101 protein-coding genes, 5 tRNA genes and 3 pseudogenes (2 of these 109 running past the window's edge) are annotated in these 115,343 nt (G+C 57.5%); 44 read left to right on the top strand and 65 right to left on the bottom strand.

The window, feature by feature from the left end:
• The 4 genes from arfA to ACGG9J_RS01225 all read left to right on the top strand — a co-directional run.
• On the top strand, positions 1-218 hold the 3' end of the coding sequence (arfA, locus tag ACGG9J_RS01240; protein WP_390132892.1) for an arabinosylfuranosidase ArfA. 1,318 nt of this gene lie to the left of the window's left edge; only the last 218 of its 1,536 coding nucleotides appear in the window; its start codon lies beyond the left edge, outside the window; it ends in the stop codon at positions 216-218.
• An 18-nt stretch (positions 219-236) separates the two neighbouring features.
• Positions 237-413, top strand: a complete 177-nt coding sequence (locus tag ACGG9J_RS01235) for a hypothetical protein (RefSeq protein ID WP_390132890.1) — start codon at positions 237-239, stop codon at positions 411-413.
• 290 nt (positions 414-703) lie between these two features.
• Positions 704-1,081, top strand: coding sequence for a M23 family metallopeptidase (locus ACGG9J_RS01230; protein ID WP_390132888.1), 378 nt, complete (start codon positions 704-706; stop codon positions 1,079-1,081).
• Between the two features lie 119 nt (positions 1,082-1,200).
• Positions 1,201-3,027: an AMP-dependent synthetase/ligase gene (locus ACGG9J_RS01225; RefSeq protein WP_390135274.1), complete on the top strand. Its 1,827-nt coding sequence runs from the start codon at positions 1,201-1,203 to the stop codon at positions 3,025-3,027.
• Here the strand turns inward: ACGG9J_RS01225 and ACGG9J_RS01220 are convergent.
• On the bottom strand, positions 2,997-4,514 hold the full coding sequence (locus ACGG9J_RS01220; RefSeq protein ID WP_390135273.1) for a type 1 periplasmic-binding domain-containing protein: 1,518 nt from the start codon (positions 4,512-4,514) through the stop codon (positions 2,997-2,999). The two genes, ACGG9J_RS01225 and ACGG9J_RS01220, sit on opposite strands and share 31 nt — an antisense overlap.
• 266 nt (positions 4,515-4,780) lie before the next feature.
• Positions 4,781-6,040: an NADP-dependent isocitrate dehydrogenase gene (locus tag ACGG9J_RS01215; RefSeq protein ID WP_390132886.1), complete on the bottom strand. Its 1,260-nt coding sequence runs from the start codon at positions 6,038-6,040 to the stop codon at positions 4,781-4,783.
• 163 nt (positions 6,041-6,203) lie between these two features.
• On the opposite strand from ACGG9J_RS01215, the gene ACGG9J_RS01210 reads away from it, so the two are divergent.
• The 24 genes from ACGG9J_RS01210 (at position 6,204) to ACGG9J_RS01095 (ending at position 27,675) form a co-directional block, all read left to right on the top strand.
• Complete coding sequence (locus ACGG9J_RS01210) at positions 6,204-7,328, top strand: GuaB3 family IMP dehydrogenase-related protein (RefSeq protein WP_390132884.1); 1,125 nt, start codon at positions 6,204-6,206, stop codon at positions 7,326-7,328.
• A gap of 201 nt (positions 7,329-7,529) precedes the next feature.
• Positions 7,530-8,084 (top strand): hypothetical protein, encoded by a 555-nt coding sequence (locus ACGG9J_RS01205; protein WP_390132882.1) that lies wholly within the window; start codon positions 7,530-7,532, stop codon positions 8,082-8,084.
• 38 nt (positions 8,085-8,122) lie between these two features.
• Complete coding sequence (locus ACGG9J_RS01200) at positions 8,123-10,102, top strand: AMP-dependent synthetase/ligase (RefSeq protein ID WP_390132880.1); 1,980 nt, start codon at positions 8,123-8,125, stop codon at positions 10,100-10,102.
• A gap of 3 nt (positions 10,103-10,105) precedes the next feature.
• A complete protein-coding gene (locus ACGG9J_RS01195; RefSeq protein WP_390132878.1) occupies positions 10,106-10,588 on the top strand; it encodes a peptide deformylase in 483 nt (160 codons plus the stop codon).
• Positions 10,589-10,813: 225 nt separating this feature from the next.
• The gene (gene rpsB, locus ACGG9J_RS01190; protein ID WP_390132876.1) at positions 10,814-11,656 is read left to right on the top strand and encodes a 30S ribosomal protein S2; all 843 of its coding nucleotides are present in this window, start codon (positions 10,814-10,816) and stop codon (positions 11,654-11,656) included.
• Between the two features lie 75 nt (positions 11,657-11,731).
• Positions 11,732-12,583, top strand: a complete 852-nt coding sequence (tsf, locus tag ACGG9J_RS01185) for a translation elongation factor Ts (RefSeq protein ID WP_390132874.1) — start codon at positions 11,732-11,734, stop codon at positions 12,581-12,583.
• Between the two features lie 215 nt (positions 12,584-12,798).
• Positions 12,799-13,554 carry a UMP kinase gene (gene pyrH / locus ACGG9J_RS01180; RefSeq protein WP_390132872.1) on the top strand — a complete coding sequence of 252 codons (756 nt, stop codon included), beginning with the start codon at positions 12,799-12,801 and terminating at the stop codon, positions 13,552-13,554.
• Between the two features lie 114 nt (positions 13,555-13,668).
• The gene (gene frr, locus ACGG9J_RS01175; protein WP_390132870.1) at positions 13,669-14,223 is read left to right on the top strand and encodes a ribosome recycling factor; all 555 of its coding nucleotides are present in this window, start codon (positions 13,669-13,671) and stop codon (positions 14,221-14,223) included.
• 25 nt (positions 14,224-14,248) lie between these two features.
• Positions 14,249-15,238, top strand: coding sequence for a phosphatidate cytidylyltransferase (locus ACGG9J_RS01170; RefSeq protein WP_390132868.1), 990 nt, complete (start codon positions 14,249-14,251; stop codon positions 15,236-15,238).
• 64 nt (positions 15,239-15,302) lie between these two features.
• Complete coding sequence (rlmN, locus tag ACGG9J_RS01165; protein ID WP_390132866.1) at positions 15,303-16,490, top strand: dual-specificity RNA methyltransferase RlmN; 1,188 nt, start codon at positions 15,303-15,305, stop codon at positions 16,488-16,490.
• A gap of 98 nt (positions 16,491-16,588) precedes the next feature.
• Complete coding sequence (gene hisF, locus ACGG9J_RS01160; RefSeq protein ID WP_390132863.1) at positions 16,589-17,365, top strand: imidazole glycerol phosphate synthase subunit HisF; 777 nt, start codon at positions 16,589-16,591, stop codon at positions 17,363-17,365.
• A 149-nt stretch (positions 17,366-17,514) separates the two neighbouring features.
• Entirely contained in the window at positions 17,515-17,949 is a 435-nt protein-coding gene (hisI, locus tag ACGG9J_RS01155; RefSeq protein ID WP_390132861.1) for a phosphoribosyl-AMP cyclohydrolase, read from the top strand.
• Positions 17,950-17,992: 43 nt separating this feature from the next.
• A complete protein-coding gene (gene trpB / locus ACGG9J_RS01150) occupies positions 17,993-20,098 on the top strand; it encodes a tryptophan synthase subunit beta (RefSeq protein ID WP_390135272.1) in 2,106 nt (701 codons plus the stop codon).
• Positions 20,098-20,973, top strand: a complete 876-nt coding sequence (gene trpA / locus ACGG9J_RS01145) for a tryptophan synthase subunit alpha (protein WP_390132859.1) — start codon at positions 20,098-20,100, stop codon at positions 20,971-20,973. The genes trpB and trpA overlap by 1 nt, the downstream gene beginning before the upstream one ends.
• Positions 20,974-21,011: 38 nt before the next feature.
• Positions 21,012-21,923 (top strand): prolipoprotein diacylglyceryl transferase, encoded by a 912-nt coding sequence (gene lgt / locus ACGG9J_RS01140; RefSeq protein ID WP_390132857.1) that lies wholly within the window; start codon positions 21,012-21,014, stop codon positions 21,921-21,923.
• 88 nt (positions 21,924-22,011) lie between these two features.
• Positions 22,012-22,677: a ribulose-phosphate 3-epimerase gene (gene rpe / locus ACGG9J_RS01135; protein WP_390132855.1), complete on the top strand. Its 666-nt coding sequence runs from the start codon at positions 22,012-22,014 to the stop codon at positions 22,675-22,677.
• A gap of 31 nt (positions 22,678-22,708) precedes the next feature.
• Positions 22,709-22,972, top strand: a complete 264-nt coding sequence (locus tag ACGG9J_RS01130; RefSeq protein ID WP_046322855.1) for a phosphoribosyl-ATP diphosphatase — start codon at positions 22,709-22,711, stop codon at positions 22,970-22,972.
• Positions 22,973-23,022: 50 nt separating this feature from the next.
• Complete coding sequence (hisG, locus tag ACGG9J_RS01125) at positions 23,023-23,874, top strand: ATP phosphoribosyltransferase (RefSeq protein ID WP_390132853.1); 852 nt, start codon at positions 23,023-23,025, stop codon at positions 23,872-23,874.
• A gap of 4 nt (positions 23,875-23,878) precedes the next feature.
• Positions 23,879-24,493: a CDP-alcohol phosphatidyltransferase family protein gene (locus ACGG9J_RS01120; protein WP_390132851.1), complete on the top strand. Its 615-nt coding sequence runs from the start codon at positions 23,879-23,881 to the stop codon at positions 24,491-24,493.
• On the top strand, positions 24,486-25,442 hold the full coding sequence (locus ACGG9J_RS01115) for a DUF881 domain-containing protein (protein ID WP_390132849.1): 957 nt from the start codon (positions 24,486-24,488) through the stop codon (positions 25,440-25,442). The genes ACGG9J_RS01120 and ACGG9J_RS01115 overlap by 8 nt, the downstream gene beginning before the upstream one ends.
• Position 25,443: 1 nt before the next feature.
• Positions 25,444-25,776 carry a small basic family protein gene (locus ACGG9J_RS01110; RefSeq protein WP_015021764.1) on the top strand — a complete coding sequence of 111 codons (333 nt, stop codon included), beginning with the start codon at positions 25,444-25,446 and terminating at the stop codon, positions 25,774-25,776.
• Between the two features lie 4 nt (positions 25,777-25,780).
• Positions 25,781-26,614, top strand: a complete 834-nt coding sequence (locus ACGG9J_RS01105) for a DUF881 domain-containing protein (protein ID WP_390132846.1) — start codon at positions 25,781-25,783, stop codon at positions 26,612-26,614.
• A gap of 6 nt (positions 26,615-26,620) precedes the next feature.
• A complete protein-coding gene (locus ACGG9J_RS01100) occupies positions 26,621-27,064 on the top strand; it encodes an FHA domain-containing protein (protein WP_390132844.1) in 444 nt (147 codons plus the stop codon).
• Between the two features lie 14 nt (positions 27,065-27,078).
• Positions 27,079-27,675: a MerR family transcriptional regulator gene (locus ACGG9J_RS01095; protein ID WP_390132842.1), complete on the top strand. Its 597-nt coding sequence runs from the start codon at positions 27,079-27,081 to the stop codon at positions 27,673-27,675.
• 586 nt (positions 27,676-28,261) lie between these two features.
• Here ACGG9J_RS01095 and ACGG9J_RS01090 read toward each other — a convergent pair.
• From ACGG9J_RS01090 to ACGG9J_RS01060, 8 genes and pseudogenes are all read right to left on the bottom strand, one after another.
• Positions 28,262-28,978, bottom strand: coding sequence for an HAD hydrolase-like protein (locus ACGG9J_RS01090; protein ID WP_390132840.1), 717 nt, complete (start codon positions 28,976-28,978; stop codon positions 28,262-28,264).
• A complete protein-coding gene (locus tag ACGG9J_RS01085) occupies positions 28,971-29,318 on the bottom strand; it encodes an RNA polymerase-binding protein RbpA (protein ID WP_045935333.1) in 348 nt (115 codons plus the stop codon). Before ACGG9J_RS01085 ends, ACGG9J_RS01090 begins: the two co-directional genes overlap by 8 nt.
• An 84-nt stretch (positions 29,319-29,402) precedes the next feature.
• The gene (locus tag ACGG9J_RS01080; RefSeq protein ID WP_390132838.1) at positions 29,403-31,967 is read right to left on the bottom strand and encodes a DEAD/DEAH box helicase; all 2,565 of its coding nucleotides are present in this window, start codon (positions 31,965-31,967) and stop codon (positions 29,403-29,405) included.
• A gap of 13 nt (positions 31,968-31,980) precedes the next feature.
• Positions 31,981-32,304 (bottom strand): hypothetical protein, encoded by a 324-nt coding sequence (locus ACGG9J_RS01075; protein ID WP_390132836.1) that lies wholly within the window; start codon positions 32,302-32,304, stop codon positions 31,981-31,983.
• A gap of 21 nt (positions 32,305-32,325) precedes the next feature.
• Positions 32,326-32,712: pseudogene (locus tag ACGG9J_RS01070) on the bottom strand (WCX domain-containing protein); the annotation flags it as partial.
• An 86-nt stretch (positions 32,713-32,798) separates the two neighbouring features.
• Positions 32,799-33,444 (bottom strand): annotated as a pseudogene (locus ACGG9J_RS08335) (WYL domain-containing protein); the annotation flags it as partial.
• 74 nt (positions 33,445-33,518) lie between these two features.
• Positions 33,519-34,302: pseudogene (locus ACGG9J_RS01065) on the bottom strand (helix-turn-helix transcriptional regulator); the annotation flags it as partial.
• 144 nt (positions 34,303-34,446) lie between these two features.
• Entirely contained in the window at positions 34,447-35,877 is a 1,431-nt protein-coding gene (locus ACGG9J_RS01060; RefSeq protein WP_390132834.1) for a UTP--glucose-1-phosphate uridylyltransferase, read from the bottom strand.
• A 179-nt stretch (positions 35,878-36,056) separates the two neighbouring features.
• On the opposite strand from ACGG9J_RS01060, the gene ACGG9J_RS01055 reads away from it, so the two are divergent.
• A tRNA-Pro gene (locus ACGG9J_RS01055) sits at positions 36,057-36,133 on the top strand.
• Positions 36,134-36,359: 226 nt separating this feature from the next.
• Here ACGG9J_RS01055 and ACGG9J_RS01050 read toward each other — a convergent pair.
• From ACGG9J_RS01050 to ACGG9J_RS01040, 3 genes are all read right to left on the bottom strand, one after another.
• Positions 36,360-36,917 carry an ATP-binding cassette domain-containing protein gene (locus tag ACGG9J_RS01050; RefSeq protein WP_390132832.1) on the bottom strand — a complete coding sequence of 186 codons (558 nt, stop codon included), beginning with the start codon at positions 36,915-36,917 and terminating at the stop codon, positions 36,360-36,362.
• A gap of 68 nt (positions 36,918-36,985) precedes the next feature.
• The gene (locus tag ACGG9J_RS01045; protein WP_390132830.1) at positions 36,986-37,930 is read right to left on the bottom strand and encodes an ATP-binding cassette domain-containing protein; all 945 of its coding nucleotides are present in this window, start codon (positions 37,928-37,930) and stop codon (positions 36,986-36,988) included.
• Positions 37,931-40,079: 2,149 nt separating this feature from the next.
• Positions 40,080-40,325 carry a hypothetical protein gene (locus ACGG9J_RS01040; protein ID WP_390132828.1) on the bottom strand — a complete coding sequence of 82 codons (246 nt, stop codon included), beginning with the start codon at positions 40,323-40,325 and terminating at the stop codon, positions 40,080-40,082.
• Positions 40,326-42,083: 1,758 nt separating this feature from the next.
• On the opposite strand from ACGG9J_RS01040, the gene ACGG9J_RS01035 reads away from it, so the two are divergent.
• Together ACGG9J_RS01035 and ACGG9J_RS01030 are read left to right on the top strand one after the other, a co-directional pair.
• Positions 42,084-43,004: a dolichyl-phosphate beta-glucosyltransferase gene (locus tag ACGG9J_RS01035; RefSeq protein ID WP_390135270.1), complete on the top strand. Its 921-nt coding sequence runs from the start codon at positions 42,084-42,086 to the stop codon at positions 43,002-43,004.
• A gap of 201 nt (positions 43,005-43,205) precedes the next feature.
• Complete coding sequence (locus ACGG9J_RS01030) at positions 43,206-45,419, top strand: mannosyltransferase YkcB-related protein (protein ID WP_390132825.1); 2,214 nt, start codon at positions 43,206-43,208, stop codon at positions 45,417-45,419.
• 430 nt (positions 45,420-45,849) lie between these two features.
• Here ACGG9J_RS01030 and ACGG9J_RS01025 read toward each other — a convergent pair whose 3' ends face one another.
• The 5 genes from ACGG9J_RS01025 to ACGG9J_RS01005 form a co-directional block, all read right to left on the bottom strand.
• A complete protein-coding gene (locus ACGG9J_RS01025) occupies positions 45,850-46,524 on the bottom strand; it encodes a response regulator transcription factor (protein ID WP_390132823.1) in 675 nt (224 codons plus the stop codon).
• Positions 46,521-47,747: a sensor histidine kinase gene (locus tag ACGG9J_RS01020; RefSeq protein ID WP_390132821.1), complete on the bottom strand. Its 1,227-nt coding sequence runs from the start codon at positions 47,745-47,747 to the stop codon at positions 46,521-46,523. The genes ACGG9J_RS01025 and ACGG9J_RS01020 overlap by 4 nt, the downstream gene beginning before the upstream one ends.
• Positions 47,748-47,909: 162 nt before the next feature.
• Positions 47,910-48,710 (bottom strand): ABC transporter permease, encoded by an 801-nt coding sequence (locus ACGG9J_RS01015; RefSeq protein ID WP_390132819.1) that lies wholly within the window; start codon positions 48,708-48,710, stop codon positions 47,910-47,912.
• Positions 48,707-49,558, bottom strand: a complete 852-nt coding sequence (locus tag ACGG9J_RS01010) for an ABC transporter permease (RefSeq protein WP_390132817.1) — start codon at positions 49,556-49,558, stop codon at positions 48,707-48,709. Before ACGG9J_RS01010 ends, ACGG9J_RS01015 begins: the two co-directional genes overlap by 4 nt.
• Positions 49,555-50,544 (bottom strand): ABC transporter ATP-binding protein, encoded by a 990-nt coding sequence (locus ACGG9J_RS01005; RefSeq protein WP_390132815.1) that lies wholly within the window; start codon positions 50,542-50,544, stop codon positions 49,555-49,557. Before ACGG9J_RS01005 ends, ACGG9J_RS01010 begins: the two co-directional genes overlap by 4 nt.
• Positions 50,545-50,870: 326 nt before the next feature.
• Between ACGG9J_RS01005 and ACGG9J_RS01000 the strand changes: the two genes are divergently transcribed.
• Positions 50,871-51,674 carry a MerR family transcriptional regulator gene (locus ACGG9J_RS01000; RefSeq protein WP_390132813.1) on the top strand — a complete coding sequence of 268 codons (804 nt, stop codon included), beginning with the start codon at positions 50,871-50,873 and terminating at the stop codon, positions 51,672-51,674.
• A gap of 84 nt (positions 51,675-51,758) precedes the next feature.
• Positions 51,759-52,289, top strand: coding sequence for a VOC family protein (locus tag ACGG9J_RS00995; protein WP_390132811.1), 531 nt, complete (start codon positions 51,759-51,761; stop codon positions 52,287-52,289).
• A gap of 299 nt (positions 52,290-52,588) precedes the next feature.
• Here the strand turns inward: ACGG9J_RS00995 and ACGG9J_RS00990 are convergent, their stop codons facing one another.
• From ACGG9J_RS00990 to ACGG9J_RS00935, 12 genes are all read right to left on the bottom strand, one after another.
• Entirely contained in the window at positions 52,589-52,993 is a 405-nt protein-coding gene (locus ACGG9J_RS00990) for a DUF2511 domain-containing protein (protein WP_390132809.1), read from the bottom strand.
• Positions 52,994-53,028: 35 nt separating this feature from the next.
• Positions 53,029-53,889: an ABC transporter ATP-binding protein gene (locus ACGG9J_RS00985; RefSeq protein WP_390132807.1), complete on the bottom strand. Its 861-nt coding sequence runs from the start codon at positions 53,887-53,889 to the stop codon at positions 53,029-53,031.
• Between the two features lie 31 nt (positions 53,890-53,920).
• Complete coding sequence (locus ACGG9J_RS00980; protein ID WP_390132805.1) at positions 53,921-54,679, bottom strand: murein hydrolase transporter LrgB; 759 nt, start codon at positions 54,677-54,679, stop codon at positions 53,921-53,923.
• A complete protein-coding gene (locus tag ACGG9J_RS00975) occupies positions 54,676-55,293 on the bottom strand; it encodes a hypothetical protein (RefSeq protein ID WP_390132803.1) in 618 nt (205 codons plus the stop codon). The genes ACGG9J_RS00980 and ACGG9J_RS00975 overlap by 4 nt, the downstream gene beginning before the upstream one ends.
• A gap of 107 nt (positions 55,294-55,400) precedes the next feature.
• Positions 55,401-56,246: a hypothetical protein gene (locus ACGG9J_RS00970; RefSeq protein WP_390132801.1), complete on the bottom strand. Its 846-nt coding sequence runs from the start codon at positions 56,244-56,246 to the stop codon at positions 55,401-55,403.
• A gap of 14 nt (positions 56,247-56,260) precedes the next feature.
• Positions 56,261-56,857 (bottom strand): RNA polymerase sigma factor, encoded by a 597-nt coding sequence (locus ACGG9J_RS00965; protein WP_390132799.1) that lies wholly within the window; start codon positions 56,855-56,857, stop codon positions 56,261-56,263.
• Between the two features lie 207 nt (positions 56,858-57,064).
• Positions 57,065-57,598 (bottom strand): ClbS/DfsB family four-helix bundle protein, encoded by a 534-nt coding sequence (locus ACGG9J_RS00960; RefSeq protein WP_390132797.1) that lies wholly within the window; start codon positions 57,596-57,598, stop codon positions 57,065-57,067.
• Between the two features lie 285 nt (positions 57,599-57,883).
• Entirely contained in the window at positions 57,884-59,272 is a 1,389-nt protein-coding gene (locus tag ACGG9J_RS00955) for an ABC transporter permease family protein (protein WP_390132795.1), read from the bottom strand.
• Between the two features lie 32 nt (positions 59,273-59,304).
• The gene (locus tag ACGG9J_RS00950; protein ID WP_390132793.1) at positions 59,305-60,036 is read right to left on the bottom strand and encodes an ABC transporter ATP-binding protein; all 732 of its coding nucleotides are present in this window, start codon (positions 60,034-60,036) and stop codon (positions 59,305-59,307) included.
• A gap of 315 nt (positions 60,037-60,351) precedes the next feature.
• The gene (locus tag ACGG9J_RS00945) at positions 60,352-61,392 is read right to left on the bottom strand and encodes a zinc-dependent alcohol dehydrogenase family protein (protein ID WP_390132791.1); all 1,041 of its coding nucleotides are present in this window, start codon (positions 61,390-61,392) and stop codon (positions 60,352-60,354) included.
• 196 nt (positions 61,393-61,588) lie between these two features.
• Positions 61,589-62,197: an endonuclease III domain-containing protein gene (locus ACGG9J_RS00940; RefSeq protein ID WP_390132789.1), complete on the bottom strand. Its 609-nt coding sequence runs from the start codon at positions 62,195-62,197 to the stop codon at positions 61,589-61,591.
• A 174-nt stretch (positions 62,198-62,371) separates the two neighbouring features.
• A complete protein-coding gene (locus ACGG9J_RS00935; protein ID WP_390132787.1) occupies positions 62,372-63,046 on the bottom strand; it encodes an HAD family hydrolase in 675 nt (224 codons plus the stop codon).
• Between the two features lie 284 nt (positions 63,047-63,330).
• On the opposite strand from ACGG9J_RS00935, the gene ACGG9J_RS00930 reads away from it, so the two are divergent.
• Positions 63,331-63,669 (top strand): metalloregulator ArsR/SmtB family transcription factor, encoded by a 339-nt coding sequence (locus ACGG9J_RS00930; protein ID WP_024627731.1) that lies wholly within the window; start codon positions 63,331-63,333, stop codon positions 63,667-63,669.
• Positions 63,670-63,679: 10 nt separating this feature from the next.
• Positions 63,680-64,408, top strand: a complete 729-nt coding sequence (locus ACGG9J_RS00925; RefSeq protein ID WP_390132785.1) for an SdpI family protein — start codon at positions 63,680-63,682, stop codon at positions 64,406-64,408.
• Positions 64,409-64,605: 197 nt separating this feature from the next.
• On the opposite strand, the gene ACGG9J_RS00920 is transcribed toward ACGG9J_RS00925, so the two are convergent.
• Positions 64,606-65,955: an ApeA N-terminal domain 1-containing protein gene (locus ACGG9J_RS00920; protein ID WP_390132783.1), complete on the bottom strand. Its 1,350-nt coding sequence runs from the start codon at positions 65,953-65,955 to the stop codon at positions 64,606-64,608.
• Positions 65,956-66,074: 119 nt separating this feature from the next.
• Here ACGG9J_RS00920 and ACGG9J_RS00915 point away from each other — a divergent pair, with 119 nt between their 5' ends.
• Complete coding sequence (locus ACGG9J_RS00915; protein WP_390132781.1) at positions 66,075-68,093, top strand: hypothetical protein; 2,019 nt, start codon at positions 66,075-66,077, stop codon at positions 68,091-68,093.
• A gap of 1,075 nt (positions 68,094-69,168) precedes the next feature.
• On the opposite strand, the gene der is transcribed toward ACGG9J_RS00915, so the two are convergent.
• Together der and ACGG9J_RS00905 are read right to left on the bottom strand one after the other, a co-directional pair.
• Positions 69,169-71,277 carry a bifunctional cytidylate kinase/GTPase Der gene (gene der, locus ACGG9J_RS00910; RefSeq protein WP_390132780.1) on the bottom strand — a complete coding sequence of 703 codons (2,109 nt, stop codon included), beginning with the start codon at positions 71,275-71,277 and terminating at the stop codon, positions 69,169-69,171.
• Positions 71,274-72,047 (bottom strand): pseudouridine synthase, encoded by a 774-nt coding sequence (locus tag ACGG9J_RS00905; protein ID WP_024627734.1) that lies wholly within the window; start codon positions 72,045-72,047, stop codon positions 71,274-71,276. The genes der and ACGG9J_RS00905 overlap by 4 nt, the downstream gene beginning before the upstream one ends.
• A gap of 170 nt (positions 72,048-72,217) precedes the next feature.
• Here ACGG9J_RS00905 and ACGG9J_RS00900 point away from each other — a divergent pair, with 170 nt between their 5' ends.
• Positions 72,218-73,453 (top strand): MIP/aquaporin family protein, encoded by a 1,236-nt coding sequence (locus ACGG9J_RS00900; RefSeq protein ID WP_390132778.1) that lies wholly within the window; start codon positions 72,218-72,220, stop codon positions 73,451-73,453.
• A gap of 14 nt (positions 73,454-73,467) precedes the next feature.
• On the opposite strand, the gene ACGG9J_RS00895 is transcribed toward ACGG9J_RS00900, so the two are convergent.
• From ACGG9J_RS00895 to ACGG9J_RS00815, 17 genes are all read right to left on the bottom strand, one after another.
• Positions 73,468-73,863: a DUF3017 domain-containing protein gene (locus tag ACGG9J_RS00895; protein ID WP_390132776.1), complete on the bottom strand. Its 396-nt coding sequence runs from the start codon at positions 73,861-73,863 to the stop codon at positions 73,468-73,470.
• Between the two features lie 142 nt (positions 73,864-74,005).
• The gene (locus ACGG9J_RS00890) at positions 74,006-75,379 is read right to left on the bottom strand and encodes an NAD-dependent succinate-semialdehyde dehydrogenase (RefSeq protein ID WP_390132774.1); all 1,374 of its coding nucleotides are present in this window, start codon (positions 75,377-75,379) and stop codon (positions 74,006-74,008) included.
• Between the two features lie 131 nt (positions 75,380-75,510).
• On the bottom strand, positions 75,511-77,112 hold the full coding sequence (gene purH / locus ACGG9J_RS00885; RefSeq protein WP_390132772.1) for a bifunctional phosphoribosylaminoimidazolecarboxamide formyltransferase/IMP cyclohydrolase: 1,602 nt from the start codon (positions 77,110-77,112) through the stop codon (positions 75,511-75,513).
• Between the two features lie 52 nt (positions 77,113-77,164).
• Positions 77,165-78,541, bottom strand: a complete 1,377-nt coding sequence (locus tag ACGG9J_RS00880; RefSeq protein ID WP_390132770.1) for a cell division protein PerM — start codon at positions 78,539-78,541, stop codon at positions 77,165-77,167.
• Positions 78,538-79,461: a succinate--CoA ligase subunit alpha gene (gene sucD / locus ACGG9J_RS00875; RefSeq protein WP_390132767.1), complete on the bottom strand. Its 924-nt coding sequence runs from the start codon at positions 79,459-79,461 to the stop codon at positions 78,538-78,540. Before sucD ends, ACGG9J_RS00880 begins: the two co-directional genes overlap by 4 nt.
• Positions 79,458-80,672 (bottom strand): ADP-forming succinate--CoA ligase subunit beta, encoded by a 1,215-nt coding sequence (sucC, locus tag ACGG9J_RS00870; protein ID WP_390132765.1) that lies wholly within the window; start codon positions 80,670-80,672, stop codon positions 79,458-79,460. The genes sucD and sucC overlap by 4 nt, the downstream gene beginning before the upstream one ends.
• Before the next feature lie 22 nt (positions 80,673-80,694).
• A complete protein-coding gene (locus ACGG9J_RS00865) occupies positions 80,695-81,279 on the bottom strand; it encodes an adenine phosphoribosyltransferase (RefSeq protein WP_390132763.1) in 585 nt (194 codons plus the stop codon).
• A gap of 108 nt (positions 81,280-81,387) precedes the next feature.
• On the bottom strand, positions 81,388-82,008 hold the full coding sequence (locus ACGG9J_RS00860) for a preprotein translocase subunit YajC (RefSeq protein WP_390132761.1): 621 nt from the start codon (positions 82,006-82,008) through the stop codon (positions 81,388-81,390).
• Between the two features lie 66 nt (positions 82,009-82,074).
• A complete protein-coding gene (ruvB, locus tag ACGG9J_RS00855; protein WP_390132759.1) occupies positions 82,075-83,151 on the bottom strand; it encodes a Holliday junction branch migration DNA helicase RuvB in 1,077 nt (358 codons plus the stop codon).
• Between the two features lie 3 nt (positions 83,152-83,154).
• On the bottom strand, positions 83,155-83,766 hold the full coding sequence (gene ruvA, locus ACGG9J_RS00850; RefSeq protein ID WP_390132757.1) for a Holliday junction branch migration protein RuvA: 612 nt from the start codon (positions 83,764-83,766) through the stop codon (positions 83,155-83,157).
• Between the two features lie 42 nt (positions 83,767-83,808).
• Positions 83,809-84,390, bottom strand: coding sequence for a crossover junction endodeoxyribonuclease RuvC (gene ruvC, locus ACGG9J_RS00845; protein WP_015021817.1), 582 nt, complete (start codon positions 84,388-84,390; stop codon positions 83,809-83,811).
• Between the two features lie 4 nt (positions 84,391-84,394).
• The gene (locus ACGG9J_RS00840; protein WP_144085973.1) at positions 84,395-85,150 is read right to left on the bottom strand and encodes a YebC/PmpR family DNA-binding transcriptional regulator; all 756 of its coding nucleotides are present in this window, start codon (positions 85,148-85,150) and stop codon (positions 84,395-84,397) included.
• 61 nt (positions 85,151-85,211) lie between these two features.
• Positions 85,212-86,495, bottom strand: a complete 1,284-nt coding sequence (locus tag ACGG9J_RS00835; RefSeq protein WP_390132754.1) for a glycosyltransferase family 4 protein — start codon at positions 86,493-86,495, stop codon at positions 85,212-85,214.
• Positions 86,470-87,480, bottom strand: coding sequence for a phosphatidylinositol mannoside acyltransferase (locus ACGG9J_RS00830; RefSeq protein ID WP_390132752.1), 1,011 nt, complete (start codon positions 87,478-87,480; stop codon positions 86,470-86,472). Before ACGG9J_RS00830 ends, ACGG9J_RS00835 begins: the two co-directional genes overlap by 26 nt.
• Positions 87,481-87,484: 4 nt before the next feature.
• The gene (gene pgsA / locus ACGG9J_RS00825; protein ID WP_390132750.1) at positions 87,485-88,159 is read right to left on the bottom strand and encodes a phosphatidylinositol phosphate synthase; all 675 of its coding nucleotides are present in this window, start codon (positions 88,157-88,159) and stop codon (positions 87,485-87,487) included.
• Positions 88,160-88,162: 3 nt separating this feature from the next.
• Positions 88,163-90,208: a threonine--tRNA ligase gene (gene thrS, locus ACGG9J_RS00820; RefSeq protein WP_390132748.1), complete on the bottom strand. Its 2,046-nt coding sequence runs from the start codon at positions 90,206-90,208 to the stop codon at positions 88,163-88,165.
• Positions 90,209-90,284: 76 nt separating this feature from the next.
• The gene (locus ACGG9J_RS00815) at positions 90,285-91,121 is read right to left on the bottom strand and encodes a PAC2 family protein (RefSeq protein WP_390132746.1); all 837 of its coding nucleotides are present in this window, start codon (positions 91,119-91,121) and stop codon (positions 90,285-90,287) included.
• A gap of 162 nt (positions 91,122-91,283) precedes the next feature.
• Here ACGG9J_RS00815 and ACGG9J_RS00810 point away from each other — a divergent pair.
• From ACGG9J_RS00810 to ACGG9J_RS00795, 4 genes are all read left to right on the top strand, one after another.
• Positions 91,284-91,356: transfer RNA gene (locus ACGG9J_RS00810), tRNA-Gly, on the top strand.
• Positions 91,357-91,383: 27 nt separating this feature from the next.
• Positions 91,384-91,454, top strand: a tRNA-Cys gene (locus ACGG9J_RS00805).
• 23 nt (positions 91,455-91,477) lie between these two features.
• Positions 91,478-91,549, top strand: a tRNA-Val gene (locus ACGG9J_RS00800).
• Between the two features lie 31 nt (positions 91,550-91,580).
• Positions 91,581-91,653 (top strand) — tRNA-Val (locus ACGG9J_RS00795).
• A 652-nt stretch (positions 91,654-92,305) separates the two neighbouring features.
• Here the strand turns inward: ACGG9J_RS00795 and ACGG9J_RS00790 are convergent.
• Both ACGG9J_RS00790 and ACGG9J_RS00785 read right to left on the bottom strand, forming a co-directional pair.
• Complete coding sequence (locus ACGG9J_RS00790; protein WP_390132744.1) at positions 92,306-92,959, bottom strand: helix-turn-helix transcriptional regulator; 654 nt, start codon at positions 92,957-92,959, stop codon at positions 92,306-92,308.
• A gap of 762 nt (positions 92,960-93,721) precedes the next feature.
• Positions 93,722-94,597 carry an undecaprenyl-diphosphate phosphatase gene (locus ACGG9J_RS00785; protein WP_390132742.1) on the bottom strand — a complete coding sequence of 292 codons (876 nt, stop codon included), beginning with the start codon at positions 94,595-94,597 and terminating at the stop codon, positions 93,722-93,724.
• Positions 94,598-94,742: 145 nt separating this feature from the next.
• On the opposite strand from ACGG9J_RS00785, the gene ACGG9J_RS00780 reads away from it, so the two are divergent.
• Positions 94,743-95,537 carry a fructosamine kinase family protein gene (locus tag ACGG9J_RS00780; RefSeq protein WP_390132740.1) on the top strand — a complete coding sequence of 265 codons (795 nt, stop codon included), beginning with the start codon at positions 94,743-94,745 and terminating at the stop codon, positions 95,535-95,537.
• 1 nt (position 95,538) lies between these two features.
• Here the strand turns inward: ACGG9J_RS00780 and dnaJ are convergent, their stop codons facing one another.
• Both dnaJ and hrcA read right to left on the bottom strand, forming a co-directional pair.
• Complete coding sequence (dnaJ, locus tag ACGG9J_RS00775) at positions 95,539-96,675, bottom strand: molecular chaperone DnaJ (protein WP_390132738.1); 1,137 nt, start codon at positions 96,673-96,675, stop codon at positions 95,539-95,541.
• Positions 96,676-96,758: 83 nt separating this feature from the next.
• Positions 96,759-97,826: a heat-inducible transcriptional repressor HrcA gene (hrcA, locus tag ACGG9J_RS00770; protein WP_390132735.1), complete on the bottom strand. Its 1,068-nt coding sequence runs from the start codon at positions 97,824-97,826 to the stop codon at positions 96,759-96,761.
• Positions 97,827-98,009: 183 nt separating this feature from the next.
• Here hrcA and tkt point away from each other — a divergent pair, with 183 nt between their 5' ends.
• Complete coding sequence (tkt, locus tag ACGG9J_RS00765; RefSeq protein ID WP_390132733.1) at positions 98,010-100,112, top strand: transketolase; 2,103 nt, start codon at positions 98,010-98,012, stop codon at positions 100,110-100,112.
• Positions 100,113-100,266: 154 nt separating this feature from the next.
• The gene (gene tal / locus ACGG9J_RS00760; protein ID WP_390132731.1) at positions 100,267-101,376 is read left to right on the top strand and encodes a transaldolase; all 1,110 of its coding nucleotides are present in this window, start codon (positions 100,267-100,269) and stop codon (positions 101,374-101,376) included.
• 268 nt (positions 101,377-101,644) lie between these two features.
• Here the strand turns inward: tal and ACGG9J_RS00755 are convergent, their stop codons facing one another.
• The 11 genes from ACGG9J_RS00755 to uvrC all read right to left on the bottom strand — a co-directional run.
• Positions 101,645-105,157, bottom strand: coding sequence for an RCC1 domain-containing protein (locus tag ACGG9J_RS00755; RefSeq protein WP_390132729.1), 3,513 nt, complete (start codon positions 105,155-105,157; stop codon positions 101,645-101,647).
• Between the two features lie 1,033 nt (positions 105,158-106,190).
• Positions 106,191-107,132, bottom strand: a complete 942-nt coding sequence (gene hemH / locus ACGG9J_RS00750) for a ferrochelatase (protein WP_390132727.1) — start codon at positions 107,130-107,132, stop codon at positions 106,191-106,193.
• Entirely contained in the window at positions 107,125-108,471 is a 1,347-nt protein-coding gene (locus ACGG9J_RS00745) for an MFS transporter (protein WP_390132725.1), read from the bottom strand. The genes hemH and ACGG9J_RS00745 overlap by 8 nt, the downstream gene beginning before the upstream one ends.
• A 55-nt stretch (positions 108,472-108,526) precedes the next feature.
• Entirely contained in the window at positions 108,527-109,285 is a 759-nt protein-coding gene (gene hemQ / locus ACGG9J_RS00740) for a hydrogen peroxide-dependent heme synthase (RefSeq protein WP_390132723.1), read from the bottom strand.
• Positions 109,286-109,798: 513 nt separating this feature from the next.
• Positions 109,799-110,047: a preprotein translocase subunit SecG gene (secG, locus tag ACGG9J_RS00735; RefSeq protein WP_390132720.1), complete on the bottom strand. Its 249-nt coding sequence runs from the start codon at positions 110,045-110,047 to the stop codon at positions 109,799-109,801.
• Positions 110,048-110,107: 60 nt separating this feature from the next.
• Positions 110,108-110,890: a triose-phosphate isomerase gene (tpiA, locus tag ACGG9J_RS00730; RefSeq protein WP_390132718.1), complete on the bottom strand. Its 783-nt coding sequence runs from the start codon at positions 110,888-110,890 to the stop codon at positions 110,108-110,110.
• Between the two features lie 89 nt (positions 110,891-110,979).
• Positions 110,980-112,176 (bottom strand): phosphoglycerate kinase, encoded by a 1,197-nt coding sequence (locus ACGG9J_RS00725; protein ID WP_390132716.1) that lies wholly within the window; start codon positions 112,174-112,176, stop codon positions 110,980-110,982.
• Positions 112,177-112,255: 79 nt separating this feature from the next.
• Positions 112,256-113,215 (bottom strand): DNA-binding protein WhiA, encoded by a 960-nt coding sequence (gene whiA, locus ACGG9J_RS00720; protein WP_390132714.1) that lies wholly within the window; start codon positions 113,213-113,215, stop codon positions 112,256-112,258.
• A gap of 120 nt (positions 113,216-113,335) precedes the next feature.
• Complete coding sequence (rapZ, locus tag ACGG9J_RS00715; RefSeq protein WP_390132712.1) at positions 113,336-114,229, bottom strand: RNase adapter RapZ; 894 nt, start codon at positions 114,227-114,229, stop codon at positions 113,336-113,338.
• Between the two features lie 2 nt (positions 114,230-114,231).
• Positions 114,232-115,260 (bottom strand): shikimate dehydrogenase family protein, encoded by a 1,029-nt coding sequence (locus ACGG9J_RS00710; RefSeq protein ID WP_390132709.1) that lies wholly within the window; start codon positions 115,258-115,260, stop codon positions 114,232-114,234.
• A gap of 61 nt (positions 115,261-115,321) precedes the next feature.
• A protein-coding gene (gene uvrC / locus ACGG9J_RS00705) for an excinuclease ABC subunit UvrC (protein WP_390132707.1) crosses the window boundary here: on the bottom strand, positions 115,322-115,343 show its 3' end. 2,279 nt of this gene lie beyond the right edge of the window; 22 of the gene's 2,301 nt are visible here — the last part of the coding sequence; its start codon lies beyond the right edge, outside the window; the stop codon is at positions 115,322-115,324.

Raw genomic sequence — 115,343 nt, 5'->3', positions numbered from 1 at the left:
TTGACAGTTCCGTTGATTTCAACGTCGTCCTGACTGAACAGGATCGGCATAGGCATGCCACAGTCAGTACCCTGCATGAGGCCGACCCCTCGGCGCGCAACACTCTTGAAGACCAGGAGCGGGTCGTCATGCATACCCGAAAAGACTTCAGGATGGATGAGGATGCCATAAGCCTTCAACTGCCTCCCATCTCTTGGACGGTCATTCATCTGGCCTAAAAGGCCGATGAAGGCATCTTGGCCGAAAACCTTTCAAAGATTTTCAAGTATGGTGCCTTTGCGGTCCATTTGGATGTGGACGACTCCATATTCGGCCACATGCCTCTTTCCGGTTCGCATGGCTTGGGCATCCAGTCCATCATGATGGTGGATGGCCCAATATCGGGCACCCATGTTGACGGAATGAAGGTGTGACCATGGCCTGTGCTCGTGACCATAAGAACAAGGGCATAAGGCGGGGTGCTGGCCGGATGCCTATCATGCCTTCCGGATGTCGGCCTCCCTGGTTTCCCAGAGCCCCGCTGGTGTTGATGCTGGCACTGGTCCTGTCGGCTGCAGGGCCCACAGCAACCAGCGCGGCTCAGACTGCGTCGACCCTGCCTTCGGCTGCAGCTCCGGCAAAGAACGCTCGGGTGTTCTCGTCGACTTCAGCATGCCGACAAGGCTGGTTGTGGCCGCTTGAACCTCTGTCTGAAGATAAGGCCATGCCATGGGCCATTCGTCCCTTCGATCCTCCGGATCGTCCGTGGCTGAGTGGTCATCGCGGAATTGATCTGGCGGCGCAGCAAGGCAGGCGCATCCGAGCTCCAGCTGACGGCGTAATCGCCTTTGCCGGTTCCGTAGCTGGCAAGGATGTGGTCTCCATTCGTCACGGCAATCTGATCTCTACCTATGAGCCAGCACAGAGCTCTTTGCCGACGGGGACCCGGCTGCAGACCGGTACAATCTGGGGAAAGGTAGAGGGGGTCTCCGACCACTGTGCTCAAGATTGCCTGCACTGGGGTCTCAAAGATGATCATGATCACTATCTGGATCCCAGCGCCAAGGTCGGACGGCATCGCATTCGTCTCAAGCCCTTGTAAGAGGGCGGAGCTCGCTTGCAGGACTCGCGCGTCTGCAGGCCAGGTATATCGCCAGCCCTGGGGACCGGTTAGAATCATTAAGCATAACGCCGTTTCAGCAGGGAGTGGTCATGCAGAACATGCAGCAAGAATTCACGCGTCCGCTTGTGGAGCCTATAGATGCCAATGCCAGCGTCTTCTCCCTGCTTGAGGACAGGGTGGACCGTTCAGGTGACGATCCGCTCATCGAATACCGGAGTGGACGTGAGTGGAGCACTATTACGGCCCGTGAGTTCCGTGACCGGGTAGTCGCGCTGGCCAAGGGGCTTATGGCCCGGGGGATAGGTCGAGGGGATTCGGTGGCCATCGTCTCGCGCACCCGATGGGAGTGGACTGCCTTGGACCTGGCTATTCTGTCCATTGGTGCAGTGACGGTGCCGGTCTATGAGACGGATTCTCCTGATCAGATCCGGCGTATCTTCAACGATTCCCATGTCGGCATGGCTTTTTTGGAAGATGACGGCATAAGGGCCCGGGTTGACGCGGTTCGTTCCCAATGTGCCTATCTGAACGACCTGTATGTGATTACCCGGGGAGCGCTGACCACAATGTCCGCCTACGGACGGGCGGTGGACCAGGCAGACTTCCAAGCCCGTGCCGACTCCGTGCAAGGTTCCGACCTGGCTACCATCGTCTACACTTCAGGCTCCACCGGCAAGCCCAAGGGCATAGAGCTCAGCCACAGCAACATCGTCTTCACCGTCCGTTCGGGTGCTCAGGCAGTCCCTGACATCTGCCTAGGTGGGGGTAGACGGCTTCTGCTCTGTCTGCCACTGGCTCACGCCTTTGCCCGCTGTCTGCAGTTCTTCGCCATCTCCACGGATCTCACCTTGGGACTTACCGGGTCCATTCGCAATCTGTTGCAGGACCTGCAGACCTTCAAGCCTACTTTCATTCTGGCTGTACCGCGCATCTTCGAGAAGATCTACAACGCTGCCTCCCAGCGGGCCGGGACAGGCACCAGGGGCAGAATTTTCCTGGATGCAGCAGGAGTGGCCAGGCAGTGGTCACGTCACCAGCAGACCGGAAGCCGGGTTCCCATGTCCCTGAAGACCAAACACCTCATGTATACGGGCACCGTCTACGAACCTATCCTGGAGGCCTTGGGCGGCCGAGTCCAGTATGCCATTTCGGGCGGAGCCCCACTGGACAGAGACATTGCAGACTTCTTCAACGGCATAGGCCTGCCCCTGCTGGAAGGCTATGGCATGACCGAAACCATGGGTCCGGTGACGGTCAACCCCACCGAGGGCTACCGGCTGGGCACCATTGGCCTGCCTATGCCTGGCATCACCGTGGGCATCGACCAGGAGGGCCAGCTATGCGTCAAAGGCCCCGATGTCTGCATGGGTTACCATAACCATCCCGAAATCACCACCAGGCAGATTCATGACGGCTGGTTGCTGACCGGCGATCTGGGCAGTCTGGACGAGGACGGGTTCGTTCGCCTGACTGGCCGACGCAAGGAGGTCATCATTACTGCAGGGGGCAAGAACATCTCGCCGTCACTGCTGGAAACGGCTGTCGAGCGCTCGCCCATCATCAGCCACTGCATGGTCATTGGGGATCGCAGGCCTTTCATCTCGGCGCTGATCACCCTCAATCCCGAGGAGATCGACCGGTGGCTGCGGAACCAGGGCGCTGAGCCTATGGAAGATGTCGCTTCGGCTGGGGAGAACCCCATCATCCGCACCGAGGTCGACCACGCAGTGGACGCGGCCAACGGTCAGGTCTCCCGGGCTGAAGGTATCCGCCGCTATCTGATTCTGGACCAGGATTTCACCCGTGAAAACGGCTTGCTGACCGCTTCATACAAGCCCCGCCGTCAGGAGGTTCTCAGACGGTATGAGGATCGGATCGAGCAGGAGATCTATGCTCAAAGACCGGCATCAGCAGGTTTGATGTAGCCAGTATCGATCATCGTCGCCTTGAGATTGGTAGCTGAAACGGCAACCAGCGGTCTTGACAAGCGGCGCAACTGTTTGCCGTTCTGGTTGATGGTCTGGATCGTCTCCATGGATGGCACCTTGCCTTGGCTGTTAAGGCCAGCGCATGCCTTGGCGATATCGGCGGCAAGCCCTAGCCTGTCCTCCAGCCCGGTCATCCACTGCCTTCCATCTACGATTTGGGGAATGTTGTCTATGTAGGCGCCGTATCCGCTGATGACGGGCCAGGCGGTGTGGTCGTCCGAGGACGCGGAGTCCTGAACCTTTCCAGCTGCTTGTGAAGAACTCGCTTCCGAACCTTTCAGATCCTGGGTTGTCGGGCTCTGGGCGGGTTTGGGTACGCGCTGCCGGTGCAGATCCTGGCGGCCGGCCATGGAGCCCACGATGCCAGATATGGAGATTTCCGGGTTGATGTCCGCTGACGAGCCCCGATATCCCAGATCCCCGAGCTCAGAAACCACCCCGGAAACGATGAAGTCGTTCATGGCCAGAATGCCATCCACCTCTGTGTGAGCCTTTTCTCCGTTGTCCATGGCCAGGCGAGCTGCCAGCTCTTTGCCTGCAGCCGAGGCATCCTTGCCTGGATCGAAGGCTACCGCCTGCCAGTCCTGTTCTGCGCTGTCGGCCTGCAGGCGCCCCGAGGGACTGATAGCCCGTCCATCCTTGAAGTATGGTCCCAGCACTTGCCAGATTCCGGCGAAGGCCTGGGCAGGGAAGGAATTCTGTTCCTTTTGCTCGCCCTGCTCTGTTTGGTCTTCTTCCTTGTCAGAGTCTGCATCAGCCGGACGGTTCGGCAGAAGAATCTCGATGCGGCATGGGTTGTCCTTGCTGGCCTTGTCCAGCTCCAGCTTGCTGGCCAGCTTGTTTGCCTGCATCTGGCCAATGGCCCGTGCATCCGACAACTGCACGAACAGATCCGGATGGATGCCCGGCACCTGATTGGCAAGCAGCACTACATGCATGCCCGCGCCCGCTGCCAGACGCAAAGACGAGACCAGGCGCGCACGTGCCTTGTCTTTGTCATCGGCATTCAATGGATTGCTGATGTAGTCGCCATACTGGCGGGTAATGGAGTCTGGCGAAGTCATGGGTGCAACTACCAGCGTGGTTGGCGCTGATGTCTTTCCAGACTTGCGCTCTGAAAGACGGTTGACCACGTAATCCTGCAGCTCCTTGCTTTGATCCTCCAGGTTCCCGCTGGTGTAGGCATCGATGTGCTTGTCGGAAAGTTGCTCCTTAGCCAGTGCCGCCTTAATCTCAGGAACCAGGGCAGCCCACTTGTTGATTGGCGTGTGCTGGGAGAGGGTGATGCCGTCAGAAGGGGTGAAAATGGCCACTCGACCGGGCACTCCGGCAGCGGCAGTGGGAGTCGACGAGCTCTGCGAGGCGCTTGGGGACTGTTCCTCCTTGCCCAAGGCCGGACCGCAAGCACCGGCCGATGCCACCATGACCAGGCTTGCCAGCAGTGCCAGCAGGCCGGACAAATGCCGTGCAAAGCCGGTCTTCTTCACGTTCGCTCCTTCGTCCCGACAGAGCCCGACTATGGCCGGGTCCCGAGCAACCATTCTATGGGTTCTCGGGCAGGAGCGCATGAAGCGTTGATGCTTTTGCGTACAAGGTCCTCGCCGAGGAGGAGATGGGCGGGGCTATCGAAGAGCGGGACAGGTTAGCCGCCTGGGAGGAAAAGAGATGGATGGCGCTTATGTCTGATCCGTTATTGTGCCATGGACGCCTTGGGTTCAGTAGTCTCTGCCGCAGCTGAAGCCATACGCTCCGCAAGAGCGTGGTCCAGTGCATCCATAAACCCTTCAGTGTCCAGCCAGGGTTGATCAGGGCCGACCAGGCTGGCCAAATCCTTGGTCATGCGGCCGGAGCGCACAGTCTCGATGACCACGGACTCCAGGGACTGCGCGAACCAGGCCACTTTGGGCGTGTCGTCCAGCCGCGCCCGCTGTTTGAGTCCGCCGGTCCAGGCGAAAATGGAGGCGATCGGGTTGGTGGACGTGGTTTCCCCCTTGAGCCAGCGCCGGTAATGCCTGGTTACGGTCCCATGGGCGGCCTCGGCCTCTACCGTCTGACCGTCGGCCGTCATCAGCATGGAGGTCATAAGGCCAAGGGAACCAAACCCTTGGGCTATTGCATCGGACTGGACATCACCGTCGTAATTCTTGCAGGCCCAAACATAGCCGCCCTCCCACTTGAGCGAAGAGGCCACCATATCGTCAATCAGCCGATGCTGGTAGGTCAGTCCCTCCTTCTCGAACCGGCTCTGGTACTCCTGCTCGTAGACTTGGGCGAAAATATCCTTGAACCGACCGTCGTAGGCCTTGAGGATGGTGTTCTTGGTGCTCAGGTAGACCGGATAGTGCCTCTGCAGGGCATAGTTGAAGCAGGAGCGGGCGAAGTCGCGGATGGAGTCGTCCAGGTTGAACTGCACCTGGGCTACGCCTGGACCTGGGTAGACGGTCACCTCCCGTGTCACCGGGTCGCTCCCGTCTTCAGGAGTGAAGACGACGCTCAGCTTTCCCGGCCCCAGAACGGTGAAATCAGTGGCCTGGTATTGGTCGCCGAAGGCATGTCGGGCCACTACGATGGGCTTGGACCACCCGGGAACCAGCCGGGGGATGTTATCGATGACGATGGGCTCGCGGAAGATGGTTCCGCCAAGAATGTTGCGGATGGTGCCGTTGGGCGACTTCCACATGCGCTTGAGGCCGAATTCCTTCACCCTGGCCTCGTCAGGGGTGATAGTTGCGCACTTGACGCCCACATGCTCGCGCTCAATAGCCTGGGCCGCCTGCACGGTGACCTTGTCGTCGGTGGCGTCCCTGTTGCGGATGCCCAGGTCGTAATAGTCCAGGTCCACGTCCAGATAGGGCAGAATCAGCCGTTCCTTGATCATTTTCCAGATGACCCTGGTCATCTCGTCACCGTCGAGCTCGACGATGCGTCCTTTCACGGCGATCTTGTCCATGGCGGCCTCCTATCGGTCGGCGGGTCGGGGGCCGGATCCTGCTCCCGGTGCCGCAGTTGCGCTTGCGAACTGTTCTATCCCAAGTTTGTTACTCTCTGTTCCCAGGCTCGTAACTCGTTCGTAGCACGCCGGAGCGTCATCATGAGGCGCTAGGCTGGCAGACATGACACAGGATATCGAAATCGGTCTCGGCAAGAAGGCCACGGTGGCCTACACGCTCGATGATGTCTCCATACTCCCCTCCAGAAGGACCCGGGATCCCCAGGATGTCTCTACAGCCTGGCAGGTGGATGCCTACGAGTTTGACCTGCCCTTGCTGGCGGCGCCCATGGACTCGGTGACCAGCCCTGAGACGGCCATTGCCCTGGGACGGTTGGGTGGACTGGGCGTGCTGGACCTGGAGGGGCTGTGGACCAGATATGAGGATCCGCGCCCCCAGCTGGACCGGATAGCCCATGCCTCGCCGGAGCAGGCGACCGGGGTCATTCAGGAGGCCTACCGGGAACCGGTCAAGGCGGAGCTGATCACCCGCCGTCTGCAGGAGATCCGCAAGGCCGGGGTCACGGTGGCCGGAGCCCTGTCCCCTCAGCGCACCCAGGAGTTCTATACCACGGTGGTCGATGCGGGCGTGGACCTCTTCGTGATCCGCGGAACGGCTGTCTCGGCCGAGCATGTCTCAACCAGCCATGAGCCCTTGGATTTGAAGAAGTTCATCTATGACCTGGACGTTCCGGTCATTGTCGGCGGGGCCGCCACCTACCAAGCCGCCCTGCATCTGATGCGCACGGGTGCCGCTGGAGTCCTGGTCGGGTTCGGCGGGGGAGCTTCCTCGACTGACTCCGCCACCATCGGAATTCAGGCCCCTATGGCAACGGCCATCTCGGATGTGGCTGAGGCGCGTCGCGACTACCTGGATGAGTCCGGCGGACGTTACGTTCAGGTCATCGCCGACGGGGAGACCGGCACCTCGGGGTCCTTTGTCAAGGCTTTGGCCATGGGGGCCGACGCGGTCATGCTGGGCACACCCTTGGCCAAGGCTACGGAGGCTCCTGGCCAAGGCATGCACTGGGGGGCCGAGGCGCATCACCCTGAGTTGCCACGGGGTCGCAGAGTCCAGGTCGGCCAGGTGGGGAGCCTGGAACGCATACTTTTCGGACCCAGCGATCGCACCGATGGCAGTCTGAATCTGATTGGAGCCCTGCGGCGGGCCATGGCCTCTACCGGTTATGTGGATGTCAAGAACTTCCAGAAGTGCCGTGTTGCAGTGACACCTGCCATCCGTTGCTGAGCAGAAAACAGGACATTTACCTATCATTTATCCACAATCCGTACAGAGGCCGGTTCAGTTGACCACATTTTTGAACCGGCCTTTACAATCCTTCTGCCCATCCCTACTCTGGACGTAATCGCTGTCGTTGCGTCGGTTGCCCTGTGCGCCGCGTCGGCATGGGGTGGGGGGAATAAGCACATCGAAGTGCGAGGGAGAAGCATGACGGAGTACATGGATCTGGCGCCGGCCTGGGATCGTGATCAAGCGATCGAAGATTCGACAGGACAGGAGTTTGGCGGCTGGTGGCCGTCCACCTGCACACAGGTGCCGCTGGGACTTGGCGACATCAAACTGACAGTGCGAACCGTCAACTTCGTCCGGCCGGGAGATGCTGCCGGGAATGAGGGTCTGTCAAAGGACCTGAAGCGTATTCTCGTAAACCTGTGTGCACTGGCATCCAGGGTTTTCGATGTGCTGCGGGGACGCTTGCCTATGAAGTGCCTGGACCGTGTTCTCAACCGCGTCTGCATGGAGCGATTGTCCCTGCTGGCCCGACTGCTGCAAGATCGGCATCTGGGCATGGTCCGTACTGCGGATCACATCGGCATGACCTACCTGCCGCTGATTCCTACACTGGTCGAGATCTATCGCGTAGACCCTGACCGGTACGAAACCACCATCGGATTCCTAGTCGGCGAGCGTACGGTGCTGGCCAACCTGATCGTAGCCAGAAGCGGTTCGCGCTGGGTCTGTGTGCGATTCGACATGGGCTAGGCGGCGGCTTTGGCGGGGTGACCCATATGATGGTGGGTATGTTGCGTGAATATACCGTCGAGCTTCAACACCCGACGACGGACAAGGACACCATCTATTCGCTCCTGGAAAAGCGCACCGCCCGCGATCCTGAGGAGCTGGTTGCCCAGTGGCAGGATCCCATGACCAGGAACTGGCACGATGTCAAGGCCGGGCAGATGTCCGCACGGGTCCGCGCTGTGGCTAAGGGCATGATGGCCCTGGGCGTGGAAAAGGGCAGCACCGTGGTCATCTATGCTTCCACCAGTTACGACTGGGGGGTCACGGACTTCGCATGCGCTGCCATCGGTGCGATCTCGGTGCCCATCTACGAGACCGATTCTCCCAGTCAGGCCCAGAAGATTGTTCAGGACGTGGACTGTGTTCTGGCCTTTGCAGGTGATTCGGAGCATGCGCAGATTCTGGAGCAGGTTCGCGGGTCCTCGCCCAAACTCAAGTACGTCTTCAACTTCGAGGCCGGAGGACTGAACGCAGTCAGTGAATTCGGCCAGGGAATCGACGACGAACGCCTGGATGAAGCCATTGCCCAGGTCAAGGCCGACGATCTGGCTACCATCGTCTATACTTCGGGCTCAACAGGCGAGCCCAAGGGCGCCATGCTCTCCAACCGGAACTTTGTCCATATTGTCTTCGTGGGCTGGGATGTGCTTTACCACATGCTGGCAGCGCCCTCCCGACTGATGCTTTTCTTGCCCCTGGCGCATTGTTTCGCCCGCTACATCCAGTATGTGGCCATTGGTGCTCAGGGCGTGGTGGGATACGTCTCCAACGCCAAGCACCTGCTGACTGACTTGCGCACCTTCCGGCCCACCTATCTGCTGGGCGTGCCCCGAGTCTTCGAAAAGGTCTACAACGCCGCCTCGCAAAAGGCTGGCACAGGCTTTGCCGGCAAGGTCTTCGCGAAAGCGACCAGACACTTCATCAAATGGTCCAAGGATGAGCAGGAAGGGCGCGGCCATTCGCCTCTGACGCGCCTTGCCCACGCCTTCTACACCAAGACCGTCGGCAATACGATCGAGTCTGCCCTTGGCTCCAACCTGAGTTACCTGGCCTGCGGCGGTGCACCCATGAATGCCGATCTGGCTCACTTCTTCAATGGAATCGATGGGATCACTTTCATTCAGGGATACGGGATGACCGAGACGGCAGCCCCCTGTATCGTCAACTTTGAAGACGCAAACGAGGTGGGGTCTGTCGGCCGCCCAGGCTCAGGCATTACGGTCAGGCTGAGCGACGATGACGAGCTCCTGGTCAAGGGTCCCAGCGTTTTCATGGGCTATTACCATCAGCCCGAGCTGGATTCCACTGTTCTCGATGAGGATGGCTGGCTGCACACAGGCGATCTGGCCCAAATCGACGATCAGGGCTTCGTTTTCATCACCGGCCGCAAGAAGGACGTCATCATCACCGCCGGCGGCAAGAACGTGAGCCCGGCGCCTCTGGAGGATGTCATCAGCACCTGTCCGATAGTTTCCCAGGCCGTGGTCGTGGGCGACGGCAGGCCCTTTGTAGGTGCCCTGGTCACCCTGGATGCAGGCATGCTGAAGTCCTGGCTGACCTCCCAGGGTCTGGACGCTGACATGAGCATGGAGCAGGCCAGCCACAACGAGGCCATCCACGCCTTTATTCAGCAGTATGTGGACAAGGCCAACTGCAACGTTTCGCGGGCCGAGTCGGTGCGCAAGTTCCTGGTGCTGGACAAGGACTTCAGCCAGGAGGACGGTACCCTGACCCCCAGCCTGAAGGTAGTGCGCCCCGAGGTGCTCCGCCAGTATGCAGAACTTGTGGACAAGGTCCTCTATGCGCCCAGGACGCCAGCCAAGCCAGCTGCCAAGGAGAGCGACCTTGTGAGCAGGGCGCGGACCACTATGAGCGATTCCTTGGCCAGCATGACCGGGCGCAAACGTGATGGCCGCCAGGAGGAAGTGGCATCAGAGGACGAGAAGGACGGCCGCGACGGCCGGAATGACGAGGAGTAAGCAGTGGCGATTCGTACGATCAGAGTGGTTCCCGATCCGGTTCTGCGCACCCCCTGCGATTCAGTGACCAGCATCACCCCGGCTGTGCGCAGATTGGTGCGTGACCTGGTGGACACTGTTGACGACCCGGGCCGGGCCGGATTGTCGGCCAATCAAATTGGCGTAGGCCTGCGTGTCTTTTCATACAACATCGGCGGCAAGGTGGGCTACATCATCAATCCAGTCATCGACAAGACCTCCGGCGAGCAGTATGGCGAGGAGGGATGTCTGTCCCTGCCCAACCTTTGGTATCCGACCAGAAGAGCCGACTACGCCCGAGCCCATGGCATCGATCTGGACGGGAAAACGGTGACTCTTGAAGGTCACGGCATCATGGGGCGGATGATCCAGCACGAGTGCGATCACCTGGACGGCCATGTCTATGTGGATCGGCTGGAGAGCGATGTCCGCCGCAGGGCCATGCAGCAACTGAGATCAGCCAGGTAGGCAGAGGGCGAACGTGATACCCGAGGTCATCGGCCTCGGGTATCATAATATTTCGGCGTGTCATTGCGCAGGTCCGCTGTCACGGGTGGGCAGGCGCGCCAAGAGTGTTCCCGAACGCACGCCGAAAATTCGCGCCATGTCCGCGACGTCCTGTGTCGGTCGGCTCCTCGGAGTTGCACGCAGGTGCACATGGCCAGGCAATAACCGACAATGAAAGGTACGGACATGGCACAGATCACCATGAGCGAAATGCTGAAGGCCGGCGTTCACTTCGGACACCAGACCCGTCGTTGGAACCCCAAGATGAAGCAGTACATCCTGATGGAGCGCAACGGCATCCACATCATCAACCTCTTCAAGTCGCTCGGTCTGATAGACCAGGCCTATGACTTCATCAAGCAGACCGTGGCCCACAACGGCACTGTGCTCTTCGTGGGGACCAAGAAGCAGGCCCAGGAGGCCATCAAGGGCCAGGCCACTCGCGTGAACATGCCCTACGTCTCCGAGCGCTGGCTGGGCGGCATGCTGACCAACTTCCAGACCGTGACCAAGCGGGTCGGCCGCTTGAAGGAGCTGGAGGAGATGGACTTCGACGACGTGCACGGCTCGGGGCTGACCAAGAAGGAGCTTCTGCTTCTGCGTCGCGAGAAGGACAAGCTGGAGCGTCAGCTGGGCGGCATCCGGAACATGAACCGCACCCCTTCGGCGCTGTTCGTGGTCGACATCAACAAGGAGGCCTTAGCGGTCTCCGAGGCCAACAAGCTGGGCATTCCGGTCGTGGCCCTGGTGGACACCAACACGGATCCTGAGCTTGTCACCTACCCCATTCCCGCCAACGACGATGCCATTCGCGGCGTCGAGCTGCTGACCCGGCTGATGGCTGATGCCGTGGCCGACGGTCTGCTGGAGCGCTCCGGCAAGGCCGCCAAGACCGAGGAGGCCTCCGACCAGCCCATGGCCGAGTGGGAGAAGAACCTGCTGGAGAATAAGGACGGACAGCCGCAGGAGCAGGCCCAGGAGACTGCAGAACAGCAGCAGGAGACCCCCGCTGCGGATCAGGCCGCCTGAAACCTGGCGCCTAGATAGATGCATCCAGGAATCTTTTCGGGCCAACAGTCCGGGAAGACCAGATAGGAGAGTTTCATGGCAAAAATCACCGCTGCACTGATCAAGGAGCTGCGTGACCAGACCGGCGCCGGCATGATGGACGTCAAGAAGGCCCTGACTGAGGCCGAGGGCGACATGGCCCGCGCCAAGGAGATCATCCGCGCCACCGGCATCCAGGCCGCAGGCGCCCGTGAGGGCCGCAAGGCCCAGGAGGGTCTGATCGCCTCCACCGTCGTTGAGGGCGGACAGGGTCAGATCGGCTACGCCGTCGAGCTCAACTCCGAGACCGACTTCGTGGCCAAGACCCCTCAGTTCGTCGAGTTTGGCCAGGAGGTCATCGACGACGTGGCCAAGGCTGATGCCTCCAACGCCGAGCAGGTCGATGCCGCTCCATCCAAGTCCGGCACCGTCAAGGAGACCGTGGAGGAAGCCGGCGCGCTCTTCCATGAGCACGTCAAGGTCGGCCAGGTGGCCCGGGTCGAAGGTCCCCGTGTGGAGATTTACGCCCACCGCAAGTCCGTGGAAATGCCCCCCTCCATTGTGGCCATGATCGCCACTGATGAGGCCGGCGCCCAAGTGGCCCATGAGGTGGCCCTGCAGATCTCCGCCATGAGCCCCAAGTGGCTCAGCCGCGAGGATGTGCCCGCCGACGTGGTGGAGTCCGAGCGTCGCGTAGCCACCGAGAAGTCCCAGGCCGAAGGCAAGCCCGAGAAGATCATTCCCAAGATCGTCGAGGGGCGCCTGAACGCCTTCTTCAAGGAGACCGTCCTGCTGGAGCAGCAGTATGTCAAGGACACCTCCAAGACCATCGGAGACCTCTTCAAGCAGGTAGACGGCAAGGCTCTGGCCTTTGCTCGTCTCGAGGTCGGCAAGGGCGACGAGGAGTAGTATCAGCCCAACAATGTCCTGGGTTGCCTGGCCTGATCCTGTTTGAGGGATAGGCAGACGAAGGCATTCATATTAGGGGAGCGGCTTTCCATGGTCGCTCCCCTTTTTTAATCCTGAGCCTATTTTTTGCGGCTACTCAAGGTGGGGTTGTCGTCTAGCCTGGATACCCTGTTATGGGTGTGTTACGCCTGTCATTGTCTGGAGAAAGGGCTTTTATGACCGGATCCGATTCAGCGCAAAACCCAGCATCGCCTCGTCGTGTGCTGCTCAAGCTTTCCGGAGAGGCCTTCGGCGGAGGCGAGGTCGGCATCGACGTGCAGGTGGTCAAACGGGTGGCCAGGGAGATCGTCCAGGCGGTGCACACTGGTGTTCAGGTGGCCATCGTCGTAGGAGGAGGTAACTTCTTCCGTGGAGCTGAGCTCAGCCAGGCTGGCATTGAACGCTCGCGCGGCGACTACATGGGCATGCTGGGCACAGTCATGAACTGCCTGGCGCTACAGGACTTCCTGGAGCAGGCTGGACAGGCCACCAGAGTGCAGACTGCCATCACCATGGGCCAGGTAGCCGAGCCCTATATCCCTCTTAAAGCCATCCGTCATCTGGAGAAAGGGCGCGTGGTCATTTTCGGCGCTGGATCCGGCATGCCTTACTTCTCCACAGACACAGTATCCATCCAGCGGGCCCTGGAGATCCACTGCGTTGAGGTTGTCATGGGCAAGAACGGAGTGGATGGCGTATACACAGCTGATCCGCACAAGCAGTCTTCTGCGCGCATGTTCACCAATCTGAGCTACCAGCGGGCCCTGGTGGACAATTTGGCCGTTATGGACGCGGCAGCTCTGTCCATGGCCCGGGACAATGACATGCCCATCCGAGTCTTCGGGCTGGAGGGCGAAGGCAACGTGACTGGAGCTCTCGAGGGACAGCGTCTTGGCACATTGGTCCACGACGGTCCTGACCGTACCCTGTGACCGGCTGCGGGAACGCCCCGCGCCGCTTGGCCCCCGTGGCCCGATGGCCGTAGAGTATAAGAATGACGGACCTCGCGCACACAGGCGGATGGTCCTTACAGCAAGGAGCAGATCATGACCACAGTGGTGGACCAGGCCGGAAGGCAGATGGACAAGAGCATCGAGGCGACCAAGGAGAACTTCTCTGGAATCAGGACCGGGCGTGCCAACCCATCCTTCCTCAACGACATCATGGTGGAGTATTACGGCACTCCTACGCCTATCAAGTCGCTGGCCTCCATTGGCGTCCCGGAGCCTCGTACCCTGGCTGTCACCCCCTTCGATCCATCCCAGGCAGGCGCAGTCGAGAAGGCCATCCGGGATTCCGACCTGGGCGTCAACCCCAGCCGTGACGGCAATGTCATTAGGGTCACTATGCCCGAGCTGACTGAAGAGCGCCGCCGGGACTACGTCAAGCTGGCCAAGAACAAGGCCGAGGAGGGCAAGGTGGCTGTCCGCAATATCCGGCGCAAGGTCAAGGAGGAGCTGGAAGCCAAGGTCAAGGACGGCGACCTGGGCGAGGATGAGGGCAACCGGCTGCAGAAGGAGCTGGAGGCCGTCACTAAGCAGAAGAACGACATGATCGACCAGCTTCTGGATGCCAAGGAGAAGGAGATCCTCGAGGTCTGATCCGCATGGGGAGGATCCACTGTTCATGAGTACTAAGGAAAACTCCGCCGAAAAGGCAGGCCAGGATGCCGTCGCAACCCTGAACAAGCGAACCGGGCGCAATATGCCGCAGGCAGTGGCCACTGGCGCGCTTCTGGTAGTTATCATCCTGGCCTGCATACTGGTGCGCATAGACGCATTTGTCTATCTGATTGTGATTTTCATGACCCTGGGGCTTTGGGAGCTCAGGGTGGATTTCGCCACTGCGGGCCTGCATATACCGGTGGTCGAACTGTGGATCTGCTCAGCCGCCACTATGCTGGCCTCTTTCTACGCGCCGAACCATGTGGCGGTCATGACTGCCGGTGTTCTGGCCACTGCCTTGGTCGGGGCCCTTGCGGCCACTCGCAACCACCGCCTGCGTAGTCGTCTGGTCAAGGCGGTGAATGCCAAGCTGTCGGGCAAGGATCCGCAGACCATGGCCGATGCATCCTATGGTGCCGCTGTGGGGGTAAGCCGATCAAGCAGTCTGGCCAATGTGGGCGTCACCCTCCTGACCGTTGTCTACATCACCCTTCTTGCCTGTCTGATAACCCTGCCCACCACCTTTGGCGGGCATCCTGCCGCACATGCCTTCATGGTGATTTTCCTGCCCGCCTTAAGCGATATCGGCGGTCTTCTCTTCGGCTCGCTCTTAGGCAAGCACAAGATCTCGCCCCGCATCTCGCCCGGCAAGTCCCTGGAAGGGCTGGCAGGCTCCATGCTCTGCTGCCTGGTTGGCGCCCTGGTCATTTTTGCAGCCACCTATCCCATGGCGGATTGGGGACGAATCTGGTGGGTCGCCCTGCTCATGGGCATCATGGTCGGAGCCACAGGCACTCTGGGGGATCTGAGCGCCTCCTTGATCAAGCGCGACCTTGGGATCAAGGACATGGGCCACCTGCTCAGGGGCCATGGCGGAGTGCTGGACAGGGTGGATTCCATCCTCATGTCTGCACCCTTCATAACACTGGTTCTTTTGGTCACTGGTCTGTGACCGGAATTGATGGTCCGATGCTCAGAGGGGCCGTCGGATGACTGATACAGGATGAGGTAAAGGTATGACAGATGTCGACATGGCCGATGCCGAGCCTGAGACCGGCATCACTCCCGGAGGCAAGGATGGCGCCTTCAGGGACGTGCTTGCGGCCGACCATGCGCGTCGAGGCAAGCCACCGCGTCACTTTACCGATATGGACCAGCAGGAGCGTCAGGAGGTCTGCGCTCAACTGAACCTGCCGAAATTCCGGGTCTCGCAGCTGGCCAACCACTATTTCAACCATCTGTCCACCAATCCGGACGACTTCACGGATCTTCCCGCGTCCAGCCGTCAAGAGGCCGCACACCGCTTCTTTCCTGAACTGATCACTCCGGTCACCGTTCAGAAAGCGGATCAAGGCACGACCATCAAAACCCTCTGGAAGCTCTTCGACGGGTCCAGGATCGAGTCCGTGCTCATGCGTTATCCCTCCAGGGCCACCCTCTGCATCTCCAGCCAGGTCGGCTGCGGCATGGGCTGCCCCTTCTGCGCCACAGGTCAGCTTGGATTGACCCGGAACATGTCGACCGGCGAAATTCTGGAACAGGTCAGGGCCGCATCCTACATGATGAGATCTGGGCAGGTCGCCGGAGGCCCGGGACGTCTGAGCAACATCGTCTTTATGGGGATGGGCGAGCCCATGGGCAACTACCGGGCGGTGCTTTCCGCAGTCAGGCAGATCAGCGCACTGCCGCCCAAGGGATTCGGAATCTCGGCCAGGAACATCACCGTATCCACGGTCGGCGTGGTTCCCGGCATCCGCAAGCTGACCCGAGAGGGGATACCGGTCCGTCTGGCCGTCTCCCTTCATGCCCCCAGTGACAGGCTGCGCGACGAATTGGTCCCCATGAACCGCCGCTTCAATACCACGCAGGTCCTGGACGCGGCCCATGACTACTACCTTGCCAGCGGCAGACGGGTCAGCATCGAGTATGCCCTGATGCGCGGCATCAACGACCAGACCGAACATGCCCGCCTTCTGGCCAAGCGCCTCAACCACTACGGGGACGACTGGGCGCACGTCAACCCCATACCTCTGAATCCGATTGAAGGTTCACGCTGGACGGCCTCCAAGCCCGAGGATGAGCAGCGCTTCCTGGACATCCTGCACAAGGCAGGCATTGCTGCAACCATGAGGGACACCCGCGGATCCGACATCGACGGCGCCTGCGGACAGCTTGCAGCCAAGGCCGTCAAGCTTCAGGCCTGATCCAGTGTTCTGCAATGTGGACATGCCTTAGCCTTGGGGCCATAGAGAAGCTAAGGTCTTGACTCAAACAAATTGGTCCAGGCAGAAAGGCAGGTCGCATGACGGTAGCGGTTCGTGTCATTCCTTGCCTTGATGTCGACCAGGGCCGTGTGGTCAAAGGCGTCCACTTCAAGAATCTGCGCGATGCTGGTGACCCTGTTGAGCTGGCTTCCGCTTACTACCAACAGGGCGCTGACGAGCTGACCTTTTTGGATGTGACCGCTTCGGGTAGCGGTCGGGCCACCATGGTTGACCTGGTCAAGAGCACTGCAGACCAGATCTTCATCCCGCTGACCGTCGGCGGTGGCGTACGCACCCCACAGGATGTGGACACCCTCCTGAGGTCCGGGGCCGACAAGGTTGGCATCAACACAGCTGCCATCGCCAACCCGAAAGTCATCGGCGACATTGCCCAGCGCTTCGGTCGTCAGGTCCTGGTGCTTTCGGTCGACGCTCGCCGATCCGATGCACAGGGAATTATCTCCGGATATGAAGTGACCACCATGGGTGGCCACCAGTCCACCGGCATTGACGCCATCGATTGGGTCAGGCAGGCCCAGGAGCTCGGTGCCGGTGAGATCCTTCTAAATTCCATGGATGCAGACGGCACACGCCAGGGTTTCGACCTGGAGATGATCGCTGACGTGCGCAAGGCTGTATCCCTTCCCCTCATCGCCAGCGGTGGAGCAGGCAAGGCTGCCGATTTTCCTCCCGCCATCAAGGCCGGAGCCGATGCGGTTCTGGCTGCTTCCGTCTTCCACTTTGGCAAGGTGTCCATCAGTGATGTCAAGCAGGCGCTCCATAGGGCCGGATATCCGGTTCGATGGCAGGCCTGAACTTATCTGGCAAATAATTTCGGCACCACATGGTGCATGGCATCTGCAGGCTATGCGAATAGTCTTCTGGGAACCATATCCATACCATAAAAGTTCAACCGACTAGGACATGTCGGACACATCAGCTGAAACGAGGAGGACGGGGATCAATGTCACAGTCTTCGAACAATCAGGAAGAACGTCTGGATCCAAGCATAGCGGCCAGGCTCAAGAAGAATGGCCAGGGGCTCGTGGCCGCCGTAGTCCAGCAGTATGACAGCGGCCAAGTGCTCATGGTCGGGTATATGGATGAGGAGGCCCTCAGACGTACCTTGACCACTGGAAGGGTCACTTTCTGGTCCCGTTCCAGACGGGAATATTGGCGCAAGGGCGACACCTCCGGGCATGTCCAATACGTCAAGGGAGTCAGCATTGACTGCGATGGGGATGCGCTTCTTGTCGAAGTTGACCAGGTGGGAGCGGCCTGTCACACAGGGCACCGGTCGTGTTTTGAAGCCGGAGGACCACTGCCTGCGGTGCAGGGCAATCGTACACAGACGCAAATGCAGAACAAGGAAAGGCAGTCCAGTGCAGAAAGACGCTAAGGCTAAGGCAGTGAACACACAGGAAGCAGAAAAGACGGGCTCTATGACCGTCCTGGATGAACTCGTGGCGGGCGCTGTAGAGGATGCCAGGAGCCGGGAGCAGGAGATTTCCCTGGAAGAGCTCAAGAAACAGGTCAGGAGCATGAGGCGAAAGCCTCTGGATGCTGCCCGGCTGCTCAGGGAGAGCGCCGGCGTTCCGGTCATTGCAGAGATCAAGCGCGCTTCGCCTTCCAAGGGGCATCTTGCCGATATTAAAAATCCTGCCGCCTTGGCTAGGCAGTATGCCAATGGAGGTGCTTCGGCCATATCGGTTCTGACCGAGGGCAGGCGTTTCCTGGGATCTTTGGATGACCTGCGGCAGGTCAGACAAGCCGTGGGCATTCCTGTGCTTAACAAGAACTTCATCGTTTCCGACTACCAGGTCTGGGAATCCAGGGCCAAGGGTGCCGATATGATCCTGCTGATTGTGGCAGCTCTGGATGACACCAGACTCAAACACCTGCTCAAGCTTGCCGGAAGCCTGGGTATGACTGCCCTGGTTGAGACGCATGATCAACAGGAGATCGAGCGTGCCGTAACGGCAGGGGCCCGGGTTGTCGGCATCAACGCCCGCAATCTGAAAGACTTGAGTGTTGACGTTGGCCAGTATGCCCGACTGGCATCCAAACTGCCCAAGGACGTGGTCAAAGTGGCCGAGTCAGGGGTGTTCGGCACAGTCGAGCTGGAGCAATATGCCCAGGCAGGCGCCGATGCTGTCCTTATAGGAGAGGGCCTGGTCACCTCCCAGGATCAGGAGGGGACAGTCCGCCTGCTGGTTCAGGCTGGTCACCGGTTCAAGGCCGCAGAGGCCATGCCTCTCTCGACCCATGACGGTCCCTATTTCGGCCCATACGGAGGACGATTCATGCCTGAGGCACTGGTCGGCGCCCTTGACGAGCTGGAGCGCGTCTATAAGGATGCCAAGGCTGATTCGGCCTTCCAGGAGGAGCTGAATAGGCTCAACCGCGTGTATGTCGGGCGCCCTTCGGCCTTGACGCCGGCTCCTCGATTCGCCAAACTGATCAGCGATCGGGTCGGTGGTCAGGTCAGGGTCTTCTTGAAGAGGGAGGATCTGAATCATACGGGCGCCCACAAGATCAACAATGCCCTGGGTCAGGGGCTTTTGGTCAAGCGCATGGGCAAGAGCCGCGTCATAGCAGAGACCGGCGCCGGGCAGCATGGCGTGGCTACGGCTACGGTCTGCGCCCTCCTGGGCTTCAAGTGCCGAATCTACATGGGACAGGTCGACGCCCGCAGACAAGCACTAAACGTAGCCAGAATGAAGATGCTGGGAGCGGAAGTCGTCGAGGTAACTACCGGAACGAGGATTCTCAAAGACGCTATTAACGAGGCTTTGCGCGACTGGGTGACCAATGTGGAATCCACCCACTATCTTCTGGGCACGGTTGCCGGCCCTCATCCCTTCCCGACCATCGTCAGGGACTTTCAGAAGATCATCGGAGAAGAGGCCTCCGCTCAGCTTTCCGCATACGGTATCGACCACCCTGACGGGGTTGTGGCCTGCGTCGGCGGAGGCTCCAACGCCATCGGCATCATGAACACTTTCCTGGATGATCCACGGGTGTCCCTTTACGCTTACGAGGCTGGCGGAAACGGGCCCAAGTCGGGCAAGCATGCCATCCGTCTGTCGCCCGGGACAGGCCAAGTCGGCGTCTTCCAGGGAACCAAGTCCTACCTTTTGGAGGACGACCAGGGCCAAACTATGGACACCTATTCAATCTCCGCCGGCCTGGATTACGCTTCGGTGGGTCCAGAGCATGCCTGGCTGCACGACATAGGCAGGGTCAAGTATGACTACGCAACTGATCAGGAGGCCATGCAGGCTTTCAGCGACCTGTGCCAGACCGAAGGCATCATCCCAGCTCTGGAGTCTTCGCACGCCTTAGCCGGTGCCAGCAAGGCATCCGCTGACCTTTTGGCCAAGGGGGTCAACAATCCTGTAATTCTGATCAATATCTCGGGCAGAGGCGACAAGGATGTAGCCACAGCGGGCAGATGGTTCGGCTACCTGTCCGAGCAGGAGGCCAGCGCTCTGGAAGCTCAGGGCGGACACGGCAAGAACGGTCAAGCGGATGAGGAGGCCCGATAATGGTCAGGCAAGTATTTCAACAAGTCCCAACCCAGCCAAGGGGGTTCAGTCGGGCACCTAGCCCGGTGGCGACCACTCTCCAGGCTCTTCGTCGGCAGGGCAGGCCGGCCTTCATCGGGTACTTCCCCTATGGATTCCCCGATGTGCCCACATCCTTGGAAGCTATGCGGGTCATGGTGCACAGCGGTGTCGATATCGTCGAGATAGGGCTGCCCTACAGCGACCCGGTCATGGATGGCCCAGTCATCCAGGCGGCCAGCAAGTGTGCTATCGACAATGGTGTCAAAGTCGAAGGTGTTTTTGACGCGGTCCAGCAGGTTCAGGCGGACGGCGCAAGAGCCCTGGTCATGAGCTACTGGAACCTGATCATGCATCACGGTGTAGCGGATTTTGCCCAGCGCATGGCCCAGGCAGGTGGGTCTGGACTCGTCACACCTGATCTGATAGTCGACGAATCCGGGGAATGGATAGAACAGTCAGACCGGTATGGTCTTGACCGAGTCTATCTGGTCTCGCCCGATTCCTCTGATGCACGTCTGCGTCTTACATCCCAAGCTGCCAGAGGGTTTGTCTACGCGACCTCACGGATGGGCGTGACCGGCGAACGAGCCAGCATGTCCGATTCGGCTAAGGACTTGGTCGCTCGGGTCAGACAGGCCGGCGCTCCTTATGTATGCGTGGGCATCGGAGTTTCGACCGCCCAGCAGGCCTCCCAGGTCGGCGCCTATGCGGACGGGGTAATCGTCGGCTCGGCCTTGGTCCACTGCCTTCTGGACGATCATGGCAGGCCGCGAAAGGACCGCAAGAAGGCACTGGCGGACCTGGCTGAGGTTTGCTCTGATCTGCGTTGGGGCATATCCCATCCTGGGAAGTGAGAGGAGCTGTAAGGTCCAAGGGCTAGACTATAGGCCTTATGACGCTTGCCTACATTCCATCGCCGGGAATATCCAGCTTTCACCTGGGGACGGTCACCGTCAGGTTCTATGCCCTGACCATGCTCCTGGCCATTATCGTGGCCGCCTGGATCACGGCCAGACGCTGGAAGAAGGAGGGCGGCCGGACCGACCAGATTCTGGATATAGCCATCTGCGCGGTGCCGGCTGGCATTATCGGTGCACGGCTCTATCACGTCATCACCACCCCTGAGCGCTACTTTGGGGCTGATGGCAATCCGGCCGACATCCTTCGCATCTGGCGTGGCGGTCTGGGCATCTGGGGTGCGGTCCTCCTGGGAGCCCTGGCGGCCTGGGCCTTGTGCCGGCACAAGAATTATCCGACCGCCCTTCTGGCCGACAGCGTGGCTCCAGCCCTTCTGGTTGCCCAGGCCATCGGGCGGCTGGGCAACTGGTTCAATCAGGAGCTCTACGGTGCTCCCACCACACTGCCCTGGGGACTGAAGATCGATGCAGCCGGTTCCGCCATTGGCAGCAGCGAACAGTGCTATGACGGGGCCACCTGTCCGACGGGAACCCTCTTCCAGCCCACATTTTTGTATGAAATGATTTGGAATCTGATTGGCGCGGCACTTCTGGTCTGGATTGGCCACAAGATGGTGAACGTCCTCAAGGCCGGATCTCTCTTCGCTCTGTATGTGATGTGGTATACGCTGGGGCGCACCTGGATCGAGGCTCTTCGCATCGACTTCGCCCACGAATTCCTAGGGGTCAGGGTTAACGTCTGGGTTTCCATGACCGTCTTCATCCTGGCCGCTGCGGCCTTTGTGCTCATAGCGCGCAAGGGCAAGCCCACTTCTCTGTTGTCCGAAAAGCTGCGGACCATCACCGAGCTCGAGGAGCGCCAGGAGTCCTTGGCCAAGAGCAAGTAGAACAGGGGACGCTATCCAAGAGTCGGGACGTGTGCGAGTGGGCCACAAACTGGTTCCGCCGTCTTCCGTACAACATAGAATAATATCCATGAGCATTCAGATAGCACCCAGCATTCTTTCCGCCGATTTCGCCAACTTGGAACGGGATCTCAAGGCTATTGCCAATGCCGATATGGTCCATGTCGATGTGATGGACCACCACTTCGTTCCCAATCTGACGATTGGTGAGCCCGTAGTGGAGCGCATCTGCCAGGTGACCGACTTGCCGGTGGACGTGCATCTGATGATTGAGGACCCGGACCGCTGGGCCCCTGAGTTCGCCAAGCTGGGTGTTGCATCCGTTACTTTCCATACCGGGGCTGTTCATGCTCCAGTGCGTCTGGCCCGCCAGTTGCACGACATGGGTGTCAAGGCCTGCCTGGCCGTTCGCCCTGCTGAGCCCGTGGAGCCTATCTTCGATATTCTCGATGAGTTTGACATGATTCTGGTCATGACAGTTGAGCCAGGTTTCGGGGGCCAAAAGTTCCTGGACAATCAGATGGCCAAGACCCGTCGCTTGCGTGACCAGATCACCGTTCGCGGCCTTAGGACCCACATCCAGGTGGACGGCGGGGTAAGCCCCACTACTGCTTCCATCGTGGCTGAAGCCGGAGCTGATGTCCTGGTGGCAGGCTCCGCCGTCTACGGCACTGACGACCCGGCCAAGGCCATTGACCAGATCAGGCAGGCTGCCCAAGTAAGCTACAAGGACTGACCGGTTTTAAGGGAAGAATGGAGATAGCCAGATGAAGACCTTCGATGGGTTGTTTGAGGAGCTTACGACCAAGGCCAAGGAGCGTCCGGAAGGTTCCCTGACCGTTGATGAACTGGACAAGGGCACACATTTTATCGGCAAGAAAATCAATGAAGAGGCCGGGGAGACCTGGATTGCCGCTGAGTATGAGGGCAAGGAGCGAACGGCTGAGGAGATGAGCCAGCTCCTTTATCACATCCAGGTCATGATGATCGATCGGGGCATCACCTTGGAGGATGTCTACAGGTATCTGTGATCCCCAACCCTATCCCGCTGTAGATTCGCTTCCGCAATTAGGAGGTTGCCGTGTTGAAGGTCGCGGTGCCCAATAAAGGCATGTTGTCCCAGCCTGCATGGAGGCTGTTGTCAGAGTCTGGCTATCGTCTGCGTTCCAATGATCGACAGCTGGTGGTCGATGACGTCGACAACGATATCCAGCTCTTTTATTTAAGACCCAACGATATAGCGGTCTATGTCGGCCTGGGGACCATTGATCTGGGCATCACAGGGCGTGATCTCTTGCTGAACTCCGGCACCGGGGCTGTCGAGGTCACACAGCTTGGATTCGGTGCATCCACTTTCAGGTTTGCCGCTCCGGAGTCCAGCTCTATCAGGAGTCTGCAGGATGTGGACGGTAAGCGGATCGCCACAACCTTCGACCGTCTTCTTGGCGACTACCTGGTCGACAAGGGCCTTGAGGCCAAACTGATTCACCTGGATGGAGCAGTGGAGTCCTCCGTCCAGCTCGGGGTGGCCGACCTCATCGCCGATGTGGTCTCCACTGGCACCACCTTGCGCAACGCCGGACTTCGCGTCTTCGGCGATTCTATTCTGAGATCGGAGGGGATTCTCATCAGGTCGCCACACCTGGATCCTGATGATGAGCGCTTGGCGGTCATGTCCCGCAGGCTGGAGGGTGTGCTGACAGCCCGTCGTTATGTACTGATGGATTATGACATTCCTGTTGAGCGCGTTGCCATGGCTGTGGGTATCACGCCTGGATATGAGTCTCCGACAGTCTCCTCCCTGCACGACAAGCAGTGGGCGGCCGTCAGGGCCATGGTCCCCAGGGACCAGGTGAACAACCTCATGGACCGCCTCTATGGGATCGGTGCGCGTGCCATCCTTGTAACAGCCCTTCAAGCTTCTAGAATGTAGACGAATGGCACTGATCGATCGAATTTCACGCAGCAGGTATAGTCCTGAGCCGCGGTCGGTAATTCTCACTGTGCCGAATTTCATCAGCCTGCTTCGCATCCTGTCCATACCGCTTATTGCCTATCTGGTCGCTAACCGCCATCTGATCATCTCCCTGGTGGTCATGCTTATTTCGGCTCTGTCAGATGGCGTGGACGGGATCATAGCTCGGAGGTTCAACCAGGTCAGCAAGCTGGGCCAGATCTTGGATCCGGTTGCTGATCGCCTGCTCATCCTCTGCTCCATCCTTGCTCTGAGTATCGCTTCCATACTGCCTTGGTGGCTTCTGGTTCTGGTCGGTGCGCGGGATGTGCTCATGGGTCTGCTGGTTCTGGCGCTGGCCCAGCACGATTACGGCCCTCTGCCGGTGCACTTCGCGGGCAAGACCGGGACGGCCGTGCTCATGCTGGCCATACCTGCCCTGATTTTCGCGGATGTAGGCACTTCCGCTTTCTTCCGTTTCTTCCACCTAGTGGCTCTTGCGGCTGTCATCTGGGGGGTGGGCCTCTACTGGCTGGCAGGGCTGATCTACGCTCGGCAGGGCATCGGGTTGCTTCGTCAGGACCGACATCATGACTGAACCGCAGATGGCTCCTGAATCTTTCCCCGTGCCGCCCGACCGTGCCCTGATTCACCGCCGGGCGGCTTTTTCGCATTCGAGCGCGGGTCTGGAACGACACTATGTGGATCAGGAGAGCTCGGAGCCAGCGCAGGAATCCATTCGTCGGCGCATGGCCGATGAGTCCCTGAGGCTGATTGATGATCTGACCAACCGCCCTATGGACCCCATGTTCGAGGATGCCAGACTGCTGCCCGCTGAACACAGATCGCCGCTGAGCGTCTGGGTCAACCGCATCCTTGTTTTTGTCATATGCGTGCTTGTCGGCTTGGCCGGCACGGGAGTGGTTCAGGTGCTGCACCGGGATCCGCGTCAGAAGGTGCGCGAAAAGCTGATATCCCAGGTAGAGACGGTCAGCAAGCGTGCCGATGACCTCAATGGCCAGATCTCGGACCTCAACGGCAATATCGACACGCTATCGGCCCAGGAGGGCGGTAAAGGGCAGAACAGCGCGCAAACCGCCGATGATCTGACCAACGCTACCAGCAAGGTGCAAGGCCAGGGCATCGTCATCACACTCGCCAACCCTATTGCATCCAAGGATGTCCATGACAACGCTGATCAGATCAAACTGGTAACCGACCAGGATCTGCAATGGTTTTTGACTAAGCTTTGGTCCGCAGGAGCCGAAGCGATCGCAATCAACGGCAATAGAATAGGGACGCAGACATCAGTGCGTACGGCCGGTCAGACCATTTTGGTGGGTACCGCCTCCATCGAGGCCCCCTACAAAATCGAGGCCATAGGCGATCAGGGAGCCTTGGCTGATTTGATGGCTCGCAGCGATCTGCAGGGCCGCCTGCGCGACCTGAAGACGGCGAATATCACTGTCAATGTAGTCAAACAGCGGCGTCTGAACCTGAATGCCGTCAGTCTGCCCAATCTGTCATATGCCGGAAGGAGTCATTGACATGTCGGCAATTCTCGGCCTGATCCTAGGCGTGGTGGCGGGCATTTTCCTCAAGCCCGACATTCCCATCGTCCTTCAGCCCTATCTGCCCATCATGGTGGTGGCGGCCCTGGACGCATTGATGGGCGCAGTCCGTTCTTACTTTGAGCGCAGCTTCTCGGATCGTGTCTTCGTGGTCTCCTTCATCTCCAATGTGATTACGGCTACTCTTCTGGTCTTCCTCGGCAACCAGCTGGGCGTGGGCTCACAGCTTTCCACGGCCGTTATCGTCGTCTTGGGCATACGTATCTTCTCCAACGTCTCCGCTATTCGACGGTTTATCTTCAAGGGGTGAGCATATGAGACACACCCTCAGAAAGAAGCGCAATGAGCGGATGCCCAAGAGCATTCCGCCCAGTAGACCTGGACGGGTCAAGGCGCCATCAGATGATACGCAGACCGGTGCTTTCCCAGTGGTTCGTCGGCGGCCTGCGCGCACGCTCAACGCCAACGCTACCAGGGTCAGGCTTGTCACCAGCATCCTTGTGGCTCTTATGTGCGCTCTGTTGGGTTTTGGGTACGCCGTCCAGGTGCACAACAACCAGTCCTCTTACCAGAGTCTGTCTGAGGAGGAGCTGGTACGCGTATTGGATGAAACCAGTAACCAGGTCGATAAGCTGGAGGAGCGCAAGAGCCAGCTCAATCAGCAGCTGACCTCCATCAAGTCCGCGGCAGACAAGCAGAAGGAGGCCGCACGCATCGCCCAGCAGAACGAACAGAGCAGCGGCATCCTCTCTGGAAGGCTGCCAGCCGAAGGCAGGGGAGTGGTGATAACGGTCACCGAAGATAATGAGCGTGTGGATGCCTCGACTATGTTCAATCTGATTGAAGAGTTGCGCAATGCCGGTGCTGAGGTCATATCCTTCAATGATGTTCGAGTGGTCACCAACACTTATCTGCTGGATACGCGCAAGGGCCTGCAGTGCGACCATGCCAAGTTGCACAGCCCTTATGTCATCAAGGCCATCGGGGATCCGGACAGCCTGCAGAACGCCATTCAGATCGCCGGGGGAGTGGGCTCCCGGATCAAGGTGCAATTCCATGCGGCCGTATCGGTTGAGCAGTCAGATGGTGTCAGAATCGACCAGGTTCGACGCGTACAGGACTATCAGTATGCAAAGCCTGTAGAATAGGCAACTATGACAGATCCTATTCCCACTGCGGGCGAGACGACCATCATCGGCATGCCGGCCCTGAACATTCCAGTCACCTCCAACGGTGACCGTCCATTGACCCAGGACGACCTGGAGACCATGGCCCGGTTGCCTGAGGGCACAGCCTTGTTGATCTCCACCAGGGGAGCGGTGTCGGGGTCGCGTTATCTGCTGGACGAGGACCAGGTCAGCGTGGGCCGTGATCCGAAGGCGGACATTCTGTTGGACGATTCCACTGTCTCCAGGGCGCATGCGATATTCGTACGGACTGACAAAGGTTTCAGAGTCGAGGACACAGGCAGTCTGAACGGCACTTACGTCAACCGTGAACGCGTTGACCAGGCTGACCTGCACAATGGCGACGAGATCATGATCGGCAAATTCAGGTTGGTCTACTTCGATAATCGGGCTGTTATCGCCAAGAGCTGATAGGGGGCATGGATATGGCCGAAAAAGTGCCGACGCTGGTGCAGGGGGAACTCTTCTCAGCCGAGCAGGCTGAGGGTACGACCCGGGGCTATCGGGGCACTATAGCGGCCAAGGTAGCCGGAATCACCTATCGACAGCTGGACTATTGGGCCCGCAAACGGATTGTCGAACCATCCATCAAGGCTTCGCATGGATCAGGCTCCCGCAGACTTTATTCTTTTAAGGACGTGGTCATTCTGGCTGTCCTTAAGCGTCTTCTGGATGCTGGTGTCAACCTGGTCAATGCCACGAGCACCGTTGCTTATCTTGAGCGTAGGACCGTGAGTCAGCTGGAGCATGTGACTGTGGTCTGCGACGGCGATCAGGTCAGCGAATGTTCAGGCCCCGATCAGGTCTTTGCGCTGATGCAGTCCGGGCGTGCCGTTTTCGCCATCTCTGTGGGTGCGATCTGGCATCGCATGGATCTGGAGCTGCAGACCTGTGACCATGTGGATTTGACGACTGGACAGCTGACCCCAGGTCTGCCTGAGCGGCCCATTGACGAACTGACGGCCATGCGCCTGCGTCAGCGTCTGGAGCACCAACACGAGCGGAGGCAGCGGGCTGCCTAAGCTGATGGGAACAGGGGAGAAAAGCAATAAGTAATTTGACATAACGTACATTATCGGCTTATTAGTGTTTCATCACAATTTATCTTTTCGCCCACAATGTGAATGATGGCTACTGTCCTTGCTTGGAGTTTTGCGATTGTTGACTACCTAGTGGGCAGACAATCGCAAAACTCGAATCTGATCTTTATCACCAGCGATTCATATAAGACATATAAGACAAGAGCTTGAAAACCGCACCTATGTGGCCTGCAATTGAGGCTGCGGCGACAACGGCTAAAACTTGGCATCTAAAGGTCAGTTTCCTAACACGTTCCCTTAGTGATGAAGTGTAGGCCGTTTCCTCTGAAGCATCTGTCTCTTCGGGTATAGCTCTCATAGTTCTACTCCTTGATTTGTCGGATCAAGCGGGTACATCTATGCAGGGCCGGAACATCATTTCAATATCAACTCATATTTGAGACTGAACTGTCTGTAATTTGATTCAATAGACCTGTACCGATATAGGGCATACAGGCACACCCTGTTCCAGGGGCTTTGCTGATACCGACATGCATTCGTTGGCGCAAGACCGATCTGGAACAGGGTGTTATTCCTGGAAGTAATCTTCGGCGGCCTGAGACAATTGGTCGACTTGGTCGATGACGCGATAGCAGCCGTGAGACTCAAGTTCCCCGGGCTCGGCATAGCCCCAGCCGCACCCCAGGCAGTCCAGACCGGTTTCCTGCGCACCATCCGCATCAGTCCAGCGATCGCCGACCATAAGGGCCCGGTCGCCGTGTTCGGCATCGAAACCAAGCTGCTCCAGCGCGTAGGTGATGACCTGATCCTTGGTGACCCTTGTAGAGTCCTTGCTGGCGCCATAGACTCCATCTACCAGTGGCCTCAATCCGAAGTGGTCACAGACGGGCAGGGCCTGATACTCAGGCTTGCAGGTGGCCACGGCCAATGTCATACCATGCTCGTGCATACGATTCAGCTGCTCTGGGATGCCGTCGAAGACGGTGGCGAGCAGGCGTCCAGGGATGTGTTGTCCAGGATGCTCCGGATCCTCGAATGATGCCTTCTCGCTGTAATAGCGCCGGTAGATCTGTACGCCCCTATCGACGTCTTCCTCCCTGACGCCGTTGCGGCGCAACGATACTTTGACGGCCGGTCCGATGAATCTGCGAAGCTCGCTTTCATCGGGCACGGGATAACCAAGATCCTTAAAAGTTTGCACCACGGAAGCGATAATGCCAGGATGCGAGGCAGTCAGGGTGCCGTCGAGATCCAGAAGAACCAGGCGGCGCGGTGATTTACTCATAGTCAGGGAACCACCCTTCACGGTGCATTTTCAGACGCTTGTCAAGTACAGCCTTGAGCTCGTCCTCGGATCGACGCTCCAGCAGCATATCCCAGTGGGTCCTGGTCGGTTTGCCGGTTTTGCCGGACTCCTGCTCGTCATGCCCCTCAAGGTGAGCGATCTGCCCGCAGCGGCATTCCCACTCCTGTGGCACCTCAGCACCCTCAGCCAAGGGCAGAATGGTCCGATGGCCTTTCGGGCAGATGTAGGCGACCTCGCTGCGTGCCGCGAAATCCACATTCTGATCGGATTCCAGGGATTTCGCCCCTATGCTCATGCCGCGAAGACTGCGCTCTGCCATGATTCCTCCATACTTGTGTCCGTCACTGCCTCCAAGCTACAGAACAGTGTTGACCTGAAACTTATTCCCAATATGCGGCCGTGTTCACTCCACGCCTGTATAGGCCACAATGCCCCGGTTGACCTGGTCGGCGGCGATGCTGGCAGTCCTGGCCAGGTGATGCCCTCCCCTGCCCAGGTAGGGTTCCACCTGGACGATCTGGGTGAGTACGTCGGACAGGCGCTTGGCGTTGCGCACGAAGTCCCCTGCCGTCAGATCGCTGTCACGCAGGATGGTGGTCAGCGAGTCGCCGCAGGCCCAGTCGTAGATGGTCGGCCCCAAGCCAAAGTCGAGTTCAAGCGGCAGTTCCAATCCAGCCTGATCGCAGCGTTCCTGTACCTGGGACCATTGGCGCTTCATATCCTCCATGGCGTCAACCAGCCTGGGAGCTCGATACCCGGCCCTCTCCCCCGGTTGCTCCCCTACCCCACGGCGGGATTCGTAGACCAGTCCGGAGACGGCCGCTGCAAGTTCAGCGGGTTCCAGATCGTTGAGGATGCCCCGATCCAGGATCTCGGCAAGGCTCAGATCCTGCTCGCTGTAAATGCGCCGGAGCAGCTGCCCCTTCCGGGTCAGTCGGCAGTCGTCAGGGTCCACGGGACGGGTGTAATGCAGGTCGGCCAGAATCTGGCAGATTCTGTCGAACTGGCGCGAGACTGACCCTGTTTTGGACTCGTACTGTTCCCGGGTGCGTTGCAGCTCCTTGTCCATGCGGATCCACCGGTTCCCCCAGCGCAGGTGCGTGTGCAGGTCCGGGCACTGGCGGCAGGGATGGTTGCGCTCCTGCTCGCGCAGCTGGTCGATGTGCCGGTCGAGGTCGCGGAATGCCTGGTCGCGGGCCTTCTCGCTGGTGAACCTTTGCCGCTTCAGGCGGCGGCGATCGTTCTTCTGGGCTGAAGACAGGGCTGCGCGGATGCGCATGAACTCGATCAGATCGCCACGGCTGCACTGGGCGGCCTTCCGGTAGTCTTCCAGGCCGCTGGTCAGGGTCTCGATGCGTTCCTCCAGCTGAGAGGCTGATCGGTTGGCCTCCCACTGGGCGAAGGAGTGGTCCAGGGTATCTCGCGCACGCGTATAGCTGGATGAGTTGAGCAGGTTGACAGCCATGTTGAAGGTGGGCCGGAAGCTGGAGTGCAGCGGGTAGACCCTCCTGCTGGACAGGGCGGCCATGGTCTTGGGGCTGAAGTCCCGGTGATCGACCACTACTACATGGCCGATGTCGTCGATGCCGCGCCGGCCGGCCCGACCGGTCAGCTGGGTGAACTCGCCGGGGGTCAGAGCTACATGGCCGGTGCCGTCGAACTTCTCCAACTTCTCGACCACCACGCAGCGGGCGGGCATGTTGATGCCCAGTGCCAGGGTCTCGGTGGCGAAGACCACCTTAAGCAGTCCCAGTTCGAACAGATGTTCGACTATCTGCCGAAAGAGAGTAACCACGCCAGCGTGATGGGCTGCAAAGCCCTGCTCGAGTGCGAAGCGGAACTGGGAGAATCCCAGCGCCTTGAGATCCTCCTTGCTGAGCTGGCCGGCTGCCATGGAGTCCACGATGTGCCTTATGCGACGGGCCTCCTCATCAGTGGTCAGCTGCAACCCTGCCCGGATGCACTGCTGGACGGCCTGGTCGCAGCCGGTGCGTGAGAAGATGAAATAGATGCCGGGCAGCATGTCCATGAAGTCCAGCTCATCGACCACGTCGGCTCGGCTAGGACGGTATCGCTCCCCCATCCGTCGCTCCGGCCTGCCGCCCCGGCCATGGCGATGGTGATGCCCCTGGCCGCGGGCCTGGGCACGCTCCTGTCCGACCTTGTCCAGTTGGGCCAGCCGGGAGACCAGACGCGGGTTGATCTTTGAAGTCTGCCGTCCTGAGCCGTCGTGCCGATACAGATCCAGGATCTCTGGTTCGGTGTGTCTGTCGGCCTGGACCAGGACATGCTGCTCCAGCGGCACGGGCCTGCGCTCGGAGACCACCAGATGGGTGCGTCCGCGCACCGAGGAGATCCAGTCGGAGAATTCCTCCACGTTGGACACGGTGGCCGACAGTCCCACAATGCGGGTGGAGGCCGGCAGGTGGATGATGACCTCCTCCCAGACGGGCCCTCGGAAGCGGTCGGCCAGATAGTGGACCTCGTCCAGGATTACGTATTTCAGGGCAGTCAGGGTCGAGGACTGTTCATAGAGCATGTTGCGCAGGACCTCGGTGGTCATGACCACGATGTCCGCCTCGGAGTTGATGGAGGTGTCGCCGGTCAGCAGTCCCACCCGGTCCTCGCCGTAGCGGTCGACCAGGTCATGGTATTTCTGGTTGCTCAGGGCCTTGATGGGGGTGGTGTAGAAGGTCTTGACGTTCTGCTCCTGGGCCAGGAATACTGCGAAATCGGCCACGATGGTTTTGCCGGCACCGGTGGGAGCGGCTACCAGGACATTATCGCCATCCTCCAGGGCGGTGATGGCCTCCAGCTGGAAGTCATCCAGTGGGAAGGGCAGCTTGGACTGAAAACGTGCGGGTGCACCGGTCATGCGTTTGCGGTGACGACTGAAACGGGCGTAACGTTCCGCCGGCCCCGGTTCGGATGTTGGTGAATCCTGTCCGTGGTGACGATGACCTGACATGTTCCTCCAAGAACTACTTATTGAACTGCTTCCACCGCCGCCAGATGCGGCCGTGGTTTCTCCTGCGCTGCTCCTTGCGTTGCAGGACCAAGGCATGGGCCTGGCTGTATCGCTCGGTTGATTGCGACAGAGGCAAGGCGAAGGCCGGACCCTCGGCCCTGTCCGTTGCCTGGGACTGCCCTGCTGCCGGGGGTTGGGGCATGTGTCGGTTCAGATCGTCTGAGACTCGTCCTATGGAGCGACTGGCTGCCATAGCGTGACGGATGGCGTAGACGGCTCCGCAAATCAGCATGGCCAGCATGAAGATCACCAGAAGGATCCAGATCCATCCAGGCATGGAACTCCTCTCCGACCGGAGTTAGCGCCGGTCCCGCTCCTTGTCGTGAGCGTCGCTGATGGTGATCTCGCGCTGGGCACGGGCCAGGATCATGGTGCGCAAGGTCTTGGGCGCCACTGCGGTGATGTGCTTGGCGTGGGCGATGCAGAAAGCCACGAACCAAGAGTCCGAGGAGACGGTCAGGTGAACCTTCTGCCCGGAACCGCAGGGCTCCACCGAGGCACCCGGCAAGGATTTGATGTAGGGCAGGTCCGGCCGGTCGGTGATGAAGACCGCAGCCGTGCCGTTGTCGAAGGACCACTTGCGCAGTTCGCTGACCGGCACATCGGGAAACTCCACCTTATGGCTGGGCTTGACGATGGTCGCATGCTCGATTCTGGCGATACGCAGAACCTGCCATTGCCTGTTGCGCCCGGTGCCCTGTTTGAGGTGGCGATGTGCCCCGTTCTTGCCCTGGTTGGAATCAGAGGGAGCATCTGCAGCCTCAGTGCCCTCTGCCGCGTCGCCGATATCAGTCCAGGCGGCGACATAGTAGACACCCTCATCCACGAAGATCTTGGCAGGGGCCACCACCTTGCGGCGGGTGCGGCCGGCAGCATCTGTGTACTCCATGTCCAGCAAAGATTCGGTCTTGATGGCACGGCGCACTACCGAGAAACTCTTGGGTTCTGTCTCATACCCAGTAAGGGATAGCCAAGGTGTCTCACCCGGCCCAACATGTGTGCGCAGACGCTGGTAGAGCGACTCGGCCTGGGTCCGGGACTGCTCGGGCAACAGGGGCGAATGGGCCAAGTAGTTGAGCGAAGCGGTCAGCATGCTCAGATACTGGGGGGAAATGCCAGCCAGCCGTTCCAGCCCCAGCGAATTGGTGGCTGAGACGATGCCGCTGTCGTCCAGCAGGGACCAATCGATGTCGAAGAACTGGCTGCCAGCCATCTCACCGTCGTCTGAGACCGTGGTCAGGGTGTTGATGTCCTTGTGGATGGTATTGACGTACTTGCGGAGCTCTTCCTTACTGCTAGGGTGGCCGATGAAGCGCTCAGCCAGCTCGGCCAGCGAGAACTCCTCGCCCAGGTGCGCTGAAAGGAAGAGCATGAGCCGCAGGCGGCGGTCAACCTCGGATCCAGTCTGGAAGGAGGATGCACTGGCCCGGCGAGCGTGCCTGAGATCCGTATCGTCATCGCTCAGGTCAGTGGCGAAATGCTCGACGCTGGTCCGGGCGATTTCCGGCGAAATGACCGTTGCTGCGCCTGGACTCAGCGACTCATCGGCCAGCTTGAAGCGGGCGGCTGCATCCAGGCGGCGCCGGAAGGCGTCTGCAGCCTCCTGGGGGCTGACGATGGAAGCATCAGGGTGCTCCAGGACGAACATGGCCAGATCGTCTGAATCGGCATAGGCCACGTTCAGATTCTCCCCGTCCACGTCCACTGTGGCGGCGAAGCGGCGAGAATCGATGACCTTGACCAAGTTGTCGGGAATACGCTGAGTACCCAGTCCAGGGGCTATGGAGTCCAGTCCCAGACCGGGGATGGGCACCTGCGGCACGCGGGGCGTGGTGCGCGAGACCGGTCGGGCCGGCTCCTCGCAGGCCTCCTGGGACATGGCAATTGATCGCGCAAGATAGTTGGCAGCGGCCAGCACTGGCATGTCCTCTTGGTTGAAGTGCATGCGTATGCGTGGCTCATCCCCCAGTTGCAGACGGTAAGACGCGAAATCCTGCCCCTCGGACTTGGAGGAATACTCGGGCTGACGTGACTCGATGGCTATGCCCATGGCTGCCAGCTTGGCCCGGTCACGCTGGAACTGCTTGGCGAAGGCAGCCTTGGCGGCCTGGTCTGCCAGCTCACCGTAAGAGTCGGCATAGGCCTTGACCCGCTGGGCTATTTGCCGAGATGTAAGCCATTGCGGGAAAGCAGACGATAAGACGGCTAGGACATCAAGTTCGTGCTTGCCCCATTTATCCGAGAAACGCCGTCTTCCGTTCGTGCCTTCTGCCATCAGTCCTCGCGTATCGTTAAAATTTTGACTGTTAGTGCGCCTAACGCACGTCTACCTATCATAGATTGATTTTCAGGACCGTGGGAGCCAAACACCCAAATACGGTACCTTTTCTTGACAGGCTGAACCCTGTTGCGCCTGGCTCTAGACCCACTCGTCCGGTTCGATCCCCTGGGGTCCAACATACTGACCGTTGGGCACGTATGAGGAGCGCCCTTGATCGCTCAGATGGGCATCGGCATATAGGGTCACATCCCTGCCGAAGGTCCAGTCCCCCTCAATGGTGACCGAGTTGGCAGCCGCCAGGCTGGGAACCCCATAGGGGAATCGCTCATCGAAGTCGGCAATGTACTTGTAGTAGCGCTCATCCAGCTGGACGTTTGGGAAATCGTAATTGCCGTCCTCCATCTCATAGGAGTCGGTCAGATGGAAACGGTCGGAGCGCATAATAAATAGGTCGTCGGTGGTCTTGACCGGCAGGAAGCGCATGCGGTCCACCTGTACGCAGATGGCCCCTTCGAAGAGCGAGGCGGCAGAGCCCATGGCGGTTTCCAGTTGCACCACGGGTCTGGTGGAAGGGTCGGTGGGGTCGACGGTCTTCCGGTTCTCGATGATGGGTAGGGGAAGCACGCCGTCATATTCGGCTAGCTTATCGCGCAGAGCATCGACTCTGACCCAGATGCTGTTGGTGTTGAAGTAGGGATGCTTGCGGATGGACATGGCCGAGCTGCGGTCGTGCGGGTCCACCTGGGACATCTCCCGCAGGATAAGGTGCCCAGTGGCCTTGTCGATGACGATATGGCCGCCTTTGCGGTCAGCCTCGGTCCGCTTGGCCACCTCGATCATGAAGGGTGCTCCGGACTGCGCGAAGTAGCCGGCCAGGGTCCTTGAAGGCCTGGCGCCCAGGTTATCGGAGTTGGAGATGAACAGGTAGTCGATACCCAGCTTCTCAAGTTTGTCCAGCAGTCTGGTCTCCCAGATGGTCGAGAAGATGTCGCCATGGCCGGGAGGGCACCATTCCAGGTTGGGATTGGCCGGGAAGTCGACTGGACGGCCGGTGTCGGCATCGATCTTGGGTTCGATGTGCTGAATGATCTCCATGGGCACATCATTCTGGATAAAACGACGGTCTTGCTTGACCACGCGCATGGTGTCGCGCGAAGTGCGGAAGGAGTTCATGAAGATCAGTGGCAGCGGTACTCCTAGGCGCTTGCGGGCAGTCAGCACCTGGCCCATGATGATGTCCAGAAAGCGCATCCGACGGGCCTTGTGGCGGCGGATAGGCAGCAGGGACTTGGCCTTTTCCAGGCCCATGGAGGTGCCCAACCCACCGTTGAGCTTGATAAAGGCGGTGCGGGAGAACGCGTCCAAGGCCATGTCCATGTCCATGGAGTCGTGGATGTCTTTGGTGCGGGGCACATCCTTGAGCGGGGTGACGTCCTTCTCGCGCACGCAGGCCTTGGCATCTCCCCGTTCCCAGGTTTCGTAGAGGTGCCTGAACTGGTTGATGGAGACTTCGCTCATGCCCTTATCGCGCATCTTCGCGGCCGAAAGGTCGAAAACATCTGTGCTCATGGAACCCCTTTCGGGCTGGGACGACTTGCGGTCGACGCGGGTTGCGCCGACCGTACAGAAACATGATAGCAAGTTGAGTATGGGACTCGGTCTGTTTGGACTTGTCTACCGGGACTCGCCGGACCATTGTCGGGCCCGCCACGCTGTGCTACTATCTCTACTCGGTGCTGATGCACCGTCGGGCCGTAGCGCAGTTTGGTAGCGCACTTGACTGGGGGTCAAGGGGTCGCGGGTTCAAATCCCGCCGGCCCGACCACAAAGCAGCGATTCCAAGGTTTTAAACCTTGGAATTATTTATATCCTCCAATGTCCGGCACATATTCAACATGTCGCCGGTGCTTCCTGTGTTATTCGCTCTTTTTCTGCACTGCACTGTATTGGATTAGGGCGGCATCTTATGTGGAGGGTTCATAGCAATCGGTTTATCACTAACTTGCATCCTCTGCCCTGCATACTCATATCAGGCTGCCGGATGGCCGGAATCAATCGACAGCCCAACGAATTGAGCTTACATTGTCCAGGAGGCTTTCGTCGTGGGAGACGACCACTAGAGCTCCCTGGTAGGGAGCCAGCACCTCGGTCAGAGCCGCCTGAGAGCGCAGATCCAGGTGATTGGTCGGTTCATCCAGGATCAGTAGCTGCGGATGCTTCAAGAATCCCAGGCACAGCAATAGTTTGCGGCCTTCGCCCGCAGAGAGTTCGTGACCGGCCAGGAGATCTTCTGGGTCAGCGTTGAGCTGGGTGTAAGCCGTCATCAGATTCTTTCTCTTCGTCTCCGGCAGTGCGGCTGCGTCTTCCATGGCTTTTTGCATGAGTGCCGGGTCGATGATCTGAGGCAGGATCAGGCAGGGCAGATCTGGGGGCAGGCCGGCGATCAGCAGCTCAAGCAAGGTGGATTTGCCTCGTCCATTAGGTCCGCTGATGCCGATGTGGTCTTTCGGCCCTATACTGATGGTCTCTATTGTTGGTTCGTAACGGTTTTCTGCTTGGCTGTCTGCAGCGAGATGCAGGCGGAAGTCCTTGACGCCATGCCCTTCCATCCAATCACCTAGGTCGCGAGCGTCAACCCGGACTAGTTCACGTTTGTGGCTGGCTTTGACCTGCAGGCTTATGCTCCCGTCATAGCGTTTGGCTGCAGTCTGCAAGTTGGCGGTACGTCTGCTGGTCGCGGCGATGCGTGCGTCAGCCTGATGATAGCTACGGGCGGCCGCTGTTCCCGAGGTTCCAGGTCTGGCAAGAGCTTGTGGGTGTTCCGGGCGTCGTGGTCGTGGGGGTCGATTCGGCCTCCCTGCCGTCTTAGGGCATCAAGATGCTGGAGTTTCTGGAAACGGGCAGCCTTGAACCGATTGAGCCTGTCCAATTCCCGTCGGTTGCCGTCCAATTCCTCCTGGGCTCGACGGTCCTCAGCCCTCTCTTGCTCCTCTATCTGCGCCAACGTTCCCTTGAATAGGGTCAGCGTCAGCACGTTGCCGGTCGGTGTATGCCGTGTACGGAAGACCAACGACTTGGGGCAGCTGGCATCGATCAGGGCCCGGTCGTGGGAGATCAGCAGACCGATGCCTGCGAAGCGGTCCATGGCCTGGCCGATACGGGTCCTGGTCACTGCATCCACATGGTTGGTCGGCTCGTCCAGGACTAGCAGGTCGGGTTCCCGGCTGAGGGAGCAGGCTACTTGCAGGCGCTTTGCCTCGCCGCCAGAGAGTGTCGGATACCGGTAGGTCCAATCGTCCGCGATGCCTAGTGTCCTCCTAATGGCCACGGCCCGCTGCGACCAGTCGTTGGCGAAATCTTCCAGATTAGGCGGTTGTTCGGCGATGTTCTGGGGACAGTATTCGCATACCAAGCTGCCGGGTTTCGGACTGATTCTTCCCCGGGTCGGCGATAGGCGTCCGCACAGGAGTCGAGCCAGGGTGGTTTTGCCGCAGCCGTTGTCGCCGAGCATGGCAGTCCAGCCCCGGTCCAGGGTCGCAGACAGATGCTCGAAGATGGTCGATGGGCTGCCCGGATAGGCGAAGCCGAGGTCGGTGATGGTGATGACGCTAGGATTCGGCATGGGTCTCCTCCTGATGGTAATGCGGTCTGGTTCATCATCAGGGGAGTCGTCGGCTGTGACTGGTCGAGCGCCTGGTCAGCCCGTCACCTTGTAGTTGCGGCCCACTATTATCATGTGGGCATTATTGCAGTGCATGGCGCGAATGCGAGTGGCAAGAATTTTGGCCTGAGGACTCCCCTGTTGGGGACAGTCGCCACAGGTAACCGGGGAGCTCGTACTTTGATCACTTCGCGTGGGTGGCGCGTTGGAACAGGGCTCACCAATTCCGACGGTCTCTGCTGACCGCCTGGGCAACTGTTTCATCACAGACGCAAGTCGAGGTCCTCTTTCTCTCGGAACACCTTGGCATATGGGGCTGTTCCTCAAAATAGCTTTCTTCCCCTCAACTTTAACCCAGAGCCTCCTCTTTTGCATTGCGTTTCAGACAGATGTTGGTTGCCGAGCTGCCCTGTGGCGGATTTGTTGAAAAATCAGCAGGATTTCGTCTCTTATCGTTATTTGTTGTGAACTTGGGAGATGGTCGAGCTGATGTACTCCGACAGGGCTGCGGTTGCCGGTCCCTCCCGTTCTATTTACAACCACCAGGAGTGGGCTGAGGACCGCTGCGGGAGTCTGCAAAAGGATCATAACCAGGACAACTGCCTTGCGCCTGGCCGAAGACGCCATCCCATTTACCGTCATCTGCGCTCAGCCTTGGCCTGAGCCACAATTAAGGTATAAGAGCTTGCGTCCGGCGGCGACATGAAGTGGGGCCAATTATGTTAGAAGCCGCTTACTGCCTCTATTGCCTTTCTGGATGGAACGCACACTTGGCGGTATTTTTTTACACGGTGAGCGCATGGCATCCATAACTGCAACCAAGCTGCTCCCCTACCCTAGCCATCCTTACCGCGATTCTGCAGACCTGGCTCAACTGCTTCTGGACAATGGGTTGACAGGTATCAGCGTGCGGGATCTCGCGGACCGTATGGGGGTGGTTGGCTATTATCCCTCAAGGGTTATTGGTATGCCTTTCCTGCTCCTGTGGCAGGTAGCGGTAGAACGTAAGCTGCCTTTTCTTCTGAACACTGCTTAGGATCCCATGTGGGAACACGTGTTCGACCAGGAACTATGTACCATCATCTTTGATGGCATTGTCAGCATCGAGGTCTTGCTGAAAAACTGCATGGCTGCCGAAAGAGAATCGCTCTCGCGAGGCTCCTGCTCAAACAACCGAGTGTCATTCTTGCAGACGAGCCGACCTCTGCGCTGGATCAAGACAACGCTAACGTCGTAATACGTATACTGTGCGAACTTGCCCAACAAGGCTCTGCCGTCATCATTTCACCACACAGTGAAGAAATAAAGAAAATCTGTTCGTCGATTATCGAAATAGGCTGATATACGCATAGTCGAGCTAATAGCAAGGCTGAAAAACCCATCAAACTCACAGTACTCAGTACAGGGGGTGACACGATAACTTCAACGCCGGCAAGGTGAGTTATATCGGCATTTACTGTAGTTGGCCAACATTCTTCATGCGATTGTTCAAAACTGTACAATGGCAATACATGCGATCCAGAATCGTTGCTCGCAGATTTCAAGGACCGCCTATTTTATGGCACGGTCTATCATCTAAAATCTTTGCCAAAATTCCGCCGTTATCTATACAAGTTAAGACCGGGAGTGATCCTGGTCTTTTTTGCCATTGATTGTGTATAACGACTTACCGAAAATCAGATTGGGCAAAGTGATGAACTAGCCTATCGGTTTCAGCTCGTATCAGTCGGTAGTGGGAACTTGCTAGCGTCGGCTGAATTCCAGTCGTTACTAGCAACAGTTAAAGGCGGCCAGCATGTACACGTACTGCAGCCTTTCTCAACAATGAGTTTCGGTTTCAAATCCCATCGGCCTGGCAAGACATCCGAGTCGCAAGTAAAGTTGTTCGACAGATGCGAACGAAAGTGTTATACGAACTCGCCTGACAAATAACTTTGAGATTTGCGGATGATGAGTTCTTGCAACTTTCTATTGTTCTATATTTAGCGTTACTGTCAGAGATTCTGATGATGCCAACCTATTAAATGCTATAGTCTCTGCTATCAATGGCATGAAATATGGCGTGCTTGAAACGTTTATTTGGCGCAGGAAACGGGAAAGCTTCGGGTGCTTATTGTTTTGGTGACTTTCTTTTTGCCTGTTCTGCAAAGCAAATCACCATTGAAAGTGATAGCACAAAAAGAATGAAAAATAGCAGGGCACAAATCCACGCAAGATTTGATTGCGACGAATCAAATTGCGTGAAAAGACTAGGGTGCTCGTCGCTGTAATAGCCAGCCCGAATTTGTATGGCAGCTGTGACAATCAAGCCTAATATGCTCACCGCATTCATTATTATTGCAATCACTTTCATCATTACCCCTTTTCACAGGTATTGGCCTGCGATTACTGATGGTGATTAAATTTTAGGGTACTTAACTTGCCGGTAAATGCAGTCTGCACGCTGCCATCACCAGCACTGTCGAGCACATATCAAAGGCGCATCTAAATTACTGCCTAATCTGTGTAGCTCGCCTCATTAATAAGGCTTAACGGTGATCGTGCCACATGGCGTGTATTCCCCCTAATGATTCTCAGCATTGCTTTACCTTCCAGTATCTACACTTTCAACACGTAAGCCACTTCTATTGCTTTGCGTTCGAACCTGGCATCGCTTCGGCAAAAAAAGAAGGACTTTCCTTATTGCATTAGCATGCACGAATCCCCGGCACGAGACTACCTGCATCCGGAAGCGGAGAAGCACATAAAACAAGCTATTTCAAATAATTAAACCGTGGCTCAACTACGTCTCATCCTCCTGTGATGTAGTGCATCTCAGATGCAGCACTGCAATAATCTCCCAGATCGCTGAGGCCTGTTTTTTCACCGCTATAACTTTTCGCCGATATCCCTACAAGCCGGAGTCGGCATTCTCATTCCTTCCGACTTTCAAGCCTTCCGCAGGCACTGACCAATGCGAAGAACTTTCCAGGATTATTTCTCGGGCAGGGCTTGGATGCCAATATGGGTAATATCGCCTGAGATCGGGATATTATGACCTGGAGCGTGGCAGGCTGTTGGAAGAAAGCCAGTCACTGATATCAGCAAAAGATCTTTCTGCCAAAACGAATCTTACAAACCTTTGCCTCTGTTACTGTGGAAACAGTGATGGGCTCACGCATCAACCGAAGAAGATTGATATGTTTGCTTTGATCAAGACTCGGCGCACGAAAGATCTTGTGACCTCAATGGGATGAGAAAATTTCCGTCTATGCCGCTTACACAAGGTTTTGCCTATTGCTGATAGCAGCTATTTCCTGGGCTATAGAAAGACCTTGGAGAGACTTTGTAACAAGGCCTTACACGATAATTAGTTTAATTTGCGGAACCGTAACCTATTGTGCCAGTACCCTTGCTGCGCAGAAAACTTGAATGTAATTATTAGAGCGAGTATTGCCAAACTCACGATTTTGTCATGGTAATGACGCAGGTGCTTATTGAGATGACAGCCTGCTCGTCGTGTTGTTCGGGATGCATCTATTGCTCGTAATTCGCCTTGAATGTTTTCTCTGAACTTGAGTGCCCATTGAGGACATCTGTCGTCCTTTGTATCGGCAGAGGGAGCCTGATTGCGTTTGAACCCAGTTACCATTGAGGCATGCTTGGGACAATCGACAACCCATATTGCTGTTTGCGGTTTCTGCAGGACTTGATCTGGGCATACTCAGTAGGCAAATCCAAGAATGCTTAACTATGGGATGCATTGCTCATATAATCATTGATTCATTATTCTTTATGTTATAGATACAGCTTGAATGTGTATGACCACGGCCTCTGCCTAAATGCAATTCCGAGATTGGTCTTAATCCAATCAATGCAACAAGCCGAGAAAGACTGTACTGATCGGTCTCAACAAACGATATTGACTACTGCTATTTAGTACAGCTGTTTCAGCAAACATTGAGAAATCCTCATGATTCTTTTTAAGAAGTGCCATCAATTTATAAAGATATGTTCGAGGAATATCCCAAGAAGCTACTGTTTACTATGAGTCATGCACACAACGAATATTCTCGAAAGAAACATTAGCGGGCAGCCCTATGTGCCTGATAGGCACTCTTCTAGCAAGAGGCAAATCCCACTGGGTGAGGTTGATTCGCCTATCTTTTACGGCAGTCCAAAACCGGTCGACGCCGATATTGTCATTCCCATATACAACGAGGAGGTTCAGCTGGCTGACTCCGTATCCACCTTATGCAGCTTTTTGGATAGTCACGTCAGGGATCTGACTCCCTTTAGCTGGAATATCGTGATTGCAGACAATGCCAGCACAGACGCCAGTTGGCAGATCGCCAAGTCCCTGTGTGACTGGTGTCCCAACCAGGTACGCGCCTTACACCTTGCCAGGAAGGGCCGCGGGTACGCCCTGAAGCAGGCTTGGCTCAACTCCTGTGCGGCAGTCGTGGCATATATGGATGTGGATCTATCTACCGACATCGGTTCTACGGGCAGCCTTATTCTCCCCCTACTCCAAGGCGGGGCTGACATCGCCTTTGGCTCACGTCTTATGCCGCAATCTCAGGTCATCCGCTCCCCCAAACGTGAATTCATTTCGCGCACCTACAACCTCATGCTCCGCTCATATCTGGCGGTCTCCTTTCATGATGCCCAGTGCGGCTTCAAGGCCATCACCGCCCAAGCTGCGCATGTCCTTCTGCCTCAGGTAAAGGATAACGAGTGGTTCTTCGATACGGAGCTGCTTGTGCGTGCCCAGCAGGCAGGGATGACCATGCTGGAGCTTCCTGTCCGTTGGGTGGAGGATGCCGGCTCGACGGTCGACATCCCAGACACGGTAAAAAAGGATCTGGAAGGCATGCATCGGGTCAGGGAGGGTATGGAGGCCCGAGCGGTCGAGGAGCTTCGCGTCGACCTGGACTCCCCTGCCGTCTGGGATCAGATCCGCCAGCATGAGCTGCGCGGATCCCTCTTGCCTGCCAAAGAGGAGGATTCGCATTCATGTATGCAGAATCCAGGCAAAGAAGCTGCCGCTTGTTGAGCGGCTGACAGCAAACGAAATCTCATACAGAAAGAGCAAACTTCACCTATCATGAACGCTTCATTGGCTTCTAACAGCAGCTATGGCTTCCCCCCGCATTCACAGACTTTCAATCCTCCACGATCAACAAGTGCAGATGCAGTTGCTGATGAGCACGCTTCCCGCGCGTATATTCTGCCCCGACGGACTCGTGGAGACTGGGTGGCACTGGGTGTCATGCTGCTTGCAGCCTGTGCAATATTCTTCATCAACCTCACGGCCTCCGGGTATGCCAATGAGTTTTATTCAGCTGCGGCCCAGGCTGGTTCGGTCAGCTGGAAGGCCTTTCTCTGGGGGTCCCTGGACTCGGGGAACGCCATCACCGTGGACAAGCCACCTGCAGCTCTCTGGCTGATGGCACTTTCCGTGCGCATCTTTGGTCTGAGTTCCTTTGCCATCCTCCTGCCGGAAGCGCTGATGGGGGTGGCGACCACCTACCTGCTCTATGCCACCTTGCGCCGGTACTGGGGCAACTGGGCGGGCATTGTCACCGGATTCATCTTCATGCTCACTCCAGTAGCCGCGCTCATGTTCCGTTTCAACAATCCCGATGCCTTGCTGGTGCTATTGATGACTGGAGCCACTCACGCGCTTCTTAGATCTCTGGAGTATGTCAACCATCCCTCTGGCAATCGAAAGCGCACTTGGTGGATGGTCCTGGCCGGGGCTCTGATCGGGTTTGGCTTCCTTACTAAGCAACTGCAGGTGCTGCTCGTACTGCCTGGCTTTGCCCTGGCTTTTCTTCTGGCGTCACCTACAGGCATGGTTCGTCGCATCCTGGATTCACTGGCTGCCATTGGCTCCATGATCGTCACTGCCGGCTGGTGGGTGTTGCTGACGGTCATCGTGCCAGCCAGCGACAGACCTTATATAGGCGGTTCCCAGCGCAACTCCTTCCTTGAGCTCACCTTTGGCTACAACGGTTTCGGACGCTTGACCGGCAGCGAAGAAGGATCCGTCATACCCGGCCACGGCCATGAAGGAGGTGGCATGCCGGCTGGTGGCGTTCGCGGCGGCGGTAAGTGGGGCCAGACTGGCCTCAATCGTCTGTTCAGCGGCGAGTTCGGTACGCAGATTTCCTGGCTGGCTCCTTTGGCTTTCGCCGGCATTGTCATCAGCTTGCTGGTTATCGGCAGAGCTGTCCGTACAGATGTGCGCAGGGCCAGCGTCATTGCTTTCGGAGGTTGGCTGACCGTCACCTGGCTCGTTTTCAGCTTTATGGCCGGCATTTTCCACCAGTATTACACCGTGGCTCTGGCACCTGCCCTGGCTGCGATGGTTGCCATCGGCGCATTCAGTTTGTGGATCGCCCGGGACAAGCTCTGGGCCGGGATCGTCACGCCGATTCTTATCGCCTTCACGGCCTTCTGGGATTTCAGACTGGCAGGTCGATCCCAGTGGCTCCCCTGGCTCAAGTGGGCCATTCTCATAATCGGTCTCATGGGCGCCCTGGGGTTTGCTCTGGCTGGGCTGTTGCGAATACGACGACTCGCTCTTGCAGCCCTCATTCTCTCAGTCATAGGGCTTATGGCTGGCCCTGCTGCTTGGACGCTGTACACCGTATCCCAAGGACACATGGGATCAATCGTCCTGGCCGGCCCCAGTCTGACTTCAAGGAACATGGGTGGCGGCCCCGGTGGTATGCCCGGGAGTGCTCCTGGTGGCGGTCAGCCTGGCGGTGGCCAGGCAGGCGGCATGGCACCTGGCAATATGCAACAGCAAGGTATGCCTGGTGGTGACGGCGGTCCCGTGGGCTCATACCAAATGGGCCAAGACCCGATGGATCAGCAGGAGCAGTCGAGCAAGCAGGAGCAGTCGAGCAAGCAGGGGCAGATGCCTGGTGGTAGTTCGAATAGTCAACAGGCTCCCAGCATGGGTTCTCAAGGACCAGGTCCCATGGGCCAGGATTCCTCGGGGCCACAAGAGGAATCCAGGTCTTCGGGTGCGCCCTCCATGCGTTCACAGCGCAGAGGCAAATCTGGATTCCAGGGTGGACCAGAAGGAGGAAGGATGAAAGGAGGAAGTCTGCTTGGTAGAGGCCAGTCCAGTTCCAAGGTCGTCGCCATGCTGGAAAAGTCATCCGACTCCCATCGCTGGGCTGCTGCCACGACAGGATCCCAGCAGGCGGCGGGCTATCAGCTGGCCTCTGAAAAGCCGGTTATGGCCATTGGCGGGTTCAATGGTTCCGACCCCTACCCCAGCTTGGAACAGTTCAAGCAGTACGTGAAGGATAAGCAGATTCATTACTACATGGCTGGTGAGATGGGTGGCCATCAGACGGGAGGTTCCGACACGGCCACACAAATCTCACAGTGGGTGGCCAAGCACTATACCGCAATCACGGTTGATGGCGTCACTGTGTATGATCTGACGTAACAGCAGGCCAGCTGAGCGGTGAAAGCAGCTTTTGCCTAAGAGTTACTCCCAGGTTTGCGGTAACAAGATAAAGACGAGACGAGCTACTGACTTCTAATCTGTAGGTTATGAGTAGTTGTCTCATTTGTGTGGTGTAAAAGTGCAAAGTAGCGAGCGGACTGACAATACTTCAGCCCGCTCATTTTCATATTGACAAGTTCGCGCTGGAATTCAGATCTGATTATTGCAAGACCCTGCATTACAGGCCAGATCACATCAGATTAAACTAAATAGAGCTATTGTTTTCGTTGTATTCATTTGCTTGGCAACGCAATAAGCAATTCCTGCAAATGGGTGAACTCTATCGCCAATTATGGATTTAGGCGCACAAAATACAGCCGGATGGAGTTCTCTTCCGTCGATGAATGAGCGAGCCCTTATTCGGTGCTGTTTAGTGGTTTTCCATGTTGGCCTGATACCAAAGGACGGCGATGTTGATCCGGTCCCTGACCTTGAGTTTTGCCAGTATGCGGCTGACGGTCTTTTTGGCCGAATCAGGCTGCAGCTGGAGGCGCTCGGCAATCTCCGTATTCGTCAGGCCTTGGCTGACTAGCGAAGCTACCTCAAGTTCGCGTTTGCCCAGTCGCGCGAATTTATGGCGAGCCTCCGATTCATCATCGGCTTTTGGCCTTGGAACTCCTTTTCTGATGACTTCGGCCGTGATGCGCGGCGTGAGAATGGCATCGCCTGCATGCACCGCATGGATGGCTCTGTGCAGATCCGCTGTCTTGACATCCTTGAGCAGGAATCCGGAGGCGCCTGCCCTTAAAGCTGTGAAGGCATAGTCGTCCTCGTCGTATGTGGTCAGAATGAGAATGCTTATTTCAGGATGGAGCTTTTTGATACGGCTGGTGGCATCCAGCCCGTCCATGACCGGCATTCGCACATCCATCAGAATCACATCAGGCAAAGGCTGTTGATTTTCGGCGGCTGCGGTCAGTTTATCCAAAGCCTCTTGGCCGTTGGTCGCCTGTGCTACGACCTGCAAGGTTGGATCCTTGGCGACCATGAGTGCCAGTCCCATGCGGGTCGGGCGCTGGTCGTCGACGATCATGACGTGGATCATGCACTTTCCTCCTTACCCCTGTTGTCAGCTGCCATTGCGGCTAGTGAGGGTATGCGGGCTTGTAAGGTCCAACCGTCAGAACCAGGGCCCGAATGGAAGCTGCCACCATGAGCTTGCACTTCGGCTCTTAACCTGGCAAGGCCTGTACCGTTGCTACCGTTGTTGCCAGCATCATTGTTCAAAAGTTGGCCATCATCACGAACGGTAATCTTTATGCCACCTTGGCTGTTATGATCCCAGGAGACCACAATACGGTTAACCTCCTGTCCGTGGCGGAGGGCGTTGGTGATCGCCTCCCTGGTGACAGTGAAGGCAAGGTCGGCCTGTTCGGAATCCTGTGGCCGACGGCCTGTCTCCGTCAGGGCAGTGCTGATGCCGACATGCCGGGCGTGGTCGAGAATGGGTTTGATGTCATCCCAGCCATGCCTCTCCCCTGTGGCCGGCTGTGGGTCGTTTTTCGGATCTGTCTCTGATTGTAAGGCTTTGACAGCCGTTCGGGTGTCATCCAGTCCTTGACGTGCCAGGTCATTAATCACCGATATAGCCTCATCAATTTCCGGCTTTCCGCTGGCATGATCCAGTCCCTCGGATAAGGCGATGATGGCGGTCAAGTCGTGACCCACGCTGTCATGCAGTTGGGCGGCAACCCTGGATTGATGCATGGCCTGGTCCCGCTCATGGGCCAGGGTTAGAGCATGCGAGTGCTCCTCCTCCAATGCCTGCTCTGACAAGCGTGATTGCCTTACGGAGCGTGAGAGGAAGGCGACTGTCAGGCAGAGGGCGAAAGTCAATCCAGTCGGATATAGAAGGTCAGCGAAGTGGACATCATGATGCCAGTTGGCAGAGAGTGCAATGCAGAGCAGGCCCAGAATGGCGGAACTACACAGCCCAGCTGCCAATGATGCCATGGTCTTGGTTTCTACAGCGCAGGCGTAGAGGCTTACGAGCCAGGGAATGATCAGGTAGGTGCATCCCGAGCCATAGATTGCGGCAGAAAGCGCAAGCAATCCACTGACCGCCAGTAGGGTCGCCAAAGGATATAGTCGGCGCAGGCATAGGGTGACAAGTGCGAGAAAAATAATGACCACAAACAGGGGCAAGCCCCAGCTGGCAGACTTCATGACCTGGTAGAGGGTCTGGTTGGCGCTGCTTGGGGCAAGGATCAGCCTGGTCAGCATCCCTGTCTCGTAGAGGGCGCAGAAAAAGACTGCCACGAAGGTCATATATGGCCGGTTCCACAACTGAATCCAGCCTTGAGTCTTCTTGCCTGCTCTCATCGGTGAGCGTCTTCCTGATAACTGCCGGTATTCCATTATGCTGTCAGACACTGAAATGTGCGGCCTGGCAAATGCGTTATCCTCTCTTTATTGACTCTGTACTTAAGATCAGATGGCTCTGCGAGCCTGGTGCCGGAATATAAGGAGGCTGATCAGCACCCAGAGGATTGCCACCATGCACGAGCTTGCCATAGAGGTCGTGGACGCGATATTGCCCATGTCACGGGCTGCGGATGCAGTGGTGATCAGGGCCAGGGGATAAGGAAGCGCCAAGGCAGGTGCGGCAACCGACAGCGCACAGCCTGCCAGGGTGAGCAGAAACATGATGCTCATGGTTGAGGCAAAGGATTCGGCTCTGGCAGCTATGGCCTGGGTCAGAGTCATAATGGCCCACACTGCCAACGTCATCGGTACGCCACGCATAAGATAGGAACCGAGTTCCGCTGGGTCAAAGCCTCCTACCAGAACACCCACGAGTATGAATTCGGATTCGAAAATGGCGACGGTAAGGAGGGATGCCAGCAGTCCGTGCAGCATCTTCCCGACTATGGCAGTCCCGACCATGCCGGAGGCATTAAGGCGCTGCCAGTTGCGTCCCTTGTGCTCGTTGGCTTCAACCTGGGCTGCAAAGGCCGCGACCAGGACTGGCATGAAGACCATACTTGGCAGAAGGATCGCCTGCCCCCAGACCGCAGCCCAGGTCACTCCTTGAGCCTGGAAGTCCGGTCTGTAGCTCTGGTACTGGTCCCAACCGTTGAATATTCCTATGGCGTCGAAGAGCACTGTGGCCAGCCAGTACCAGATATTGCCGGCCTTGCGGATCTCCCATTTAAAAGCGGCGGCGATCGAAGGCTTGTGGCGATGCATCGGGGTGATGGTTATAGCGCTTGCAGGGTATTGCCTGTTCATCGGCCTGACTCCTTGACCTTGATGATGAATGCTGATATTCCCGACCAGATAATGCAGACCAGAAGGCTAGTCAGGACTTTTGGCCATGGATTGGCGACCAAGGTCATTCTGGCAAAACCATCAGAGCTGGCTGAAAACAGGAACGGGCTGGCCGCGGAACTGATCCCGGCTGGGAAGAACCAGCCCAGAGCCGGCATATTCATCGGGCCCAGTCCAGTCCCGATCAGACCGGCTATCACACCCAGACCCAGGCCTATGGCCTGTCTTTCGATAGTCAGGGAGAGGGCGAGTTGTATGGTCGTGACAGCCATGGATGAGAAGCAGGCAATCAGTGCCGGAAAGAGTATGTATTCGGCCAGACTGCCATCGAGATGGAACCCTTGTGCTGAAGCTGACAGCGGTATCCATGCCAGAGGAATCACGAAGCATAGCGAAATCACACACCCCGCAACTACGAGCTTGGCAAGAAACCTCCCAGTCGCACTCTGGTCTAGGGATCGCCATTTGAGATCCATGTGCTCGCTGCTCTCCATGACGGCAAGCCGGCTTGTCAGCAGGGCCGCGAGGATAGGTGCCAGCAGGCCGACAGTTTGGAATATCTCACCTTGAGCAAGAGCTACGGTACGAGTGGCGGGGTTCGCAGACTCGGCTCGTTTCATGAAGGCCAAGCCCGACCATGCCGAAACTAGAGCAATCATGCCCAAGGCCATCCACCAAAATGAGGAGCCTTTCAACTTGCGAAGCTCCATCGAAAGCAGAACAAGCAGCCCTCCTGGATGGGATGAGCGTGGCGGTTTTCCCGATCGAAATTCTTTGGGCCGCATGGAGAATGATTCGACAGATCTCATCGTGCGCTCCTTTGTTTATGACCGAACGGCTTCACAGGACCCAGCGCTACATGGTTCTGCGGGTTTTCCACGAGTTCGAGGAAGGCCTCTTCCAAGCTCTTGCGTTCGGAAGCGACACGGTATACCTGCAGACCATGCGATACCAGCCGAGTCACCAGCGCCCCGATTTGCGGATCGGGTATTTCGGGAATGCGCAGGGTTGCACTCTTCCGGATATATTCGTGGTGAATTCCTTGAGCTTCGAGCATCTCTGACGCGAGCCCAGGATCGGACACCCGTAGATCGATATGGCCCTCATCGCGAAGATTTTCCAAAGTCCCCTGGTAGAGCAGATGACCATCGGCAATGATGCCAACTATTGGAGCCATCTTTTCGATTTCGGACAGGATATGGCTGCTGATGATGACGGTGACTCCCTCGGAAGCGGCCAAGTCCATGATCATCTGTCGCACCTCGACCACAGCCTCTGCATCCAAGCCATTGGTGGGCTCATCCAGGAGCAGGAGCTCCGGCTGCGAGATCAGCGCCATGGCGATGCCCAGCCGCTGCTTCATCCCCAGGGAGTAGGCGCCCGCCTTCCTCTTCTCGTATCCCCGCAATCCAACCTTGGTTAGCACTTCTGAGGCAGCTGAAACTGGCAGACCCAGATAATCGGCAACCATGCGGCAGTTGTCCAGACCCGACAGGCCTGGATAGAAGCTAGGTCCTTCAATCATGGAGCCCACACGGCCCGGCTGGATCGTGGTCTTCTTTCCTACCTGCTGTCCCAGTAGCCACATGCTCCCCGCAGTCGGTTTTGTCAATCCCAGAAGGAGCTTCATGGTGGTCGATTTTCCTGCCCCGTTTGGTCCCAGCAGTCCGTAGACTCCGCCAGCCGGCACCCGTAGGTTCAGCCCATCCACGGCTTTAAATCCGCCATAGACCTTGACCAACCCCTGTGTGGCCACAGCCAGCTGTGGGTGATTGCTTCCATCTGCATATGCCATTGTGCTTACCCTTCCAATAGGCATTCAACTGATTTCTATGCAAGTTCGGCGGGCGCAATCCTTCAACGCCGGAAAAGAAAATGTCCCCGACAGGGGACAAGTCGCTGCTGACGAGACTGGTTTACATCAACGGGAAAGGCTCCTCGCTGGATTTGGTCGTCTTCATGATCAGGGAATACTTCGCAAACAAGCAGGGCCAAAAGCGTCCTCCTCAAGAACCTGTTATTGGGATGCTTGAGGCCGGTGTTTGCATGCATTCCCTCACCCCCATCCTCAGGAAACAATTGATTTGACCTTGACATGATGGCAGGGTTTAGGGTCAAGACATGACACGAGAGAGCGAATTCAGTGGCGAGGGCAGCAAGAGTGGCTTGAGCATCGGTCAGATGTCTGAGCTTATGGGGGTCAGCCGGAGAATGCTGCGACACTGGGAAGAGGAAGGACTGATTTCTCCCATTCGTGGCCAGTCGAATTACCGGCAATATATGCAGGATGACGTCGCACAGCTGGAGCGAATTGTGACCTACAGGGAGATGGGATTCAATGCGCGACAAATCAAGGCATTGCTCAATTGCACGGCAACCCTGGCCTTGGACGAGTTACTGGATCAGCGTTCGCAAATTGAGGAGAAAATCCAGCTTCTCAGGAAAGCTGCGGATCGTTTGGACCGGCTCATAGCCCTTGCTAAGGGGAAGTCAGGCAATGATTCAGCCGCTGCGAAGACCGATCAGGAGGACCAGTACTTTTCGGAAGCATACGAACGCTGGGGTACCGGCAGGCAGTGGCTTGAGTATGCGGAGCGAAAAGCCATGTGCTCCGAGCAAGAGCAGAAAAAGGACACTGCCCGGCTCAAAGACGTGGAAACCGAGCTTGCACAAGCAAAGCGAAAAGGTCTGGCTCCCACCTCGGACGAGGTTCTCGAACTGGTTGACGAGCATCGGCAGGCTTTGTCATGGTTCTATGTAACGCCTTCCATGCACGTCATTCTGGGGCGGATGTATGTGGCCGACCCGCGTTTCAGGCGCCATTACGAACAACTGGAACCTGGATTGGCGAAATGGATGCTGATCGCAATAGAAACTGCAGCGCGTGCAAACGGGATAGATCCAGCCAAAGCCAGATGGGAGTGACGCAGTCAGTATCCTCCATCTACGTGTCACATTTTTTGTTTGACAACCCAATTGAAAATCCTTCAACCAAGGAACGAGGTAACCATGCACAACCATGGCCAGACCAAAGGTTCTGCTTATACAGGAGCAGCAATCATCAGTCCCGTGCCGGAGCCAGGAAAGAATGCGGAACCGCCGGAGCCATATAGGGGCATCTATCTCATGCCCATGTTCATGTGCCTGTATAGCCATGATCTAGAAGAATCAGAGGTTTTCTGGACGCAGGGATTGGGTTTCATCAATTTATACACCATGCCAGGCATGATGATTCACTTGCGGCGCTGGGCCTTTCAGGATGTGCTGATCCGCAAGAGTGGCCTCAATGCTGGCACCCCTGATTCGGATATGGAGTCCGTAGGAAGCCTGAGCGTAGCAGTCACGGAAAAGCAGATCGGCAGGATTGTGGATGCATGCGAGCGCCTTCGTCCGGGATCCACCTCAGCTCCAATACGTAAGCCGTGGAACTCGCTTGAAGCCAGGATTCACACTCCAGAAGGCCTGGCCCTTACCCTTACGGCTGCCTTGGCTGTCGATAGAAGGCAGACCGAAGTTTATCTGAACTCGCACGGTCAATGAGCAAAGATCAAGCCCTTCTCCCCCGTCATGATTTGATTCTGAGAGCAACGATTAAATGTCTCGAGCGGTTGGTGGGTTAAAACATAAGGCTCTATGTCTTTGAGCAGATAATTATTGGCTCCAGCCTCGATGGCCGGCAGAACATGGTGGTAAGAGGTGCATTCCAACTGCGCTGCCAGCCAGTTAAATGGCACGGTTGTAACAGAATGTAGATGCATAATCCGGCAGGCTGCTCTGGACCCGGTAAGATCAGGTAGGCTACCTGAAGAGGACAAACCGCAAAGCTCTGTAAAACTGGTTTACTTTGGTATGTCGCAGACCGAGAAGGCGAAACTCATCAGAGTTCCTACTGACTTACTCTTGTCTGATTTTAGTGTTTCAATGCTATTGAGATGCTCATTGTCTTGTACCTGGTTCAGTGCGTACTGTTCACCATCTAAGGTGGTAAAGCGGAGGATGGGGTCTCCCTGCTTGCTGAGCTTGCATGACACGGTGCCCTCATCAACTTTAAGAGGCCAGGTGTGACCCAGATCTTCTTTCGAAATTGTTTGCGGGTTGCTGGTAGCTGCGACTTTATTGCTTCCATCAGCGGAATACTCTGCAGGGTGCTTCATGCCATCAGTGCAGCCGACAACCCCCACTGTCAGCATAATTGTGGCGCATATAAGGAAAAGGGTTCTGAGGCTCTGCTTGATTCGTTTCATAATTGTCGACGTTCTTTCATACTTGGAGACGGTTTCTAGCGCTCGCTGGCCAAAGCCATATATCCGTCCTCAAGATTGGGCGCAGTTTCTACGGAGCCCGTGGGCGGTGTATCGGTAACTATGCGGTATCTTGTCCCCTGTGGGGTGGGTTCCGCGTTGATGATTGTGGCATTTTCCGGTGGGGCCGCGATAGGGGGCGTGATCCAGGTATGACCGGCGGCTTCATGGATCAGCCCCTCTGTCGGCCCGTCATACTGGTTGCGTCCGCAACGTAATACACACACCCAAGGGCAGGTTTGTGCAACATCATCGAGTATGTGGGTGGAGAGGATAACGGTTCGATCCTGCCCCAGCTGGGCAAGGAGCGTGCGGAACCGCATGCGCTCTTCGGGATCCAACCCCGCTGTGGGCTCGTCGACTACCAGCAGTTGGGGGTCGCCCATAAGTGCCTGTGCGATGCCTACCCTGCGCCTCATACCCCCGGACAGCCCTCCGATAGGTAGGTTCATTACGTCTTCCAATCCCACCTGTTCCAGGAGGGTATGTGCCTGCTCCTGCCGCACGTGTTTGTTGTCGATCATTTTCAAGATGCCGATATAGTCAAGGAATTCAAGCGGGGACAGGTTCTCGTAGGGGGTGATGTGCTGTGGCAGATAACCCAGGTGCCGTTTTAGATTTCGCCTGTCGGCCGGCGAAGACAGGTCTTGTCCATCAATAAAAATTTTACCTTTAGTCGGTTTGATTATTCCGGTGAGAATGCGCATGAGGGTTGTTTTACCGGCACCATTTGGTCCTATGAGCCCTATCATGCCCTGTGGAAGATCGACGGTCAGATCGTTTAAAGCGACCGGTCTCCCCCGAAAATCCTTGGTCAGATGGTCAATAGAGATAAACATGTGGGTAATTCCTTTCAAAGTCAGTAGATAGTCAGACCCGAGCTTTTATGTGGTTGGAGGCCATATTTGCACCAGTGAAAAGGAGGAAGATAATACATACCTGCCAGAGCAGGGATATGACTCCTGATTGGACGGTAAAGGGGCCGTTCGCTGGTGCGTACATAGGATCGGTATGGAACCATCCCTGTGCAATGGGATCGCCAATGACTGCCAGCGGACCACCATTGAGTGTTGGAAGTGGTAAGAGGGGGGTGTAGAAAGCCAGCCAAGCCCATACCAGGACGGCAAGAATTCGGGCTACGATCGTGGGCAACAGGGCTCCTAGCAGGGCGGATATCCCCATAGCAATCAGTATTGATGGCGCGAGTATGACAAATGCTACTGCCAGGGCCACAAGTATTGCCTTACCGTTGCCGTTAATGGCTTGGTGGACCGCGATCAATACAAGGAAAAGCAGGGAAGATGATATGCAGATGACCCAGGCTCCCAAGACATGAGCTGAGCGAATGACGGCCATCGGCAAGGGGGAGGTGGATTCAAGCTCGTCCATACCTGTTCGCCTTCCGGCAGTCATAAGGTCGCTAAAAGATGCTGCGTATGCCAACGGGGTGAACATAGCAAGAACCTGTCCGGTAAATACAAGACCATCTATGTTGCTGAATCCAGGTGACATAGGAGAAGCATAGGCTAAAAAGAAGGCGAAGAGCGCCAGCGGTATGCTGGCTATCCACAAGGCTTTGCGCCGATAAAACATCAGTAGCGTGATGCGTACAAGGCTCAGTATCCTCATAGGGCTGCCACCTTTACAACATTGCGCTCCGCATCACCGCACATGTTCCATCCGAAGATTGCGCCTGCTGCTGCAATAAACAATGGAATGAGTCGTTGCCGGACCGGATCGGTGATGTATGGATCCCATATAAAACATAAAAACAGCCAAATAGCTATGGAAGCAAGCGACGATGTTGGCATAGACGTGGTGAGTACGGCTATAAGGAAAACCAGACAGTTGACAATGAATATACCGCCAACCGGGGTAATGATGCTCACCCATCCCATGTCACGTGGCCAAAGTCGCATTATATGCAAGCCGGTAAAAAGAAGGCCTGCGGCAGCAAGAAATGCTCCGGTAATGATAAGCAGCCTGGTCACTTGAACTTTCCGCCATCCAGTTGGGGTTGACTCAGCAAGTTCAACGATTGGGTCACCGTTGAGCACAAAAGCTGTACATAGGCCAGCAGCAATTACTGGCACCTGAGTAAGAGCCATCATAACCGGCCGTATGCGGCCCTGTGACCAAATGCCCTCCAGTAAGAAGCCCGCAAGAAGGATACCTGCGGTCAGTATGAATGGCAGTAATACCAGCCTATAAAGCCTCTTGAGCTGTATACCTATGAAAGCCAACCTCGTTCACCTTCTTCATATCTGGTTTTGACCTCGGCTGCCGCCAGATATTGCTCGCAGCTTGTTCCGTCTGCTTAGTTAGTAGCGAGAGAGGATGAAAAGGTTCATTAATTTTTATCTCCACCGGCGAGTTGAGTATGCCAGGCAAGAGGGGCTGTAAGGATAACAGCAGATAGGAGTCCCACTGTCAGTAGGATGGTCCCTGCCCAGGCTGCGGTTGTAGTGGGTACCGAATTGACCCATGCCGGTAGGAAAAATGATGACCTCAAGTTCTGCAAAGTTCTCATTAGTGGTGCAAGTATCCCTAGGAGCAGTGCAATCCAAGAGCATTGCCATATGCATAACAGGGCCACGATATTCGCCAGGAGTGTTATGGGGGCTATCGTTTGGGCAATAACTGGTTGGGGCCTTATTCCAGGGTTGATTGCGGTCACAATCAACAAGGCTGCTCCCCCGACGACAATATTGGAGATAAAGGCCAGTAGCAGTCTAGTAGCTACTACAACTTGAGGCCCCAGGGGCATACTGAGCATTAATTCACGATCATCTTTAATGGAAAAAACCAGGATTATTGTCAGTGCCATGTTGAGCATGAGCATATTTGAAAAGATATGCATACCGAGACTGCCGTAACATGCACCTTGCATAAGGTTGCTAATTAAAACGGAGCACGCTGCTATCGCAATTTCCACCAGTAAGATATATCGCGGCATGAGGCGGAATTGTGCCCGAATAAGTGGGCCACAGGAACGTATTTGACGCATGAATGGTATCGGCTGATCCGTTGCCAAGGACGGCTTCTGGTGGATGGCCTTCATTACGCTAGTAAAAGCCGGAACTGCCGGCTGTGCATTCTGCTCTTTTTCCCTAAGCGCCTCTTGAACCTCACCCTGGTATTCTTTGGTAACTGGGTTTGTTCTGTCTGGGCTTGTGCTCTTATATCGGTCTGTCATAATCACCCCTTCAATTATCTCTGGCTCTGCAGTTTATGGGGTTTGACTGGAGCGAGGTCGGTCAACTGCGGGCGTAGGATCTGCCTTGCCCGGGCAATGCGAGATTTCACAGTCCCAACCGGAACGTCGAGCAGGGAGGCTATTTCCGGGTAGGGTAACTCGTGGAGCCAGGCCAGGGTTACCGTATAGGCCATTTCTGCTGGGAGTGCATCAATCCTTTGCCGTATTATTTCCATCGTCAGATCCTTATTGAGCAGTTCTACAGGCTCCAGCTGATCATCGGTTATCGAGTCAAGTTCCACCTGATCAATTTGGTCAGGTGGTTTCGGTTTGCGACGTTTCATATAAATTTGCCGCCGGGCAATGCTGAGTATCCAGGTAAGCACCTTGCTGTCTGCGCGAAAGGTTTTTGAGGAACGCCAGCAGCCTAGCCATGTGTCAGCAAAAACTTCACTGGCATCCTCATCGTCGGATATTCGCAGGGAAATAAAGGCTTGAACGGTATGAGCATACTTATTGTAAAGCGCTTCAAAGGCCGATTCATTTCCGTCAGCCACCATCTTGATCAGCCTTATATCATCAGTATCTGGATCAATGCGAGATCGTTTCACTGATGATGTCCTTCTCTGTATTGTCTACATCCTAGATACCGTCCTGCATACTGTTATGCAAGCGGTTATCGTGGTTATACTCCATTGCTATTACGAATGTACTGGGATGCTGATTTTAGGGTCGCCCATACTGTGAATCCCGTCGCAAGACAACTCATTAACGTCTGTGTATCAAGCAACTTCTTATCAGGTGTAGGTGCCTAGCGCTTATTTACGTCCTTTCAAATACTTTCGAATCTTCTTTAGGGCCCAGTCGTAATGGCTGGAGGTCGAAGAGATGAATGCAGAGCCCAAGGTAGAGTTTCCTGTCCATGGGAGGGCGCCCTTGGTGAATAGCTGTTCGTTGGTGAACGATTGCGCTAGGGCCATGACCTTCTTATGGGATTCGATAAACAGGTTCAAGGCCTGATCGTAGGTGGTGTCATCATGCTTGTCACGCAGCTTCACATTCATTTCGCCGTAATTGCGCCAGTTATAGCCGTCAGGAAGAAAGTCGTGGGTCCTGCCCTGCTGGTTGTCCTCCACCCAGTTCAACAGCAGCTGATGCCACTCATAGAGATGAACGAGCACATCTTTGATGTTCCTGTCGCGTGCCCAATGGGCCCCCTTCTCCTTGCTCAGATCGAAGGAAAAGCGGCCATTGCGTTCTTCAGGTGTCAGCGGCTCAAGCAACGCTATGAGTTTTTCGAAGCCATCATCAGCCGCCTTGATGAGTTCTTCCTTGGTGGTCGGTCGCGCCATGACGGTCCTCCATTTGTCTGTTGTTGACAAGGTTTGACTGGTTCATCGTCACCTGTCACGGTTGTCATTGACTGTACCCTATATGGGCCTTGCAAATGCTCGTGTGTAGGAAATCGTCGCGAACTCGAGTGCTTACAGTTGCATCTACCTAACAATTAAATTCATCAAGCCAAGCTCTGCATATACCCGACTTAATTTATTTAACAAGAGGCATGCGGGAATGGCAGAAGTCGGCAGGTTTGCTGTGGCTCAAATATGTATTCGGGTGCATACAGCAGGGCTTTATTACTCGCCTATGGCATGCGATATGACACTGACAGAGTTCTCGAATCTGGTGGTCAGGGCTTGGATTCCTGTGGCTGCGGCGCCAAGCAGGGATGCGATGAGCACCACTACGATCCAAGCGCCCCATTGCACGCTCATCTGTGCTTTGCCCATGAAGCGCGAGAGCATGAAGGTCAGGGATGAGCTGCAGAGCAAGGTGATGACCAGGGAGAACAGTGTGCTGGTAATCATGGTGATGATGCCGTCAAGCGCGCCCAATACTCTGAGCTGGCCGATTCCAGCACCTGATACGTAGGTCAGCGCCAGATCAAGTCCTCTGCCTTTGGAAGTGATCAAGGTGCCTGCTATTGCACCTGTTATCGCGATGATCAGTGGTGGTCCAGTGAGCGCCAAGAGACTCGCAAACATGTCTGTGGTCGCCGGAACAGTGCTGTCTGGTGTGGGGGGCAAAGCGACTTGCATGGTGGTGATCATCGTGCTCAACCCTCCGCTGACGGTCATCAGCAATGACAGACCTGCAGTCATCGGGATGATCGCCGCTCCCTGGCGCTGTATGCTGCCGACAGCCTGCTGGCCTGCCAGCCTCCAGGTTCTGGATGGCAACGCCACAATACGTGTCCATATCGCCGTGAAGCCGGGCAGGAGGTATGGCGCGAAAGCCGCCAGCGAGAATATCAGGAGGAACATGCCGCCCATGGCGAAGGCAAGAAATACCGTCATCTGATCTGGAACGGCATCGCTGCTCATCTGACTGGCACGAGGGTTAGTTGCAAGTGTAAAAGCTGGAATCAGCAGCATACAGCCCGCGCCAATCAAGCATATGGTCCCCAGAAGGAAGCGGAAGACGCCTATCCGCTTTGGCGGGTTCTGGGATTGCCTGAGGGCTTCCATTGGTCGTATTTTCGAGAGCGAACGGATAGTCAACAGGGTGCTTATGAAGATGGGAGCAGAACTGAAAGCGAGGCTCTTGTCCAGCGAATTGAACAGGTGGCTGCTGGCATATGTCAAATGCAAATCGAGTGGATTTGTCACCATGGCGAAAATCAAGGGCGTAACCACTGGCAGCAAAAGGCAGGTGGCTGCAATAGACAGGATGAATAATCCCATGACTATCAGCAGATTCCAGGCCAGCAGTTGCCAAGGCAGAGCGCCTTGTAAAACCATGAGCGCCAGTTGATGCCGTCGTTGATTCAGTGCTGAGTTCATGACCCATAGCAGCACAGCTACGGTGATGATCACGCTGAATGCTAAGGCGGGACCAGTGTATGAGGATCCAAGTTCCTGCTCCGGGCCCTGATAGTCCTGATCAATGATTGCGGCGACCGCAAAGAGGGAGCAGATGACGGTCTGGGATACGACCATGGCCAGCAAGACGGCGCTCCAGACCATAGGCGCTGCTTTGAGTTCGGACAGAGCGCCTCTCATACCATGGGCGCTTTCGCAGAGAATGATTGGCTGATTTGGCCATCGCGCACGGCAAACAGCCGATCGCACTGACCCGCCACCTCATTGTTATGCGTCACCAGTACGATGGTTTTCTTTTCGTGGTTGGCAAGTTCCTTCAGCACCGATATGACCTTTTCTCCGGATTCCTGATCCAGGGCGCCAGTTGGCTCGTCCGCGAATACCACGTCTGCGTCGGACAACAGGACTCGGGCCAGGGCAACACGTTGCTGCTCGCCGCCAGACAGCAGGGTGACGCTTTTCTTTTTCTGATCGATCAGGCCAAAGTACTTCAAGAGGGAATCCGCCGTCTTTCTGGGGAAGCGGGATCCACGAAGGGTGAATGGCAGAGCCAGATTCTGTTCGACTGTCATGCTGGTGATCAGGTTGTAGGACTGGAATACGAAGCCTAGATGCTGGCGTCTGAACTTGGTCATGGCCGACAGCCCCAGACGGGTTATGTCCTTGCCCAGCAGAAGCACGGTGCCGCTAGTGGCCTTCTCCAACCCAGCCAGGCAGTACAGCAGCGTCGATTTCCCGCTGCCTGACGGCCCGATGATGCCGGTCATCTCCCCCGGATAGGCAGTGAATGCTATGTCATTGAGAATGGTCAGTGAATCGCCGCGGCGCGGGGAGACCACCATGGACAGCCCCGTAGCTTCAATCGTTGGTGTCGGTCCTCTGCTCGCGCTTAGGTTGGGGTTATTCATAGTTGCATCTTTCCCTTGGATGATCATCGACGACCCTCCAGACCGAGGCATCTACGCTCAGTAATGCTGATTCGCCTCGCAGATGTCATGTGCCCTCGTTCGTCGCTTGACCCTGTATGACGGTCATCCTTGTCGTCATCAGTCAATTCCATTGATATCAGCGAAAGAAGGGATGAAATACCCTGATTTACCCTGAATTATCCCTGACTCGGCCCTAATTTTTTCGAAATAAGAGGCATGTTCAGGAAGGCATGCTTACGCGGCGCCACCGGTAATGTCAGCAGCGCCGAGAATCAGCTGATTACTGCTGCAGCCTCATTCGCCAACAAGCAGCAGGGATTTGATGGCGGTGCGCTGGTCCATAGCCTCATAGGCCTCCTGGATGTGATCCAAGGCAAAGCGCTTGGTGAAGACCTTGCCTGGCTGGATGCTGCCCTTGAGCACCTGATCAAGCAGCAGATGCCTGTCATATGTGGTGACTGCGGCCGTGCCTCCTCGCAGCCCAACATTGCGCCAGAACAGCTTAGAGGTATCCATGGTAGCCTGCTGTGGCACACCCACCCTGCCGACCACTGCGCCGGGCCGGGCCACCCTGACGGCGGTATCGGTGGACAGTTCGGTGCCCACACATTCCAGAACCGCATCGGCTTCGCCTCCATCGGTGAGGGCCATGACCTGCTCCACAGCAGCGTCGCCGCGTTCAGCCACGATGTCAGTGGCTCCGAATTCACACGCCAACTTCTGGCGGTCCTCATGCCGGCTCATGGCGATGATGCGTTCGGCCCCACGCAGCTTGGCTGCTATGACACCGCACAGACCCACCGCTCCATCGCCCATGACCACGACCGTATCGCCTTCTTTGACCTGGGCTGTAGCGGCTGCATGATAACCGGTGGCCATCACGTCGGAGAGGGTCAGCAGAGAGTCAAGCATGTCGTCGCTGTAGTCCTCAGGTTGGCCTGGAATCTTCACCAAGGCCCAGTCCGCGTTGGTGAATCGCAGATACTCGCTCTGATAACCGCCGCTCCCCCGCCTGTCCGGATCAAGGCAGTCACCGTCGAAGCCGGCCGTAAAAGCCGCGCAGTGCCCGCAGCCATGAGTGAAAGGCGCAATGACGAAGTCACCAGGTTTGACATGAGCGACATCCGCGCCCACCTTTTCGACCAGGCCGATGGCCTCGTGCCCTACGTGGCTGCCTGAGGGCATTGAGGAAATCCCTCGGTACCACCATAGGTCGGATCCGCACACGCAGGCCCGGATGATCCGAATCACGGCATCTCCAGGCTTTTCGATGGTCGGCATCGGTGATTCCTCCAGCTCGATGCGGCCTGGCTTTACAAACTTTGCTGCCTTCATGCTCCTGCTCCCCATTCTTCACTACCTGGCGTATTTGCCTGCCAAGTATGCGGATGAAACATAGTCTACGGAGTTCAATCCGCTTGAAGTCAAGTCAATACCTTTTGTGCGCGATTCACCGAGGTGGGGACAAGATCGTTACGCGGGAATACGGTCACAAGATACAACCATATATAGGTTCCGTATAGGTGTACCGTCATATGTCTTGTGACTCGGCCGAACCACAAGAAATCAACTCACTTGGAAGAGCTTTCATGACCGCCAAGTTCCTTAAGGAAGGCGGCATAGGCTTGGGGGTTGCGATGGTTTTGCCTGCTTGGACGATCAGCCCGTGATATTCGCGCAGATCGTTCAGTGGCCATTGATCAACCTGAATAAAATCCGCCTCGTACTCTTCGCCCTCCTGGTATGACCGCAGGGAGGCCCAACCCAGACCATCCAGCATCCGGCGTGCATAGGCATCCCAGATAAAGCAGCGCTGGCCGAAGGCATAGAGCCGTATGACATCCGCCGTCTCGCGTCCGACTCCGGCAATGGTGAGCAGGTCGTCACGCAGACCTTCATCCGCGCAATCCTCAACATCGGCCGTGCGGATGCCGTGAGCCAGCAGCCACTGAGCCAGGGCCTTGCAGGTGCGTGCCTTGGCCTTCATGAAGCCGCTTGATCTGATCAAGTTCGTCAGCCTTGTCAGGTCGACATCGGCCATCTTGCAGGGGTTGAGTAGATCGGCCTTGCGCAGCTGCTCGATGGACATGGCCGCGTTCCCCCAGGCTGTATGCTGGACCAGCACCGCTCCGATCATCATCTCGAAGTCAGTCTCTGCCGGCCACCAATTCTGCAATCCCAGGCGAGCGAGCAAACGTGAATACAGCCACTTTGAGCAACCGGCATTTATCCTGCCTGAATTGCCCATAACGCCTCCACCAAACTACTTGACGCTTTTCATGGTAACAGCTGGCTCCAGCCGGTGCGGAGCGAGTCAGAGAATGGCAGGCGCCTGGGCGAAGTCAGTGATAGCGCCATTGGCTTCAGAGCGAATGGCATCCCAATCCTTGGCCGAAGACTGGTCGTACATGGCCCAGACCTTCATCCCAGCGCGCTTGGCGGAATCGACGGCGACCAGAAGATCCTCGAACACCGTGCAGTGGTCGGGCGCGACGCCCAGCATCCGTGAAGCCAACAGGTAGATTTCCGGTTCCTCCTTGCCGATGCTTTTGGCATCATCCACGCTGCAGACTTGATCGAAACAATCGGTCATCCCAGCGTGCTTCAGAGCAGCCTGTCGCAGGCGCGGAGGGAGGCTGGTTGCCACAGCCAGGGCGGCACCGCTGGCTTTTAGCGCTTGCAGGTAATCGAGTGCATGTGGTTTGGGCTGCACAGCTGTGGCGTAGAGCAGGAGCGCGTCCTCGTTCCACTCCTCCACAAGATCTTCTGGGCGCTCGTCAAGGTGGAAGCGGTCGATGGTGTATCTGGCGATGGCACCGGTCTGCATGGAGGCCACCACAGATGCGTAATCGTCCGGCATGGGGATGTTGCGGCGAGCGAAGAATCGTTGGTCGATTTCCTTCCAGACTCCCATAGAATCCAGAAGTGTGCCGTCGAGATCGAAGATGGCGGCCTTGCCAATGTTGACTTTTATTCCATTTTCGCCCATACAGCAAGTTCTCCTATTCGCCGAAGTTATTTATAGTAGCATGACCTCAGATTGGGTCTGCCTCACCGGTTTTGAGTCAATGTTCTCGCCAATCAGCCTTGGCCTCAGAAAAGTAGGTATGTTCAACAGTTTAATGTTGCTACATAAGCCATTAATCCGAGCGATTGCCAATTATTTTGCGCTCAGTGAGTGAAAAACGCATAAAAGTTGAAGAAAATATACAATATTGGTTGAAACAATGTTAGCATGCAAATACTAGAGAAATTCATCGAAAAAGGAGACTTATGGCTATTCAAGAAACAACAGCGGCTCTGGCTGATCCCCTGCGTCGTCGTGTGCTGGATCTTTTGGAGCAGGGCGGCATGGAGGCTGGACGTCTGGCCGAAAAGCTGGGAATGACCCCGTCCAAGCTGTCCTATCATCTGCGGAAGTTGAAAGAAGCAGACCTGATTGTCGGCCACAAGCAGGGCACCAGGGTCATCTACGAACTCAATCTGAGCGTTTTGGACAGCACTATTCAGTGGCTCTACCGCCTGCGGACCAGCGCCAGCGACAAGAGAAGTGTGTCTGAGCCGCAGACTGTGAGCAAGGAAACTGGTTCGACGGCAGTTTCTGAGTCATAAGGAGATTCTCATGGCGGATGGCAGCAAAGTGGGTCGGTTCGTCCCGACCCTTGTCGCGGCTCAGTGGTTGCCGGGGATAATCATGCTGGGCGTAAGCAGCATAGTGGTCAATCGTCTGCCGAATGAAAACGTCCCGCTTCATTGGAATGCACAGAACCAGGTGGACCGCTGGGGCTCTCCCCAGATGCTGGTTTGGATGCCCTGCTTCTGTCTGGTCATTGCGCTGATTTGGACCATCCTCATGCTCGTCCTGCGCGCATATTTGATTAAACGTGGTGATGAAGTGGGGCATACCTTGACCGTTTTTCTGCTTGGTGGTCTATGCATGCAGATTATTCTTGCGGTTTTAGATCTGTTCGAATTAGCTTCCGCTGATCCTCATTGGGGCTGGTGGCCGACGGATTTCGGCATTGATAAGGTTGCCATGCTATTGACTGGTCTGACTCTCATAGTCATCGGCAATCTTGCTCCTAAAACCAGACCCAACGGCATCAGCGGTTTTCGAGTGCCAGGTGTCTACGCCAGCCGCGAGGCTTGGCGCCGTTGTCAGCAGTTTGGCGGGGTACTCTTCATGATTCTGGGCGTGGTCATGATCCTGTCTGCCTTGGCTTATAGCGGAGTCAGGCTCTATTGGACCTGTGGAACCGCTCTGGCAATCGTCCTTGTACTCATATGTGCCTATGGTTCATACGCTGGCAGAAAGTATGCCGGGCAGGGCGGACCCGTGTACCACCGCTAGTGCTTATATGCAATGAGTGGTTTGAAGGAGACTGCGAATAACAGATCTGCATATACGTAATGGGGACTATCTGAATCTTTTGGAAGGATTTGGAGGTCCCCTAAATACAACACCAGAAACACAGTTCTTTCTACAAGGATTTGCAGACAAGGCCGTCTAGTCGAGAAGGCAAAGTTAGATATAGATTCGTTTGATGCTCATTCCTGGTCTTTGTTCTTATCCCAAAGTAATTTATATCCACCTCGCATGTGATCCAGTTCCGCACGACTCTTTAAAATATCTTTATCAATCCCAAGGTTGAGTGCTATCCAACATCTGAAGGTGAGAACTGCTTTTTGCCAGGAATTTAAACACGCTATCATGTCTGGTCTCTTCCTATTGGCATGTTTTATTCCGTTATAGGCCGAGGTGGTTTGCTGTATCCAGTCGTCGACGTTAAAAGGAAGGATGTCCTCAAGATTTTCAGTTATTAGTTTCAATCTGTTTTTGAAACTAACATTGCTGGCATCCTTTTTGTTCTTGCCATCGGCTTTCAACAGATAGTAGCCTAAGGCTTCTAGGCCAGAACCTACCTCTAGTAACCTGACTTCAGATGTGGCTTTGTCTAGTGTAAATGAAGTTATAATTGGGTCAATTGCTCGTGGTATTTGATCGTACAATGAAAGCCATTTTCGTATGCTGTCCTTATTCAACCCTTCATAAGGAATCAAGCATCGATTATATTTCGGTTTATGAAGTTCCTGAATCCCACTTGTTATTGGCAACCACTCTTCGGTAGCGATTTCGTTGTTTGAAGTAACTATAGGATTTGACGAACGAAGAACTAACGATTCGGTTAAATCGCGATTCTCTCCATATGAAATGCGAAGCAAATCCTGTATGGCTCTATGCAAGTGTTGCGCACTTTGCCAAGATAGTGGTTCGGATGATCTGGTCTCTACATATGCCTTGTCCTCTATCGTATAGATGTCATCCTTAGGAGAGATTGACCAACTAAAATGAATGTACCCAAGAGGTCTTTTTTCAAGACGTATATCATCGGGACTTTTCAAGTTAAGCGACTCGGATATGTACCGAGAATCCTTGTCTCGTGTACTTGATGTTTTGATGCTAGTTTCCCCGACCCATCTTCGTAAACCCACAATTGAAGTTCGCAACCCGTATATTTGTTGATAATTAGTAAGTAATTTAGCTCCCATGACGGCACGGTCTGCTATTATTAACCCCCTTCCTCCACCATATCCCCCTATTCTTCGAGACATGTCTGCTGTGCGGCAATCCAACAAAGCGACACTGCCGTCAACATCGTAAAACCATAGATTTCTAGGTACTTCATATAAGTATCGGCTCTTATCAAGATCGTCCCCATAAGCCACACCATCAGACCATAAGCGAGAAATAGGATCTTCGTCTTTCCACGATATAGTGATCTCTATTCCAGCTTCTGTGACGCGTATTGGCACTTTTATGTCAGGGAATAGGGGGTTGTCACTGACGAGGATTCCCGTTCTAATTACTCCCGGTAAAAGAACATTGTCATGTGCCATTCTTAATTACTCGCAATTCTAATTAGACCGTAACCAGCTGCAGATATTACTTCTAATATAGAAAACACTTAGACAAAGGATACCGCGTCGGCCTTCTTTAAAGAGGAGAACAGTGCAAGATGAAACAAAATGATGAATTTACTCCTTTTAAAAAGCTGCAAATGTTGTGTAAGGAAAATGGTTTCCTTGATGCTTACATAAAATTGGTGATGCGGCATGTTTTCGTCAAAGAGGCTTCTAAGGATTCAGCTTCATACGAAAAGAATCTGAGTAAATTTAAGAAGAAGGAAAATCTAAATGTAGCTGAATTACTCCTGTTGCTGCATTTCCTCTGTGAAAACACTTTAAATACCTCTATAAGTCATAACTTCGCAAAAGCAGAGAAACAAGCTGATATGGCCGAACAAATTCTAGACGAAATCCATGAGGAATATAGGCAACAAATGCGTCAATCATCGAAAGACGCGATTATAAATTATCACCAAAATAATGAGCTCGGACAAGCGGTTTTTGGACCTGTCGATTTAGAAGAAATGTCACTTTATCCGGAGGAGGTTGCTTATCCTTTCCAGTATCCAGCCTTCGCAAAAATGAAATATAAGCAAGATGACAAATGGATGCATGACAATCTCGGTTTTACCGCAGAAGAAATGGTAATCGTTGTTTCCTGCATTGTGGGAAGCATCCCACTTTTCTTGAGTTCTCGCGTTAAATCCGGTGAGAAGCTACTCGCCGCATTCGATATATCAAAATCTTTAGAACATTTGTTAGCTGAAAACATATTAGACAAGGAAATTATTGACCGAGTTGTGGCCTTCTTTACCTGTGACCAGCTTCCTCTCGATCCCATGCACCAGTTCTCAGATTTCAACTGCCTTTCAGCTAGGCCTATAGTAAAGATTGAAGGAAAGAAGTATCTTTTCTTGCCTGAGGTTTTATGTAAAGCTTCATATGAGTCGCCTTACTATGCCATGCTCAAGGATTCAACTTATGCGAGTAAGGCGGCCAGTCATCGTGGCGATTTTACTGAGACCTTTGTTTACCAGCGCTTTGTCTCGCTCTTGGGTAAGGAGAATGTTTATCGTAACGTTAATCTGTGGAATGGCAAAAACCTATCAAGTGAAATCGATGTTATGGGTGTAGTCGCTGATAGAGCAATCATTGTACAATGCAAGTCGAAGAGAATGACACAAAAAGCACAACAGGGCGATGAATCGGCGGCGCGGAAAGATTTCAAAGAAGCAGTAAACGACGCATATGTACAGAACATCAGATGCGCACGAGATCTGTGTAATGGGAAAATATCGGTTAAGGACGGGAATAAAAGAGATCTGAGTATTTCAAGAGAATACAAGTTCATTTACCCAATATGCGTTGTATCTGATCAATACCCTTCTTTGGCTATACAAAGCAATGAATATTTAGAATCGGTTGCAATTCCTGAATCGATATCTAACAAAATGGCTGAACAAGTCATCACTGACATCTTTTTTATAGATGTTCTTGCTGAAATGCTGCAAATGCCTATACTTCTTATCGATTATTTAGATAAAAGATGCAATTATGGAAGAAAGTTGTTGTCACAAAGTGAGATAAACGTACTCGGTTTCTACTTATCCGATGGATTCGCTCAACTTGATGAGAATCAAGGTGATTTTAACTACTACGTTGATGGTGACTGGAGTGTAGCAGTTGACGCAGCCATGACTGCGAGAAGGCTTCATCTCATCAATCAACAGGAAACTCCATCGGGTATATTGTCTAGAATAAAAAATGCCAAAGGTGGATTCGAAGCTTTAGTCAAGAGATTTTCGAAACCTCGTACAGAAGAAGAATTAGTGTTTGGAAGAGAATTGCTCTTATTCCAGAATGAGCTGATTGAGCGTATTAATGAGATGATTGCTGTCATGGAAAAGGACAGCATTCGGTCAGGGAGATCACATTGTGTAACGATACAATATGGAGAAGGTTATGGCCTGTCTCTGGTACTACGCGGTAAGAGCGACACAAAGCGTAAAGGTCTGGCTATTTTGAATCAAATTGTAAATAATGATCGAGCAAGAAGAGGTAATTGGTTCGTGATTCTCCTCAATGCGAAGGATTTGAGTGTTGAGCATTTAACGCAGATACGCTCTTGAAAGTTGTTATTGATAGTGCACCTGTTCTGTTCATTCTGCTGAGTAATTAGATGAGTTATTTTTAAGTAATTGCAGTTGATCCGTGAGTCTACTAGTTCACACCTGTCGTGCCGCTTGGTTTGTCTAACCATCTCCTTGGTTATGATTCGTTTTCGATTACTGCATGCTCACAGGATGTTGAAGGTGAACTGTCCTGCGAGAAGCTAAGGAAGGACATCAAACATTTATAAGGGTGCTACTCCTGACGAGATACGAGGATTAACTCTTAGACTAGGCATGATAATGCGCAAGAATATTGTCAAGAATGTGAAAATGCTGCCCGGTTGGCTGATGCACATCTAAATTATCTTTATGAAGACCTTTCGTTTCAGTATCTTTTGGAGCCACTTTCGTTCGCAGATGATTATTCAAACGGTCATTTGCCCCTACAGAATGCCAATTAATGGGATGACGAATAATACTTATTACCCCTATAATTTTCAGATGCTCTGTAGGATTTCTTCCTAGGCAACACAGCCCCTAAGCAAACTATTGAGCTTCAGCACCATGCAGGAGAACTGCAAAGACCTGATGGACTTATTGTCCTGATATTCAATTTAGGCTCATGAGTTTTCATTAGGCCAGCAAACGAGCTCATCAGGGATCTTCCGCAGCTCCATCCCAATACTCTGTTTAACAATCCGCCAGCCCGGTCATTTCGATACTGAGAGCCGACTTCTCTGTCCTGGGAACTATTCCTTCTGAGGACGATATAGAGTCCGAATATTCAAATCAGGTCGATCAATGTTTGTTATCTGTACATAGTTGCGGGGGCTGGTCTTGTGCGTAGACTGGTAGAATTTATTGAATTGGGATGCTCATTATGTACAAGGATCAGACATTTTTATCTATATCTGCATAACTATACTCATTTGCTACAGTCGTTTTAGAACCCAGTCCAATTCCGCGAAAGAATAAAGTTCTCGGGCTTTGATGAGTAGCAATTGGTCCACTAATGTAACTAGGGAAAGATCCCCAGCCTGACAAACGAGCCGGACTGGGGATCTTTTCGTTAATGTTCGTACTCAGTAGAGGTTTACTTGCGTTTCTTCTTTTCGCGGATATGCACGGATATCTGGATGGGAGTGCCCTCGAAGCCGAACTCCTCGCGCAGGCAGCGTTCCAGATAGCGGCGGTAGCCGTGCTCCAGGAAGCCGGTGGCGAAGATCACGAAACGCGGAGGCCTGGTCGATGCCTGGGTGGCGAAGAGGATTCTCGGTTGCTTGCCGCCTCGCAAAGGATGCGGGTGTGCAGCCTGAACCTTGCCCAGGAAGGAGTTGAGTTTGCCGGTCGGTATGCGCTTGTCCCATGATTCCAGAGCTGTGCGCATGGCCTTGGCCAGCCGGTTGGTGTGCCAGCCGGTCTTGGCAGACAGGTTGACCCGCTCGGCCCAGGTGACTCGGTCGAACTCGGTCTGCCAGAGCCGCTCGAGACGCTGCCGGCCGAAGTCGTCCAGCAGATCCCACTTGTTGAAGACCAGGACGATGGCCCGGCCGGCATCCACAGCCTGGCTCATGACCTTCAAATCCTGATCGGCGATGGGCTGGGAGGCATCGAAGAGAATCAGCGCCAGTTCCGAGCGTTCGATGGCCGCCTGGGTGCGCAGACTGGAGTAGTACTCGGCACCCGAGATCTTGTGCAGGCGACGCTTGATGCCGGCGGTGTCGATGAAGAGCCAGTCCTCGCCGTCCACCTGTACCACCTCGTCGACCGGGTCACGGGTGGTGCCCGCTACATCGTGGACCACGGCCCGCTCCTCGTGGGCCAGCTGGTTGAGCAGGGAGGACTTGCCCACGTTGGGCCGCCCGACCAGGGCCACCCGGCGCAGGCCCTCCGGGGTGAGGATGCCCGAGGTCTTCTCAGCCTTGCCGAGTTGTTCCAGCGCGGCGTCCAGCAGGTCACCTATCCCCCGGCCATGCATGGCGGAGATGGCATAGGGTTCGCCCAGGCCCAGCTTCCAGAATTCGGAGGCGGTGTAGTCGGCCATACGGTCATCCAGTTTGTTGACGGCCAGGACGACCGGCTTACCGGCGGCCCGCAGCATGGTGACGATCCGCTCGTCGCTGGCGGTCAGCCCCACCTGGCCATCCACGACCAGAATGACGGCATCGGCCAGGGATACGGCGACCTGTGCCTGGGAGGCGATGGCGGATTCGATGCCCTCCACATCACTCTCCCAGCCGCCGGTGTCCACCAGCTTGAATTGGGTGCCGGCCCATTCGGCCTCGTAGCTGACACGATCCCGGGTCACGCCAGGGGTGTCTTCGACTACGGCAGCACGGCGGCCGAGAATTCTGTTGACCAGGGTGGACTTGCCCACGTTGGGCCTTCCCACCACGGCCAGCACGCCTACGGCCTTGGGGCCTTGATCCTGGTCACCCTGGTTCTCGGAGCCGCCCTCCAACAGGGCGCGGTCTTCTTCATCCAGCTCATAGTCGTCCAGGTTCCGGGCGTACTCGTCGTAGGAGTCCTCCTCCATGGCCGAGGAGACCAGATCGATCAGGACCTGCAGGGTCTGCTCGAAGGTCAGATCGGAGTTGTCCACGGTGGTTACCCCGTCGGCGGCGCTCATGAAAGAGGTGACCTTGGAATCCCGGGCATCCCGGGCAGCCAGATCCTCGGCGCCGGCTGACCCGGCCTGGACCTGGCCGCTTCGGCGGGCCTGGCGGACCTCCTCACGGGCTGTCAGCAGCACACGGACCTGGGCATCCGGGGCCACCACGGTGGTGATGTCCCGTCCCTCGGCCACCACGCCGCGCTCCTGGTCGGCCATAATGGCTCGCTGGGCGGCGATGAGGACATGTCGCACAGCTGGAATCGAAGAGACCACGGAAACATGCTCGGAGACCCGGGTAGAGCGTATCTCTTCATCCACGTCACGACCGTCCAGGCTGACAGTGGGATGTTCGGGGTCGAGTCCCATGACCAGGTGGCCACCGGTGATGGATTCGGCCACGGCCTCGGTGATCGCCTCCTGGTCGGGCTGGTCCGCGTCCAGGTCCAGCCCGCGGTCCATGCACCATAGGGTGACCGCCCGGTACATGGCGCCCGTGTCCAGGTAGGCTAGGCCGAAATGCTTGGCCAGGGCCCGTGAGGTGGAGGACTTGCCCACTCCCGCAGGGCCATCGATGGCGACGGTGATCACAGTCCGACCTCCTTATCCAAGGCCTTGATCTCGGCGGCGGAGAGCACCCGATAGGAGCCAGGACGAATCTCGCCCAGCCGGATGGGGCCGATCTGAGTACGCACCAACCGGGTCACTGGGTAGCCGATGGCACCGAAGATGCGCCGGACTATCCGGTTCTTGCCCGAATGCAGAACCACCTTGACGATGGTGTGCTCGCGGTTGTGGTCGATGATGGCGCAATGGTCCAGGCGGATCAGGCCGTCATCCAGCTCCACGCCCTGGGTGACCAGCCGCCGGCAGACATTGCCGCCAATGTGGCCGCTGAGCGTGGCGATATAGGTCTTCTCCACCTCGTAGCGCGGGTGCATGACGTGCTGGGCCAGCTCCCCGTCGTCGGTCATGAGGATCAGGCCCTCGGAGTCATAGTCCAGCCTGCCCATGTGGAAGACCCGCTCGTAGCGGTCCCCGATGATGTCGCGCAGGGTGAACCGGCCCTTGGGGTCGTCCATGGTCGAAAGGACCTTACGGGGCTTGTTCAGTGCAAGGGTGACATGCTTGTCGTTCAGATGGATGCGGGATCCATCAACGCGGATCTGCTGGTGGGATGGGTCCACCCGGCTGCCCAAGGTGGTGACCAGCTCGCCGTCGACCTCGACCCTGCCCTGGGTGATGATCTGCTCGCATTTGCGACGAGAGCCGAATCCGGCCTGGGCCAGCACCTTTTGGAGGCGGATGCCTTCCTCCCCCTGTTCGCGCGCTCTGATCGCCTGTGTATATGGATGTGGCATCGTTCTCCCAACGTGGCCTGATAGAAATGTAACGGATGACTTTCTGGGCGGCTGCAGCCGCCGAAAAGTCACATTATACTATATCGGAGCCTAGGGAAGTGTTGCTGGTATGGCCTAGGCTAGGAGCTGTTCTTGTTTATCGTCGTCGGAGGGATTGCAAAGTGGGGAACATGACTATGGGAGCAAATGCTGAGCCGGTCTTTGAACAGACCGACGGGCAGGTTGCCGTAAAGCCCGTCCGCAGGAGGATCAGGCCTCGTGATGTTCGTTGGATTCGGGCGGCTGCAGAGTTGGCAGGCACTTTCCTGATCTGCGCGGTCATCTACCTTTCCTACAGCTTCGGTCAGCTTGTCATGGGGCAGCCCAGTGTGGTGCTGCCGGTTCTGGGAACCGCCTTGGCCTACCTGGTTGTGACAGCCGTGCTGGGCGGCGTCTCCGGCGGGCACTTCAACCCCGCCGTGACCGTGGCCGCCATGTTCACCTCGCAAATCGGCATCGTGGACGGGCTGATCTACATCGTCGCCCAGGTGCTCGGCGCTATTGGTGCTGGTGCGATCGCAGTGGCTCTTATTCCGGTCAGTAAGTCCGTGCCGGACAGGACCTGGCTCATGTTCTCGGTCAACGGTTTCTCAGAGGGTTCGCCCGCTGCAGCCACCCTGGGCCAGCAGCACATCGACTTCGGAGCGCCTATGGCCATTATAGTTGAACTGATCGGTTGCATGATCGTGGTGGCTGCAGCCATCACCACCCTGCGCTCCGACGGCCGCGCCCGTCGCAACCATGCTCTCTATACCGGGCTGGCCTATGGCGTCGGCGTGCTGGTCACCTACCCCATCACCTGCTCGGGACTGAACCCTGCTCGGTCGACTGGCATCGCCATCTTCGCGCAGTCCAAGCATATGGCCGTCAGCCCGATTTCACAGCTCTGGCTCTTCTGGATCTGCCCCCTGCTGGCTGCCTCCCTGGTGGCCTTGGTCATCATCATGACCAGCATCGTCACTGACAATATGGCTATGCGTGCCACGGGTGCCGCTATTGATGCTCAGCCAGGCTCACAGTCAGACATAGAAGCACAGACTGCCTTTGCTCCTATTGGTGTCCAGGTTCAGGCGGGTCCGAATGCACAGGATAATGCCTTTGCAGCCGCAGGTGTACAGGTTCAGGATCAATCAGCCCTGGCCTCTCCTGCTCCGGTTCAGTACCCCGCTGCTGATGCTGTCCCCTCTGCAGACACCATGGCTCAGGCCGTCGACCAATCGGTTCTACCCGATGCCGGTGCAGCTCAGGATGATGTTGAACCGGTCGATGCAGGAACCATTCCTGATCCGCAGGTCGAGCCTCTGCGCACAGCTTCCGAAAAGGAGGATGTGAATGATACGTCCACTGGCAATCCCACGGAGGACTGACCATACTGACGGGATCACAGCATCAGTTGAATACTGGTGTAAGTGACCAGAAGGCCAATGCCTAGGCTGATGCTGATGAAGGTATCGAAAGGCACTGACCGCACTTTCCAAGGACTGCGATCCTTAAGAATCAGACGGAGTGCGCCACAAACCAGGGCCGCGACGGACACCAGTCCGGTCGCGGCCCAGGTGTAGCCGCAGAAGGCCACAAGCGCGGCTATCAGTACCACCAGAAAGATGACGCCTTCGCAGATAGGACGACCCTCCTGAGCTTCTGATACGAAAGGATGGCCTCGACCGGATGTCTTGGGCGGCTGTGGGGGCCTTAGGGCAGGACTCAAGGTGTTGGAATCAGGCTCGTCCTGGCTAACAGCCTTATCTGCGTCAGCCATGCTCCCCGGTTGCTGCATTCCTGATGACCTCCATCTGCCGCTGCGCTTGCTCTGCCGATTCGAGCCTACCAGCGCTGCCGATGCAAAGCGACCGTGCCACCATCGCTTTTGGTCGATGATGGCACGGTCGTTCTTTTAACAAGGAGTCGGAGCACTCGCTTTAGTTGCTGTGGTCGAATATCAGATGCTCGTTGGCGAAGGTGTCAAAGCCCAGGCTGTAGAGCTCACGGCCGTAGCCGGAGTTCTTGACGCCGCCGAAGGGCAGCTCGGGCATGGTCACCCATCCGCCGTTGATGAAGGTCATGCCGGTCTCGATGCGACGGGCCAGGGCATCTGCATGTTCAGAGTCTTGGGAGAAAACAACGCCACCGAGACCATAGCTGGAGTCGTTGGCCAGCTCAATGGCCTCATCCTCGTTGGCCACCTTGTAAATGGAGGCCACGGGGCCAAACATCTCCTGGTTGTAGACGGGATTGTGGCGGTCGATGTTCGTCAGAATCGTCGGGGTGAAGAAGGCTCCAGGCGAATCGTAGGGCTTGTTGCCGTAGGCAACCCTGGCTCCTGCGGCCACAGCCTTTTCGACCTGCTTGGCCAGGTTGTCACGGGCGGAGACCATGCACATGGGGGCCAGCGTTGTGTCAGGGCTGTTGGGATCGCCCAGAACCGCATGTGAGAATGCATCGACCATGAGCGAGACGAAGTCATCGTAGCGATCCTCCATGATGATGAAGCGCTTGGAGGAGGTGCAGACCTGTCCGGCGTTCGTCAGCCTGGCACCTGGGGCCACCTTCTTCAGGAGATCCCAGTCAGCGTCATCCAGGATGACGAAGACGTCGTTGCCTCCCAGCTCCATGGAGGACTTCTTCAGGTTGGCTCCTGCTGACTTGGCCACGGAGGCGCCGCCGCGCTCTGACCCGGTCAGAGCCACCCCTGAGACGCGGGGATCGGCGATGGCACGATCCACCTGGTCATAGTTGACGAAAAGATTGGTCAGGCTCCCTTCGGGGGCTCCTGCCTTGGTCACAGTCTCCTGGAAGGCTACAGCCGAGCCTGGCACGTTAGAGGCGTGCTTGAGGATCATGGGGTTGCCCAGAATGAAGTTGGGGGCGAACACGCGCATGATCTGGTAGTAGGGGAAGTTCCAAGGCTCCACCATGAACACGATGCCGGTGGCTTGCTTGACGTAGTAGGCCTTGCCAGCTGGGTTGTCCAAGGGGACGGGAGCCAGCAGCTCCTCGGCGTGGTCGGCGAAGTAGTCGGCGATATCTGCGCAAAGCTCCACCTCGGCGCGAGCTTCGCCCGCTAGCTTGCCCATGTCTCTGGTCAGGTTGGCTGCCAGGGCTTCCTCGTCCTGACGGAAGAGTTTGGCCACCTGACGCAGTTGTGCGGGACGGTCGCCTGGACCATCCAGTTTGCGCCAAGTCTTGTAGAGGCCATGGCCAAGGGATAGGGCATTCTCCAGGTCTTCATCGGTGGCATCCGGATAGGTCTTGATCAGTTCGTTGGTAAAAGGATTAACAGTCTGGTAGGTCACAATATCTCCTTCGATTTATTGACTTCCAGTCAGCATCATCGCTGGTCAGTCCATTCAGCATATCACCGCATTGGACCCCGCGGTCAAGGATTTTGTCGCAGCAGTGCATTCTACCGCAGGGTCCGATTTCGTCAGTGGAAGAAGTGGCGGGTCCCAGTCAGATACATGGTCAGATTGGCTTCCTGGGCCGCCTTGATGACCTCGGGATCACGGATGGAACCTCCTGGCTGCACAACTGCCCTGATACCAGCCTGGATCAGATACTCCAGACCGTCTGCGAAGGGGAAGAAGGCGTCGGATGCAGCCACCGAGCCCTTGGCGCGGTTGCGGCCCTCATCCAGGGTATTGGCCCGCTCGACTGCCAGATGGCTGGAGTCAACCCTGTTGACCTGGCCCATGCCGATGCCCACAGTGGCTCCCCGGTTGGCCAGAAGCACAGCGTTGGACTTGACCGAGCGTATGGCCCGCCAGGCGAAGGTCAGATCATCCATGGTTGCCTGGTCGGCGGGACTGCCGGATACCAGATGCCAGGTGGAGGGATTGTCTCCTGGAGCGTCAATCAGGTCGGGCGTCTGCACCAGGGCTCCCCCGTCGATGGGACGGATGACAGGGCGCTGACGCGGACGGCGTTCCACAGACAGAATGCGCAGGTTCTTCTTGGTCCGTAGCAGGTCCAGTGCCTCGGGCTCGTAGCCTGGAGCCACGATTACTTCGGTGAAGACCGGCTTGATCTGCTGGGCCATGGCCAGGGTGACCGTACGGTTGGCGGCGATGACCCCGCCATAGGCGCTCATGGGGTCGCAGGCGTGGGCGCGACGGTGGGCCTGGGCGATATCCTCCCCCACAGCCAGACCGCAGGGGTTGGAGTGCTTGACCACGGCAACTGCGGGCAGGTCGGGGAAGTCCCAGACCGAGCGCCAGGCGGAATCTGCATCCACGTAGTTGTTGTAGCTCATTTCCTTGGCCCCACCCAGGTGCTCTGCCGCAGCGAAGCCGTCCCGATCCAGCGGATCCAGGTAGAGCGCGGCCTTCTGGTGGGGGTTCTCACCGTAGCGCAGCTGACTGTCCAGACGCCAGGTGCGGGTCAGTGCCTGGGCTGGCTTCTGATCTTCGGCCTTGCCCCGCTTGTCGTCAACCCATGTGCGTGCCGTCCACTCGGCGATAGCCGCGTCATAGGATGCGGTCAGGGCAAAGGCTTTGGCAGCCAGACGTCCGCGTTCGGCCAGGCTGAAACCGGTGCCGGAGGCGATGCGCTCGGCGGCCAGAGCATAGTCGTCCGGGTCGGTGATCACAGCAACGCTGGCATGGTTCTTGGCGGCGGCTCGAATCATGGCAGGTCCGCCGATGTCGATGCGCTCCAGGCACTGGTCAGCATCGGCGCCCTCGAGGACCGTCTGCTCGAAGGGGTAGAGGTTGACCACCACCAAGTCGAAGGGGGTTATGCCCAAGTCTTTGAGTTGCTGGACATGGTCAGGGTTGGTCATGTCGGCCAGCAGCCCGGCGTGGATGTGCGGATCCAGGGTTTTGACCCGGCCGTCAAGACTCTCGGGAAACCCGGTGACTTTTTCCACCGGAGTGACCTTGACGCCCAGATCGTGCAGCTTCTTTGCGGTGCTGCCGGTGGAGACGACCTCGGTGCCTGCCTGGCGGAAGGCCGATGCCAGGGCCTCAAGTCCCTGCTTGTGGTAGACCGAGACCAGTGCTCGGTTGATGGCTCGATTCGTGGTGACCATGGAAACTCCTACTCCTATGCTTGAATGCTGAGGCGCCCCGCCACCTTCGGACCTACTTGCCTGGTCTGCGGGTGGACGAGACCTGTCGTGGTGTGTCTGCTCGGTCGGTTGCCTTAGGCTCCTTTCCCTCCTGACCGCGTGACTGGTTTCGTTGTTCCTTGTTGTCCGCCTTGGCGGAAGTCTTTTTGGCATCTGCCTGGCGCAGATAGACGATCAGGGCGTCCTTGATGATTATCAGGGCGGCGGTGGTGAGGGCCAATAGCCATACGGTTAGCAGGCCGACCCCCAGGGAGGTTCCGATCATGCGCAGGGAGGAGACTATTGGCACTCCCACCCCGGCTAGCCGCTGCTGTCCAAGAGCCCCGTTGGAGAGCTGGAAAAGCAGGGCCAGGCCGAGCAGGGTGACCAACCAGGCCAGGGCCATAGCCAGGGTTGCCATCAGGAAGCAGATGCCGGTATCTCGGGACTTCAGTCCTGTTTGACGCACGGCAGTGTGAATTCTGACTCCCCAGGGTCCAGTCAGCAACAGAATGCCTGCAACCACTCCAGCCAGCAGAGGCAAATTGAGCAGGAGCAGACGAACCTCTTGCCCGGAGACCGGCTCTGGGAAGATTCCAAAGAGCGGTAATGATGGCAGACTCGAGGCATGGCCGGACCAAAGGGTGAAGGTCGCCAGCCTGCCGATGTTAAACCCGTCCCCGAAGAGCCATGAGGCAGCCCAGATGATCAGATTAGGCAGCCAGGCCAGGGCTGCCAGGCTTGTCGCTGCAGCCGAGGCGGCGCCCATACGTGTCAGTTTGAATAGGCGGCCAACGTCTCCGTTATAGAGAATGATCCATATGATCAGGGTGATCAGACCGGCGACCAGCATGGCAGCCAAGAGCATCAGACCGGTAGTGAGGCCAAGCCGAATGGTTTTGCGGACCTGGACCGGCAGGGCTTCTTTGAATCGTTTGGTGAAGGCCTGACGGAATGGTTCGGAGCGCACCCAGGCCCAGCCGTAACCCAGCAGGAAGACCAGACTGGTCCGCAAAAGAATAACCAAGGTGGTATCGACCTGGATGGTCTGACTGCCCTGTATGAAGATGAGGCTGAACAACGTCCAGACGACAAGACCGACGAAGCAGCCGCCGACTGATATGCCCAGTCGACCGACCAGGGAACGGATTATCCAAATCAGCAGAGCGGTCAGCGACAAGGGGATGACGGTCAGGGTCAGAGCCCCGGCGGTGAACCCGCAGCCCTGGGTGAGCAGGGTGATGGTTTCCGTTAGGGCCACGGTGGCCATGGACAGGGAAGGTCCGCCCTCCTCGATGGAGATGATGAGCAAGAGCAGGGCCATGCAGGCGCCGAGAGCGACGGTGTAGATAAGCATGGCCAGAAAGGCCTCGAGAGCCCCTCGGAGCCATGCTTTCACCCTGTCGGTCATATGATGGCATACTCCCGTAGCAGGTCGCGAGTCAGACTGGCGGTCTCGCCTGGTGTGGTGCCTACCTTGATGCCGACGGACTCCAGCACTTCCTTCTTATCCGCTGCCGTGCCCTTGCCTCCCGAGATAATGGCTCCGGCGTGACCCATCTGTTTTCCCTCAGGAGCGGTGAAGCCGGCGATGTAGGCCACGATGGGCTTGGTCATGTGGGTGGAGGCCCAGCGGGCGGCCTCCTGTTCAGCTGAGCCGCCGATCTCGCCGATCATGACGCAGGCCTTGGTTTCAGGATCGCGGTTGAAGGCCTGCAGAGCCTCCAGCATGGTGGTGCCCACAATGGGATCGCCGCCGATGCCCAGGCAGGCAGTGAAGCCAATGGAAGCCAACTCCCCCATGAGTTGATAGGTCAAGGTGCCCGACTTGGAGACCAGTCCCAGAGGGCCGCGACCAGCGATGCCCTGCGGAATGATGCCCAAGTCTACGCCAACACCGTTGGGCCGGTCGGACATAGTCATCAGTCCTGGGCAGTTGGGGCCGACGATGCGGCAGCCGCGTTCCCTGGCCAAGGCCACGCAGTAAGCGGTATCAGCAACAGGGATTCCCTCGGTAATGACCACAATCAGGGTGATGCCGGCCTCGATGGCCTCGACCATGGCATCCTTGGCGAACCTGGGTGGGACGAAGACCACGGAGGTGCGGGCTCCGGTTGCCTGGCGGGCGGCTGCACAATCGGCGTATACGGGCACTTGACGGGTCTGGCCGTCCGGACCGTCGAAGTCTATCGTCATTCCTGCCTTGCGGGCGTTGACTCCGGCCAGGATGTTGGTGCCGGCCGCCATCATGCGGGCCGTGTGTACCATGCCTTGGTGACCGGTCATGCCCTGAACCATGACGGAGGCGTCGTCTTCGATGAAGAGGGTCATCGTCCCGTCTCCTTTCCTGCCTGGGCGGCCAGGGCCACGGCCTGGTCTGCCGCATCCTCCATGGTTCGCGCCACCTTGAGCCGAGGCTGCTGGGCCTTGGCCAGCAGGTCCAGTCCCGCGGCAGCCTCATTGCCGTCGAAGCGGACCACGATGGGTCGGTCGTCATTCTGGTCTTGCTCACCCGCAGCGTTCACGGCTGCCAGGATGCCCTGGGCCACCTGCTTACAGGAGGTGATGCCTCCATAGACATTGACCATGACCGAACGGACCTTGGGGTCGGAGAGGACCACGTCCAGGCTGGTACGCATGACTTCAGGAGAGGCTCCGCCACCGATGTCGAGGAAGTTTGCGGGTCCAATAGGAACACCCTGGCGGTGTCCTGATCCGGCAACCGCGTCCAAGGAACTCATGACCAGTCCTGCGCCGTTGCCAATGATGCCCACTTGGCCGTCCAGATGGACGTAGTGCAGGCCTGCAGCCTTGGCCTTGGCTTCCAGGGGGTCGACCTGAGCTGGGTCCGTGAACCGCTTCCAGCCGTCGTGCCGGAAGGCTGCATTCCCGTCCAGGGAGATCTTGGCATCAAGGGCATCCAGGTGCTTGGTAGCCTCGTCGTCCGGGTCGCCTACCTTGGCCAGGGGGTTGATTTCGACCAGGGTTGCGTCACTGTCCTGGAAGGTGTGCCACATGCCCAAGAGAATCTGCGCAGCCTGCTCCAGATCGGCATGGTAGAAGCCGATGCGCTCGGCCATGGTGCGGGCGGCCTGCCTGTCGAAATCCTCCAGGGGGCCGATGTGCAGGCGCCGAACCGATTCAGGGTGCTCGCGGGCGATGGTCTCCACCTCGGTGCCGCCGCTGGCTGTGGCCAGGACATCGTAGTCCCGGGAGGTCCGGTCCACTGAGATGGACAGGTAGTATTCGTGCAGGATGTTGCGGGCTTCGGTGACCAGGATCCCGCTGACTGGGTGGCCGTCGATGTTCATGGGCAGAATGGCCTTGGCCAAGGCTACGGCTTGCTCGTGATTCTCGGCTCGCTTGACGGCTCCAGCCTGTCCCCTGTGGCCGATGGTGGCCTGGCCCTTGATCATGCAGGGATAGCCGATGACATCGGCTGCCTGGCCGGCCTCTTCTGCGGTTGAGGCATAGACGGCCCTGGGCTGGGAGATCCCATGCTCAGCGAGCAGCTGCCTGGCCTGATATTCGTACAAATCCATGGTGAAGGTCCCCCAATCGTGCTCAGGCAGGCATGTTCATCAGACAGGTGACTGGGTAGGCGCCCAGGGCCTTGCGGCCGTCCAGCCCGTTGAGCTCCATGACGAAGCTGAAACCGGCCACCTGGCCACCAGCCTGTTCCACCAGACGTGCAGCTGCTTGGGCGGAACCGCCAGTGGCAATCAGATCGTCAACAATCAGGACTCGCTGGCCTGGTTTCAAGCAATCCTGCTCAATTTCGATGCGGGCGTTGCCGTATTCAAGGGCATATTCCTGGCTGTAGGTAGGCTCGGGGAGCTTGCCGGCCTTGCGCATGGGCAGGAAGCCCTTGCCTAGATCGCTGGCCAGCTGGGGACCGATCAAAAAGCCACGTGCTTCAAGGCCCGCTACCAAGTCGAAGTCCTCTGGCTTCACGGGCAGGGTGCGCTTCATGGCGTCGAGGATGATGGACAATCCCCTTGGATCCGACATGGCCGGGATGAAGTCCCTGAAAAGGATCCCCTTCTTGGGAAAGTCCGGAATGGTACGGATCAATGAGATCAGATAAGCGGCGTCGTCATCGCCCACCCGCTTAAGTTCTCCAACCTTGATATCGTCCGATTGAGCCATGATCTTCTTTCTGTCTTGCTCCTTGGAAGTGGTTGACGGGGCCATCATACGCGCGCCGCGTTTCCGTTCTGAGTCAGACTGACAGAAGGTGTAGCGCGCGTATAGTGCTTAGGACTTGGCGGAAGTCGAATCCGAAGCCTCAGATTCTTTGGATTCGTCAAAATCCTTGTCCACATCCGATTCATCAGCATCATCGGACTTTTCCGCGGTCTTGGCTTTGTCTGATTCGTCTTCAGGCTCCGACTCGGAATCCGACTGGGTTTCGGTCTCTTCCTTGCTCTCGGAGGCAGCAAGGTTCCCTGTGGCAGTATCGTCGGCGACGTTGTCTTCACCATCGGCATTGTCGGCAGCGTTGTCGTCGGCATCAGTGACCTCGACAGGGACATCCGCATCCTCGGACTGGCCCTCAACCTGCTCGGGCAGGGGGTTGCCATTTTCGTCAACCTCGTCGTCGTGGACGTAGGCGGGGACGATGGGGGGCTTGGTGATGGCCTGGATGCGCCAGCGGGACTGCGAACCCTCGGAGTCGATGACTACCTGCTCCTTCTCCAGGTCTACGGAGACGACCTTGCCAAGAAGACCAGTCGTGGTGGCTACCTCGTCACCGGGCTGCAGGGACTGGCGGAAGTCCTGCACGGCGGCCTGCTGTTGCTTGTTCTTGCGGGAGCTTCCCCACATCATGGCGATCATCAGGGCGATGATGACGATCATGAAAAGCATGGATCCCATGGTTGTTTCCACTCCTTGTTTTGGCGGGCATCAAACGGCGATGTGCATTGCTGCGAAGACCTCAGTCTAGAACAGCTTCATGACATCCTCGGGCGGTTTGCGGCCCAGGTGCTCCCAGGCCTTGGTGGTGGCCACACGGCCCTTCGGGGTGCGCACCAGGAAGCCCTCGCGCACCAGGTAGGGCTCACAGACCGTTTCGACTGTCTCGGCCTCCTCGCCCACCATGGCGGCCAGGTTGTTCAAGCCCACTGGACCGCCGTCGAAACTGTTGACGATGGCCTTAAGGACAGCCAAATCCAGACGGTCCAGCCCCTCAGAGTCAATCTGGTAGAGGGCCAGGGCCTGCTTGACGTCATCAGGGCCGACCTTGGAAAGATCATGGACTATGGCCCAGTCGCGCACACGGCGCAGCAGGCGGTTGGCGATTCTGGGCGTGCCACGGGAGCGCAGGGCCAGCTGATGGGCGGCATCATCCTGTAGAACGATGCCCAGCACCTTGGCTGACCGTTCGACCAGCTTCTCCAGCTCATCCTCCGGGTAGAAGTCCAGATGGGCAGTGAAACCGAAACGGGCCCGAAGGGGTGAGGGAAGCATGCCTTCACGGGTGGTGGCGCCGATGACTGTGAACCTGGGCAGGGTCAGCGGAATTGAGGATGCTCCTGGGCCCTTGCCCACCATGACATCCACGCGGAAATCCTCCATGGCGATGTAGAGCAGCTCCTCGGCGGCCCTGGGCAGACGGTGGATCTCGTCGATGAAGAGCACCTCGCCGGCTTCCAGGGAGCTCAGGATGGAGGCCAGGTCGCCGGCATGCTGAACTGCCGGCCCCGAGGTGACACGGATGGGCACCTCCAGCTCGTGGGCGACGATCATGGCCAGGGTGGTCTTGCCCAGGCCTGGAGGGCCTGCCAGCAGTATGTGATCCGGGGCCACATCCCGCTTTTTGGCGGCCCTCAGAAAGAGCCCCAGCTGGGCCTTGAGCCGGGGCTGGCCGATGAACCCGTCCAGGGTTTCAGGACGCAGCTCCTCGTCGCTGACCGGCTCGCCTTCGATGGGCCTGGCCGAGACCATCCGCAGGGATTCCTCCTGGGCGTCGCCATTCTGGGAGTCGATGTATCCCGTAGACATCTGCTTGTCAGCCATGGGTCAGCGCCCCCTGTCCAGCCGGGTCAAGGCCTGCTTGAGCACCTTGGGAATGTCGGCCGACTGCAGGGGTAGGGTGTAGCCGCCCTCGTTGCAGGTTTGCTCCACGGCCTGCTCAGCGTCACGCTGCAGCCAGCCCAAGGAGATCAGTCCCTCAACCACCTGGTGGGCGCCGTCGTCAGTCTGAGCGGGTCCCTGCTTGCCTGGGCCGGCATCCAGATCCAGTTTGCCGGAGAGTTCGAGGATGATCTTCTGAGCGCCCTTCTTGCCCAGGCCCGGCGCACGGGACAGGGCCGCAGCATCGCCATCGGCCACGGCCTGGGCCAGCTGGCCCGAGTTCAGGGTGGCAAGGATGGACAGGGCCACGCGCGGTCCGATGCCGCTGACCTTTTGCAGCTGCGCGAAGAGGGATTTGGAGGTGCGGCTGAGGAACCCGTAGAGGGTCAGCGCGTCCTGGGTCAGGGACAGTGCAGTGTAGACGGTGACCGTAGATTCAGCCCGCATGGAAGCCAGATCCGACTGGGGCATGCGCACTTCGAAACCCACCCCCGAAACATCGATGACGGCAGAGCCTGTTTCGATGGCGGCCACCCGCCCGGTCAGCATTGCCAGCACTTGATCACCCCTCGATGGAATCGAACGTCTGTTCGAATCAGCTTACATGTCTCGCTGGACTCCCCGATGCCTGCCGTACTTGGCAGAGGCCTGGGCCCATTGACGCTGGGCCTGGGTCAGATGTTCCTCGCGTTCCCCGCCCTGGATGGCACCGGCAGGCCTTAAGGCGTGGCAGATGGCCTGGGCCAGAGCATCTGCGGCATCGGCGGGCTTGGGCAGTTGGTTGAGCCCGAGAATGCGGGCCACCATCCGCTGCACCTGGATCTTGTCGGCCTGGCCATTGCCGGTCACGGCCATCTTGGCTTCGGTGGGTGTGTGCAGGGCCACGGGAATCCCCCGCTGCGCCGCTCCCAGCATGGCCAGCCCTGCCGCCTGGGCGGTTCCCAGCACGGTGTTGTGATTGGATTGGGCGAAGACCCGCTCGATGGATACCACATCGGGGCTGAAACGGTCCAGGGCAGCCGTCAGTCCCTGGTAGATGGCCAGCAGGCGCAGGTCCTGGCTCTGTTCGGGGTCTGAGCGCACGACGTCCACATGAACAAAGGAAAGCCGGCGCGATGCACCGGCTTCAATAACGCCAACGCCGCAACGGGTGAGCCCCGGGTCGACGCCGAGAACGATCATAGGGTCACTCGTCGTCCAACTGGGCCATGACCTCGTCGGGCGCAGTCCAGTTGCTGTAGATCTCCTGCACGTCGTCCAGGTCGTCCAGGTTGTCGATCAGCTTGGAGACCTTGCGTGCGGAGTCGAGATCCAGGGTAACCTCGCTCTTGGGGTTGAGGACCAGGTCGGCGGAGTCGTAGTCCATGCCTGCATCCTGCAGGGCCTTGCGAACGGTGACCATGTCACCGGGTGCGGTCAGCACGGTGTAGCTCTCGCCGTTGTCCTGCACGTCCTCGGCACCGGCCTCGGCGGCCTTCTCGAAGACCGTATCGTAGTCCAGGCCCTCCGAGGGGACGATGATCTGGCCCTTGCGCTCGAAGTTGAAGCTGACTGACCCGTTCTGGGCCAGGGAGCCGCCGCCCTTGGTCAGGGTGGAACGGACTTCGGCGGCTGCACGGTTGCGGTTGTCGGTCAGGCACTCGATGATGATGCCCACGCCGGCAGGAGCGTAGCCCTCGTAGACGATGGTCTCGTAGTTGGCTGCTCCGGCCTCCTCGCCCGAGCCGCGTTTGACGGCCCTGGTAATGTTATCTGCGGGCACGGAGGACTTCTTGGCCTTGACGATGGCGTCGTAGAGGGTGGGGTTGCCGTCGGGGTCACCGCCGCCGGTGCGGGCAGCGATCTCGATGTTCTTGATCAGCTTGGCGAAGAGCTTGCCACGCTTGGCGTCGATGGCTGCTTTCTTGTGCTTGGTGGTCGCCCACTTCGAATGCCCTGACATATGTCTCCTGACGGTACGAATGCGTAAACGAATGGAATTCTAGTTCCGCTCTTCGACAATTTTACGGGTTTTCAGGCCCTTCCGCGGGGGCTTCATCGTAAGGAGAACCAGCCTTCCGGCCCACCAGCCTGCCCAGTAGGCCACGGCGATGATCAGGTCTAGCAGCCAGGGCCCGGGCATAGACATCCAGAACCTGGTCGGTGACCCGATCCCAGTCGTAGTCGCTGGCCCGACGCATTCCGCACGAGGCCAGGTTCAGGCGGGCAGGTCGGTCGTCCAGCAGTTCAAGGACCGCCCTGGCGCAGTCCTGGGGGTTTCCGGTGGTGAACAGACGTGCGCTGCGGCCGTTCTGGGAGACGTCCTCGAAGGCTGGCAGGTCGGAGGCCACCACCGGGCAGCCTGCCGCCATGGCCTCGACCAGCACGATGCCAAAGCTCTCTCCCCCGGTCTGTGGTGCCACATACAAGCCCAGGCTGTGATAGAAGGAGGCCTTGTCCTCGTCGCTGATCCGACCCAGGAAGGTGAAGTGCTGGGCCAATCCGGGATCGACATCCTCAAGTATTTTCCGGGCTTCCGCCTGGCCGTCACCTGCACACAGGAAGCGGGCCCCAGGCACGCGCTGCAGAATGGCGGGTGCGGCCTGGGCCAGAATCCTGAACCCCTTGCGTTCCTCCTTCATCCGGCCCAGGAATCCGATGGTGGGTTCCCGCTCGCTCCCCTGCCATTCCGGGCGCGGCCGGGCATTGCGCAGGGCTCTGGTCTCGATGCCGTTGGGGATGATCTGGCTGGGTATGCCCGGCTCCAGCAGATTCTGGGCATTCTGCATGGCCGATGGGCTGACGAAGATGGCCTGGCTGATGTTGGCCAGGTATCGGCGCAGGTAGCGTCTGGTCAGCCTCAGGGCCAGCGGGGTCGAATCGAAGGCCGCATGGAAGGTGGCCACATAGGGGCAGGGAATGAATCCCGGCCGCAGGGGCTTGTGGCTCAGGGAGGGCACCTCGGGCTCGTGCAGGTGCAGGATGTCGAAGTGGCCCTGTCTGACCCACTGCCGGGTCTTGTGGCCGGCCACGCCGAAGTAGCTCAGGTTGGCCACGGATCCGTTGTAGGGAATGGAGAAGGAGGAGCCGGTGGTATGCACCCAGAGGGGCATGTCCTGGGTGCGCCGGCCCGGGGCCAGAACCTGCACCTGGTGGCCGCGCTCCATAAGATGCCTGGCGAAGTCTCGGATGTGCAGTTGGACGCCGCCCGGAGTCTCGAAGGAGTAGGGCGAGATGATCCCCACCCGCAGGGGCGCCTTGATGGCTGCCCGCTCTGTCTGCTCAGGTTTTTGCTCGGGTGCCTTCATGCCCGTCACCTCCCTTGTTCTTGGATGCTTGGGCCAGAATGAAGTCCGGCAGGTCGTGCATCCGGGGAAGATCCAGATCCTCAAGGAAAATCGGCTGGAGCATGTGCCAGTCCTCGGGATGTTCGCGAATGCCCTGGGCCCACTGGTCCACCCAGGCCTGGGTCAGGTCGTTGATGGCCTGCTCCCGGGGCATGTCCAGGTAGGGCTCGATAGCGATGGGCCCGTCCACCTGGCAGACATAGCCATAGGGGGCCTTGGCCTGCCGACGGCGCTCCCCCGTCAGCCTTTCCTTGTGCATGTTCACGGTATACAGGGGCAGACGGGAATCCAAGGCGATGACGGCAGGGCCTGCAGCCACGCGAATCCAGGAGTTGAAGGCCTTGACGAAGACACCTCGGCGGCTCAGGTCGCGGTCGGCCAGCAGGGGCACCACCTGGTCGGGCTTCCGCAGCAGAGTTGTCAGACGGCCGGTGATGTCATGCTCCCCAGTCAGCAGGATGTTCATGCCCAGGCGGCGGCGGATGTCCGCAAAGGTGTTGAGCATGCCCTGGTCCCTCAGCCGCTCGGCGACCGTGGTGACCTGGCCGACCGTGGAGCAGGCCCAGAAGCCCGCGTAGTCCCAGTTGCCCTGATGGCCCATGCCGATGGGCAGGGAGCGCAGGCTGATGTCGGTCTTGGCCGGATCCGGGTAGGCGCTGCCGCCGCCGTGTATGCGCGCCAGCAGCTGCTCCTTGGTGCGGGCGCCCACGGTCAGAGCCTCGACGAAGTAGACGAAGTAGGAGCGCATGCCCTGGCGTGAGGTGCGCCGCAGGCTGCGACGGTCGGCCTCTGGCATGACATGGGCCAGGTTGCGCTCCAGTTGTCTGACGCCGCCTATCCGGAACAGCCAGCAGAGGTCGGCTGCCGCCAGGAAGAGGCCACGCAGGAGCCGCTCGGGCACCAGACGCGCGTGCTGCGCCAGAAAGATGAGCAGTCGGTCCGGCATAGGCTCACTCGTGGTTGGGATTGGCAGGCTGCGGGTTGCGGCCCATGTCCTTGGCGACGTGGCTGATCCGCTGCCAGACGGTGACGATGCCCAGCAGAGCCAGCAGGATCAGGAAGCAGCTGAGCACGGCCAAGGGCAGCCCGGCACCGGTCAGGGCCATGCCCACCAGGATGATGACCAGCCGGTCCGATCTGGTGGCGATGCCGTTCTTGGCCTCGAAGCCCTCGGCCTCGGCGCGGGCCCGGGCGTAGGAGGTAACGAAGGAGGTCATGATGGCGAAGAGGGACGCAGCCATGCCCACTTGGGCCCAGATGTCGGGACCCTGATGGCTGCCATCGGCCACCCAGGCCAGCTCGTGGCGGCGCAGGTAGATGATGACCCCGGCCAGGACGGCCCAGTCGGCTATCCGGTCAAGGGTGGAGTCCAGGAAGCCCCCGAACTGGGTGCCACCGCCGGTCAGCGCGGCCACGGATCCATCCAGGGAGTCGAAGGCCACCAGGATGGCCAGGACGATGGCCCCGGGCAGGAGCCAGCCGGTGAACCCGGTCGCGATGGCGACCAGGGTGGTGCCTACGGCTCCGCTGATGGTGACACCGTTGGCGCTCACGCCCAGACGAACCAGGCCGCGGGCGATGGGGGCGATGATGCGCTTCCAGGGGCGTCGTAGATGCTCGAACATTGGTCAGTCCTGACTGCAGGAGGTGTTCGCTCGGAAGTCGTCCGCCGAGTTGATCTGGGCACGGACCTTGATGGCCTCGTTGATCCAGGCGCGGGCCTGCTCCACGGGCACCCCGTTGAGCTGGCTGCCGTCGCGGAAGCGGAAGGAGACCGCGTTCTTGGAGACGTCCTCCTCTCCGGCGATCAGGATGAAGGGGGCCTTGGACTTGGCCGCGTTGCGGATCTTCTTGCCGAAGCGGTCGTCGGAGCGGTCGATCTCGCAGCGGACCATGTCGTCGCGCAGCTGGTCCAGCAGGTGCTCCAGGTGGGGGGCGAACTCTTCGGCCACGGGCACGGCCTGCACCTGGACCGGGGCCAGCCAGGCCGGGAAGGCGCCGGCGTAGTGCTCCAGCAGGATGGCGAAGAAGCGCTCGATGGAGCCGAAGAGGGCCCGGTGGATCATGACGGGCCGCTGGTGGGAGCCGTCGGCGGCGATGTACTCCAGCTGGAAGCGCTCGGGCAGGTTGAAGTCAAGCTGAATGGTGGAGACCTGCCAGGTGCGTCCGATGGCGTCCCGGGCCTGCACGGAGATCTTGGGCCCGTAGAAGGCGGCGCCCTCGGGGTCGTCAACGAGTTCCAGCCCGGAGTCCTTGGCCACCTCGGCCAGGGTGTTGGTGGCCACCTCCCAGACCTCGTCGGAGCCGACGAACTTGTTGGGATCCTTGGTGGACAGCTCCAGGTAGAAGTCGTTGAGGCCGAAGTCCTTCAAGACCTTGAGCACGAACTGGAGCAGGTTGGTCAGCTCCCCCTTCATCTGGTCCCGGGTGCAGTAGATGTGGGAGTCGTCCTGGGTCAGGCCGCGTACGCGGGTCAGGCCGTGGACCTCGCCGGACTTCTCGTAGCGATAGACGGTGCCGAATTCGAACAGCCGCAGGGGCAGCTCCTTGTAGGAGCGCTGGCGGGACTTGAAGATCAGGTTGTGCATGGGGCAGTTCATGGGCTTCAGGTAGTAGTCGAAGCCCTGGCGGGTGACCTTGCCGTTGGCGTCCTTCTCCTCGTCCAGGTGCATGGGCGGGTACATGCCGTCTTTGTACCACTGCAGGTGGCCTGAAATCTCGTAGAGGTGGCCCTTGGTGATGTGCGGGGTCTGCACGAAGGAGTAGCCGTTGCGCCGGTGCATCTGCCGGGAGTAGTCCTCCATGGCGTTGATGATGGCCGCGCCCTTGGGGTGGAAGACGGGCAGGCCGGGCCCTATCTCGTCCGGGAAAGAGAAGAGGTCCATCTCGGCGCCCAGCTTGCGGTGGTCGCGGCGGGCCGCCTCCTCCAGGCGTGCGGTGTAGGCCTTCATGTCGTCCTTGTTTGCCCAGGCGGTGCCGTAGATGCGTTGGAGCATGGGGTTCTTCTCGTCCCCGCGCCAGTAGGCAGCGGCAGTGCGCATGAGCTTGAAAGAGCGGATGTAGCGGGTATTGGGCAGGTGGGGGCCCCGGCAAAGGTCCTTCCAGACCGTGTTGCCCTCGCGATCCAAGTTGTCGTACATGGTCAGCTCACCACTGGTGGCCACCTCGGTGGCCTCCTCGCTGTTGATCTCGGCCTCCTTGGCCCCGATCAGCTCCAGCTTGTATGGCTGGTCGGCCTCCTCCTTGCGGGCCTCCTCCTCAGTGACCACGCGCCGGCGGAAGCTCTGGGAGGACTTGATGATCCGCTTCATCCGCTGCTCGATCTGCTTAAGGTCGTCAGGGGTGAAGGGCTTGTCAACGTCGAAGTCGTAGTAGAAGCCGTCCTTGATGACCGGACCGATGCCCAGCTTGGCGTCCGGGCGGATTTCCTGGACGGCCTGGGCCATGACGTGGGTGGCCGAGTGCCGCATGATAGCCAGTCCCTGGTCGCTCTCCAGGGTGATGGGCTCGACCTTGTCGCCCTCGTGCAGGGGTGTGTAAAGGTCGCGTGGCTGCCCGTTGAGGTCGACGGCGATGATGTCCTTGTCGTCAGCAAAAAGCTGGACGCCAGTCTGATTTGCCGCCACCTCCTTCCGTTCGCCCTTGACGATGATGGAGATGCTCGACTGTGTCATGAATGCCGTCCTTGCTATCGGAGCCCGCGTTACAGGGTGCAGGCTGGACATGGTTATCGAGCCACAGCCTAGGTCGTCACTCAGACAAGGTGGGACCCTTGTTGCCCATGGAACGCAGATAATCCTCGGCTTCTCGGACCAGCTCTTCGGCGGCCGGCTCATCCACCTGGGCCTGGTCTACTTCCATCTCAAGACGGTGGACATAGTTGGCCAAGTCGTCGTTGCAGTGCAGAAGCACCCCGGCCTGGGCCTTCCATTCAGCGGCCTTGCGGGGCAGCTCCCCCTCGTCAAGGTGGACGCCCAGCATGGTCGACAGCCTTTGCAACAGCTGCAGAGTTCCCTGGGCGCATTCGTCGCTGCCTAGGTACTGGGGCACGGAGACCCAGATGGACTCGGTGCTGTATCCGTCCTGAGTCGCCAGGGCATCCAGAACAGTGGGGATGCCGATGGGGCCGGAATGGCCGTCGGTGTCGGTCTTGGGCTGATCGCCAGCCAGATCGTCTATGGGCAACGGCCTGGTGTGCGGGCAGTCGGCGAACATGGCGCCCAGAGTGATGATGGCCTCCGCCTCCTCGTCTTCGGCCCAGTGGATACTGCGCCGGCAGAAGTCGCTCCAGTGGTAGTTGGGTTCCGGTCCCATCTCCAGCAGGAGGGTGTGGGTATCGTCTATTTGTACCCGATAGATCTTGGTGGAGGGCCAGATGATTCGACGCCTGCCCTGTACATGGCAGAGCATGGGCCGTGACATCTGGTAGTCGTAGAACCCATCGCCTGGAATGCTGCCCACCTCGTGGGAATCGTAGGCGTTCAGCAGGTGGCGGATGACGTTGGTCGAGGCTGAGCACGCATCGTTCCAGCCGTCGAAGGCGGCCACCATGATGCAGTGCTGCCTGTGCCTGGCTTCTTCACTCATATCTCTCACCCTACCGGTCTGAAGCCCTGCCCTGCGTGGCTTTGCCGTCAGCGGAGGGTGGCTTTATGACGCGGCGACACGCTCTTTTTGCCAAGTGAGGGGGTCTACGCTACAGTAGTGCAACGTGCTTCGGCAGTCACCACCTCGGTGATCGTTGAATGTGCGGGCATAGCTTAGTTGGTAAAGCGCGACCTTGCCAAGGTCGAGACCGCGGGTCCGAGTCCCGTTGCCCGCTCGAGGTTTCGAGCAGTTTAACCAATACGGTGGGTTAGCCAAGCGGTTAGGCAGCGGCCTGCAAAGCCGTATAGACGAGTTCGACTCTCGTACCCACCTCTCTCTCGAAACGAGAATGACCCGGGCGGTTGGCGCAGAGGTAGCGCACTTCCCTGACACGGAAGGGGTCACTGGTTCGAATCCAGTATCGCCCACGAGGATCACTTCGGTGGTCTTTCCCAATCCGGGCGATTGGCGCAGCGGCTAGCGCACTTCGTTCACACCGAAGGGGTCGCAGGTTCGATTCCTGCATCGCCCACCTGGATTTCTCTCCCACTATTTCTATTTGCTTAATTGTTTCCACAGTCAGTGATTGTTAGTTTACATACTTTCTAAACTCTTAATGATGTCTAACCTGCCGATTCCTGCCGAAGAAGTTTAGTTAATAAATATTTTTTACTTTTTTCCGCTTCTTCTTGCCTTCTCGGCTGAGGACTGATGCCCAGACTTGTTTATGGCGGTCCATGCTCTGCCGACGCTTGATTTATCCCCTTCTTGCGCTGAAATGTTCGCTGTGTGCTGTACACTCTGGCAATGAAAAAGATCCACATTAGTGTAGGAAAGCGAACCAGAGGTTTGGCATGTCCGGGGCCTTGTGATAATTTGCTCTTAGGAACAGATCAGGGGACCTGCCAAAGGCAGGAGTGACCGGATGCGTCCTGGAAGAGGTGATAGTATGCAGAAAGGCCTAGGCCAATGAAGGCGTATTGCTAGCCTGGTTGAATCTGTAATCCACCCACAGCTTGTGGAAACTGTGGTTTCCCTGTTTTATCCATGTAATACTTGCGTGGTCTGTGTGTTTGGCCACGTTCCGGTTGTCGTCAGTAGCGACGGCCGTGCTGTAAAGCTCCTCCGGCGGCGCAGAATTATACCCCCCTCTCCTGCCGCCGGAGGTCTTACTTATTAAGCCGTCATTTCAAGGCCTGCAGGTACCGGTATAGGGTGGGAATCGATATCCTGAGCTCGGGGGCTACAATGCCTACAGCACCTTTGATCAAGAAGATGCCCCTGTCCTTGATGTTACGGATGATGTTCAGCCTGTCCTGCTTGGTCAACTTGTCCATGGGTATGTTGAACTCACGGATCGCATCTCTGGTGATCCTGCGGATGTTCTCCTCGGGCTCCTGGCTCATGCGGCTGCGGGAAGCTTCCGTGGAGATCTGTACATCGTCGGAATCTATCGAGGTCAGGGTCTGCAAGACATGAGCTGCCTGCTGAAGCTCGGTGATGTTGATGCTGATGCAGAGCAGTCCGATGACTGTCTCCTCTTGGTCGCGAATCAGGTAGGAGGAGACGCGGAACTCGTGCTTGTTCAAGCAGCGCCCACGGTAGTCGGATACGAAGTCGGCTCCGTCATGGTCGGCTCGTATGGCCAGTTGGCGGGTCTGGTCAGTCACACGATCGCCCAAGGTGCGTCCAGAGAGCTGACCGTTGCGGATGAAGACTATGGAACTCTCCGGGCGGGTGATGTCATGCACGGTAATCTCGGCCATGGGACCGAAAGAATCGGCTATGAATTCTGCCAGGGGAAATACCTCTTCAAGGTTGTCTACTGTAAAATGCATAACTGATCCTCAACATCCTAACAGGGCGGCTTGTGGTCGCCGGTTGGAGCTGCGGGAAGCGAAAGGTATTGGATGGCGTGATATGGTCCATCACCTCCATACCAGCCAATCAGCCTCCTCTAATTTCGTATATTAGACCTTCTCTTGCGCCTTACGGTTCAGTGCTAACGACCTGCTAAGACCTAAGGAGCTTCGAAGTTCCGAAGGGGTTTTTATAGTAACGCAAGAAGGCGGCTGAATCTTGTTTTTCGATACTCGGCCAGTCGTTCGGACCTGGCTTCATAGAGGAAATGCTTGTCGCGATCCGGTTTGAAGGATGATACTGGCCGCCTGGTAACCATGGGAAAATTTAGGGATTCAGACGCTGAGCATCGGCACCTATTGCGTTCCAAGGCCAAGATGCAAGAGCGATGTTAGCCTGGTCACGCGTTTTGACGTCAGCTGTACCGGACGGCATCGTCGCCAAGGACGTCACACGAGACTGTTCAGCAATGGCATGGTGAATGAATGACGGCCAGGCTGGCAGCCGGAGTGCAGGAGGAGGTGACGTGAGATCCTGCTTTATGGGCTTGCTGAAGAAGGATGCGAGGTCGTCGACGATGCAGCCAATATGAACCTCACCCAGGATTTAGCATGCCTGATTGGCAACACAAATAATGTTTGTGCTTGTACTGATTTCAATCCCCTAAGCTGCGGACAGCGCATCAAAATACGCCATTACCTTGTCAAGGAGCGTCTGATATGCTTTCTTGTCCCCTGGACTCAGCTGACCGCCACGCCGCCCACGGCAGGCAGTGCGCCCACCATGAGCATGATGGCTACGAAGATGGCCAGACCGATTCGGTAGATTACGAATCCTCGATAGGAGAAGCGCGAGACGATCTTCAAAAAGGCGATGATGACGATGTATCCCAGCAGAAAGCTGACTACGGTGGCGCAGATGGTGGCTCCCCAACCGGGGAAGGCGGCATCAGCGTTGATGTTCTTCAAGGACTTGACTGTCTCAAGGATGCCAGCGCCGAAGACAGCGGGGATTGCCATGAGGAAGCTGACCCTGGTAGCGGCTTCGCGGGTGTAGCCCAGACCGCGGCCGAAGGTCATGGTGCCCCCCGAGCGGGATACGCCGGGGATCAAAGCCAGCATCTGCCCGATGCCGAAGAGCAGGGCGTCTCGGGCGTTCATCTGACGGATCTCCTTGTTCTGACGGCCATGGCGGTCAAAGTAGTCCAGCAGGAGGCCGAAGACGATCAGCACCACCACGGTGATCCAGAGGTTGCGCAGCTTGGTCTCAATCACCTTCTGGAAGAGCAGGCCCGCCGCCACGATGGGCAGGGTTCCCAGAATGATGTACCAACCCAGGGCCGCGTCATGGTCCTTGGAACCCATCCGTTCACGCAAGGAGGAACCGTCCTTGCCTGCCAGGCAGCGGAACCAGTGAGTCAGTATGCGAGCGATGTCATGCCGGAAGTAGAGCAGGACAGCCAGCTCGGTGCCGAATTGGATGATGGCTGTGAAGGCCGCCCCTGGGTCCTGGCCCAGCAGGCCGCCCACAATGCGGATATGGGCGCTGGATGAGACGGGGAAATATTCCGTCAGGGCCTGCACCAGGCCGAACAGAATGGCTTCGAAGAAATTCATGGACCCCTCTTGCTATGTCGGACAACAATGGCAAGCATAGCCACCGCGCAGGGCAGAGAGGACCAAGGGCGGGGCATGTCTCGCAGAATGCCCACAATGGGTCTTGTCGGAATCGACGACTCGACGATTAGGGGTGTGGATCATCATGGCCAAGACCTACAGAAAATCCAGGGGCGGGGCCCCAGCAGGATTCTTCGAGTGTGAGGGGCGCGGGCTGCAATGGCTGGGCAAGGCCCAGAAGCAGGGCGGTCCGCGGGTTGTGGACGTCTACGACTGGGGCCCGGACTACTTGGACATCGAGGAGGTCACCTCCGCCTCCCCCACGCCGGGTGCCGCCTACCGCTTCGGCGCCCAGCTAGCCCACATGCATGATGCCGGTGCCGACCACTTCGGCTCTGCTCCCGATGGCTACACGGGTACCTGCTACTTCGGACCCTTGCAGGATCCGCTGCCCATGGACGTGGGCGACTGGGATGATCCGGCCACCTACTGGGCCAAGGGACGGCTGGAACCCATGGTTGGCATGGCCGTGGATCGGCAAGCCCTGAACCGCGAAGATATGAAGATGACCGAAGAGGTGATCCAGGCTCTGCCGGAACTGCTTGGCCCCGCTGCCAATGACAAGCCTGCTCGGGTGCACGGGGACCTTTGGAGCGGGAACGTCATGTGGACCCGGAACGACGGAAACACACAGGCTGTTCTGATTGACCCTGCGGCCCATGGCGGTCATCGTGAGGAGGACCTGGCCATGCTGCAGCTTTTCGGCATCCCCTACCTGGGGCAGATTCTGGACGGCTACCAGAGCGTGCATCCGCTGGCTGCCGGTTATCAGAACCGGACCACGCTCTGGCAGCTCTACGCTATCGCCGGACACTGTGCCTTCTTCGGCGGAGGCTATGTGAGCGAGTATCGGTCCATGTGCCGGTCGCTGCTGAGCTGAATCAGCTAAAAATGTCCTTGAGCTTGCCGAAGATTCCCTTGCGTCCCCCGACTCCGGCAGGCTTGGCGCTCTGCGGGACCTGCTTGGCTTCGGAGTCGTGGCTGTTGGCGAAGTCTTCAATCAGGCGGCGCTGATCATCATCCAGCTTGGTGGGGATCTGCACCAGCACGTGGACGATGATGTCGCCACGCTCCTCCCGGTTGCCCAGTCTGGTTACGCCCAGGCCTTTGATGATGATCTCCTGGTCGGGCTGGCAACCGGCGGGAATGTCCACTTGGCGCTGTCCATCGAAGGTCTCAAGTTCAACCTGATGGCCCAGGACCGCCCAAGTCATAGGCACGGCGATCCAGCAGTGCAGATCCTGGCCACTGCGGGTGTAGCGCTTGTCGGGTTTGATGGTGATATCCACGTATAGGTCGCCAGCCGCGCCGCCACCCTCGCCCACCTCGCCCTGGGAGGCCAGCCGCAGTCGGGAGCCATCGGCTACGCCTGCGGGAACATTGACACCCACCTCACGTCGGGTGTGCACACGGCCATGGCCGTTGCAGACCGGGCAGGGGTGCTCGATGATGGTGCCGTGGCCCTGGCAACGCTCACAGGGAGCCTGGCTCATCATCTGTCCTAACAGGGTCCGTACAACCTTTTGGGCATAGCCCTTGCCGTTGCAGACCGGGCACGTAACCGGGGATGTCCCCTTCTGGGCCCCAGAGCCGCCGCATTCCTGGCAAAGGCCGTAGGTGCTGATGGAGGTGCGTACCACGCCGCCGAAGATGGCTGTCTTCATGTCCACAGAGACTTGGGCCAGGGCGTCCCGACCGGGCTGGGTGCGCGGAATTGGCCCTTGGGTGGCGCCCCCGAAGCCGCCGCCGAAGAACTGGTTGAAGACGTCGCCCATGTCGAAGGCGCCCGCTCCTTGGGATGCCTGTGGGTTGTTGGGGTCCACGCCTGCATCGTACATGCGCCGCTTCTCAGGATCAGAGAGTACCTCGTAGGCGTTGTTGACCTCTTTGAACTTGTCCTCGTATTCAGGCCCGGCGATGTCCGGGTGGTACTTGCGGCTCAACTTGCGATAGGCACGCTTGATGTCCTGATCGCTTGCGCCTCGATCGACTCCCAAAACCTCGTAGTAATCTGCCACCGATCATCCTTTTCGTTTGATGCCCTTTCGACCCATGGTCGCACGGGCCTACGATACCTATGACTTATGCCGTGCCTTAACGGTCACGGCTCGCCGCCGCCGGCCAGAAAGCCGGTCAGATAGGAGGCCACGGCACGAACCGCGCTCATGGTCGCCGGATAGTCCATATGGGTCGGGCCGATGGAACCCACAAAAGCCACTGGCTCGTCGGACTCGGAGCCGGCTGTCGGTCTTGCATGCCCGTACCCGCTGGTCACCACCGACGCGTGTGCCAGCTCAGGGGTCCGGGTCTCGGTGCCGATAGCCACGCTGACCCCATTGCTCTCGCGTGAAAGCTCGCTTTGAGCCCGCATAAGCCGCATGAGCACAACCTGCTCCTCTAGGGCATCCAACAATGAGCCCAGGTCCCCCAACGAGACAGCCTGGCTATGGGTCAGCTGGGAAGTGCCAGCCATGTAGAGGCCGCTGGTCTGTTCTCGGGTGGCCATCTCGTCGAAGACGGTAGCTACAAGGATCAGCATGGATTTGTCGCGGCCTTCGGCAAGAGAGTCGGCCAACATGCGGCAGCGTTCAGCAGCGCGGTCCAAGGGCAGGTCCTGGCATTGCCTGTTGATCTGGTCGGACAGGTCTGCCAGGGCGTTCGGGTCATCCTGCAGGGGCCCGTGGAGGGTGCGTTGAACCACCCGGCCAGTGTCAGTGATGACGACCATCAATATGGTTCCTCGGCTCAGTCCAATGAGTTCGGTTCGACGCAGGTTCGAACTGGCAAGGGAAGGTGAGGCCACCACGGCGATCTGCCCGGTGATCTGAGCCAGAAGCTGGGCCGCGTGTTGAAGGGTGTCCTCCAGGTTGACCGACCCGGACAGGAAAGCATTGATGCCTCGGCGCTGAGCGGCGGACAGGGGCACGATAGTGGCCAGTCTGTCGACAAAATATCGATAGCCCTTCTGGGTGGGGATACGCCCGGCCGAGGTATGGGGCTGAACCAGGTAGCCCTCGCTCTCCAAGGCCGCCATGTCATTGCGGACGGTGGCAGAGCTGACTCCAAGCTGATGATTTCGGGTGAGCGAGCCCGACCCTACCGGCTCGCGAGAACGAATATAGTCCTCAACGACCGCGCGCAGCACCAGCATGCGTCTGGTATTAGGCAATGTCGCTCCTTCCGTCATGGTTCATTATTAGCACTCGGGCCATGAGAGTGCCAAAATGTCGTGCGAAGAGCCGAATTGTGTCGTCTCAAACCGATACCATGGAAGCGCAATGTGAAGGTAATCGAACATTTTCGACACAAGTCGAACATGAAGACCTCTAGATTGGAAGGAAAGCAGCACCATATGGCAGATTTCACATGGTCCGAACTAGATGAGCGGGCTGTCAAGATGGCCAAGGTCCTCTCGGCTGACGCAGTCGAAAAGGCCGGAAGCGGCCACCCCGGCTCCCCTATTTCACTGGCGCCTATCGCTTATGCGCTCTACCAGCACTTCATTCGGCATGATCCCAACGACCCCAACTGGGCTGGGCGCGATCGGTTCATTCTTTCCGGCGGCCACGCTTCGCTGACCCAATATGTACAGCTCTACTTCTCTGGGTACGGGCTGACCTTGGACGATCTGAAGCGCTTCCGGACCGCTGGCACCCGGACCCCCGGCCACCCAGAGTACGGTCTGACCCCCGGCATCGAGATGACTACCGGCCCGCTGGGTCAGGGTCTGGCTTCGGCTGTGGGCTTCGCCTATGGTCAACGCTATCAGCGCGGTCTGCTGGATCCGGACGCGCCCGAGGGGCAGTCCCCCTTCGACCATAAAGTCTGGGTCATCTGCGGCGAGGGCGACGTCGAGGAGGGCGTCTCCTCCGAGGCCAGCTCCCTGGCGGGCGACCAGCGCTTGGGTAACCTGACCGTCATCTTCGACGCCAACCACATCCAGATCGAGGGCGACACCCGCATCTCACTGGGCGAGGACATCCTCAAGCGCTACCAGGCCTATGGCTGGTACACCGACGAGTTCAGCTTCATCCAGCCCGACGGCTCCTACAAGGAGGACGTCGAGGGGCTGGCTGCAGTTCTGGAAAAGGCCGAGCAGGTCACCGACCGACCCAAGTTCATCAAGGTGGATACGCTGATGGCCTGGCCCACCCCAGGCAAGACCAACGATCCTTCAGCCCATGGCTCAGCCTTGGGTGCCGAGGCCGTCGCCGCCCTGAAGAAGACCTTGGGCTACGACCCGGAGCAGAGCTTCCAGGTGGACGAGGAGGCCCTGGCCCACGCCCGCGAGGTTGCCCCACGCGGTCTGTCCGCCCATAAGGCTTGGGACGAGAAGTATCAAGCTTGGCGTAAAGCCAACCCTGATAAGGCTGCACTCTACGACCGCATTCATGCTGGCAAGCTGCCCGAGGGCTTCGACAAGGCCATCGATGACCTGGAAGCTGGCTTCGAGCCCGGCTCCAAGGTGGCTACCCGCAAGGCCTCCGGCGCAGTCATCAACGCCTTAGCCCCCATCATGCCCGAGCTCTGGGGTGGATCCGCCGATCTGGGTGGCTCCAACAACACCAACATCAACGGTGCCGTCTCCTTCGCCCCCGAGGCCGACAAGACCGTCCAGTGGCCCAAGGCCAGCAAGTACGGCCGCCAGCTGCACTTCGGCGTGCGCGAGTTCGGCATGGGCGCCATCACCAACGGCATCCTGCTGGGTTCGGACACCAGGCCCTACAACGGGACCTTCTTCCAGTTCAGCGACTATGAGCGCCCCTCGGTGCGCCTGGCCGCCCTGATGGACATCCCCAACCTGTATGTGTGGACCCACGACTCCGTGGCCCTGGGCGAGGATGGCCCCACCCACCAGCCTATCGAGCACCTGACCGCCATGCGCGCCATCCCCCAGATGGAGGTTGTGCGCCCCGCCGATCAGTACGAGACCGCTGAAGCCTACCGCGCCTTCTTCGAGAAGGACAACACCCACCCCACGGCCATGATCCTGACCAGGCAGGGCGTGCCCACCCTGGAAGAGACCAAGGCCAAGGCCCGCGAAGGCGTGCGCAAGGGCGCCTACGTGCTGGTCGACACCGAGGGCCAGCCGGATGTGCTGATCATGGCCACCGGCTCCGAGGTGCAGCATGCTGTGGCCGCCTCGAAGACCCTGGCTGAGCAGGGCGTCAAGGCCCGCGTCATCTCCGTGCCCTCGCTGGAGTGGTTCGAGGAGCAGGACGACGAGTACAAGGAAGCTGTTCTACCTGCCTCCGTCAAGGCCCGCGTCTCCGTTGAGGCCGGACTGGCCACTCCCTGGTACAGGTACCTGGGCAGCTATGGCAAGCCCGTCTCCATCGAGCAGTTCGGCCTGCAGGGCAGCGGCGACGAGAACATGCGCGACCTGGGCATCACCGCCGATCATGTGGTCGAAGCAGCACAGGCCTCCTTGGAGGAAGTCCGTCGGGCCCGCTGAACCCGGCATCGTGATCAATCGGGGGCCGTCCGCGACGCCGGCCCCCTCCCCTGCAGGCACGCCCGAAACGCGGTCTGCGGGAATACAGCAAAACACTTCCCGGTAGTGCATAGTGAATGTGATTCCATCGGGAACCCAAATAAGGAGTGACAAGATGGCAGAAAATGCAAACACCCAGCGCACCAGCGATTCAGGTGTCTCGATCTGGCTGGACGATCTGAGCCGCACCCGCATCGAGTCGGGCAATCTGCAGCAGCTGATCGCCGAGCGCAATGTGGTGGGCGTGACCACCAACCCCTCAATTTTCCAGAAGGCCCTTAGCCAGGTCGGGCCTTACGATGAGCAGCTCAAGCAGCTGGGCCGGGTCGATGTCGAAGACGCCGTTCGCGAGCTGACCACCACCGACGTGCGCAACGCCACTGACATCTTCCGCGAGGTTGCCGAGAAGACCGACTACGTGGACGGACGTGTCTCAATCGAGGTTGATCCTCGTCTGGCTCACAACACCGAAGAGACTGAGAAGCAGGCCGAGGAACTTTGGGCCAAGGTCGATCGGCCTAACGCCTTCATCAAGATTCCTGCCACCCTGGAGGGCCTGCCCGCCATCACCGCCACCCTGGCCAAGGGCATCTCGGTCAACGTGACCCTGATCTTCTCCCTGGAGCGCTACCAGCAGGTCATCGACGCCTTCATCGAGGGCATCGCCCAGGCCGACAAGAACGGCAAGGACCTGAAGCACATCGGCTCGGTCGCCTCCTTCTTCGTCTCCCGCGTGGACACTGCAGTTGACAAGCTGCTGGAGGCCAACGGCTCTGACGAGGCCAAGTCCCTGGAGGGCAAGGCCGCTGTGGCCAACGCCCGCCTGGCCTACGAACTCTTCGAGAAGGCCTTCGACAAGGATCCTCGCTGGGCCGATCTGGAAGCCAAGGGCGCTAAGCGCCAGCGTCCGCTCTGGGCCTCCACCGGCACCAAGAACGCCGCCTACTCCGACTGCAAGTACGTGGACGAGCTGGTGGCCCCTGACGTGGTCAACACCATGCCTGAGAAGACCCTTGAGGCCCTGGCCGCTCACGGCGACGGCGCCCCCTCCATCGAGGGCACCTATGAGGAGAGCCACCAGATCATGCAGAAGCTGGCAGACCTGGGTATCAACATCAAGGACGTGACTGACAAGCTGGAGGCCGATGGCGTCGCCGCCTTCATCAACTCCTGGGATTCGGTCCTCTCCGACGTGCAGAAGGGCATCGACCGCGTCAACGGCTGAGATCCTTAGGTCTAGGGAATCCGATTCTGATTTCTAGATTTCCACGATGTCGAAGGTTCCATCCAGTATTAACCGGATGGAACCTTCGACATTACGCTTAGGTTAGCGACTTTCTAATTGAGATTCCTCTAATTGCGCCACTTGCAATTTTCTAAAGAGATAAGGGACGGTCGTATAAACAAAGGGGATTACGACCGTCCCTTTAATCGGTGCCGCTTGGGATGGATCACCGATTCTTACTCGGGCTAAGAACAAAAGGAGGCCAGTGTCACGAATGAAGTTGAGTCCTTATGCTGTTGCCCACTATCCTGTTCGTACGATAGCGTCTGACAGCAATAGTGCCACCCATCACAAGAAATCCTGTAAGAATGAGGGGTATTATGCCTGAGTCGCCCGCCTTCGGAAGAGAACCGACATGTAAATATTTGTAAGTTAAGTATTGGTCTGTTTGTGGCACGCCCGATAGATTCCAGACCACCGTAACTGAGACTTCTCCCTGATTGTGTTCGGGAACGATTACATTCCATGATTCGTCACTGTTGTGATTTTGAATCGTTCCATGATTCGTATCGAAAATTATATCGGTGAGCGTACCTCGCTCTGGGAACAGAACCCTAACCGGTCTTATGGCTTTGTCAGGCACAAGATTGTTGCCTAATGCGTTAAATTCATTGCTGCCAAATGAATACACATAACCATCTTCACCTATAAATGCACTGACGGTTGATGTACCTAACCCTGCATCAATCGTAGGGAAATACTTAAAAGTATCGGGCTTGTTGTCAGGCTGAAATACCTTGACCGGTACTGTCATTGTGTTGGTGGAGTTGTTACCGAGCTGACCGTAACCGTTATAACCACAACCATAAAGTTGATAGTCACTACTAAGCATCAGGGAATGGTATCCGCCCGCCGACAGATTCACGTACTTGACATTGGGTGCATTCTGCGGCTTGAGCATTCTCGTCAGGGTTAATTGCACCTCGGTTTGTCTTCCATTGCCCAGCTGTCCCCACGAATTCATTCCCACGCCGTAAACGTTTCCGTCCGAACCAAGGAAAAGTGTATGTGACCCGCCTGCACTAGCATCTGTAAACTTGACGCTTGTATCCTGATTGGGTTTTGGCACTTCAGCAGGGAGGAGTTGGTCGTTCTGGTTGCCTAAGCCCAACTGACCGTAATTACTCGAGCCAAATGTCAGCGCTCTTCCTTTGGAAGTGATAACCACCGAGTGCCAACTTCCTGCGCTTATGGTCTTGACTGTTTCACCGTAGTCAAGAGTTAACTTTGTTTGAGACGGATCAGAACGGAAGGTGGCGTTTTCTCCATCTCCATTCCCTAAACGACCATACTGTGCATTTCCCCAGCCCCAGACTTCTTTGCCTCCCATGGATACTGCTAAAGCGTGAGTAGCTCCAGCATCAATCTGCTGAAACGTCATATTGCCTGGAGTCAAGACCTGCACTGGTATGGAGCTTGAGGACTGATGACTGTAGTCTCCGAGTTGTCCCCAGCGTCTGTTGCCCCATGCATAAATCTTATAATCACTCCCCAGAGCGACAGTGAAGTCTTCCCCCGCTTTTGCAGATATATATGTAAAGCTATCATCTTTCCCTGTAGGTTTGTTGGCTACATGAGGCGTAGCGCTATCAGCTACAGTTCCATTGCCCAACTGCCCATATTTGTTGCTTCCCCAGGCATAGACATTGCCATCAGAACCAACTGCCACAGTATGATGATCTCCGACGGAGACTGATGAGAATCTAACACCTCTGGGAGTAGGTGGTAGCAGACGAACTGTATTGCCGCCGGACTCGGGTCCAGATGTAGGTTTCATGCTCCAATTCGAATTTCCTATGTTCTCCCTTACAAAGCCTGCACTGCCATTCATCCTGTCTTTGATGCTGTTTCCAGAGTCTCCGGAATAATACCAATGGGCAGTCAATGTGAGATCGCCGGTCACTGGGCGGGCAAAGTCATAGGCTATATTTGATGTATTGAGGAACCAGCCGTCGAACTGCCATCCCTTTCGTACCGGGTCTGGTGACGGTCTCTTGACATAGTCTCCTTCTTTGATTCGCTGTCTAGTGACAGGCCGTCCGTCTGCTGTATCAAATGTAACCGTGTAGTAGTTCTGCTCATACTGGTATGAAAGATGTGCAATGCTGGTGCTTCCGTTGAAGGTCCAAACTATGCTTACGTCCACGACCCCGCTATCGTGCTTAGGGGAGGTAACCAGCCAAGTACTATCACCCTGTTTTTCGGGGACGGTGATGCTATCTATACCATCGAATCTGACATTGCTTACAGATATGCCATCTGAGGAACCGGATGAAACCTTTGGAGTTGAAACCGCAACCGGACTGTACTGATTGTCATCGTTGCCATTGCCGACCTGATAACCGGTGTTGCGTCCCCAGGCAAGGACCTTGCCGTCAGATCCTGTGGCCATTGAATGGAAGATTCCCGCGCTTACCTGGGTGTACTTGAAGTCAGAAGCCGAACCAGACGGATATCTGACTTTAACCGGGGTGGTACTTGACGTATTGCTGCCGTTACCCAAACGTCCATATTGATTGCTACCCCAAGCGTAGGCGTTTCCATCGGAACCAATGGCAAGAGAATGTGAGTGACCTGCACTGACCTGAATATACCGGAAACCATTTGCAGCTGTTGCAGGTGCTGCAACTTTGACAGCTGATACTGCTGCACGTTTGTTTCCGTTGCCTAATTGTCCGCTTTCATTTGCGCCCCAGCCATAGGCATTCCCATCGGAGCCGAGAGCTAGAGTACTTCCATATATGCAGCTGATCTGAGTATAAGTTATTTCTGGAGATGATGAGGGCTTCATCACTTTCACTGGTGTCCAGCGTTGGGACTCTGTTCCGTCCCCCAGCTGTCCATCGCTATTCTTCCCCCATGCATATGCGTTTCCATCTGAACCGAGAGCAAAAACAGAATGTTCGGCAACAGTGATGCGGGTGAATCGGAAATCAGGATTCGTGCCTGCAGGCCTCTTCACTTTACCTGCGCGCGACCGACTTCCATGGTCGTCGGTACCAAGATGACCACAGTCGCCGCTTCCCCAAGCGTAGGCGTTCCCGTCCGACCCTAACGCAGCGGTATATCCATAACCCGCACCTATTTGCGTGTACCTGAAATCGGCAGGCGCTCCGGCAGGAGGCAGCACTTTGACAGGGGTTGTCTTGTTACCCCAATTATAGCCTATTCCCAGCTCGCCGTTACCATTGTTACCCCATGCGTAGGCATTACCATCCGAGCCGAGTGCCACAGAATGCTGATAACCCATGCTGATTTGAGTGAATCTGAAGTCGGATGGAACTGACTTAGGCTGTAATACTTTAACCGGTTTTGACCTATCGCTTGTCGTGCCGTCTCCAAGAGCTCCGCCATCATTGCGACCCCATGTATAGATCGTTCCGTTTGAGGTGAGCGCCATAGAGTGGAAACGTGCTGCGCTGATTTGAACTGAGTCCGTCACCTCCGGCGGTGTCAGCGTGACTTTGGTACCGCCCGTAGCTGGACCGTGATCAGGATTCAGACCCCACTCCCCTCTTGTTGCTCTTGTCCAATGAGCGGTCAGGATCATATCGGTAGTGACGGGTGTAGTGAAGTCATAGCCAGCGTTTCCATTGAACCAACCGTCAAACCTGTATCCCGTTTTTAACGGGTCTGTGGATGGGCGAGCAGGAACAGCATTATTCTGAACCACCTGAACCTCAGGAGCTAGAGTGAAAGCGCCATTTGTATCAAATACCACTTTGTGAAATTCACCGCTACGAACTGATGGTGAGGAAGAATCCTTGGGCGTCGAGCTTTGATTGGAATTTGCCGGCGACTCTTCTGTTGGTTCGGGATGAGTGGTGCTTGTTTGACTGCTTACGGTCGAAGAATTGTCAGTAGTAGTTGACTCTGGCTTATCTACTGACTGAGTTGAAGGCCCCCCCCCCCCCGGTGCTATTTTCCGTTGGAGCAGAGGTCACTTGTGTGTCTGCTTGAGCAGATGTAACTCCACCTAACATACCTGCAATCAATGCAACAACTATAATCAATGCCGTAGCAATTTTACGTATATTACCTCTAACAGAAGCCATATAACAACCTCTCCAGCTAGATCTTCTAGACCTAAAGGTCTATACGCCTGATTCACTCCCCTGAATCAAGCAAGATACCCAACACAAACTAACCTACAGCGAGTATAGCACACGATTATTCTGGTTCGCAATGTTGATGGCTAATTAGAGCGTCTCTCAACTTTCTGGTAAAGCGAACAGATGGTTTTTATACTATACAAGCCAATGCACAGGCAATCTAGCCTTTCCATCCATCTATTTTGCAATGGAATCAGAGAGACATAGTAGATGTCTGCCTAGCATTTTCACTTTTCATAGTTGAACTTCAATATGATTACACTAGGCAATATAAAGTGGACTTGAAACTATTAAAATGTAAAAAGTAGAAGTGGACTTTATCGTCTGCTAACCAATTTAGATTGTCATACCCCCCCCCCCCCCTGATGCATGTATCGAAGCAAGTCGATTCGAATTATCTGGTAAATCTGTGTAGGTAAATCTAAAGATTAATTAAATACGAGGGAATTATGTTTTTCTCTCTTTGAGACATCCGCAACGTGAGAGCAAATACGATCAGTATTTTTACTGCATTGTTGTCCGTTTGGAAGATCCCTGCCTTTATGACAAATACGCATTACATAAAGGCAGGGATCTGTAATTGCATAAGAGCAGTATTTTCCCGATGGAACAACAGTTAGCAAAGTCTCAGCTGATTTCTGCTCAGCTTTCCGCCATTCCTATGGTTTCCGCCATCTCTCCAACAACTTCTAATAGGGTGGAAATCAAGGCAGGATCATCATTGGGCATGTTGAGCCTGGTCAGGGTTCCGCCCGCGGACTGGATGGCCTTGGACAACTCCTGATCAACGTCATAGCAGATCTCCAGATTGTCGGCGATGAAGCCGATGGACGCCGAAACGATGGCCTTTATATCACGGTTGACAATCAGGTCCTGGGCAACGGAGACGAAATCAGGCCCGATCCAGGGTTCTTCGGTACGGCCTGCCGACTGCCAGGCCAGCACGTACTGATCCTCGTTGAGACCGGCTGCCTGAGCCACGGCATTGGTTAGGCCAATGACTTCATCCTTGTAGGGGTCGCCTCCCTGAATGATGCGCAGGGGAAGGGAGTGGGCGCTGAATATCACCTTGGTATCCGGCCGGTCGGTCAACTCCTTTTTGGCCACCAGCTGATCGCTCCAGAAGTGGATCAGCTGGTGGTGGTTCCACCAGGACCGAACCGGCAGGTATTCCATGCCCGGGTGGGTTTCGACGGCCTTACGGGCACGGTTGTGGTAGTCCTCGCTCGAATAGGAGGAGTATTGCGGGGCCAGGGGCAGGCCAATAACCTTGTTGATGCCATCGGCTGCAATCTGGTCGACGGCGTCCTTGATGAAGGGGGCGATGTATTTCAGGCCTTCGTAGACCTTGTAGGCACCGGGGTGGGCCTTGTTCAGCGCAGCCTGGAGACCGTCGCGCTGGGCCGTGGTGATCTTGGCCAGGGGCGAGGGCAGGCCGATGGCCTTGTAGCGGCCGACCAGCTGGTCCATGAGCGGCTTGGGCGGCTCCTCCCCATGGCGGATATTGGTGTAGTACCCCTTGATGTCGGACTCCTGGTAGGGGGTGCCGTAAGCCATGAGGAGGACAGCTGTAGGTTCAGTCATGAGCAACTTCTTTCTGTGAAAATGGAATGCAGTATGTCAGGCCGATATTGACCAGGGCTATGACGATGACCACCAGGAACATGTTCCTGTAGGAGGCCAGTCCGGCCTTTCCGCCCACCTTGCCCAGTTCAATGGCCGAGGCGAAGAGCAGGGGGGCGATGGTGGTGCCGATCTTCTTGCAGGCCGACAGCCCGCCAATGGTCTGCATACGGTTCTCGGGTCCGGCCAGCCTTCCGGCGATGACCTGGAGCGGCGAGGACATCATGGAGCCCATGCCCACCCCCATCAGGAAGGACAGGACCATGAAGAGCTGCAGGTTGTGCAGGGTCAGGGTGATCACCAGGGCCATCAGGCCTATCAGCGACGATGAAAAAACGAGCGTGGTCCGGTAACCGAACTTGTCGACCAGGAGCCCGCCCAGCCAGGATCCGACCACGGAGCCCAGCCCGACGCCGACCATGACCATGCCGGCCGAGCGGACCGGAAGCCCGAAGACGGAGTGGACATAGGTTGGAATGTAGACGAAGAGGGAGAAGAACATGCCTCCCAGCATCCCCAGCAGCAGGGTGAGCCCATAGGAGGGCAGCTTCAGCAGGCGGATGGGCAGGAAGGGCATGGTGTCCTTGGCGTCGCCCAGGTTGCGCTCATGCACCAGGAAGATCGCGCCGGCCACCACTGCGACCAGGAGGCATTCGATGATCAGGGCTATGTAGGTGGTGCCGTACTGGAGGAAGGTGATCGCCACCATCAGCAGGGCCAGAGCGATGCTGAAGGAGCCCAAGCCCAGGTAGTCGGTCTTCCAGGCGCGGTCGGTCTGGGAGTCGCCCATCATGAACCAGGCCAGGATGAACAAGATGGCCAGGAAGGGCAGCATCATGAAGTAGTAGGCCCGCCATCCGTGGGTGATGCCCAGGAGCATGCCTGAAAGGACCGGGCTAACCATGGCGGAAAGACCGGCGATGATGCCCACCGTGGAGACCTTCCTGCCCTGGTTGTTCCTGCGGGCGCGCTGCAGAAGGACGTTCATGGACAGGACCATGATGCCGCTGTCTCCCAGGGACTGGATGAACCGGCCCAGCAGCATGACCGCATAGTTGGGCGAGACCGCCGTCATCAGACATCCAACGAACCAGAAGGCCAGTTCCCAGAGGAAGACCTTCCTGGTTCCATGGGCGTCGGAGAGGTTGGAGGTGATGGGGGTGCCCACCACCAGGCCCAGGGTGTAGAGTCCGACCATCCAGGAGGAGCCCATGGTGGTCAGGCCGAAGGTCCGAGTGATGGACGGCAGCATGGTAGGCACCGCTCCCCCATCCAGCTGGGTGATGAAAACGATGACCATGAAGAACCATATGGGCGTGGAAAGGATCGATCTTCTCTCTCTTGTCGACATGGTGTTACTGTCCCATCTGGTCCGTGAGCAGCCTGTCGATGCGCTCAGGATCGGTCTTGGTGCCTACCAGGAAGTAGGGGAATTCGCCGTAGATGGAGCTGGCTTCGATGTAGCGCATCTCGGTGACGATCTTCTTGAACTGGACGGGGTCGTCGGCGAACAGGGTGACGCCCCACTCGTAGTCGTCCAGGCCGATGGAGCCTGTCAGGATGATGGAGACCTTGCCGGCGTAGGAGCGGCCGATCTTGCCGTGGTCATGCATGTAGGCCTTGCGCTGGTCGTAGGGCAGCGTGTACCAGTTGGCTCCGGGGACGCGGGTCTTCGACATGGGATAGAAGCAGAGGTAGGGCTTGTCTGGCGTCTTGGGATGGAGGCTTGCTTTGACATAGGACCACCCACGATCCGTGGTCGGCTTGCCCGAGTAGAGACCCACCTCAGTGACCGATACATAGGAGATGGTCGGCTCCAGGTAATCAGACAGGTGGAGCTTCTCCAGGTCGGTCTCTACCTCCTGCAGCTGATCCAGGGTCTCTCTGAGGACCATCAAGCCCAAGTCAGCCTTTTGCCCATTGACCTGGCACCAGTAGTGGCTTCCCTCGCCCTTGGACTGAATCGCGTCCAGCTTTGCAGCCAGGGCCTTGAACTCATCCAGGCATTCCCGGCGTTCGCCCTGCGGCACTCGGCGCCACTTGGTCCAATTGATTTTCCAGAAGAGATGAAGGCAGAACCAACCCTCCAGACTCGGTGCAGCTTGCTCAGCCATGAGCACATCCTTTCGCTTGCTTAGCTTGCACGACATTGTGTGGTGTGCCACTCGTTCGGCATACCCTTATTCACTCTATAGGCCAGGAAGCTGAGTCGTTGGATTATTGGTGCATTGTGAATGACATATTGTGGTAATAGTCAAGGACTATGAGCTTGTACTATCAATGAAGAAAACAGAGTTTGCGCATAACCAGCTTGTGAGAACCAGTGCACAATATGATTTCAGTAAAATTCACCAATTAAATTGGCTCCAGGCGTGCAATCACTCAATTGCTCTACTCAACGACCCAGCTGATAAAAGGATCCTCTCCCGCAAGAACGGTTTGCTGTGCATCATGGAACAAGGCAGGTGAACATGAAGCTCTGCCCTGTAAAGCTCCGCAGGAAAACGACATGACAAACCATGATGTAAAAGACGCTGGCAGGTCGGCACGACCAACAGCTATAGGAAATGCCAAGCGAATATGGAAAAACCCCGGTCGATGCCGGGGTCAGGTATTAGCTGCCGTAATCAAGCCAGCTTGTACTTGGAAATAAGATCCAAGGCGATAATGATAGCCACCCAGATCAAGGCCACAATAATGGTCAGCCGGTTCAGGTTCTTCTCGGCTACGCCGGAGGTACCTGCGCTGGAGCCGATGCCACCGCCGAACATGTCGGACAAGCCGCCGCCCTTGCCCTTGTGCAGCAAAATCAGCAGGGTCAACAGGATGCTGGTGATGATGACGACGATTTCAAGCGCTATCTTGAGAATGGTCACGGCACATACCTCCATGTAAGGAACTGGGAACAAGTATACAGACACCCGGCGAAAAACGCATCAGCGCTTAGCAGTCAGTCGCACGATGCGAGCGAATTCCTCCACATCCAAGGATGCGCCGCCCACAAGAAAACCGTCCACGTCCGGCTGGCCGATCATCTGGGAGGCATTCTTGGAGGTGACCGAGCCGCCGTAGAGGATACGCACAGCCTGGCCTGCTGGCTCTCCGAATTTGTCGGCTATATGGTTGCGGATGGCCTGGGCTGCCTGCTGGGCAGTATCAGGGGTGGCCACCATGCCGGTGCCAATGGCCCAGACCGGTTCGTAGGCCACGATCAGGTTATCCATGTCCTCCTTGGCCAGGTCACGAGTAACGTCATTGACCTGGCCTACAGCGAAGTCCAGTTGAATCCCTTGGCGGCGTTCCTCGTAACTTTCGCCCACGCAGAGGATGGGCTTCATGCCCGCAGCCAGAACAGCGCGAACCTGATCAACGATGTTGGCGTCGTCCTCTGGATGGTACTTACGCCGCTCGGAATGGCCTACGATGACGTAGCTGCAGCCCAGCTGGGCCAGCATGTCGGCGGAGACATCCCCGGTAAAGGCCCCTTGAGCAGTGACCGAGACAGCTTGAGCTCCGTATTCGATGGGCAGGTTGTCGGCTTCTACGAGAACCTGGACGGAACGCAAAGCAGTGAAAGCGGGCATCAGAGCCACCTGACAACGCCTTCGGTCGAAGTGGGCGTCGCGCAGGAGCCAGGCCAGCTTCTGCACGAAATAGGTGGCTTCCAGGTGGTCGAAGTTCATCTTCCAATTGCCGGCCACCAGGGGAATGCGTGCCATACCAGACCTTTCATCCGCTCAACAACAGCAATGCCGGGTCGCCGGATGCGAAATCCGGTGACCCGGCATTGCCCGTCTGCTTGCCGATTTTACTCCAGCACCTTCAGACCCGGAAGCTCCTTGCCCTCAAGGAACTCCAGGGAGGCGCCGCCGCCGGTGGAGATGTGCGAGAAGCCATCTTCAGGGAAGCCCAGGTTGCGCACGGCCGAGGCAGAGTCGCCGCCGCCGACGATGGTGAAAGCTCCGGCCTTGGTGGCGTCTACCAGCCCCTGAGCCACAGCCCGGGTGCCATCGGCGAAGGCCGGGAACTCGAAGACGCCCATGGGCCCGTTCCAGACCACGGTCTTGGAGTCCACGATCTTGTCGTGGAAGAGCTTCTGGGAGTCAGGACCGATGTCCAGGCCCATCTTGTCTGCGGGGATGCCGTCAGCAGGAACCACCTGGTGAGGCGAATCCGCCTTGAACTCGTCAGCTACCACGATGTCGGTGGGCAGGACCAGCTCCACGCCCTTCTCGCGCGCGGTGGCGATGTAACCCTTGACGGTGTCGACCTGATCCTCCTCAAGCAGAGAGGCTCCGACCTCATGTCCCTCAGCCTTGAGGAAGGTGAAGACCATGCCGCCGCCGATGATCAGACGATCGGCCTTGCTGAGCAGATTCTCGATGACGCCCAGCTTGTCGGAGACCTTGGATCCGCCCAGAACCACAGTGAAGGGCCGGTCGGGGTCCTCGGTCGCCTTGGACAGGGCCTTGACCTCCTTCTCGACCAGCAGACCTGCGGCAGAGGGCAGGAACTTGGCCACGGAGTAGTTGGAACCCTGGGCGCGGTGGACCACGCCGAAGCCGTCAGAGACGAAGACATCGCCCAAATCGGCGATCTTGCGGGCATAGGCATCACGCTCGGACTCGTCCTTGCTGGTCTCCTCGGGGTTGTAGCGCACGTTCTGCAGCAGGACCACGTCGCCGTCATTCATGGCGGACACCTTGGCATGGGCATCAGGACCGTAGGTGTCCTCGGCCAGGGGAACCTGCACGCCCAACAGCTCGCCCAGCCGAGCAGCCACGGGAGCCAGGCTGAGCTCGGGAACGACCTTGCCCTTAGGACGACCCAGATGGGCCATGAGAATGACCTTGGCACCCTGGCCACGAAGCTGCTCGATGGTCGGCAAGGCGGCGCGGATGCGGCCGTCGTCCATAATGGTGGTGCCATCCAGCGGCACGTTGAAGTCCGCGCGGACGAGCACGCGCTTGCCCTTGAGATCACCGAGGCTCTTCAGTGTTTTCATGCGTATCCTTTCTGACTGCGGGTCCATGCGCCCGCTCCCCTGCCATGGTACTCAGGCAGACCGACCTGTGTGAGATATCTCACTCTTGTTTGGCGAGCTCCTCGGCCTTCTTCTTTTCCACCTTGGTGGCCAGCTGCAGCAGACGGCGGATGCGTCCGGCGATGGCGTCCTTGGTGACTGGCGGGTCGGCCAGACGACCCAGTTCTTCAAGGGAGGCTTCCCTGTGGTCCAGACGAAGCTGGCCGGCTGCACGCAGATTCTCGGGGATGTCGTCGCCCAGAATCTGGAATGCCTTGGTGACCTTGGCACTGGCCTCGACGGCGGCCTTGGCGGACCTGCGCATATTGGCATCATCGAAGTTGGCCAGTCGGTTGGCCTTGCCGCGGGATTCCCCGTCGCTGCGCTTGCCTGTCCACTCCCTGGAGGATTTGGGCGCTCCCATCAGGTTGAGCATGCGTTCGATTACATCGGGGTCTCGCAGGGTGACACGTTCAGAGCTGCGTACCTGGCGGGCCTTGGCGTTGATGCCCAGGCGGCGTGCGGCACCTACCAGAGCTAGTGCTGCCTCGGATCCGGGGCAGACAATCTCCAGGTATGAGGCCTTGCCAGGGTCGGACAGCTCGCCGTGGGCCAGGAAGGCTCCGCGCCAGGCGGCCTTGACCTGGGCGATATTGCCGGAGACGATGTCGGCGGGCAGGCCGCGAACCGGATGCTTGCGACGGTCCAACAGGCCGGTCTGCAGCGCCAGGGCGCCGCCTGCCTTCAGCACGCGGACCGAGTAGCGGGTCAGGTTGCCGGTAGGGGCCTGCCGCTTGACCTGGATCAGATCGGATTCATGGCCGTATACGTCCCTGATGGTGCTCTGCAACCACTGCGCTGCTGGCAGGGAGTCGAATTGCGCTTCCACCACAATATGACGTTGAATGATGTGCAGGCCGCCGCCGAAGCGGATCATGGCCGCCGATTGCGCTTTCTTGGCAGAGGGGGGTTCGTTGTCAATCGCGGCCAGCTCGCTTTTGACATCATCAAGTAGGGCCAAGAGCCGTCCTCCTACGAAAAAATACTGAAAAATGAATACTTCTTGGCCGCATGACACACCTGCCGTGCCGACCACCGGATTACTGTGATATCGAATATCGTGGACAAATTGCGCCTTTGGCTATCCGCGGGGACGGTGCGGAAGCTCGCGAGCAGAGACGGTCACCTCCATTCCCCGGGACCGCAAGCGGGCGGCCAGAGCGTCGGCCATGGCCACTGAGCGATGCTGTCCACCAGTGCAGCCGAAGGCGATGGTCACATAATGCTTGTCCTCACGCGCGTAGCCGCTGAGAGCGGTCAGAATGGCAGTGGTATATGCATCCAGAAATTCCTTGGCGCCCTTGCTGGCCATCACATAGTCCCGGACCGGGCCATCATGGCCATTCAGGTCCCGCAGCTCGGGGACCCAGTAAGGGTTGGGCAGGAAGCGCACATCCGCGACGAAATCGGCATCGATGGGCAGGCCGTACTTGAATCCGAAGCTCATAATGTGCACGCCCACGGTGGTCGGGCCGGAGCCCAAGACCATTTCATAGAGGCGAGTGGAGAGCTGATGGATGCTCAGATTAGAGGTGTCGATGACCATGTCAGCGCGTTCTTTGAGACTGTTCAGCAGACGGCGCTCCTCGTGGATGCCGTCGATCAGGCGGCCCGATCCCTGCAGAGGGTGGGGACGGCGGACGGATTCATAACGCTTGACCAGAACCTGGTCGGAGGCATCCAAAAAAAGAATGCGGCAACGCACGCCCAAGTCGTCCAGATGGCTGAGTACTGCCGACAGATCATCGAAATAGGAACGGGACCGGACGTCGATAACGGCAGCCAGGCGGTGCAGGGAGCTTCTTGCCGAAGTCATCATGTCGACCAAAGGCACCAACAGGCGCGGGGGCATGTTGTCGACTACATACCAGCCCATGTCTTCCATGGAATCGGCGGCCCGAGAGCGACCTGCGCCAGACATGCCGGTGATCAGAAGCACCTCGAAGCCTGCGAAGGGCGGTTTTTCAGTGGTCATGGTCATGCCTGCCTTAGAGCTTGGTCCATAGCAGCCGCCGGAACAGCGGCTAAAGGTCGGTCGGTCATCAGTGCCACCTGACGCACAGCTTGATAAAGCAGCATTCGCTCACCACTGATGGCGCGTGCACCTGGCATTCTGCAAAAGGCCCTCATGAGCGGAGTGGGCCGAGGGTCATAGACCACATCCAGCAGGACCGGGCCAAGATGCTCCTCGGCATTGGCGTCCTTTGCATCGGCGGGTTTGCTGTGCAAACCATTAACGCCGGGAGTCCCGGCCTCGCTGGTTTCAGCTGTGCTGAGCAGATCGGCCAGGGGGTCGGCTGCACCTGAGGGCAGGGTTGAGACGACAATATCGGCCGCGGCCAGGGTCCTTTTGGCCTTTTCGTCCTGATCCATAGCGACGACGGCCGGAGTGGGCAGACCCAACCGGGAGGCAAGATCCAGCATGTGGTTGCAATGCGCTGGGTTGCGGGCCAGCAGATCCGCACGCTTGACCCCTAGCAGCTTCAAGGCGCAGAAGGCGGACTCAGCTGTGTTCCCGTTGCCGATGACCAGGGCCCGCGCTCCCCCATACGATTTGTCGGCAAGCTGGTCCTGTCGGCCCTGTCCTGCAGCCTTCAGCAGGGCAGCCAGCTCGTCAGGGTCTCCGTCAGCATGGCAGCGGTCGGCAGCCTCCAGCAGGGCAGCTACAATCCCCTCCACGTCTGTGTTGTACAGGGACACCCGGTTCGCGGGATCACCCTGCTCAAAGACTGCCGTATTGGCCACTCCCAAGGACTCAGACCAGTAATCACAAAAAGTGCCCAAAGGGCCAACAGCACTCTTCAAGGGCATGGTCAGGCTGAGACCGGACCAGGACGGGTCAAGACCGTGGATGAAGTCCGACAAACCGCCAGCGTTCATACGCACCCGGTCATAGTGCCAACTGTCTAGGCCCAGTGCAGCATATGCTGAACGATGCAAGAGAGGCGAAAGGGAATGGCTGATTGGGTCGCCCAAGACGGCACAACGGCGATCAAGCCCATTCATATCTGCAATCACGCACCAATCAAGATCAGGGCATGGCCCTTTGCCAGCCTCACGAGTCATTTTATCGCTGGCTGTCCCCGGTC

It is taken from the genome of Bifidobacterium apicola (assembly GCF_042846865.1).
Taxonomy (GTDB): Bacteria; Actinomycetota; Actinomycetes; order Actinomycetales; family Bifidobacteriaceae; genus Bombiscardovia; species Bombiscardovia apicola.
The sequence above is the reverse complement of the archived record's forward strand: the minus strand, read 5'-3'. Positions and strand labels throughout refer to the sequence as shown.

Coding starts and splice junctions, on each gene's coding strand:
- ACGG9J_RS01230 (WP_390132888.1), top strand. CDS start 704: ATGCCATGGGCCATTCGTCCCTTCGATCCTCCGGATCGTCCGTGGCTG.
- ACGG9J_RS01225 (WP_390135274.1), top strand. CDS start 1,201: ATGCAGCAAGAATTCACGCGTCCGCTTGTGGAGCCTATAGATGCCAAT.
- ACGG9J_RS01220 (WP_390135273.1), bottom strand. CDS start 4,514: ATGGTGGCATCGGCCGGTGCTTGCGGTCCGGCCTTGGGCAAGGAGGAA.
- ACGG9J_RS01215 (WP_390132886.1), bottom strand. CDS start 6,040: ATGGACAAGATCGCCGTGAAAGGACGCATCGTCGAGCTCGACGGTGAC.
- ACGG9J_RS01210 (WP_390132884.1), top strand. CDS start 6,204: ATGACACAGGATATCGAAATCGGTCTCGGCAAGAAGGCCACGGTGGCC.
- ACGG9J_RS01205 (WP_390132882.1), top strand. CDS start 7,530: ATGACGGAGTACATGGATCTGGCGCCGGCCTGGGATCGTGATCAAGCG.
- ACGG9J_RS01200 (WP_390132880.1), top strand. CDS start 8,123: ATGTTGCGTGAATATACCGTCGAGCTTCAACACCCGACGACGGACAAG.
- rpsB (WP_390132876.1), top strand. CDS start 10,814: ATGGCACAGATCACCATGAGCGAAATGCTGAAGGCCGGCGTTCACTTC.
- tsf (WP_390132874.1), top strand. CDS start 11,732: ATGGCAAAAATCACCGCTGCACTGATCAAGGAGCTGCGTGACCAGACC.
- pyrH (WP_390132872.1), top strand. CDS start 12,799: ATGACCGGATCCGATTCAGCGCAAAACCCAGCATCGCCTCGTCGTGTG.
- frr (WP_390132870.1), top strand. CDS start 13,669: ATGACCACAGTGGTGGACCAGGCCGGAAGGCAGATGGACAAGAGCATC.
- ACGG9J_RS01170 (WP_390132868.1), top strand. CDS start 14,249: ATGAGTACTAAGGAAAACTCCGCCGAAAAGGCAGGCCAGGATGCCGTC.
- rlmN (WP_390132866.1), top strand. CDS start 15,303: ATGACAGATGTCGACATGGCCGATGCCGAGCCTGAGACCGGCATCACT.
- hisF (WP_390132863.1), top strand. CDS start 16,589: ATGACGGTAGCGGTTCGTGTCATTCCTTGCCTTGATGTCGACCAGGGC.
- hisI (WP_390132861.1), top strand. CDS start 17,515: ATGTCACAGTCTTCGAACAATCAGGAAGAACGTCTGGATCCAAGCATA.
- trpB (WP_390135272.1), top strand. CDS start 17,993: ATGACCGTCCTGGATGAACTCGTGGCGGGCGCTGTAGAGGATGCCAGG.
- trpA (WP_390132859.1), top strand. CDS start 20,098: ATGGTCAGGCAAGTATTTCAACAAGTCCCAACCCAGCCAAGGGGGTTC.
- lgt (WP_390132857.1), top strand. CDS start 21,012: ATGACGCTTGCCTACATTCCATCGCCGGGAATATCCAGCTTTCACCTG.
- rpe (WP_390132855.1), top strand. CDS start 22,012: ATGAGCATTCAGATAGCACCCAGCATTCTTTCCGCCGATTTCGCCAAC.
- ACGG9J_RS01130 (WP_046322855.1), top strand. CDS start 22,709: ATGAAGACCTTCGATGGGTTGTTTGAGGAGCTTACGACCAAGGCCAAG.
- ACGG9J_RS01120 (WP_390132851.1), top strand. CDS start 23,879: ATGGCACTGATCGATCGAATTTCACGCAGCAGGTATAGTCCTGAGCCG.
- ACGG9J_RS01115 (WP_390132849.1), top strand. CDS start 24,486: ATGACTGAACCGCAGATGGCTCCTGAATCTTTCCCCGTGCCGCCCGAC.
- ACGG9J_RS01110 (WP_015021764.1), top strand. CDS start 25,444: ATGTCGGCAATTCTCGGCCTGATCCTAGGCGTGGTGGCGGGCATTTTC.
- ACGG9J_RS01105 (WP_390132846.1), top strand. CDS start 25,781: ATGAGACACACCCTCAGAAAGAAGCGCAATGAGCGGATGCCCAAGAGC.
- ACGG9J_RS01100 (WP_390132844.1), top strand. CDS start 26,621: ATGACAGATCCTATTCCCACTGCGGGCGAGACGACCATCATCGGCATG.
- ACGG9J_RS01095 (WP_390132842.1), top strand. CDS start 27,079: ATGGCCGAAAAAGTGCCGACGCTGGTGCAGGGGGAACTCTTCTCAGCC.
- ACGG9J_RS01090 (WP_390132840.1), bottom strand. CDS start 28,978: ATGAGTAAATCACCGCGCCGCCTGGTTCTTCTGGATCTCGACGGCACC.
- ACGG9J_RS01085 (WP_045935333.1), bottom strand. CDS start 29,318: ATGGCAGAGCGCAGTCTTCGCGGCATGAGCATAGGGGCGAAATCCCTG.
- ACGG9J_RS01080 (WP_390132838.1), bottom strand. CDS start 31,967: ATGTCAGGTCATCGTCACCACGGACAGGATTCACCAACATCCGAACCG.
- ACGG9J_RS01075 (WP_390132836.1), bottom strand. CDS start 32,304: ATGCCTGGATGGATCTGGATCCTTCTGGTGATCTTCATGCTGGCCATG.
- ACGG9J_RS01060 (WP_390132834.1), bottom strand. CDS start 35,877: ATGAGCACAGATGTTTTCGACCTTTCGGCCGCGAAGATGCGCGATAAG.
- ACGG9J_RS01050 (WP_390132832.1), bottom strand. CDS start 36,917: ATGGAAGGGCATGGCGTCAAGGACTTCCGCCTGCATCTCGCTGCAGAC.
- ACGG9J_RS01045 (WP_390132830.1), bottom strand. CDS start 37,930: ATGCCGAATCCTAGCGTCATCACCATCACCGACCTCGGCTTCGCCTAT.
- ACGG9J_RS01040 (WP_390132828.1), bottom strand. CDS start 40,325: ATGATGAAAGTGATTGCAATAATAATGAATGCGGTGAGCATATTAGGC.
- ACGG9J_RS01025 (WP_390132823.1), bottom strand. CDS start 46,524: ATGATCCACGTCATGATCGTCGACGACCAGCGCCCGACCCGCATGGGA.
- ACGG9J_RS01020 (WP_390132821.1), bottom strand. CDS start 47,747: ATGACCTTCGTGGCAGTCTTTTTCTGCGCCCTCTACGAGACAGGGATG.
- ACGG9J_RS01015 (WP_390132819.1), bottom strand. CDS start 48,710: ATGAACAGGCAATACCCTGCAAGCGCTATAACCATCACCCCGATGCAT.
- ACGG9J_RS01010 (WP_390132817.1), bottom strand. CDS start 49,558: ATGAGATCTGTCGAATCATTCTCCATGCGGCCCAAAGAATTTCGATCG.
- ACGG9J_RS01005 (WP_390132815.1), bottom strand. CDS start 50,544: ATGGCATATGCAGATGGAAGCAATCACCCACAGCTGGCTGTGGCCACA.
- ACGG9J_RS01000 (WP_390132813.1), top strand. CDS start 50,871: ATGACACGAGAGAGCGAATTCAGTGGCGAGGGCAGCAAGAGTGGCTTG.
- ACGG9J_RS00995 (WP_390132811.1), top strand. CDS start 51,759: ATGCACAACCATGGCCAGACCAAAGGTTCTGCTTATACAGGAGCAGCA.
- ACGG9J_RS00990 (WP_390132809.1), bottom strand. CDS start 52,993: ATGAAACGAATCAAGCAGAGCCTCAGAACCCTTTTCCTTATATGCGCC.
- ACGG9J_RS00985 (WP_390132807.1), bottom strand. CDS start 53,889: ATGTTTATCTCTATTGACCATCTGACCAAGGATTTTCGGGGGAGACCG.
- ACGG9J_RS00980 (WP_390132805.1), bottom strand. CDS start 54,679: ATGAGGATACTGAGCCTTGTACGCATCACGCTACTGATGTTTTATCGG.
- ACGG9J_RS00970 (WP_390132801.1), bottom strand. CDS start 56,246: ATGACAGACCGATATAAGAGCACAAGCCCAGACAGAACAAACCCAGTT.
- ACGG9J_RS00960 (WP_390132797.1), bottom strand. CDS start 57,598: ATGGCGCGACCGACCACCAAGGAAGAACTCATCAAGGCGGCTGATGAT.
- ACGG9J_RS00955 (WP_390132795.1), bottom strand. CDS start 59,272: ATGGTCTGGAGCGCCGTCTTGCTGGCCATGGTCGTATCCCAGACCGTC.
- ACGG9J_RS00950 (WP_390132793.1), bottom strand. CDS start 60,036: ATGAATAACCCCAACCTAAGCGCGAGCAGAGGACCGACACCAACGATT.
- ACGG9J_RS00945 (WP_390132791.1), bottom strand. CDS start 61,392: ATGAAGGCAGCAAAGTTTGTAAAGCCAGGCCGCATCGAGCTGGAGGAA.
- ACGG9J_RS00940 (WP_390132789.1), bottom strand. CDS start 62,197: ATGATGATCGGAGCGGTGCTGGTCCAGCATACAGCCTGGGGGAACGCG.
- ACGG9J_RS00935 (WP_390132787.1), bottom strand. CDS start 63,046: ATGGGCGAAAATGGAATAAAAGTCAACATTGGCAAGGCCGCCATCTTC.
- ACGG9J_RS00930 (WP_024627731.1), top strand. CDS start 63,331: ATGGCTATTCAAGAAACAACAGCGGCTCTGGCTGATCCCCTGCGTCGT.
- ACGG9J_RS00925 (WP_390132785.1), top strand. CDS start 63,680: ATGGCGGATGGCAGCAAAGTGGGTCGGTTCGTCCCGACCCTTGTCGCG.
- ACGG9J_RS00920 (WP_390132783.1), bottom strand. CDS start 65,955: ATGGCACATGACAATGTTCTTTTACCGGGAGTAATTAGAACGGGAATC.
- ACGG9J_RS00915 (WP_390132781.1), top strand. CDS start 66,075: ATGAAACAAAATGATGAATTTACTCCTTTTAAAAAGCTGCAAATGTTG.
- ACGG9J_RS00905 (WP_024627734.1), bottom strand. CDS start 72,047: ATGCCACATCCATATACACAGGCGATCAGAGCGCGCGAACAGGGGGAG.
- ACGG9J_RS00900 (WP_390132778.1), top strand. CDS start 72,218: ATGACTATGGGAGCAAATGCTGAGCCGGTCTTTGAACAGACCGACGGG.
- ACGG9J_RS00895 (WP_390132776.1), bottom strand. CDS start 73,863: ATGCAGCAACCGGGGAGCATGGCTGACGCAGATAAGGCTGTTAGCCAG.
- purH (WP_390132772.1), bottom strand. CDS start 77,112: ATGGTCACCACGAATCGAGCCATCAACCGAGCACTGGTCTCGGTCTAC.
- ACGG9J_RS00880 (WP_390132770.1), bottom strand. CDS start 78,541: ATGACCGACAGGGTGAAAGCATGGCTCCGAGGGGCTCTCGAGGCCTTT.
- sucD (WP_390132767.1), bottom strand. CDS start 79,461: ATGACCCTCTTCATCGAAGACGACGCCTCCGTCATGGTTCAGGGCATG.
- sucC (WP_390132765.1), bottom strand. CDS start 80,672: ATGGATTTGTACGAATATCAGGCCAGGCAGCTGCTCGCTGAGCATGGG.
- ACGG9J_RS00865 (WP_390132763.1), bottom strand. CDS start 81,279: ATGGCTCAATCGGACGATATCAAGGTTGGAGAACTTAAGCGGGTGGGC.
- ACGG9J_RS00860 (WP_390132761.1), bottom strand. CDS start 82,008: ATGGGATCCATGCTTTTCATGATCGTCATCATCGCCCTGATGATCGCC.
- ruvB (WP_390132759.1), bottom strand. CDS start 83,151: ATGGCTGACAAGCAGATGTCTACGGGATACATCGACTCCCAGAATGGC.
- ruvC (WP_015021817.1), bottom strand. CDS start 84,390: ATGATCGTTCTCGGCGTCGACCCGGGGCTCACCCGTTGCGGCGTTGGC.
- ACGG9J_RS00840 (WP_144085973.1), bottom strand. CDS start 85,150: ATGTCAGGGCATTCGAAGTGGGCGACCACCAAGCACAAGAAAGCAGCC.
- ACGG9J_RS00835 (WP_390132754.1), bottom strand. CDS start 86,495: ATGAAGGCACCCGAGCAAAAACCTGAGCAGACAGAGCGGGCAGCCATC.
- ACGG9J_RS00830 (WP_390132752.1), bottom strand. CDS start 87,480: ATGCCGGACCGACTGCTCATCTTTCTGGCGCAGCACGCGCGTCTGGTG.
- pgsA (WP_390132750.1), bottom strand. CDS start 88,159: ATGTTCGAGCATCTACGACGCCCCTGGAAGCGCATCATCGCCCCCATC.
- thrS (WP_390132748.1), bottom strand. CDS start 90,208: ATGACACAGTCGAGCATCTCCATCATCGTCAAGGGCGAACGGAAGGAG.
- ACGG9J_RS00815 (WP_390132746.1), bottom strand. CDS start 91,121: ATGAGTGAAGAAGCCAGGCACAGGCAGCACTGCATCATGGTGGCCGCC.
- ACGG9J_RS00790 (WP_390132744.1), bottom strand. CDS start 92,959: ATGCATTTTACAGTAGACAACCTTGAAGAGGTATTTCCCCTGGCAGAA.
- ACGG9J_RS00785 (WP_390132742.1), bottom strand. CDS start 94,597: ATGAATTTCTTCGAAGCCATTCTGTTCGGCCTGGTGCAGGCCCTGACG.
- ACGG9J_RS00780 (WP_390132740.1), top strand. CDS start 94,743: ATGGCCAAGACCTACAGAAAATCCAGGGGCGGGGCCCCAGCAGGATTC.
- tkt (WP_390132733.1), top strand. CDS start 98,010: ATGGCAGATTTCACATGGTCCGAACTAGATGAGCGGGCTGTCAAGATG.
- tal (WP_390132731.1), top strand. CDS start 100,267: ATGGCAGAAAATGCAAACACCCAGCGCACCAGCGATTCAGGTGTCTCG.
- hemH (WP_390132727.1), bottom strand. CDS start 107,132: ATGACTGAACCTACAGCTGTCCTCCTCATGGCTTACGGCACCCCCTAC.
- ACGG9J_RS00745 (WP_390132725.1), bottom strand. CDS start 108,471: ATGGTCATCGTTTTCATCACCCAGCTGGATGGGGGAGCGGTGCCTACC.
- hemQ (WP_390132723.1), bottom strand. CDS start 109,285: ATGGCTGAGCAAGCTGCACCGAGTCTGGAGGGTTGGTTCTGCCTTCAT.
- tpiA (WP_390132718.1), bottom strand. CDS start 110,890: ATGGCACGCATTCCCCTGGTGGCCGGCAATTGGAAGATGAACTTCGAC.
- ACGG9J_RS00725 (WP_390132716.1), bottom strand. CDS start 112,176: ATGAAAACACTGAAGAGCCTCGGTGATCTCAAGGGCAAGCGCGTGCTC.
- rapZ (WP_390132712.1), bottom strand. CDS start 114,229: ATGACCACTGAAAAACCGCCCTTCGCAGGCTTCGAGGTGCTTCTGATC.
- ACGG9J_RS00710 (WP_390132709.1), bottom strand. CDS start 115,260: ATGAATGGGCTTGATCGCCGTTGTGCCGTCTTGGGCGACCCAATCAGC.